The 112969-nt window shown below is 73.0% G+C and carries 109 protein-coding genes and 4 pseudogenes (1 of these 113 cut by a window edge); 58 read left to right on the top strand and 55 right to left on the bottom strand.

Going from position 1 to position 112969, the window contains the following annotated elements:
- A protein-coding gene (locus AB0K03_RS29685) for an FAD-dependent monooxygenase (protein WP_364691341.1) crosses the window boundary here: on the bottom strand, positions 1-77 show its beginning. Its footprint begins 1123 nt before the window's first position; the window shows 77 of its 1200 coding nt (coding positions 1-77); its start codon is at positions 75-77; the stop codon falls past the left edge of the window.
- A 98-nt stretch (positions 78-175) separates the two neighbouring features.
- Between AB0K03_RS29685 and AB0K03_RS29680 the strand changes: the two genes are divergently transcribed.
- The 5 genes from AB0K03_RS29680 to AB0K03_RS29660 are packed head-to-tail and all read left to right on the top strand — an operon-like array spanning position 176 to position 4911.
- The gene (locus tag AB0K03_RS29680; protein WP_364691338.1) at positions 176-748 is read left to right on the top strand and encodes a TetR/AcrR family transcriptional regulator; all 573 of its coding nucleotides are present in this window, start codon (positions 176-178) and stop codon (positions 746-748) included.
- A gap of 31 nt (positions 749-779) precedes the next feature.
- Complete coding sequence (locus AB0K03_RS29675; protein ID WP_364691335.1) at positions 780-1349, top strand: WHG domain-containing protein; 570 nt, start codon at positions 780-782, stop codon at positions 1347-1349.
- Positions 1346-2488 (top strand): GDSL-type esterase/lipase family protein, encoded by a 1143-nt coding sequence (locus AB0K03_RS29670; RefSeq protein WP_364691332.1) that lies wholly within the window; start codon positions 1346-1348, stop codon positions 2486-2488. Before AB0K03_RS29675 ends, AB0K03_RS29670 begins: the two co-directional genes overlap by 4 nt.
- A 45-nt stretch (positions 2489-2533) precedes the next feature.
- Entirely contained in the window at positions 2534-3649 is a 1116-nt protein-coding gene (locus AB0K03_RS29665; RefSeq protein ID WP_364691329.1) for a GGDEF domain-containing protein, read from the top strand.
- A complete protein-coding gene (locus AB0K03_RS29660; RefSeq protein WP_364691326.1) occupies positions 3646-4911 on the top strand; it encodes an extracellular solute-binding protein in 1266 nt (421 codons plus the stop codon). Before AB0K03_RS29665 ends, AB0K03_RS29660 begins: the two co-directional genes overlap by 4 nt.
- On the opposite strand, the gene AB0K03_RS29655 is transcribed toward AB0K03_RS29660, so the two are convergent.
- The 3 genes from AB0K03_RS29655 to AB0K03_RS29645 all read right to left on the bottom strand — a co-directional run bounded on the left by AB0K03_RS29655 (position 4912) and on the right by AB0K03_RS29645 (position 8512).
- Complete coding sequence (locus AB0K03_RS29655; RefSeq protein ID WP_364691411.1) at positions 4912-5373, bottom strand: HIT domain-containing protein; 462 nt, start codon at positions 5371-5373, stop codon at positions 4912-4914. It lies immediately after the preceding gene.
- A gap of 206 nt (positions 5374-5579) precedes the next feature.
- The gene (gene thrS, locus AB0K03_RS29650) at positions 5580-7553 is read right to left on the bottom strand and encodes a threonine--tRNA ligase (protein WP_364691323.1); all 1974 of its coding nucleotides are present in this window, start codon (positions 7551-7553) and stop codon (positions 5580-5582) included.
- Positions 7554-7612: 59 nt separating this feature from the next.
- On the bottom strand, positions 7613-8512 hold the full coding sequence (locus AB0K03_RS29645) for an ADP-ribosylglycohydrolase family protein (protein WP_364691320.1): 900 nt from the start codon (positions 8510-8512) through the stop codon (positions 7613-7615).
- 102 nt (positions 8513-8614) lie between these two features.
- On the opposite strand from AB0K03_RS29645, the gene AB0K03_RS29640 reads away from it, so the two are divergent.
- The 4 genes from AB0K03_RS29640 to AB0K03_RS29625 all read left to right on the top strand — a co-directional run bounded on the left by AB0K03_RS29640 (position 8615) and on the right by AB0K03_RS29625 (position 13370).
- Positions 8615-9304, top strand: a complete 690-nt coding sequence (locus AB0K03_RS29640) for a response regulator transcription factor (protein WP_199513587.1) — start codon at positions 8615-8617, stop codon at positions 9302-9304.
- Between the two features lie 104 nt (positions 9305-9408).
- Positions 9409-10725, top strand: a complete 1317-nt coding sequence (locus AB0K03_RS29635; protein ID WP_364691317.1) for a HAMP domain-containing sensor histidine kinase — start codon at positions 9409-9411, stop codon at positions 10723-10725.
- Positions 10726-10968: 243 nt separating this feature from the next.
- A complete protein-coding gene (locus AB0K03_RS29630) occupies positions 10969-13182 on the top strand; it encodes an RICIN domain-containing protein (RefSeq protein ID WP_364691314.1) in 2214 nt (737 codons plus the stop codon).
- Positions 13183-13205: 23 nt separating this feature from the next.
- Positions 13206-13370, top strand: a complete 165-nt coding sequence (locus tag AB0K03_RS29625; protein WP_364691311.1) for a hypothetical protein — start codon at positions 13206-13208, stop codon at positions 13368-13370.
- A 103-nt stretch (positions 13371-13473) separates the two neighbouring features.
- On the opposite strand, the gene AB0K03_RS29620 is transcribed toward AB0K03_RS29625, so the two are convergent.
- Together AB0K03_RS29620 and AB0K03_RS29615 are read right to left on the bottom strand one after the other, a co-directional pair.
- On the bottom strand, positions 13474-14493 hold the full coding sequence (locus tag AB0K03_RS29620) for an adenosine deaminase (RefSeq protein ID WP_364691308.1): 1020 nt from the start codon (positions 14491-14493) through the stop codon (positions 13474-13476).
- 9 nt (positions 14494-14502) lie between these two features.
- Positions 14503-15270, bottom strand: coding sequence for a trans-aconitate 2-methyltransferase (locus tag AB0K03_RS29615; protein WP_364691305.1), 768 nt, complete (start codon positions 15268-15270; stop codon positions 14503-14505).
- A 67-nt stretch (positions 15271-15337) separates the two neighbouring features.
- Between AB0K03_RS29615 and AB0K03_RS29610 the strand changes: the two genes are divergently transcribed.
- Together AB0K03_RS29610 and AB0K03_RS29605 are read left to right on the top strand one after the other, a co-directional pair.
- Positions 15338-16315: an aldo/keto reductase gene (locus tag AB0K03_RS29610; RefSeq protein WP_364691302.1), complete on the top strand. Its 978-nt coding sequence runs from the start codon at positions 15338-15340 to the stop codon at positions 16313-16315.
- A gap of 397 nt (positions 16316-16712) precedes the next feature.
- On the top strand, positions 16713-16940 hold the full coding sequence (locus AB0K03_RS29605; protein WP_364691299.1) for a hypothetical protein: 228 nt from the start codon (positions 16713-16715) through the stop codon (positions 16938-16940).
- 414 nt (positions 16941-17354) lie between these two features.
- Here the strand turns inward: AB0K03_RS29605 and AB0K03_RS29600 are convergent, their stop codons facing one another.
- From AB0K03_RS29600 to AB0K03_RS29565, 8 genes are all read right to left on the bottom strand, one after another.
- On the bottom strand, positions 17355-17558 hold the full coding sequence (locus AB0K03_RS29600; protein WP_011905669.1) for a cold-shock protein: 204 nt from the start codon (positions 17556-17558) through the stop codon (positions 17355-17357).
- Between the two features lie 283 nt (positions 17559-17841).
- Complete coding sequence (locus AB0K03_RS29595) at positions 17842-18114, bottom strand: DUF4235 domain-containing protein (protein ID WP_364691296.1); 273 nt, start codon at positions 18112-18114, stop codon at positions 17842-17844.
- Entirely contained in the window at positions 18111-18563 is a 453-nt protein-coding gene (locus tag AB0K03_RS29590) for a DUF3618 domain-containing protein (protein ID WP_364691293.1), read from the bottom strand. The genes AB0K03_RS29595 and AB0K03_RS29590 overlap by 4 nt, the downstream gene beginning before the upstream one ends.
- On the bottom strand, positions 18560-18997 hold the full coding sequence (locus AB0K03_RS29585) for a phage holin family protein (protein WP_364691290.1): 438 nt from the start codon (positions 18995-18997) through the stop codon (positions 18560-18562). The genes AB0K03_RS29590 and AB0K03_RS29585 overlap by 4 nt, the downstream gene beginning before the upstream one ends.
- A gap of 72 nt (positions 18998-19069) precedes the next feature.
- A complete protein-coding gene (locus AB0K03_RS29580; protein WP_364691287.1) occupies positions 19070-20266 on the bottom strand; it encodes a mechanosensitive ion channel family protein in 1197 nt (398 codons plus the stop codon).
- 55 nt (positions 20267-20321) lie between these two features.
- Entirely contained in the window at positions 20322-21143 is an 822-nt protein-coding gene (locus tag AB0K03_RS29575) for a DUF1206 domain-containing protein (protein ID WP_364691284.1), read from the bottom strand.
- A gap of 61 nt (positions 21144-21204) precedes the next feature.
- Positions 21205-21531, bottom strand: a complete 327-nt coding sequence (locus AB0K03_RS29570) for a hypothetical protein (protein WP_364691281.1) — start codon at positions 21529-21531, stop codon at positions 21205-21207.
- Positions 21532-21581: 50 nt separating this feature from the next.
- Complete coding sequence (locus tag AB0K03_RS29565) at positions 21582-23177, bottom strand: glycoside hydrolase family 3 N-terminal domain-containing protein (RefSeq protein WP_364691278.1); 1596 nt, start codon at positions 23175-23177, stop codon at positions 21582-21584.
- 188 nt (positions 23178-23365) lie between these two features.
- Between AB0K03_RS29565 and AB0K03_RS29560 the strand changes: the two genes are divergently transcribed.
- From AB0K03_RS29560 to AB0K03_RS29535, 6 genes are read left to right on the top strand one after another with little or no spacing between them, the layout of a single operon-like run.
- Entirely contained in the window at positions 23366-23491 is a 126-nt protein-coding gene (locus AB0K03_RS29560; protein ID WP_364691275.1) for a hypothetical protein, read from the top strand.
- A gap of 18 nt (positions 23492-23509) precedes the next feature.
- The gene (locus AB0K03_RS29555) at positions 23510-24460 is read left to right on the top strand and encodes a TIGR03557 family F420-dependent LLM class oxidoreductase (RefSeq protein ID WP_364691272.1); all 951 of its coding nucleotides are present in this window, start codon (positions 23510-23512) and stop codon (positions 24458-24460) included.
- Positions 24461-24499: 39 nt separating this feature from the next.
- Positions 24500-26146: an ATP-dependent DNA helicase RecQ gene (locus AB0K03_RS29550; protein WP_364691269.1), complete on the top strand. Its 1647-nt coding sequence runs from the start codon at positions 24500-24502 to the stop codon at positions 26144-26146.
- A 13-nt stretch (positions 26147-26159) separates the two neighbouring features.
- Positions 26160-26663, top strand: a complete 504-nt coding sequence (locus AB0K03_RS29545; RefSeq protein WP_364691267.1) for a hypothetical protein — start codon at positions 26160-26162, stop codon at positions 26661-26663.
- Between the two features lie 36 nt (positions 26664-26699).
- Positions 26700-27539, top strand: a complete 840-nt coding sequence (locus AB0K03_RS29540; protein WP_364691264.1) for a helix-turn-helix domain-containing protein — start codon at positions 26700-26702, stop codon at positions 27537-27539.
- Entirely contained in the window at positions 27532-27945 is a 414-nt protein-coding gene (locus tag AB0K03_RS29535; RefSeq protein WP_364691261.1) for a VOC family protein, read from the top strand. Before AB0K03_RS29540 ends, AB0K03_RS29535 begins: the two co-directional genes overlap by 8 nt.
- Here the strand turns inward: AB0K03_RS29535 and AB0K03_RS29530 are convergent.
- The 5 genes from AB0K03_RS29530 to AB0K03_RS29510 all read right to left on the bottom strand — a co-directional run bounded on the left by AB0K03_RS29530 (position 27918) and on the right by AB0K03_RS29510 (position 32786).
- On the bottom strand, positions 27918-28568 hold the full coding sequence (locus AB0K03_RS29530; protein WP_364691258.1) for a response regulator transcription factor: 651 nt from the start codon (positions 28566-28568) through the stop codon (positions 27918-27920). The two genes, AB0K03_RS29535 and AB0K03_RS29530, sit on opposite strands and share 28 nt — an antisense overlap.
- Positions 28565-29851: a sensor histidine kinase gene (locus tag AB0K03_RS29525; RefSeq protein ID WP_364691255.1), complete on the bottom strand. Its 1287-nt coding sequence runs from the start codon at positions 29849-29851 to the stop codon at positions 28565-28567. Before AB0K03_RS29525 ends, AB0K03_RS29530 begins: the two co-directional genes overlap by 4 nt.
- 7 nt (positions 29852-29858) lie before the next feature.
- Complete coding sequence (locus AB0K03_RS29520) at positions 29859-30599, bottom strand: ABC transporter permease (RefSeq protein WP_364691252.1); 741 nt, start codon at positions 30597-30599, stop codon at positions 29859-29861.
- 3 nt (positions 30600-30602) lie between these two features.
- The gene (locus tag AB0K03_RS29515) at positions 30603-31508 is read right to left on the bottom strand and encodes an ABC transporter ATP-binding protein (RefSeq protein ID WP_364691249.1); all 906 of its coding nucleotides are present in this window, start codon (positions 31506-31508) and stop codon (positions 30603-30605) included.
- 81 nt (positions 31509-31589) lie between these two features.
- Positions 31590-32786, bottom strand: coding sequence for a glycosyltransferase (locus AB0K03_RS29510; RefSeq protein WP_364691246.1), 1197 nt, complete (start codon positions 32784-32786; stop codon positions 31590-31592).
- A gap of 108 nt (positions 32787-32894) precedes the next feature.
- Here AB0K03_RS29510 and AB0K03_RS29505 point away from each other — a divergent pair, with 108 nt between their 5' ends.
- Both AB0K03_RS29505 and AB0K03_RS29500 read left to right on the top strand, forming a co-directional pair.
- Positions 32895-33353, top strand: coding sequence for an SRPBCC family protein (locus AB0K03_RS29505; RefSeq protein WP_364691243.1), 459 nt, complete (start codon positions 32895-32897; stop codon positions 33351-33353).
- Positions 33350-34354: an SDR family oxidoreductase gene (locus AB0K03_RS29500; protein ID WP_364691240.1), complete on the top strand. Its 1005-nt coding sequence runs from the start codon at positions 33350-33352 to the stop codon at positions 34352-34354. Before AB0K03_RS29505 ends, AB0K03_RS29500 begins: the two co-directional genes overlap by 4 nt.
- 42 nt (positions 34355-34396) lie before the next feature.
- Here AB0K03_RS29500 and AB0K03_RS29495 read toward each other — a convergent pair whose 3' ends face one another.
- Positions 34397-35986, bottom strand: a complete 1590-nt coding sequence (locus AB0K03_RS29495; protein WP_364691237.1) for an NAD(P)/FAD-dependent oxidoreductase — start codon at positions 35984-35986, stop codon at positions 34397-34399.
- 87 nt (positions 35987-36073) lie between these two features.
- On the opposite strand from AB0K03_RS29495, the gene AB0K03_RS29490 reads away from it, so the two are divergent.
- From AB0K03_RS29490 to AB0K03_RS29475, 4 genes are all read left to right on the top strand, one after another.
- Positions 36074-37054 (top strand): YihY/virulence factor BrkB family protein, encoded by a 981-nt coding sequence (locus tag AB0K03_RS29490; protein ID WP_364691235.1) that lies wholly within the window; start codon positions 36074-36076, stop codon positions 37052-37054.
- Positions 37055-37082: 28 nt separating this feature from the next.
- Entirely contained in the window at positions 37083-37472 is a 390-nt protein-coding gene (locus tag AB0K03_RS29485) for a DUF2795 domain-containing protein (protein WP_364691232.1), read from the top strand.
- 65 nt (positions 37473-37537) lie between these two features.
- Positions 37538-38002: an SRPBCC family protein gene (locus AB0K03_RS29480; RefSeq protein WP_364691229.1), complete on the top strand. Its 465-nt coding sequence runs from the start codon at positions 37538-37540 to the stop codon at positions 38000-38002.
- A gap of 63 nt (positions 38003-38065) precedes the next feature.
- Positions 38066-38305: a hypothetical protein gene (locus AB0K03_RS29475; RefSeq protein ID WP_364691226.1), complete on the top strand. Its 240-nt coding sequence runs from the start codon at positions 38066-38068 to the stop codon at positions 38303-38305.
- Between the two features lie 108 nt (positions 38306-38413).
- Here the strand turns inward: AB0K03_RS29475 and AB0K03_RS29470 are convergent, their stop codons facing one another.
- Positions 38414-39091: a hypothetical protein gene (locus AB0K03_RS29470; protein ID WP_364691223.1), complete on the bottom strand. Its 678-nt coding sequence runs from the start codon at positions 39089-39091 to the stop codon at positions 38414-38416.
- A 232-nt stretch (positions 39092-39323) separates the two neighbouring features.
- Between AB0K03_RS29470 and AB0K03_RS29465 the strand changes: the two genes are divergently transcribed.
- Positions 39324-39533: a hypothetical protein gene (locus tag AB0K03_RS29465; protein ID WP_364691221.1), complete on the top strand. Its 210-nt coding sequence runs from the start codon at positions 39324-39326 to the stop codon at positions 39531-39533.
- A gap of 214 nt (positions 39534-39747) precedes the next feature.
- Here AB0K03_RS29465 and AB0K03_RS29460 read toward each other — a convergent pair whose 3' ends face one another.
- Entirely contained in the window at positions 39748-40176 is a 429-nt protein-coding gene (locus AB0K03_RS29460; RefSeq protein WP_199513617.1) for a hypothetical protein, read from the bottom strand.
- Positions 40177-40267: 91 nt separating this feature from the next.
- Here AB0K03_RS29460 and AB0K03_RS29455 point away from each other — a divergent pair, with 91 nt between their 5' ends.
- Complete coding sequence (locus AB0K03_RS29455) at positions 40268-40624, top strand: DUF6401 family natural product biosynthesis protein (protein ID WP_364691218.1); 357 nt, start codon at positions 40268-40270, stop codon at positions 40622-40624.
- 1253 nt (positions 40625-41877) lie between these two features.
- Here the strand turns inward: AB0K03_RS29455 and AB0K03_RS29450 are convergent.
- Positions 41878-42558 (bottom strand): annotated as a pseudogene (locus AB0K03_RS29450) (hypothetical protein); the annotation flags it as partial.
- 129 nt (positions 42559-42687) lie between these two features.
- The gene (locus AB0K03_RS29445; RefSeq protein ID WP_364691216.1) at positions 42688-43452 is read right to left on the bottom strand and encodes a cellulose binding domain-containing protein; all 765 of its coding nucleotides are present in this window, start codon (positions 43450-43452) and stop codon (positions 42688-42690) included.
- Between the two features lie 609 nt (positions 43453-44061).
- Here AB0K03_RS29445 and AB0K03_RS29440 point away from each other — a divergent pair.
- Both AB0K03_RS29440 and AB0K03_RS29435 read left to right on the top strand, forming a co-directional pair.
- Positions 44062-46068, top strand: a complete 2007-nt coding sequence (locus tag AB0K03_RS29440; protein ID WP_364691408.1) for a SpoIIE family protein phosphatase — start codon at positions 44062-44064, stop codon at positions 46066-46068.
- A 10-nt stretch (positions 46069-46078) separates the two neighbouring features.
- Positions 46079-46753 (top strand): HAD family hydrolase, encoded by a 675-nt coding sequence (locus AB0K03_RS29435; protein WP_364691214.1) that lies wholly within the window; start codon positions 46079-46081, stop codon positions 46751-46753.
- Here AB0K03_RS29435 and AB0K03_RS29430 read toward each other — a convergent pair whose 3' ends face one another.
- A complete protein-coding gene (locus tag AB0K03_RS29430; protein WP_364691211.1) occupies positions 46754-46897 on the bottom strand; it encodes a hypothetical protein in 144 nt (47 codons plus the stop codon).
- Between the two features lie 119 nt (positions 46898-47016).
- Between AB0K03_RS29430 and AB0K03_RS29425 the strand changes: the two genes are divergently transcribed.
- From AB0K03_RS29425 to AB0K03_RS29370, 12 genes and pseudogenes are all read left to right on the top strand, one after another.
- Positions 47017-48279 (top strand): cation:proton antiporter, encoded by a 1263-nt coding sequence (locus AB0K03_RS29425; RefSeq protein ID WP_364691405.1) that lies wholly within the window; start codon positions 47017-47019, stop codon positions 48277-48279.
- A 152-nt stretch (positions 48280-48431) separates the two neighbouring features.
- Positions 48432-49214 (top strand): VOC family protein, encoded by a 783-nt coding sequence (locus AB0K03_RS29420; protein WP_364691208.1) that lies wholly within the window; start codon positions 48432-48434, stop codon positions 49212-49214.
- Between the two features lie 41 nt (positions 49215-49255).
- Positions 49256-49462, top strand: coding sequence for a DUF3072 domain-containing protein (locus tag AB0K03_RS29415; RefSeq protein ID WP_364691205.1), 207 nt, complete (start codon positions 49256-49258; stop codon positions 49460-49462).
- A 103-nt stretch (positions 49463-49565) separates the two neighbouring features.
- Positions 49566-49802, top strand: coding sequence for a helix-turn-helix domain-containing protein (locus AB0K03_RS29410; RefSeq protein ID WP_364691202.1), 237 nt, complete (start codon positions 49566-49568; stop codon positions 49800-49802).
- A 1-nt stretch (position 49803) separates the two neighbouring features.
- Positions 49804-49998, top strand: a pseudogene (locus tag AB0K03_RS29405) (Clp protease N-terminal domain-containing protein); the annotation flags it as partial.
- A complete protein-coding gene (locus tag AB0K03_RS29400) occupies positions 49984-50424 on the top strand; it encodes a Clp protease N-terminal domain-containing protein (protein WP_364691402.1) in 441 nt (146 codons plus the stop codon). The pseudogene AB0K03_RS29405 and the gene AB0K03_RS29400, both read left to right, overlap by 15 nt.
- A 30-nt stretch (positions 50425-50454) precedes the next feature.
- Entirely contained in the window at positions 50455-50877 is a 423-nt protein-coding gene (locus AB0K03_RS29395; RefSeq protein ID WP_364691199.1) for a hypothetical protein, read from the top strand.
- A gap of 13 nt (positions 50878-50890) precedes the next feature.
- The gene (locus AB0K03_RS29390) at positions 50891-51559 is read left to right on the top strand and encodes a nucleotidyltransferase domain-containing protein (protein WP_364691196.1); all 669 of its coding nucleotides are present in this window, start codon (positions 50891-50893) and stop codon (positions 51557-51559) included.
- 19 nt (positions 51560-51578) lie between these two features.
- A complete protein-coding gene (locus AB0K03_RS29385; RefSeq protein WP_364691193.1) occupies positions 51579-52184 on the top strand; it encodes an HAD-IA family hydrolase in 606 nt (201 codons plus the stop codon).
- A gap of 53 nt (positions 52185-52237) precedes the next feature.
- Positions 52238-52681: pseudogene (locus AB0K03_RS29380) on the top strand (MarR family transcriptional regulator); the annotation flags it as partial.
- Between the two features lie 132 nt (positions 52682-52813).
- A complete protein-coding gene (locus AB0K03_RS29375; protein ID WP_364691190.1) occupies positions 52814-53785 on the top strand; it encodes a pirin family protein in 972 nt (323 codons plus the stop codon).
- A 313-nt stretch (positions 53786-54098) separates the two neighbouring features.
- On the top strand, positions 54099-54776 hold the full coding sequence (locus tag AB0K03_RS29370; RefSeq protein WP_364691187.1) for a DUF4241 domain-containing protein: 678 nt from the start codon (positions 54099-54101) through the stop codon (positions 54774-54776).
- 350 nt (positions 54777-55126) lie between these two features.
- Here the strand turns inward: AB0K03_RS29370 and AB0K03_RS29365 are convergent, their stop codons facing one another.
- Both AB0K03_RS29365 and AB0K03_RS29360 read right to left on the bottom strand, forming a co-directional pair.
- Positions 55127-56014 (bottom strand): hypothetical protein, encoded by an 888-nt coding sequence (locus AB0K03_RS29365; protein ID WP_364691184.1) that lies wholly within the window; start codon positions 56012-56014, stop codon positions 55127-55129.
- Between the two features lie 854 nt (positions 56015-56868).
- A complete protein-coding gene (locus tag AB0K03_RS29360) occupies positions 56869-56997 on the bottom strand; it encodes a hypothetical protein (protein WP_364691181.1) in 129 nt (42 codons plus the stop codon).
- A 98-nt stretch (positions 56998-57095) separates the two neighbouring features.
- Here AB0K03_RS29360 and AB0K03_RS29355 point away from each other — a divergent pair, with 98 nt between their 5' ends.
- The 3 genes from AB0K03_RS29355 (at position 57096) to AB0K03_RS29345 (ending at position 60342) form a co-directional block, all read left to right on the top strand.
- Positions 57096-58673 carry a phospholipase D-like domain-containing protein gene (locus AB0K03_RS29355; protein ID WP_364691178.1) on the top strand — a complete coding sequence of 526 codons (1578 nt, stop codon included), beginning with the start codon at positions 57096-57098 and terminating at the stop codon, positions 58671-58673.
- Positions 58674-58744: 71 nt separating this feature from the next.
- Entirely contained in the window at positions 58745-60193 is a 1449-nt protein-coding gene (locus AB0K03_RS29350; protein ID WP_364691175.1) for a sensor domain-containing protein, read from the top strand.
- Positions 60190-60342, top strand: coding sequence for a hypothetical protein (locus AB0K03_RS29345; RefSeq protein WP_364691172.1), 153 nt, complete (start codon positions 60190-60192; stop codon positions 60340-60342). The genes AB0K03_RS29350 and AB0K03_RS29345 overlap by 4 nt, the downstream gene beginning before the upstream one ends.
- Positions 60343-60470: 128 nt before the next feature.
- Here AB0K03_RS29345 and AB0K03_RS29340 read toward each other — a convergent pair whose 3' ends face one another.
- From AB0K03_RS29340 to uraD, 11 genes are all read right to left on the bottom strand, one after another.
- The gene (locus tag AB0K03_RS29340) at positions 60471-61706 is read right to left on the bottom strand and encodes a methyltransferase domain-containing protein (protein WP_364691169.1); all 1236 of its coding nucleotides are present in this window, start codon (positions 61704-61706) and stop codon (positions 60471-60473) included.
- Positions 61707-61782: 76 nt separating this feature from the next.
- The gene (locus AB0K03_RS29335; RefSeq protein WP_364691166.1) at positions 61783-63549 is read right to left on the bottom strand and encodes a GNAT family N-acetyltransferase; all 1767 of its coding nucleotides are present in this window, start codon (positions 63547-63549) and stop codon (positions 61783-61785) included.
- Between the two features lie 24 nt (positions 63550-63573).
- Positions 63574-64575 carry an allantoicase gene (gene alc / locus AB0K03_RS29330; protein WP_364691163.1) on the bottom strand — a complete coding sequence of 334 codons (1002 nt, stop codon included), beginning with the start codon at positions 64573-64575 and terminating at the stop codon, positions 63574-63576.
- Positions 64576-64591: 16 nt separating this feature from the next.
- Positions 64592-65899 (bottom strand): allantoinase AllB, encoded by a 1308-nt coding sequence (gene allB, locus AB0K03_RS29325; RefSeq protein ID WP_364691160.1) that lies wholly within the window; start codon positions 65897-65899, stop codon positions 64592-64594.
- A gap of 77 nt (positions 65900-65976) precedes the next feature.
- Complete coding sequence (locus AB0K03_RS29320; protein ID WP_364691157.1) at positions 65977-67131, bottom strand: DUF6986 family protein; 1155 nt, start codon at positions 67129-67131, stop codon at positions 65977-65979.
- 2 nt (positions 67132-67133) lie between these two features.
- Positions 67134-68681, bottom strand: coding sequence for a malate synthase A (aceB, locus tag AB0K03_RS29315; RefSeq protein WP_364691154.1), 1548 nt, complete (start codon positions 68679-68681; stop codon positions 67134-67136).
- Between the two features lie 168 nt (positions 68682-68849).
- Positions 68850-69923 (bottom strand): DUF1996 domain-containing protein, encoded by a 1074-nt coding sequence (locus AB0K03_RS29310; RefSeq protein WP_364691151.1) that lies wholly within the window; start codon positions 69921-69923, stop codon positions 68850-68852.
- A 166-nt stretch (positions 69924-70089) separates the two neighbouring features.
- A complete protein-coding gene (locus tag AB0K03_RS29305) occupies positions 70090-71439 on the bottom strand; it encodes an 8-oxoguanine deaminase (RefSeq protein WP_364691148.1) in 1350 nt (449 codons plus the stop codon).
- Entirely contained in the window at positions 71436-72296 is an 861-nt protein-coding gene (gene pucL / locus AB0K03_RS29300) for a factor-independent urate hydroxylase (RefSeq protein ID WP_364691145.1), read from the bottom strand. The genes AB0K03_RS29305 and pucL overlap by 4 nt, the downstream gene beginning before the upstream one ends.
- Before the next feature lie 3 nt (positions 72297-72299).
- Entirely contained in the window at positions 72300-72662 is a 363-nt protein-coding gene (uraH, locus tag AB0K03_RS29295) for a hydroxyisourate hydrolase (RefSeq protein ID WP_364691142.1), read from the bottom strand.
- Positions 72649-73143 (bottom strand): 2-oxo-4-hydroxy-4-carboxy-5-ureidoimidazoline decarboxylase, encoded by a 495-nt coding sequence (gene uraD / locus AB0K03_RS29290; protein WP_364691139.1) that lies wholly within the window; start codon positions 73141-73143, stop codon positions 72649-72651. The genes uraH and uraD overlap by 14 nt, the downstream gene beginning before the upstream one ends.
- A 74-nt stretch (positions 73144-73217) precedes the next feature.
- Here uraD and hrpB point away from each other — a divergent pair, with 74 nt between their 5' ends.
- A complete protein-coding gene (hrpB, locus tag AB0K03_RS29285; RefSeq protein WP_364691399.1) occupies positions 73218-75680 on the top strand; it encodes an ATP-dependent helicase HrpB in 2463 nt (820 codons plus the stop codon).
- A gap of 27 nt (positions 75681-75707) precedes the next feature.
- Here hrpB and AB0K03_RS29280 read toward each other — a convergent pair whose 3' ends face one another.
- The 5 genes from AB0K03_RS29280 to yidD form a co-directional block, all read right to left on the bottom strand.
- The gene (locus AB0K03_RS29280; RefSeq protein WP_364691396.1) at positions 75708-78041 is read right to left on the bottom strand and encodes an EAL domain-containing protein; all 2334 of its coding nucleotides are present in this window, start codon (positions 78039-78041) and stop codon (positions 75708-75710) included.
- Between the two features lie 115 nt (positions 78042-78156).
- Entirely contained in the window at positions 78157-78834 is a 678-nt protein-coding gene (locus AB0K03_RS29275; protein ID WP_364691136.1) for a protein phosphatase 2C domain-containing protein, read from the bottom strand.
- 136 nt (positions 78835-78970) lie between these two features.
- Positions 78971-79996 carry a hypothetical protein gene (locus AB0K03_RS29270; protein WP_364691133.1) on the bottom strand — a complete coding sequence of 342 codons (1026 nt, stop codon included), beginning with the start codon at positions 79994-79996 and terminating at the stop codon, positions 78971-78973.
- Positions 79993-81168 (bottom strand): transporter substrate-binding domain-containing protein, encoded by a 1176-nt coding sequence (locus tag AB0K03_RS29265; RefSeq protein WP_364691130.1) that lies wholly within the window; start codon positions 81166-81168, stop codon positions 79993-79995. Before AB0K03_RS29265 ends, AB0K03_RS29270 begins: the two co-directional genes overlap by 4 nt.
- Before the next feature lie 57 nt (positions 81169-81225).
- Positions 81226-81600: a membrane protein insertion efficiency factor YidD gene (yidD, locus tag AB0K03_RS29260; RefSeq protein ID WP_364691127.1), complete on the bottom strand. Its 375-nt coding sequence runs from the start codon at positions 81598-81600 to the stop codon at positions 81226-81228.
- Positions 81601-81650: 50 nt separating this feature from the next.
- Here yidD and AB0K03_RS29255 point away from each other — a divergent pair, with 50 nt between their 5' ends.
- The gene (locus tag AB0K03_RS29255) at positions 81651-82400 is read left to right on the top strand and encodes a hypothetical protein (protein ID WP_364691124.1); all 750 of its coding nucleotides are present in this window, start codon (positions 81651-81653) and stop codon (positions 82398-82400) included.
- Here AB0K03_RS29255 and treZ read toward each other — a convergent pair whose 3' ends face one another.
- The 3 genes from treZ to glgX are packed head-to-tail and all read right to left on the bottom strand — an operon-like array spanning position 82401 to position 88527.
- Positions 82401-84134, bottom strand: a complete 1734-nt coding sequence (gene treZ, locus AB0K03_RS29250) for a malto-oligosyltrehalose trehalohydrolase (RefSeq protein WP_364691121.1) — start codon at positions 84132-84134, stop codon at positions 82401-82403.
- Between the two features lie 2 nt (positions 84135-84136).
- On the bottom strand, positions 84137-86416 hold the full coding sequence (treY, locus tag AB0K03_RS29245; protein WP_364691118.1) for a malto-oligosyltrehalose synthase: 2280 nt from the start codon (positions 86414-86416) through the stop codon (positions 84137-84139).
- Entirely contained in the window at positions 86416-88527 is a 2112-nt protein-coding gene (glgX, locus tag AB0K03_RS29240) for a glycogen debranching protein GlgX (RefSeq protein WP_364691115.1), read from the bottom strand. Before glgX ends, treY begins: the two co-directional genes overlap by 1 nt.
- A 333-nt stretch (positions 88528-88860) precedes the next feature.
- Here glgX and AB0K03_RS29235 point away from each other — a divergent pair, with 333 nt between their 5' ends.
- The 3 genes and pseudogenes from AB0K03_RS29235 to AB0K03_RS29225 all read left to right on the top strand — a co-directional run bounded on the left by AB0K03_RS29235 (position 88861) and on the right by AB0K03_RS29225 (position 92835).
- Positions 88861-90804 carry an amylo-alpha-1,6-glucosidase gene (locus AB0K03_RS29235; RefSeq protein ID WP_364691393.1) on the top strand — a complete coding sequence of 648 codons (1944 nt, stop codon included), beginning with the start codon at positions 88861-88863 and terminating at the stop codon, positions 90802-90804.
- Positions 90801-92017: pseudogene (locus AB0K03_RS29230) on the top strand (glycosyltransferase family 4 protein). The gene AB0K03_RS29235 and the pseudogene AB0K03_RS29230 overlap by 4 nt, the downstream one beginning before the upstream one ends.
- Positions 92014-92835, top strand: coding sequence for a patatin-like phospholipase family protein (locus AB0K03_RS29225; RefSeq protein WP_364691112.1), 822 nt, complete (start codon positions 92014-92016; stop codon positions 92833-92835). The pseudogene AB0K03_RS29230 and the gene AB0K03_RS29225 overlap by 4 nt, the downstream one beginning before the upstream one ends.
- A gap of 18 nt (positions 92836-92853) precedes the next feature.
- Here the strand turns inward: AB0K03_RS29225 and AB0K03_RS29220 are convergent, their stop codons facing one another.
- From AB0K03_RS29220 to AB0K03_RS29195, 6 genes are all read right to left on the bottom strand, one after another.
- Entirely contained in the window at positions 92854-93168 is a 315-nt protein-coding gene (locus AB0K03_RS29220; protein WP_364691109.1) for a helix-turn-helix transcriptional regulator, read from the bottom strand.
- Complete coding sequence (locus AB0K03_RS29215) at positions 93165-93491, bottom strand: type II toxin-antitoxin system RelE/ParE family toxin (protein WP_364691106.1); 327 nt, start codon at positions 93489-93491, stop codon at positions 93165-93167. The genes AB0K03_RS29220 and AB0K03_RS29215 overlap by 4 nt, the downstream gene beginning before the upstream one ends.
- Positions 93492-93738: 247 nt before the next feature.
- Entirely contained in the window at positions 93739-94032 is a 294-nt protein-coding gene (locus tag AB0K03_RS29210; RefSeq protein ID WP_364691390.1) for a hypothetical protein, read from the bottom strand.
- A 113-nt stretch (positions 94033-94145) separates the two neighbouring features.
- On the bottom strand, positions 94146-95060 hold the full coding sequence (locus tag AB0K03_RS29205; RefSeq protein ID WP_364691103.1) for a ketopantoate reductase family protein: 915 nt from the start codon (positions 95058-95060) through the stop codon (positions 94146-94148).
- Complete coding sequence (locus AB0K03_RS29200) at positions 95061-95327, bottom strand: UBP-type zinc finger domain-containing protein (protein WP_364691100.1); 267 nt, start codon at positions 95325-95327, stop codon at positions 95061-95063. It lies immediately after the preceding gene.
- Positions 95324-96898 (bottom strand): Na+/H+ antiporter, encoded by a 1575-nt coding sequence (locus tag AB0K03_RS29195; RefSeq protein WP_364691097.1) that lies wholly within the window; start codon positions 96896-96898, stop codon positions 95324-95326. Before AB0K03_RS29195 ends, AB0K03_RS29200 begins: the two co-directional genes overlap by 4 nt.
- Positions 96899-97050: 152 nt before the next feature.
- On the opposite strand from AB0K03_RS29195, the gene AB0K03_RS29190 reads away from it, so the two are divergent.
- The 6 genes from AB0K03_RS29190 to AB0K03_RS29165 are packed head-to-tail and all read left to right on the top strand — an operon-like array spanning position 97051 to position 102877.
- Entirely contained in the window at positions 97051-98061 is a 1011-nt protein-coding gene (locus AB0K03_RS29190) for a 3-oxoacyl-[acyl-carrier-protein] synthase III C-terminal domain-containing protein (protein WP_364691094.1), read from the top strand.
- Positions 98058-98789 carry a glycosyltransferase family A protein gene (locus AB0K03_RS29185; protein WP_364691091.1) on the top strand — a complete coding sequence of 244 codons (732 nt, stop codon included), beginning with the start codon at positions 98058-98060 and terminating at the stop codon, positions 98787-98789. Before AB0K03_RS29190 ends, AB0K03_RS29185 begins: the two co-directional genes overlap by 4 nt.
- Positions 98789-100240: a class I adenylate-forming enzyme family protein gene (locus AB0K03_RS29180; RefSeq protein WP_364691088.1), complete on the top strand. Its 1452-nt coding sequence runs from the start codon at positions 98789-98791 to the stop codon at positions 100238-100240. Before AB0K03_RS29185 ends, AB0K03_RS29180 begins: the two co-directional genes overlap by 1 nt.
- The gene (locus tag AB0K03_RS29175; protein ID WP_364691085.1) at positions 100237-100971 is read left to right on the top strand and encodes a glycosyltransferase family 2 protein; all 735 of its coding nucleotides are present in this window, start codon (positions 100237-100239) and stop codon (positions 100969-100971) included. The genes AB0K03_RS29180 and AB0K03_RS29175 overlap by 4 nt, the downstream gene beginning before the upstream one ends.
- The gene (locus tag AB0K03_RS29170) at positions 100968-102035 is read left to right on the top strand and encodes a cytochrome P450 (RefSeq protein WP_364691083.1); all 1068 of its coding nucleotides are present in this window, start codon (positions 100968-100970) and stop codon (positions 102033-102035) included. Before AB0K03_RS29175 ends, AB0K03_RS29170 begins: the two co-directional genes overlap by 4 nt.
- Positions 102032-102877, top strand: coding sequence for an NAD(P)-dependent oxidoreductase (locus AB0K03_RS29165; protein WP_364691080.1), 846 nt, complete (start codon positions 102032-102034; stop codon positions 102875-102877). Before AB0K03_RS29170 ends, AB0K03_RS29165 begins: the two co-directional genes overlap by 4 nt.
- Here AB0K03_RS29165 and AB0K03_RS29160 read toward each other — a convergent pair.
- Together AB0K03_RS29160 and AB0K03_RS29155 are read right to left on the bottom strand one after the other, a co-directional pair.
- Positions 102865-103467 carry a hypothetical protein gene (locus AB0K03_RS29160; RefSeq protein ID WP_364691077.1) on the bottom strand — a complete coding sequence of 201 codons (603 nt, stop codon included), beginning with the start codon at positions 103465-103467 and terminating at the stop codon, positions 102865-102867. The two genes, AB0K03_RS29165 and AB0K03_RS29160, sit on opposite strands and share 13 nt — an antisense overlap.
- A 71-nt stretch (positions 103468-103538) precedes the next feature.
- Positions 103539-104180 carry an EcsC family protein gene (locus AB0K03_RS29155; protein WP_364691387.1) on the bottom strand — a complete coding sequence of 214 codons (642 nt, stop codon included), beginning with the start codon at positions 104178-104180 and terminating at the stop codon, positions 103539-103541.
- 255 nt (positions 104181-104435) lie between these two features.
- Here AB0K03_RS29155 and AB0K03_RS29150 point away from each other — a divergent pair, with 255 nt between their 5' ends.
- The 4 genes from AB0K03_RS29150 to AB0K03_RS29135 all read left to right on the top strand — a co-directional run bounded on the left by AB0K03_RS29150 (position 104436) and on the right by AB0K03_RS29135 (position 111211).
- A complete protein-coding gene (locus tag AB0K03_RS29150) occupies positions 104436-106787 on the top strand; it encodes an EAL domain-containing protein (RefSeq protein WP_364691074.1) in 2352 nt (783 codons plus the stop codon).
- Positions 106788-106890: 103 nt separating this feature from the next.
- Entirely contained in the window at positions 106891-108525 is a 1635-nt protein-coding gene (locus tag AB0K03_RS29145; RefSeq protein WP_364691071.1) for a methyl-accepting chemotaxis protein, read from the top strand.
- 139 nt (positions 108526-108664) lie between these two features.
- The gene (locus AB0K03_RS29140) at positions 108665-109570 is read left to right on the top strand and encodes a PAC2 family protein (protein ID WP_364691068.1); all 906 of its coding nucleotides are present in this window, start codon (positions 108665-108667) and stop codon (positions 109568-109570) included.
- Positions 109571-109669: 99 nt separating this feature from the next.
- Positions 109670-111211, top strand: a complete 1542-nt coding sequence (locus AB0K03_RS29135) for a GAF domain-containing protein (RefSeq protein ID WP_364691065.1) — start codon at positions 109670-109672, stop codon at positions 111209-111211.
- On the opposite strand, the gene AB0K03_RS29130 is transcribed toward AB0K03_RS29135, so the two are convergent.
- Positions 111208-111984 carry an alpha/beta hydrolase family protein gene (locus tag AB0K03_RS29130; protein WP_364691062.1) on the bottom strand — a complete coding sequence of 259 codons (777 nt, stop codon included), beginning with the start codon at positions 111982-111984 and terminating at the stop codon, positions 111208-111210. The genes AB0K03_RS29135 and AB0K03_RS29130 overlap by 4 nt on opposite strands.
- Before the next feature lie 141 nt (positions 111985-112125).
- Here AB0K03_RS29130 and AB0K03_RS29125 point away from each other — a divergent pair, with 141 nt between their 5' ends.
- The gene (locus AB0K03_RS29125) at positions 112126-112770 is read left to right on the top strand and encodes a hypothetical protein (protein WP_364691384.1); all 645 of its coding nucleotides are present in this window, start codon (positions 112126-112128) and stop codon (positions 112768-112770) included.
- The last annotated feature ends 199 nt before the right edge of the window (positions 112771-112969 follow it).

Raw genomic sequence — 112969 nt, 5'->3', positions numbered from 1 at the left:
CCGTGCCGGTGCAGGGCCAGGGCCAGGGCGGGGCCGGCCACGCCGGCGCCCGAGATCAGAACCTCACGCTCGCTCATGCCGCTACTATACAAACGTCTTATACGTTTGTATAGAGAGCCTTCAGTCGGTTTGCGGGCGGCGGCGGGGTGGTCGGACGGGACCTAGGATGGCGGCCATGGGACACCGCGAGGACCTGCTCGAAGGCGCGAAGCGCTGCCTCTACGAGAAGGGCTACGCGCGCACGACGGCCCGCGACATCGTGGCCACCTCGGGCACCAACCTCGGCTCGATCGGCTACCACTACGGCTCCACGCAGGCGCTGATGAACGCCGCCATGCTCAGCGCCATCGAGGAGTGGGGCGACGCGATCGGCGCCGCCCTGGCCACCGAGCAGCCCGGCGAGACCGGCGATCAGCTGACGCGCTACTGGCGCCGGGTCCTCGGCACCCTCGAGACCCACCGCGAGCTCTGGCTGGCCAGCGTCGAGGCGATGCTGCAGAGCCAGCACTCCCCCGAGCTGCGGCAGCAGATGGCCGACGGCATGGAGCAGGGACGCCGCGGCCTGACGGCGCTGCTCACCGGCCGGCCCGAGGACGACCTCGACGACGAAGCGGTCCGTACGCTCGGCGCGGTCGCGATGGCGCTGATGTCCGGCGTGATGACGCAGTGGCTGGCCGACCCCGGCCGGGCGCCGTCGGCCGAGCAGATCGCGGCCGGTGTCCGCGCCCTCGGTGCCGTAACGGTGTAGGCAGAAACCTAAAGGTGTTAGGCTGCGTGATGTGACCCGCGCAGGACTGACCCGTGACCGGCTGATCCGTGCCGGGGCGGACCTCGCCGACGAGATCGGCTTCGACCAGGTCACCCCGTCCGAGCTCGCGCGCCGGTTCGACGTGAAGGTCGCCAGCCTCTACTCGCACGTGCGCAACGCCCAGGACCTGCGGACGGGCATCGCGCTGCTCGCCCTCGACGAGCTGGCCGGCCGGGCGGCGGAGGCCCTCGCCGGGCGCGCCGGGCGGGACGCGCTGATCGCCTTCGCGAACGTCTACCGCGACTACGCCCGGGCTCATCCCGGGCGTTACGCCGCGACCCGGCTCCGGCTCGACGCGCAGACCGCCGCCGGCAGCGCCGGGGTCCGGCACGCGCAGATGATGCGCGCGCTGCTGCGCGGCTACGACCTGACCGGCGACGACCAGACCCACGCGGTGCGCCTGCTGGGCAGCGTGTTCCACGGGTACGCCGACCTGGAGGCAGCCGGCGGGTTCGACCACAGCGCCCCGGACAGCCGGCAGAGCTGGGAACGGATTCTCGACGCCCTCGACGGGCTCCTGCGGATGAGGATGATGCCGTGATCACCACCCCGATCACCCCCGGCCTGCTGCGCGGCGCGCTCGAGACCGAGACCACCGCGCGCGGCCTCCTGCCGCACCGGCTGCCCGCCCGGGCCCGGGCCCGGGGCGCCGACGGTCAGCTCCTGATGGCGGAGTCCCAGCCCTCCGGCGTACGCGTGGTCTTCCGTACCCGGGCCACCGTCGTCGAGCTGGACACCCTGCCGACCAAGCGGGTGTACGCCGGCATGCCCGCCCGGCCGGAGGGCGTCTACGACCTCGTGGTCGACGGCCGCCCGGCCGGTCAGGGCAGCGTGCCGGGCGGCACCACCGTGACCGTCGACATGGCCGCCGGGACGACCGGAACCCGGCCGGGACCAGCCGGCACACTGCGCTTCACCGGGCTGGCGGAGCACGACAAGACCGTCGAGATATGGCTGCCGCACAACGAGACCACAGAACTGGTCGCCCTGCGCACCGACGCACCGGTCGAGCCGGCAGCGGGCACGGGCCGCCCGGTGTGGCTGCACCACGGCAGCTCGATCAGCCAGGGCTCCAACGCCGCGAGCCCCAGCACGACCTGGCCGGCGCTCGCCGCCGGTCTGGCCGGCGTGGAGCTCGTGAACCTCGGCTTCGGCGGCAGCGCCCTGCTCGACCCCTTCACCGCCCGGACCATGCGGGACACGCCCGCCGACCTGATCAGCGTCAAGATCGGCATCAACGTGGTCAACGCCGATCTCATGCGGCTGCGCGCGTTCGTCCCCGCGGTGCACGGGTTCCTCGACACGATCCGGGACGGTCACCCCACGACGCCGCTGCTGGTGATCTCGCCGCTGCTCTGCCCGATCCACGAGGACACGCCCGGACCCGGGGCCTTCGACCTCGAGGCGCTGCGCTCCGGACAGCTGCGGTTCCGGGCCACGGGCGACCCGGCCGAGCGTCCGGCGGGCAAGCTCACCCTGCGCGTCATCCGCGACGAGCTGGCCCGCATCGTGGCCGGCCGGGCCGCCGACGACCCGCACCTGCGCTACCTCGACGGTCGCGAGCTCTACGGCGAGGCCGACGCCGCCGAGCTGCCGCTGCCCGACCGCCTGCACCCCGACGCCGCCACCCACCGCCGCATCGGCGAGCGCTTCGCCAGGCTTCCCTTCCTCGCCGGATGAGGTTCATTCCTCAGCTCCCGCGCTGAGGTGACGATCACAGAAGGCGTGTCCCGCCGACGCCCCACCGAGCCGCGCGCCTTGACGTCGTGGTGGGTGCTGCTGGCCGTGATCGCCGCGGTGACCGCCACGGTCGCGGCCGGCATCGTCGCGCTGCAGGAGCAGGTACGCACCCGCACGCTGGACAGCGCCCTGCAGGGCGTCGTCGTGATCAGCTCGCTCGTCATCGACCGCAGCCTCACGCTGCAGGACCTCACCGACGAGCTGCACCCGGCGAACCGCGCCCAGCTCGACACCGACGTCGTCCTGCTGCAGCAGAAGGGCCAGGTACGCGGCCTGATGATCTGGTCGATGCGGGACGGCCGGCTGGTCTACGCCGACCCCGACCACCAGTACGCCGGACGGCTCGGCGAGGCCCGGCGCGCCGCCGTACGCCTCGGCCGGCCCAGCGCCGGCTACGCCGATGACCAGGACACCGGCGAGCACCTGCTCGAGGTCAACTATCCGTACGACGCCAACGGCGACGGCGTGGTCGACGGGCTCGCCGTCGTGCTGCTGCCCCGCCGCGACATCGACTCCTCGATCGCCCGGTCCACCCGGCTGCTCTACGGCGGCGGGCTGGTCGTGCTGCTCGTCGCGCTCGGCGGGGTGCTGCAGGTACGCCGCCGGCAGAAGGCCCAGGAGCACGCCGCGGTGCACGACCCGCTCACCGGGCTGGGCAACCGGGAGAAGCTGCGGCGCCTCGCGCACCCCGCGCTGGCCGCCGCCTCCGCCCAGCGCCCCGCCGCCCTGCTGGTCCTCGACCTCGACGGCTTCAAGAACGTCAACGACACGTACGGGCACCACGCCGGCGACCTGCTGCTCGCCGCGGTGGCCCGGGAGATCGACCTGGTCTGCCGCGACGGCGGCACGGCGATCCGCCTCGGCGGGGACGAGTTCGCCGTGTTGCTGCCCCGGGCCGGCGCCGAGCAGGCCGCGGCCGTCGCGGCACGCCTGCACGAGGCCGTACGCCGGCCCGTGCTCATCGACGACCGGCCGGTCGTGGTCGGCACCAGCATCGGCGCGGCCGTCGCACCCGGCGACGGCCGCGACCTGAGCACGCTGCTGCAGCACGCCGACGCCGCCATGTACCGCGCGAAGAAGGGCGAGGTGGTTCCGCAATGAACCGAGCACGCAGGATCGTCGCCGCGCTCGCCGGGGTCGCGCTGCTGGCCGGGGCCGCCGCATGCGGCTCGGCGGGCGCCGCCGGGGACGCCCGGATCACGCTGACCGTCGACGACTTCGGCAACTTCGGCTACAAGGGCCTGCTGCGCGAGTACGAGGCGGCGCACCCCGGCATCCGCGTCGTCGAGCGGGTCAGCGACTTCACCCAGCACCACAACGACCTGCGGCAGCGCCTCGCCGCGGGCACCGGCGCCGGCGACGTCGTGGCCGTCGAGGAGGGGTACGTCGTCGAGTTCCGCAACCGTGCCGGCGAATTCGTGAACCTGCTCGACCTCGGCGCCGGGCAGCTCAAGAGCACGTGGCTGCCGTGGAAGTGGGAGACGATGCTCACCGACGGCGGCCGTACCCAGATCGGCCTCGGCACCGACGTCGGCGGCCTGGCGATGTGCTACCGCCCGGACCTGTTCAAGGCGGCCGGGCTGCCCACCGACCGCGGCGCCGTGGCGAAGCTCTGGCCGGACTGGCCCGCGTACATCGCGGCGGGGCGGCGCTTCCAGAAGGCCGACCTGCCCGCCCAGTGGACCGACTCGGCCATCAACATCTTCAACCAGATCCTCGCGCAGCAGACGACCGGCTACTTCGATCACGACGACAACCTGACGATGACCAGCGCGCCGGGCGTACGCACGGCCTGGGACCTCACGGTCGACATGATCGAGGCCGACGAGTCCGCCAAGTACGTGCCGTTCAACCCGCAGTGGCTCGCCGCCCTGCAGAGCGGACGCTTCGCCACGCTGACCTGCCCCGCCTGGGTGCTCGGCTGGATCAAGCAGAACGCGCCCGCCAGCCGTGGCCTGTGGGACGTGACGGCCGTACCGGGCGGCGCCGGCAACTGGGGCGGCTCGTGGCTGGCCGTGCCCAAGCAGAGCGCGCATCCGCGGGAGGCGTACGAGCTGGCCGCCTGGCTCACCGCGCCCGAGCAGCAGCGCCGGGTCTTCATCGAGACGGGCAATCTGCCCTCCGTGCCGAGGCTCTACGACGACCCGGCGGTCACGTCGTACCGCAACCCGTTCTTCTCCGACGCCCCGGTGGGCCGGATCTTCACCACCGCGGTGGCCCGCAAGCCCGCGCAGTACCTGGGCCGGCACAACGCCGCGGTGCGCGGCATCGTGGAGCGCAAGCTGAGCGAGGTCGAGATCGGCAAGCTCGTGCCCGAGCAGGCATGGCAGGAAGCGCTGACGGAGGCGCGCCGGGTGGGCTGATCAGCCCACCGCGGCCCATGCCTTGGCCAGCAGCTCCCGGGTGTCGCCCAGCAACTGCGGCAGCACCTTCGTCCGCCCGATCACCGGCATGAAGTTGCCGTCGCCGCCCCACCGCGGCACCACGTGCTGGTGCAGGTGGGCGGCGATCCCGGCGCCGGCCACCGCGCCCTGGTTCATGCCCAGGTTGAAGCCGTGCGGGCTGCTCGCCCGGCGGATCGCGCGCATCGCCCGCCGGGTGAACTCGGCGACCTCCACGGTCTCCTCGGCGCTGAGGTCCGTGTAGTCGGCCACGTGCCGGTACGGGCACACCAGCAGATGCCCCGGGTTGTACGGGTACAGGTTCAGCACCGCGTACACCAGCTCGCCGCGGGCGACGACGAGGCTGTCCGGCTCGTCGAGACCCGGGGCCGCGCAGAACGGGCAGCCCTCGGGGCGCTCGCCGCCGGCCGACACGTACGCCATCCGGTGCGGAGTCCAGAGCCGATCGAAGCCGTCCGGTTCGCCCACGTCGCTCACCCTCCCACCTTAAGCGGGCCGCGGCCGCCGGGCAGGAGACGCCGGCAGCGGCCGCAGCCGCCGGGCAGGAGACTCCGCCGACCGCCGCAGCCGCCGGGCAGGAGACTCCGCCGACCGCCGCAGCCGCCGGGCGGGAGACTCCGCCGGCGGCCTCAGGCCGCGGACGGGCCGGTGTTGACGCGCGAGCGCACCACCTCGACCACGTGCGCCACCGCCTCGTCCAGCCCCACGCCGTTGCGCTGCGAGCCGTCGCGGTAGCGGAACGACACCGTGCCGGCGTTGACGTCGTCGTCGCCGGCGATCGCCATGAACGGGATCTTCTGCTGCTGCGCCGTGCGGATCTTCTTCTGCATGCGGTCGGTGGAGTGGTCGACCTCCGCCCGGATGCCTTCCTTGCGCAGCCGCGCGGCGAACTCCTCGAGGTAGGCCGCGTGGTCGTCGCGGATGGGGATGCCGACCACCTGCACGGGAGCGAGCCAGGCCGGGAACGCGCCGGCGTAGTGCTCGACCAGCACGCCGAAGAACCGCTCGATCGAGCCGAACTTCGCCGAGTGGATCATCACCGGCTCCCGCCGGGTGCCGTCGGCCGCCTGGTACTCCAGCCCGAATCGGGCCGGCTGGTTGAAGTCGTACTGGATCGTCGACATCTGCCACGTACGGCCGATCGCGTCCTTGGCCTGCACGCTGATCTTCGGGCCGTAGAACGCCGCGCCGCCCGGGTCGAGCACGAGGTCGAGGCCGGACTCCACGGCCACGTCCTCGAGCACCTTGGTGGCCTTCTCCCACTGCTCGTCCGTACCGATGAACTTGTCGCTCTTGGGGTCGCGGGTGGACAGCTCGAGGTAGTAGTCGTCCAGGCCGAAGTCGCGCAGCAGCGACAGCACGAAGTCGAGCAGGTGCTTGATCTCGGCCGGCGCGTCCTCGGCGGTGACGTACGAGTGCGAGTCGTCCTGGGTCAGGCCGCGCACCCGGGTGAGGCCGTGCACCACACCGGACTTCTCGTAGCGGTACACCGAGCCGAACTCGAACAGCCGCATCGGCAGCTCACGGTAGGACCGCCCGCGCGACCTGAAGATCAGGTTGTGCATCGGGCAGTTCATCGCCTTGAGGTAGTAGTCGGCGCCCTCCATGTGCATCGGAGGGAACATCGTGTCCGCGTAGTACGGCAGGTGGCCCGAGGTGTGGAACAGGCCCTCCTTGGTGATGTGCGGCGTGCCGACGTACTGGAAGCCCTCCTCGATGTGGCGGGCCCGGACGTAGTCCTCCATCTCCCGCTTGATCACGCCGCCCTTGGGGTGGAAGACCACCAGGCCGCTGCCGATCTCGTCGGGGAACGAGAACAGGTCCAGCTCGGTGCCGAGCTTGCGGTGGTCGCGGCGCTCGGCCTCGGCGAGCCGGTTCAGGTACGCCTTCAGCTCGTCGCGGCTCGGCCACGCGGTGCCGTAGATGCGCTGCAGCTGCGGGTTCTTCTCGCTGCCCCGCCAGTACGCGGCGGCGGAGCGCATCAGCTTGACCGCCGGGATGAGCCGGGTGCTGGGCAGGTGCGGGCCGCGGCACAGGTCGCCCCAGACCCGGTTGCCGTCGCGGTCGAGGTTGTCGTAGTGGGTCAGCTCGCCGGCGCCGACCGCCTTGGCCTCCTCGTCGACGTCGCCCTTGATGTCGACCAGCTCGAGCTTGTACGGCTCGCTCTTCAGCTCGGCCTTGGCCTCGTCCAGCGACGCGTACTCGCGGCGGCGGAAGGTCTGGCCGGCCTTCACGATCTCCTGCATCCGCTTCTCGAGCTTGCCGAGGTCCTCGGGCTGGAACGGCTTCTCGACGTCGAAGTCGTAGTAGAACCCGTTCTCGATCGGCGGGCCGATGCCGAGCTTCGCCTCCGGGAAGACGTCCTGCACGGCCTGGGCGAGCACGTGCGCGGCCGAGTGGCGCAGCACGTCGAGCCCGTCGGGCGAGTCCATCGCGACCGCCTCGACCTCGGCGTCCAGCCCGGGCGTCCAGTCGAGGTCGCGCAGGCGCCCGTCGGCGTCGCGGACCACGACGATCGCCTTGGGGCCGGACTGCGGCAGGCCGGCGGCGGCCACCGCGTCGGCCGCCGTCGTCCCCGCCGGCACGACCAGAGCTGCGGACACGGTGGTTCTCCTTCAGTCGACGAGCGGATTCCTCAGGCGATGCTAGTAGGTGCGCCCGCTCACCCTTCGCGCGACGCGGCCACCCAGCCGGGCAGTGGTTCCCGGGCGGCGATCCACTCGGCCGGGACGCCGTGAGCCCCGGTGTACGCGGCGACCACACCGCCGGCCATCGCGGCGGTCGTGTCCATGTCGCCGCCCGCGGCCACGCACGCCTCGACGGCGCCGCGGTAGTCGCCGAGGTGCCGGGCCGCCACCCAGAGGGCGAACGGGACCGAGTCCTGCGCCATGGCCCGCGTGCCGGTGCCCAGCTCGTACGCCGCCTCCTGCGCCGACCGGAGGCGCGTGGCGGCCACCAGGCCGTCGCGTACCCGGCTCTGCGGGGTGTGCGCGAGCACCGCTCCCAGCAGGTCCACCGGGCCGCCCTCCAGCCGCGCGGCCGCGGCGACCGCCGCGGCGACCGTGACCGCGACCGCGCCGGCGATGCCCTCCGGATGCGCGTGGGTGACCTCGGCGGCCCGGGCGCCGTGCTCGGCGGCGTGCGGGAGCGAGTCGGCGTGCCAGGCCCCCAGCGGCGCGGCCCGCATCGCCGCGCCGTTGCCCGCCGAGCCCTGCCCGTCGAACGCGGCCGCCGCGGCGATGGGCCACGGCGTGCCCTCGCGGATCTGCCGGAGCATGACGACGGCGCCGGGCCCGTACCCCCGGTAGGGGTCGAACTGCTGCCCGAGCAGCTCGGCGAAGCGGTCCCGGTCGAGCACCGCGCCGTCACCGCCGGTCAGCGCGGCGACGAGGCAGCAGGCCTCCTCGGTGTCGTCGGTCCAGGGCCACGGAGGCGGTGGCTCGGTCCCCGGCCGGACGCCGGGAACGAAGTGCTGGGCGCCGAAAGCGTCGCCCACGGACAGTCCGGTGAGGCTGTCGGCGGCCAGCGCCGCACGGGTGTCGGGAAAGAGTGTGAAAGACATCGGTACCGGAATCCTAGCGCGCAGCTCGTGACGCTCCGTGGTCGAGAGACGCCGCTGAATGACGGATTCGGTCTATCTTGCCAAGGGCAGTACCTTCTTCGCATGGCCACGGTGTTGCTCGTCGAGGACGACCACGTCGTGCGCGGTGCGATGCTCCGGTCGCTGGCCGACCGGGGGCACGCCGTGCACGCCGTCGGGACGGCCCTCGACGCCCTGCGCCGGGTCGCCGCCGAGACCCCCGACCTGGTGGTGCTCGACCTGGGCCTGCCCGACCTGGACGGCTCCGACGCGCTGCGGATGCTGCGCGGCATCACCGACGTGCCGATCATCATCGCGACCGCGCGCGACGACGAGCAGACCGTCGTCCGGCTGCTGCGTGCCGGCGCCGACGACTACATGGTGAAGCCGTTCACCGGCGCTCACCTCGACGCACGGATCACCACGGTGCTGCGCCGCGTCGGGCGGGCGAGCCGCACGGCTCAGCCCGCCGTGCACGAGGTGGGCGAGCTGCGCGTCGACATCGGCGAGCGCAGCGCCAGCCTCGGGGACCAGCCGCTGGCCCTGACCCGCAAGGAATTCGATCTGCTCGCCTACCTGGCCGCGCGCCCGGGCCGGGTGGTGTCCCGTCGTGAGCTGTTGGAGGAGGTATGGCGACAGCCGTCAGTCGGCGAGGACCAGACGATCGACGTGCATCTGTACTGGCTCCGTCGGAAACTGGGCGAATCCGCGGCGAAGCCTCGTTACCTGCGCACCGTGCGGGGAGTCGGATTCCGGTTGGTGGCCCCGGACTGAGGGCGCGGCTGGCCTGGGTCAGCGCCGCCACCACCACCGTCGCCGCCCTCGCGTTCCTCATCCCCCTGGGCTGGGAACTGCGGGCGGACCACCGTGACACCGCCATGGCCGCGGCCGGCCAGCGCAGCGCCATCGTCGCCGGGGCGCTGGAGGCCGGGGCGGGCAAGAAGGGCCTGGAGGCCGCGCTCAAGGCGGCCGGCGGCAACCCGATCGTGCACGCCCCCGGGACCACCCAGGACAGCCGCGTGCCCGCGGAGAGACTGGTGTCGGTGGCCCGCGGGACGGAACCGGTCGAGGTGGACGTCGCGGGCGGCATCGTCCGGTTGCAGCCCGTGACCGTCGGCCAGAAGACGTCCGTGGTCGAGGTCTTCGTGCCCGACTCCGAGCTGGGCGAGGGCACGGCCCGGGACTGGTGGATCCTGCTCGGCATCGCGCTGGGCCTGGTCCTCGGCTCGGTGATCGTCGTGGACCGGCTCGCCCGCGGCGCGGTCGGCTCGGTCCGCAACCTGGTGCACGCGGCGATGGCCGTGGGCGGCGGCGACCTCGGCGTGCGCATCCAGCCCTCCGGCCCGCGCGAGCTCGCCGAGGCCGGGTACGCGTTCAACCGCATGGCCGACCGCCTCGTCACGTCGCGCACCAGCGAACGCGAGCTGGTGGCCGACCTGTCGCACCGCCTGCGGACCCCGCTGACCGTGCTGCGCCTGGACGCCGAGGCGCTGGACCCGGACGACACGCAGATCATGGACCTGACCGCCCAGGAGGTCGACCGCCGGCGCGGCATCCGGCGCATCCGGCAGGCCATCGTCACCCTCGAGGGCGAGGTCGATCAGCTGATCAACACCACCCGGGCCGCGGTCGCGGCGCAGGTCGCGGACGCACCCGAGGAGGGTCTGTGCGACGCCGCCGAGGTGGTCCGCGACCGCATGGTCTTCTGGTCCGCCCTGGCCGGCGACCAGAACAGGCAGTACCGGGTGGTCGGCGCTCAGCTGCGCATTCCCGTGCCGGTGGCCCGCACGGAGCTGGCCGCCGCGCTCGACGCCATCCTCGGCAACGTCTTCCGCTACACCCCGCAGGGCACCGCCTTCGAGGTGGGCATCTCGCGGCGTGACGGCTGGGTCGCCCTGCGCGTGGACGACGCCGGCCCCGGCATCGACGACCCGGAGAAGGCCCTGCAGCGCGGGCAGAGCGAGCAGGGATCCACCGGCCTCGGCCTGGACATCGCCCGGCGCGCGGCGCAGGCGGCCGGCGGCTCGGTGAGCCTCGCCCGGGCCGCGATGGGTGGCGCGAGCGTGGTCATGTTGCTCGCCGATGCGGAGGCGCCACCCAAACAGGCGAGCCGGTTCGGGCTCGTGGGCCGGATGGCCCGCGAACGCGATCCGGCCAGACGAAAGTGGCCGCATCAACGCACGGACGAGGAGTGAAATCACCGACACGGCACGGCCCGGAAGGGAATTACCCCGGACGGTACAACGATTGCTTAGATCTGTATTAAGGGCGTTCCGCTGGCGAACCCGGGCTGGCACGCTCTACCCCGATCCCATCCGGCTTCCCGGCTCGAAGCCCGCAGCACGTCCCCACACCCCGGGCCGGTGAAGCCTCCGCGCGGTGGGAGGTGGTCACCCCATAACCCCCTCCCACCGCGCCCCGCAGCACAAGGAGATCATTTGTCCGCGCACCGACGGCCTGCGCTTCGTGGGGAGGCGCCGCAGCGGCGGCGCACGCCCGACCGTGGCCGGCGACGCTCCGGCGCGCGCCCGCACCGGCTGCTGCCCGTGCTGCTCGGCGTCGGTGTGCTCGGCATCGGCGGGCTGGTGGGCCCCAGCGTCGTCTGCGGCGGGCTGAACCAGGACTGCGGCGGCCAGGACCGCGAGCGCATCACGTACGCGGGCCTGCCCGCCGACGACCCCGGGCAGGGCCTGGTCTACGACGGGCTGGCCGCGGCCGGCGAGAAGTCGCTGTGCACGGGTTCGTACGAGCTGGACGACGAGACCTGCACGCACGGGCCCGACCCGGCGCCCGCCGGGCTCAAGGTGAGCCGCGACGTCGCCCCGGTCACCGCCAAGGTGCCCGAGCCGCAGGAGCCGCGGCACGAGGCGGGCACCGTGCCGCCGGACGCCGAGATCGTCCGCGACCAGGGCGGCAGCTCGCTCACCCCGGGCGCGCCCGCGCTCATCCCGGACGCCGCGCCGGGCGACGCCGACTTCGTCATGGGCGCGCACGACGTGGCCTGCGAGGGCGACGGGCGTACGGGCAACCGCATCCAGGTCCTCTATCTGCACGAGTTCGGCACCCCGAGCCGCTACACCGACTACGTCGGCTCGATCCGTACGTGGGCCGCCGGTGTGGACCGGATCTTCGACGAGAGCGCGGCCGAGACCGGCGGCTCCCGGCACATCCGGTACGTGACCACCCCGCAGTGCCGGGTGGACGTCGCCGAGGTGCAGATGCCCGAGGGCGCGCTGGCATCGTTCCCGCAGACCATCGGCGCGCTGCAGACACTGGGCTACAACCGCGCCGACCGCAAATATCTGATCTTCTCGGATGCCAACGTGTACTGCGGCATCGGCACGTACATCGCCGACAACCGGCCGGGGCAGGGCAACCGCAACAACGGCGGGCCGTCGTACGGGCGGGTCGACACCGGCTGCTGGGGCTCGGTGGTCGCCGCCCAGGAGACCACGCACATGCTCGGCGCCCTGCTGCAGGACTCCCCCAACGCCACCGGCGGCGGCAGCTGCACCGACGACTACGACCTGCTCTGCCGCCCCGACCGCTCCGGCATCCCCATCCGTGCGGTATGCCCGAAACAGCACGAGAACCGCCTCGACTGCGGGCACGACGACTACTTCAGCACCGACCCGAAGCCGGGCAGCTACCTCGCCGAGAACTGGAACGTGGCCCGCAGCGACTTCCTGCTGCACAGCGACGGCGGCGACGACGTACCGGACGCGCCCGAGGATCTCCCGGCAGAGCCGTCGGCGACCCCGCCGGCGTCCGCGCCGGCCGGGCCCACGCAGGCGCCGGTCCCCACCGCCACGACGCCCGGCGCCATCGGCGGCGACGCCTCGGACGGCGGCGGTGACGCCCCGGCCGGGCCCGGTCAGCCCACCGCGGCCCCGTCGGTCACCCCGGCGACCGGCGCGCCCGCGCCGCAGACGCCGGCCGCGTCCGGCGTACCCACCGCCCCGGTGGCCGCGGTGGCGCCCGCGCCGCAGGCCGTTCTGGAGGTCCGCGACCCGACCAGCACGTCCGTCCGCCTCAACTGGAGCGCCGCCGCCCCCGACGCCAAGTACGAGGTGTCCGTGGACGGCATCGCCGTAGCGACCACCGTGGCGACCCGCGCGCGGCTGATCGGGCTCCGGCCGGACACGAAGTACCAGGTCACCATCCGCAGCGCCGGTCACGGCTACACCGCGCGCGCCACCGCCCAGTCCGCGCCGGCGGCCCGGCCCGCCGCGAACTCGTGGTTCGTGCTCACGAACTCGCTGACCGGCGGCGCGGCCGACCTGTACGCCGCACGCACGGCCAACGGCACGCCGCTCACCCTGGGCGGCGCGGACGGCGGCGCCCAGCAGCAGTGGCGGCTCGTCCCGGCCGGGGGCGGCACCTTCTCGCTGCAGTCCCGGGCGACCGGCAAGTGTGTGGTCCCGCTCGACGGCAACCCGGTGGCCGGTGCGCCGCTGATCCAGGGCGACTGCACGACGAACGACAGTGGCCGGTGGCAGCTGTTCGCCACCGATCACGGCTTCAGCCTGCGTACCGATGTGGGCGGCCTGGCCGCCGGCGTGGGCACCCAGCGCTTCGGCGCGGCCCGGATGCTGGTGCTGCAGCAGCCGGCCGGGGCGAGGCACCAGAGTTGGACGGCGGTGCCCGGCTGAGGTCCGGGCGAGGGAGAGAGACGATGCTGGACACGGACGTACGCACCGAACCGCAGGTCGACGAGGACGATGAGCGCAACCGGTTCTTCAACCGGCGCCGCGTCGTGCGCGTGGTGGCGATCCTGACGATCGGCATCCTCGCCGTGCTGGCGATCTGGCAGGACCCGCTGTACGCCGGCCGCTTCTGACCCGCCGCAACCGCCGGTCCGGCGCCGGCCGGTCCGGCGCCGGCCGGTCCCGCGCCGGCCGGTCCCGCGCCCGCCGGCCCCGTGGCCGGCCGGTGCCGTGGCCTCAGTGCGCCTCGGCGTACGCGTCGATCTCGGCCAGCAGACGATCCTTGCCTGCGGCCGGCAGGAACGACGCGTCCACCGCGGCGCGGGCCAGCCCGGCGACCCCGGCGGCGTCCAGGCCGAGCAGGTGCGCCGCCACGGCGTACTCCTCCTCGAGCGTGGTGCCGAACATCGGCGGGTCGTCGGAATTGATCGAGACGAGCACGCCCGCGGCCACCAGCGTCGCCAGCGGGTGCTCGTCGACGACGCGCACCGCCCGGGTGCGCACGTTCGAGGTCGGGCACACCTCCAGCGGGATCCGGTTCTCGGCCAGGTACGCCATGAGCTGCGGATCCTGCGCGGCCGCGATGCCGTGCCCGATGCGCTCGGCGCCCAGGTCGCGCAGCGCGTCCCAGATCGTCTGCGGACCGGTCGTCTCCCCGGCGTGCGGCACGCTGTGCAGCCCGGCCGCCCGCGCCTTGTCGAAGTACGGCTTGAACTGCGGCCGCGGAACGCCCACCTCGGGGCCGCCGAGACCGAAGCTGATCAGCCCGTCCGGCCGTTCCTCGAGCGCGATCCGCAGCGTCTCGTCGGCGGCGGGCAGCCCCGCCTCGCCCGGGATGTCGAAGCACCAGCGCAGGTCGATGCCGAAGTCACGGGCCGCGCCGGCGCGGGCGTCCTCGATGGCCTCGCAGAACGCCGGCGCCGGAATGCCGCGCCGCACGTGCGAGTACGGCGTGATGGTCAGCTCGGCGTAGCGCACCTGCTGGCGCGCGAGCTCCCGGGCGATCTCGTACGTCAGCATCCGCACGTCCTCGTCGTCGCGGATCAGGTCCACGACCGTGAGGTACACCTCGATGAAGTGTGCGAAGTCGCTGAACGCGAAGTAGTCGGCGAGCGCCGCGGGATCGGTCGGGACCGGCGACTGCCCCTCGTGCCGGGCGGCCAGCTCCGCGACGATCCGCGGCGACGCGGAGCCCACGTGGTGCACGTGCAGCTCCGCCTTCGGCAGTCCGGCGATGAACGACGCCAGCTCGGTCACTTGGTCCCCCTAGAGATGCGCCACCACGAAGATCCGGCGGAACGGGAACGCCACGTGTCCGCTCCGGGCAGGGTAGACCGCGCGGAGCCGCGCATTCAGCGTGACCCGGAAGGTACGCCACGCCAGGTCGCCGAGCGCCGCCTTGACGGGGCGCAGGGCGGTGCCCTCCATCCAGCGCAGGACCGGGTGCTCGTCGCCGCCGTCGGGCAGCAGGTGCACGTACGTGGTCTCCCAGGCGTCCACCGTCGCCCCGGCGTCGAGCAGCAGGGCCGCATAGCCGGCGGCGTCGTCCACGGGCGCGTCCCGCACCACGTCACCGACGACGGCCGCGTACGGTTCGCTGCGCGCCACCTCCCGCAGCGCGCGGTGCGACGGGGCGTCGAAGTTCCCGGGCACCTGCATGGCGAACCAGGCGCCGGCGGGCAACTCCCGCGCCCACGCGGTGATCAGCTCCCGATGCTCCGGGACCCACTGCAGCGCGGCGTTCGTGACCACGACGCCGGTCGCCGGCCCGGGACGCCACGCGGTCAGGTCCGCCACCCGGAACTGCGCGGCCGAGCCGAGCGCGGCCGCCTTCGCGATCATTTCCGGCGAGGAGTCGAGGCCGGTGACCCGCGCCTGCGGCCAGCGCTCGGCGAGCGTCGCGGTCAGCTCGCCGGGCCCGCAGCCCAGGTCGACGACCTCGCGGGGGCCGTCCGCGCCGATGCGCGCCATGAGGTCGAAGAACGGGCGCGAGCGCTCGGTGCCGTAGCGGTGGTAGACGGCGGGATCCCACATGACCGCTTCTCCAAACCGTACGTACGTCTTTTTTGGCAGCGTACCACCGGGCGGTAGGCTCGCTCCCGTGGAAAAGCGGAGGTTCGGCCGCCTCGGGCGGGAAGTCGGAGTGATCGGTCTCGGCGCGTGGCAGCTCGGCGCCGACTGGGGAGAGGTCACCGAGGAGGACGCGCACGCGACGCTCGCGGCCGCGGTCGACTCCGGCGTGACGTTCATCGACACCGCCGACGTGTACGGCGACGGCCGCAGCGAACAGGTCATCGGCAGCTTCCGCAAGAGCCACCCCGGCCTCACGATCGCGACCAAGATGGGCCGCCGCGTCGCGCAGGAGCCCGGCAACTACACGCTCGACAACTTCCGCGCCTGGACCGACCGCTCCCGCGCCAACCTCGGCGTGGACACCCTCGACCTCGTCCAGCTGCACTGCCCGCCCACCCCGGTCTTCAGCACCGGCGAGGTGTACGACGCGCTCGACACGCTCGTGCAGGAGAAGCGCATCGCGGCGTACGGCGTCAGCGTCGAGAAGGTCGACGAGGCCCTCGCCGCGATCGCCCGCCCGGGCACCGCCAGCGTCCAGATCATCTTCAACGCCCTGCGCCTCAAGCCGCTGGAGCGCGTCCTGCCCGCGGCGGCGGAGGCGGGCGTGGGCATCATCGCCCGCGTGCCGCTGGCCTCGGGCCTGCTGTCCGGCCGCTACGACGAGAACACCACGTTCAGCGCGGACGACCACCGCACCTACAACCGCCACGGCGAGGCCTTCGACGTCGGCGAGACGTTCTCCGGCGTCGACTTCGCCACGGGCCTCGAGGCCGTGAACCGGCTCCGCCCGTACGTGCCGGAAGGCGCGACCATGGCCCAGTTCGCGCTCCGCTGGATCCTCGACCACCCCGCGGTGACCGTCGTGATCCCGGGCGCCCGCAACGCCGGCCAGGCCCGCGGCAACGCGGCGGCGGCCGGCCTCCCCGCCCTGCCCGCGGAGGCGCACCAGGCGGTCCAGGCCGTGTACGACGAGCTGATCCGCCCCCAGGTCCATGACCGCTGGTGACGGCGCCGCCCCGGCCGGGGGCGCCCACCCACCCGGCCGGCCGGCCTTCGGCGGGCCCGGCTCGACGACCGGCCCTTTCGGCGGGGCGGCCGCTTCGGCAGGCCCTTACGGCGCTCCCGGCACCCCGGCCGACCCTTACGGTGCTCCCCGCACCCCGGCCGACCCTTACAGCGCTCCCGGCACCCGGACCGGCCCCTTTGCCGCTTCCGGCACCCCGGCCGGCTCTCTTGGTGGGCCCGACGCCTCGGGCCGCCCCTTCGGCCTTCCCGGCGCCTCGGCCGGTTCGCTCGACGGGCCCGACGCTCCGGCTGACGGCCCGGACGCGCACGCCACGGGCGCAACGGGCACAGCTTCAGACCCGCAGGGCGAAGGGAAGCCGCTGACGGGCTGGCTCTGGATGACGGCGGGCATGCTGGGCCTGGTGCTCGGCGTGCTGTGGACCGCCCAGGGACTGGACCTGGTCCACGACAGCATCATGAGCGGCGTGACGGCCTTCGCGGTCGTGGGCCCGGTGCTGGCGGTCGCCGGGCTGGCCCTCATCGTCACGGGCGTCCGGATCCGGGCCCGCAGCAAGCAGCAGCCCGCCACGACCCCGCACGACAGCGCCGGCGCACCGCAGACCTGACCCGACGCGGTCCCACGCACGACCGGGGGTGCCGCACACGACGGCAGCACCAGCACCACGCAGGCCACGCACCACCGGAGTGCCACGCACGACGGCAGCACGCGCAGACCACCCAGCCCCAGGGTGCCGCACACGACGCGCAGGCCGCACGACGCGCAGGCCCCGCACGACGGGGTTGCCACAACGGCGGGCCCCGGTACGACGACGGGAAGGCCGCATGATGGCGGCCCCGAGCCCGACCGGGGCCGCCCGCCGCAGCGCCCGCCGGGCTCGCGCGGCATCACGGACAGCAGGCCGCGCAGTCGACGGGAACGCGAACGGCCTCGCACCCCCGGCCAGGGGTACGAGGCCGATGCATGAGCGCCGATCTCCGCCAGAAAATCGGCAGCCGACGTCACCGCCGGCCGGTTGGTCTCAGAGGGGGCGAACCTGCTCCGCCTGCGGGCCCTTCTGGCCCTGGGCGATCTCGAACTCGACCCGCTGGTTCTCTTCCAGAGTGCGGTAGCCGCTCGTCTGGATGGCCGAGAAGTGGACGAACACGTCAGCACCCCCGCCGTCGACGGTGATGAAGCCGAAGCCCTTGTCTGCGTTGAACCACTTCACGGTTCCTTGCGCCATGCTGAACTCTCCTTCTGAAAATGCCGGCCCGGTGATGCGGGGCCGATGGTCGTTTTCGAGCAGCGGCGCCGACGTGCGGCATTTCAGAGGGATCGGCCTCCTGCAGAAGGCCGGGATTCGCCAGAAGGAGAACCCCACCACCTGAACCACTTACACAAAAACTGGCCACACTGTACCCGACGAACCACCCGGAAAGCTTCCCCTTGGACGGATTGAGTAGACGCGAAAAGGCCCTCGGGAGCGCCGAGGGCCTTGACGGTGGTCTATACAGCTATCTCAACAATCAATCCGGCCACTTGCCGGTCATCTTGCGGACACCCACCGCTCCGCCTCGGTCCACGAGAGCCCGGACCGTCGCGAAGATGGCGCCCTGCAGGGCGGCGGCCGCGATGATCTCGCCCCAGCCGCGGTCCTCGTCCGTCGGGCTCGGCGCGTCGTCGTCACCGGCGGCCAGCTTCCAGACCTCCTTGAAGACGAACCCCGCGATCGCGCCGGCGCCGAGGCCGAGGATCAGGCCGACCGGCCGGTAGGCGATCTTCTGGAGGTTGCCGCTCACCGGCGCCTCCCCCGCACGATCAGGATGATGCCGACCAGCGCCACGCCGGCCGCCAGCACGGCCGCGAACGGCACCGGGTTGCGGCGTACCTGCTCGCGGGCGTCCTGCGCCTTGTCCAGCGCACCCGTCTCCCTGACCCTGTCGGTCGCGAGCGAGACCTTGTCACCGGCCTGCGAGGTCGCCGCACGGACCTTGTCGGACGCGACGGCCGCGGCGCTCGCCGCCGCTCCGCGCACCCGCTCGGTCGCCTCGTGCATCTGCGCCTTCGCCTTGGCCTTGGTGAGCTCGACCTGCTCCTTCGCCCGGGCCTTGACGTCCGCCTTGGCCGCGAGGGCCTGGACCGTCTCACCCAGTTCGGCGCGGGTCTGCTTGATCTCCGCGCGCAGCGCCTCCACGTCGGGCTTGCCGCCCGCGGACCCGTTCTTCGCGGATCCGTTCCTGTCGCTCATGCCCGGCTCCTACCGCTCTTGATCGCGTGCTTGACCTCGTCGACATCCGCCTTCGCGCTCTCGATGGCGGACTTCGGCTCCGGCGGGACGGCCTGGGTGACCTGCTTCTTGCCGAGCAGCGCGAGAACCCCGGCCGCGGCGAACAGCACCACGGTCACGATCAGAGCGGCGAGCCACAGCGGCAGGAAGAGGTCCAGCACGATGATGAGCGTGGCGAGCAGCGCGCCGACGCCGTACAGGGCGAGCACTCCGCCCCCGCCGAACAGACCCACACCGATGCCGGCGTGCTTGCCCTTCTCCGTGAGCTCCGCCTTCGCGAGCGCGATCTCGTCCCGGACGAGTCGGGTGAGCTGCTCGCTCGCCTTCTGAACCAGCTCCGAGGTGGACTGGTCGGTCGCCGGACGGGCCGGGCTACCGTTCAGGACATCGGCCATGGTGTCCTCCTTTCCCTGTCCGCTCTATGCCCTGATGGCGGACCTGTCAATCCTCGGGGATGCGCAGCGGCTTCAGGGCCTTTTCCCGGGCATCGCCACTCCGTCGGGTGTGGTGACGGCTTCCGGTCCGGCGAAGGCCGCGGCCCGTTCGTCGCCGTCGCCGGCGCCGCTGAAGACGCGCGCGTCCTCGGACGCCTCGGTATCCGGATGAAAATGCACCTTTTCGCGTACGACCTGAGCGCCGCCGGCACCCGCAAGATCGGCGCGCACGCGCGGCAGGGCGTCCCGGCGGTGCTCGAAGACCCACCTCACGAGCCGTTCACGGACGAGGCAGCGCAGATCCCAGAGCGCGCCGGCGTCGTTGGCGCTGACCAGGGCCCGCAGCCTGATCATGCCGCCGATCGCCTCGGTGACCTGCAGGACGCACACCCGGCCGTCCCACAGCTCGGTGCCCTCGCAGACCGCGCGCAGCTCGGTGCGCAGGTCCTCGACCGGCGCGGACCAGTCCACGTCGATCTCCGCGGTGCCGAGCACCGCCGATCCGGTACGGGTCCAGTTCTGGAACGGTTTGGTGGTGAAGTACGAGGTGGGCAGGATCAGCCGGCGGTCGTCCCAGATCTGCACGGCGGCGTACGTGAGCGTGAGGTCCTCGATGCGGCCCCACTCCCCCTCGACCACCACCACGTCGTCGATCCGGACGGCGTCGCTGAACGCCAGCTGGAGCCCGGCGAAGAGGTTGCCGAGGGTGCTCTGCGCGGCGAGGGCGGCGATCACGGAGACGATGCCGGCGGAGGCGAGGACGCTGGCGCCGAGGGCGCGTACGGCCGGGAACGTCATCAGCACGACGCCGAGGGTGAGCACGACGATCGCGGCGACGGTCACCCGGCGCAGCATCTGGACCTGGGTCTTGAGCCGGCGCGCCTTGAGATTGTCGGGGACGTCGACGCGCCATCTGGACAGCGCGACGTCCTCCAGCACCAGCAGCAGCGCGCCGACCAGCCAGGCCACCGACGCGATCACCGCGATGACGAGCAGGTGGACGACCCAGCCGCGGCCGGGGAAGGGGCCGGCGAAGCCGCGGACGGCCACCTGCACGGCGAAGACCGTGGCGGCGGCGAGGAACGGCCGGTGCGCGGTCGTGCCGAGGTCGTGCAGGAGCTGCGACCGGCGGCCGAGGCGCAGCATGACGCGGTGCGTCACCTCGACCAGCACGATCGCAGCTCCGGCGGCGACCACGACGGCGAGCAATGCCTTGAGCAGGCTGGTCACGGATCCCTCTCCTCACCAGGGTTTCGTTCCCAGCCCCCAAGCATGCCCTGCCCGATCACACCTTGCGGTAGCGGGCCTGGAAGAAGCAGTAGACGCCGAAGGCCGCGAAGCCGAGGGCGACGAGCCCCAGCAGCCACGGGCCGTACGGCTGGCCCGCCAGCGTCTTGAGGGCGGCGTCGAGCCCACGCGCCTTCTCCGGGTCGTACGTGACGGCGGCGGCGACGACCAGCACGCCGGCGATGCCGAACGCGACGCCCTTGGCGGTGTAGCCGGCCATGCCGAGCCGGCGGGTGGTCTTCTGCACGGCGGTGTTCATCTGCTGGGTGTTGAGGCGCTTCTCGAACTTCTTCTTGAGTCCGTAGATCACCAGGCCCACGCCGACGCCCACGACGATCAGGCCGATGAGGCCGACCAGGAAGCGGCCGCCGCCGTTGTCCATCAGGGTCGACGCGCCCTTCTCCTGGCTGTCGCCGGTGGAGGAGCCGGAGCCCTGCAGCACCTTGATGCCGGTCCAGGCGAACGACAGGTAGATGACCGCCCGGATGCCGGAGAGGACCCGGTTGGCGAGCGCCTCCTTGTCCTGCTCGCCGCTCTCCCCGATGGCCGCTTCGAACGCCTGCCAGAGCGCGAGCCCGATCATGCCGACCACGGTGATGATCACGAGCGTCTTGCCCATCGGCTGGCTCGCGAGGTTCTGGAACGCCCCGGTCTGGTCGCTCTCGTTGGCGGAGCTGCCGAAGGCGACCTGCAGCGCGATCCAGGCGAGGAGCAGGTGGATGACTCCGTACGCGAGGAATCCGCCACGGGCCAGATATTCCAGCGGTTTGCTGTCGGCGGCGCGCGACGCCGTGCCGCGGACGTGTGAGGAGGCTGTCATGGCCGCTCAAGTTACCGATGGAAAGTTTTCCCAAACCTTCGTCGCGTGCCGCCGTGCCGTGCTATCGCGAGACCTGGATGCCCACGCTGTCGGAGGTGATGCTGTCGAGGCTCACCTGCAGGCCGCCGACGTCCACCGCCTGCTGTCCCTTGGTGAGCTGCACCTGCTCGCCGGCGATCTCGAGGGTCACGGTGTTCTGGTCGGCGCTGACGAACTTCGCCTCCACGCCGAGCACGCTCGCGCTGGCGTTCACGCTGCGGTCGATGGTGACCGTGCACTGGTCGAGCCCACAGGAGACGTTGTCGTTGCTGCACCCGGCGAGCAGGCCGAGACCGAGGGCGGCGGCGGTGAGCAGGGCGGCGGTGCGGCGGGCTGCGGTGTTCGTCACCTGCTCGAGGATACGGGCCCCGCGCGACCCCAGGCCGGCGCTGATGGACGTCAGGCGGCGAGCGCCTGTGCGACGCGGTCCGGCACGACCGCCCCCGCGATGATCTCGGCCGCGGCCCGGCCGCAGGCACGGGTGGCGCCGTGCGTCGCCAGGTGCAGCCCACCGGCCACGGAGATCGGCACCCCCATCTCGACCACGATCGTGTCGGGGCGTACGGCGAGGGTGCGGGCCAGCGCGTCGGCGACCCAGGGGTGCCGGTGCGCGTCGCGGACCACCAGCACGAGCGGCCGGGCGCCGACCCCGGTGAGCACGGGCGCGGCCGGATCGGTCACGCCGGCGAGGTCGTCGGCGGAGAGCCGTACGGACGTGGTGCCCGGCAGCAGCTCGGCCAGCGGCGCGGCCACACCCCACGGCGTCTCCGCGCCGATCGCGATGTTGCGGGGCGGGGCGAACTCGACGACGTGCGGTGCGAGCGTGAGCGGCAGCTCCGGCGCCTCGGCGGACGTGGTCACCTTGACGGCCCGGCGAGCGGCGGCCTGGCCCACGACCGAGCCGGCGACGGCCGGCGACTCCTGCGCGGCCCCGGCGAGGACCGCTGTGGCGCCGGCGGCGTCGGCGACCGCGCGGGCCCCGATCGCGGTCTGGGTCTCCAGCGTCCAGGTGGCGAGGCGTCGCACCCGGGCCGCGGCGTCGCGCAGCCGGGCCTCGGACAGCTCGCCGCTGCGCACCGCGGCCACGATGGCGTCCCGCAACCGCAGCGCGGTGTGCTCGTCGGCGTGGTCGCCGCCCACGCAGATCGCGTCGGCGCCCGCGGCGAGGGCCCGGACGGTGGCGCCCTCGAGCCCGTACTTGCGCCGTACGCCCTGCATCTCGATGCCGTCGGTGACGATCAGCCCGTCGAAGCCCAGTTCCTCGCGGAGCAGCCCGGTGAGGATGCGGCGGCTGAGGGTGGCCGGCAGCTCCGGGTCGTACGCCGGCACGAGCAGGTGCCCGGTCATGATCGACTGGACGCCGGCCGCGATGGCGGCACGGAACGGCACGAGCTCGCACTCGGTCAGGCGGGCGAGGTCGTGGTCGATGACCGGCACGTCGTGGTGGGAGTCGACGGCGGTGTCGCCGTGCCCCGGGAAGTGCTTGGCACAGGCCGCCACACCGGATTCCTGCAGCCCTTCGATCCAGGCCGCGCTGTGGCGGGCCACGAGACCGGCCTCCGCGCCGAACGCCCGTACCCCGATGACGGGGTTGTCGGGGTTGCAGTTGACGTCGGTGTCCGGGGCGTAGTCCAGGGTGATGCCGGCCCGGGCGAGGTCGAGGCCGAGGTCGCGGGCGACGGCGCCGGTCAGCTCGGTGTCGTCGATGGCGCCGAGCGCGAGATTGCCCGGGCGGGAGCTGCCGTGCCGCGACTCGAAGCGGGTGACGTCGCCGGCCTCCTCGTCGATGGCCACGATGACGTCGGGCCGCTCGGCGCGCAGCTGGGCGGTCAGAGCCGCGACCTGGGCGGGCGATTCGACGTTGCGCGCGAACAGCGCCACGCCGCCGAGCCCTTCCGCGAGACTGCGCCGTACCCAATCGGGCACGGTGGTGCCGACGAATCCGGGCTGCAGTACCGTCGCGGCGAGTTCGGGCAGTTCGCCAGAATTCGGCATGAGTCCGCGTACCTCCGGTGACGATCAATACGCGCTCCGCGAGCGCGTCCCCCTCAGTGATCAACCGACAACCGTCGTGGGTGCGGCGACGACCTATGGTCGCCCACATCAGGATTTCAGTCAACAAACCTTTCTATTAAGTGTACTTAAAGTCCTGGGAGCGCGCCCGTGACGGTAGGCTCCGGAGCGTGTCGCAGCCCTTGGGCGCCTCCGGCGTCGACTGGTCCGAGGTCCACGCCGTCCGGCTCCTGGGCGTCGCCCTCGCCGCGCTGATCCTCTTCTGGGCCATCAAGAGGATGTTCGGCGGCAAGTAGCGCGGGTACCCCACCGCCATGCGAATCGGATATTTCCTGTCCAGCGAGGAGTACGGCCCGGCGGAGCTCATCGAGCAGGCCAAGGGCGCGCAACGGGCCGGCTTCTCGGCACTGTGGATCTCCGACCACTACCACCCGTGGGTCGACGCGCAGGGTCAGAGCGCGTTCGTCTGGTCGTCCATCGGCGCCCTGAGCCAGGCCTGCAGCCTGCCCATCACCACCGCGGTGACCTGCCCGACCGTACGCATCCACCCGGCCGTCATCGCGCAGGCCGCCGCGACCAGCGCCGTGCTGACCGGCGGGAAGTTCCGGCTCGGCGTCGGCACCGGCGAGGCGCTCAACGAGCACATCTTCGGCGACGCCTGGCCCGAGGCCGACGTCCGCCTGGAGATGCTCGAGGAGGCCGTCGAGATCATGCGGGAGCTGTGGAAGGGCGGCAACGTCTCCTACCGCGGGAAGCACTACACGGTCGAGAACGCGCGCATCTACACCCTCCCCGAGAAGCCCGTCGAGATCCTGGTGTCCGGCTTCGGCCCGAAGGCCATCGAGGTCGCCGCGCGCATCGGCGAGGGGTACATCCACGTCAGCCCCGACGGCGACGCGGTGCAGCAGTTCCGCTCCGCCGGTGGCGGCGACCGGGTCTGCCAGGCCGGCTTCAAGGCGGCGTACGCGGCCACCGAGGAGGAGGGCGCGCGGATCGCGTACGAGAAGTGGCCCAACGCCGGCGTCCCCGGCGAGCTGTCCCAGGTGCTGCCGACGCCGAAGCACTTCGAGCAGGCCTCCCAGCTCGTCACCCAAGACATGATCAAGGAGTCGTTCGTCTGCGGCAACGACCCGCAGGCGCACCTCGACATGATCGACCAGTACGCGCAGGCCGGCTTCGACGAGATCTACGTGGCCAACACCGGCCCGCACTACCAGGGCCTGTTCGACCTGTACGCCGAGCACGTCCTGCCCAAGCATGCCTAGCGTTTCACCGTGGCGGCCGCTGGGCACAATGGCCGCTCGATGAAGATCCCCGTCTACGGGCCACGGCTGCGCAGGGTCGCCCGCAAGCACTTCGGATGGCCGTCCCTGCGCCCCGGCCAGTTCAAACCGATGCGCGCCGTGCTGCGGCGCAAGGACGCGCTGGTCGTGCTGCCCACGGGCGCCGGCAAGTCGGCGATCTACCAGATCCCGGCGGTCCTGCTGCCGGGGCCGACAGTGGTGATCTCACCGCTGCTGGCCCTGCAGCAGGACCAGATCGCCGCGCTCAACGCGTACGACGACCCGAAGCTGCGCGCGGTGCGGGTCAGCTCCGCCGAGACGCCGGCGCAGCAGCGCGAGGCGATCCGGGAGATCCAGGAGGGCCGGGCGGAGTTCCTGTTCATCACGCCCGAGCAGCTCAGCGACCCGGAGCGGCTGGCCGAGGTGCGCGCGCTGCGCCCCGGCCTGGTCGCCATCGACGAGGCGCACTGCATCTCGGCGTGGGGCCACGACTTCCGCCCGGACTACCTGCAGATCGGTCACCTGATCAAGGGCATCGGCCGCCCGCCCGTGCTGGCGCTGACCGCGACCGCCTCTCCCCCGGTGCGCGACGACATCATCGAACGCCTCGGCCTGCACCGGCCCGAGATCCACGTCTCCGGGCTGGACCGCGAGAACCTGTTCCTCGAGGTCGCGTACTGCCCGGACGAGGACTACCGCTGGCGGCGGCTGACCGCGCTGCTCGACGAGGCGCCGCGCCCCGGCATCATCTACGTGGCGACCCGCCGGGCGGCCGAGGAGCTCGCGGAGCGGCTGACCCAGGCCGGCTACTCCGCCGACTTCTACCACGGCGGCATGGCGGCCGGCGCCCGCGAGCAGCGGCACGAGGACTTCACCGCCGACGAGATCGACATCATGGTGGCGACCTCGGCGTTCGGCATGGGCATCGACAAGCCCAACATCCGCTGGGTCGCGCACGTGGCGCTGCCCGACTCCCCGGACAGCTACTTCCAGGAGATCGGCCGGATGGGCCGCGACGGCGAACCGGCCCGCGCGCTGCTGCTGTGGCGCGCCGAGGACGAGGGCATCCAGCGGTTCTTCTCCGGTGGCAGCCCGGACGTCACGGAGCTGCGCGAGCTCGCCGCCGCCCTGCGCGCCGGCCCGGCCACCAAGACCGCGCTCAAGGAGAAGACCGGCCTCGGGCCGCGCAAACTCGGCCAGTTCCTGGGCCTGCTGGAACAGGTCGGCGCCGCGAAGGCCGGCGACGGCAACAACTGGACGGTGCCTCGGTACGCGCCGCTGCCGGCCAAGGCGGCCGAACGGGCCGTCGCCGAGTACGAGCGCCAGCAGACCGTCCAGCGCTCGCGTACGGACATGATGCGCGGCTTCGCCCAGGCCCGGGCCTGCCGCACGATGACGCTGCTGGCGTACTTCGGCGAGGAGACGAAGAAGCCCTGCGGCCACTGCGACAACTGTGTCGACGGGGTCGCGGAGGAGGTCGAGGAGGCGACGGGCGACGTGCCGTTCGCCGTGCACAGCACCGTACGCCACGGCGAGTGGGGCCCCGGCATGGTGATGGGCTACGAGGAGGACCGGGTGACGGTGCTCTTCGAGGAGGTGGGTTACAAGACCCTCTCCGTACCCGTCGTCGAGGAGAATGCTCTGCTGGTGCCCGAGAACCCGAAGTGAAGTGAGGATTTCTGTGACGGACGAACCGTTGTACGCCCAGTTCGGCTTCACCGACGCCGAATGGGGCCTGCTCGTCGGGCTGCCGCAGTCGGTGCTGACCGCCGCGAGCGCGGCCACCCCGGACGGCGCCCGCAAGACGCGCCAGGAGACCGCCGCGGGGCTGGACCAGATCTCCGACGCCCGCGGGTCGGCGAGCCCGCTGGTGACCGCGGTCGCCGGGGCCGTGCTGGACGCGACCGGCGACCCGGACCTCGGCGAGGAGATGCCGGCGATCGAGCCCGCCGACCCGGCCGGGTACGCCCAGGACGTCATCGCCCGCGCGGCGCAGGCGTCGGCGCTGCTGGCGGCCAAGGCGCAGCCCTCGGACGCCGAGACGTACAAGCACTGGCTCGTGGAGATCGCCGAGAGCGTGGTCGGCGCCGCCTCCACCGGCGGCGTGCTGGGCATCGGCGGCGACCAGGTGACCGAGAGCGAGCGCGCCTTCCGCGACGACCTCGCGAAGGCTCTCGCGAGCTGATCTCGCGCGGCGGGGGCGCCGGTGCCAAGCTGGGGCATGGTCGACGAGTACGTCCGCGCCCGGCCGTCGGCGCCGCTGCGCCCCCACGTGGGGTGGTACTCCGGCTACCGGCAGGCCGGCGTGGCCGCGGGAACGCATCGCGGGCTGCCGTCGCCGTACCTCACGCTGATCTTCACGATCGACGACCCGCTGGTCGTCGCCGGCCACCCCGACCCGCGGCAGTCCCCCGGCCGCTACGACGCGCTCGCCGGCGGCCTGCACGTGCGTCCCGCGATGATCACACACGACGGCTTCCAGTCGGGCGTCCAGGTGGCGCTGCATCCGCTGGCGTGCCGCGGCCTGCTGGGTCTGCCGGCCGCCGAACTGGCCGCCACGGACGTCGACGCCGCCACCGTGCTGGGGCCCGGGACCGTGGACCGGGTCCGGGAACGCCTTCGGCAGGCAAGCGGCTGGGCGGAACGGTTCGCCGCGGTCGACGAGGAGCTGCGGCGCCGGCTCGGGCGCGGGGACGCGCATCCGGATGTCGCGTACGCCTTCGACCGCCTGCTGGACACCGGCGGCAGGGTGAGCGTCGCCGCGCTGGCCGCCGAAACCGGGTGGAGCGCTGGCCATCTCACCCGCATGTTCCGGGCCGAGACCGGGCTCGGCCTCAAGGCGGCCGCCCGCGTGGTCCGCTTCGACCGCACGCGGCGCCGGCTGCGACCCGGCGTCCGGCTGGCGGCCCTGGCCGCCGAGGCGGGGTACTACGACCAGGCACACCTCGCGCGGGAGTTCCACGACTTCGCGGGCTGTCCGCCGTCGCAGTGGATGGCCGAGGAGATCGGTTTTGTCCAAGCCGCGGAGCTCGCCGCGGGCCACCATGAGGACCATGACTGACCTCACGACGCCACCCCCGCAGGTGTGGCCCACGCTGCGGGCACGCGACGCCCGCGCCCTCATCCGCTTCCTCGTCGACGCATTCGGGTTCGCGGAGACCGTCGTGCACGGCGACGGCGACCGCGTCGAGCATGCGCAGCTCAGCTGGCCCGAGGGCGGCGGAATCATGCTCGGCTCGCACCGCGACGAACCGGGCGACTCGTGGCCGCTGCGCCCGGGCACGTTCGGCGCCTACGTCGTCACCGATCACGTCGACGCCGTCCACGAGCGCGCGGTGAAGGCGGGCGCGGAGATCCTGCGCGAGCCCTACGACACCGACTACGGCTCACACGACTTCGCCGCTCGCGACCCCGAGGGCAACCTCTGGCAGTTCGGCACCTACCGCGGCGAGCCGCGGAAGAACTGACCGTTGCCCAGCAGGCCCTGCTCGAAGGCCGCGGCCACCGCCGCCGCGCGGTCACGAACCCCGAGCTTCGCGTACGCGTGCAGCAGGTGGGTCTTCACCGTCGCCTCGCTGATGAACAGCCGCGACGCCGCCTCCTTGTTGGAGCACCCCTGCGCGATCAGCCCGAGCACCTCGAGCTCACGCTGGCTGAGCGGCTCACGGGCGGGTGAGCGCAGCTCGCCCATGAGCCGGCCGGCCACCGCCGGGGACAGCACCGACTCGCCGCGGTGCGCCGCCGCGACCGCCCGGAACAGCTCCTCGCGCGGGGTGTCCTTCAGCAGGTAGCCGGTCGCCCCGGCCTTGATCGCCGGCAGCACGTCGCTGTCCGTGTCGTACGTGGTCAGCACCAGCACCCGGGCCGGGAAGCCCTGCTCGCGCAGCGCCCGGATGGTGGAGACGCCGTCCATGCCGGGCATCCGCAGGTCCATCAGCACCACGTCCGGCTCCACCGTGCGGGCCACGGCCAGCGCCTCCGCGCCGTCGGCCGCCTCGCCGCACACCTCGAACCGGTCGTCGCCGGCGAACATGCCGCGCAGGCCGTCGCGGACCACCGGATGGTCGTCGACGATCAGCAGCCTGATCACGCGGCGGCCCCCAGGTGGATCGCCGGGACGCAGGCCGAGATCGCCGTGCCCGAGCCGGGCTCCGACTCGATCTCCAGGGTGCCGGCGATGCGCTGGACGCGTTCCCGCATGGCGAGCAGCCCGTAGCCACCCTCGTACGCCTCGGCGCGCGGCGCCTGCGGGTCGAAGCCGGCGCCGTCGTCGCGCACGTCGAGGGTCACGAGATCCTCCATGTAGGACAGGGTGAGAGCGACGCGGCCGGCGCCGGCGTGCCGGGCCACGTTGGCGAGCGCCTCCTGCGCGGTCCGCAGCAGCGTCGCCTCGATCTCGGGCAGCAACGGGTACGCCGTGCCGGTGGTGATCAGCTCGGCCGGCACCGCGTGCTGGGCCGACCAGGCGTCCGTGACCTCGGCGAGCGCGTCGGGCAGGGTGGCCGCGTCCAGCGGCCGGGGCCGCAGCGCCTGCACCGACCGCCGGGCCTCGGTGAGGCTGTCGCGGGCCAGCCGCCGTGCGGTGTCCAGGTGCCGCCGCCGGTCCACCGGCCGGCGCTCGGCCTGGTCGGCGGCCTCCAGCTGGGTGACGATGCCGGTCAGCCCTTGGGCCAGCACGTCGTGGATCTCCCCCGCCAGGCGCTGGCGTTCGTCGAGCACGCCGGCCTCGCGGGCCTGGACGAGCAACTGCGCGTGCAGGCCCGCGTTCTCGGCGAGGGCCCGGGCGAGCTTGTCGTTCGCCTCCTCCAGTTGCGCGACGATCTCGGCGCGCCGGGCGTGGTGGTTGTTGGTGACGATCGACAGGTAGGTCATCGCCGTGCCGATCGTGACGTTGAGGGCGATGAAGACGCCCAGCATGGGCCACTGGTCCGGGTGGGTGAAGACGGTGAAGCCGCCGACCTGGGACACCGCCGTCCAGATCCCCACGGTCCCCGCGCCGGCCAACCGCCAGCGGCCCCGCAGGTACAGGACGTTCAGGTATCCCGTCCAGGCGAAGAAGCCGTACAGCGGGTTGGTCCAGACCAGTACGGCGATCAGCACGATGAGCCCGGCGAAGTACACCGCCATCGTCCGCTGCCGGCCCTCCCACTGCGGGTGCAGCGTGGTGAACCAGAGCAGCCACCCGGTCGTCACCACGGCCACCGCGAACGACACGGCGAGCGGTTGCCGGATCAGGCCGGTCTCGTTCCGGCCGAGCACCACGAGCAGCGTCGACGCCGCGAGCGCCACGTACGGCAACAACCGCAGCCGCCGGTCGAGGCGGGTACGCCAACCCCGCGACACCCGCTCCAGGACGTTCCGGTCCACCAGCATCGTCGTCCTACTCCCAGCGGAAGAGCCTGGCGGCGGCGAAGCCGAACACCACCACGTACGCCACGAGTACGGTAAGCGATCCCCACGACGGCCACGACCCGCTCATCGCCGCGGCGACCGCCTTCTCCCCCGCGCCCAGCGGTGTGACGTCGCTGATCCGCCGCAGGACCTCCGGGAACGCCTCGCGGGGCGTCCAGAGGCCGGCGAAGAACATCGCCGGGAAGAACAGCACCGAGCCGATCGCGTTGGCGGCCTTGCCCGACGGCGCCAGCGCGGCGACGAGCAGCCCGATGGCCAGCGCCGCGCCGGCCGTCAGCAGGAACCCGAGCAGGAAGCCGGCTGGCTGGCGGGGCAACGCCACGTCGAAGCCCAGCCGCCCGACGAGCAGCACCAGCGCCACCGACACCACGGCCGTCACCATGCTGACCACCAGTTGCGCCCCGAGCAGGGCCGCGGGCGGCGCGGGCGTCGTCGCCAGCCGCCGGAGAACGCCGCGTTCCCGGTACGTGGCCAGCACCGCCGGCGCGACCTGCAGCGCCAGCATCGCGACGGTCAGGATGACGGCGATGCCGACGTACAGGTCGATGACCCGTCGCCCACCGATGTCCGGGTTCGGCTCGCGGAACGCCGGTACGCAGCCGAGGATCACCACGAGCACGGACGGGAAGATCAGGCCCCAGAACACCAGCATCGGCTCGCGCAGGTACAGGCGCAGCTCGGAACGGGTGAGCTTGACGAAGACGGACATGACTCAGGCCTCCTCGGCGGCGCGGCCGGTCAGCCGGACGAACGCGTCGTCCAGGCCGGGCTGCTCGACCCGCAGGTCGTGGGCGATGACGTCGTGGGCGGCGAGCGTCGCGGTGACCGCCTGCAGCACGTTGCCGTGCCCGATCACCTCGACCTGCGGGCCGTGCCGCAGGACGCCGCGGACCCCGTCCAGGCCGGTCAGCAGCTCGTCGGACACGGGTACGGACGGCCGGAAGCGGATACGCTGCTCGGCCGCCACCCGGGCCACGAGCCCCGCCGGGGTGTCCAGGGCGACGACCGCGCCGGCGTCGATGACCGCGAGCCGGTCGCAGAGCCGCTCGGCCTCCTCCATGAAGTGGGTGACCAGCACGATCGTCACGCCCCGGTCGCGCACCCCGGCGATGAGGTCCCAGGTGTCGCGGCGCGCCTGCGGGTCCAGGCCGGTGGTGAGCTCGTCCAGGATCGCGATGCGCGGGTTCCCGACCAGCGCCAGCGCGATCGACAGCCGCTGCTTCTGCCCGCCGGAGAGCTTGCCGAAGCGCTCCTCGAGCTTGCCGGTGAGGCCGAGGTCGGAGGCGAGCTGCCGCCAGTCGGCCGGGCGCTCGTAGAAGGCCGACCAGAGCTCGAGGGCCTCGCGGACGGTCAGCTTGTCGGGCAGCGAGCTCTCCTGCAGCTGCACCCCGACCGAGTGGCGCAGCGCTGTGTCACCGGGCTCCCGGCCGAGCACGCTGACCGTGCCGCCGTCGGGGGTACGCAGACCGGCGACGCACTCGACCGTGGTGGTCTTGCCGGCGCCGTTGGGGCCGAGGACGCCGAAGATCTCCCCGGCCTCGACCGTGAACGAGACGTCCGAGACCGCGACCGTGCCGCCGTACCGTTTGCTGAGGTTCTTGACGTCGATGACTGGCATGCATCGAGCGTCACAGCCGCACCCCGGTGCCCGAATCGACCGGCGGGCGACTGCTGCGATCCACCAGTTGGTGGATGAGGCCTACACCACCGCTTCGGCTTCGCTGCTGCGGCGGCCGGAGACCGCCGAGTAGACCGAGCCGAGCTGCGAGGCGACCCGCTTCCACGAGTACGCCTGTCGCGCCCGGTCCAGCGCCGCCGTCGCGTACGCGAACCGCCGGACCTTGTCGTTGACCAGCCGGCGCAGCGCGCTGCCGAGCGCGCGCGGGTCGCGGGCCGGTACCAGGTCGCCGGTGAGGCCGTCGACGACGGTCTCGTTGAGGCCGCCGATGGCCGTGCCCACCACCGGCACGCCGCACGCCATGGCCTCGAGCGGCGCGAGCTCGAACTGCTCCCGCCAGGGCGCGGCCACGAGCAGGTCGGCGGAGCGGTACCAGCGCGGCATCTCCTCGGCCGGCACGGCCCCCACCAGCTTCACCCGGTCGGCGACCTTGAACTGCTCGGCCATCGCCCGCAGCTTCTCGGCCTGCGGATCGGCGGCCAGCTGCTGTGCCGACGGGCCGCCGACGACCACGCACTCGGCGCCGGGCACGTACCGCATGGCCTGGATCACGTCGCCGAAGCCCTTGTGCTCGACGAGGCGGCCCACCGACAGGATGCGGGGACGCTCGGGGTCACGCTCCGCGACCGGGCCGTCCGGGGTGAACCGCTCGCTGTCGACGCCGGCCGGGACGACGGTCAGCCGGGCCCGGGGCACGCCGAGGCGGACCAGCCCGAGCGCCTCGTCCTGGGTCTGCGCCACGACCTTGTCGACCGCGCGGCCGAGGGCACGCTCGTACCCCGTCCGCGACGCGCCCTTGCCGGCCGCCTCACCCTGGCCGAGCTCGTGGAACGACTGCACGACCGGGATGCCGACCTGCCGCGCGGCCGTGACGGCGGCCAGGCCGCTGGTCCAGAAGTGGGCGTGCGCGACATCGGGCAGCCAGTCGGTCTCGCGCCACTCGGTACGCAGCCACTGAGCGAAGTCGCCCATGTGCGGCAGCAGCGTCTCGGCGGACAGCACCTCGGGCGGGCCGGCGGGCACGTGCACCACGCGGACGCCGTCACGCAGCGCCACGATCGCGGGCAGATCCGGGTTGTCCCGGCGGGTGTAGACACGGACGTCATGACCGAGCGAGGCGAGCGCGGCGGACAGCTCGGCGACGTGCCTCTGCTGGGCGCCGGCGGCGGCGCCCGTGGGCAACGGGCTCGCGTGCTCGGAGATCATGGCGATGCGCACGTGGTCCTCCTCCGACAGCTGGATTCCGGGAGAAGACCGGAGTTATGGCTGGCGATACCCGGAGCGTCTTGCCCACCGCGGATGAGCGTAAACATGACGAGGACGGGTATGTCGCGGCTCGTGGCTATCGTGAAGCGTATCGTCCCCGCCCCGCCCGATCGCGTGTTCGCGGTTCTGGCCGACGGCTGGACCTACAGCGACTGGGTCGTGGGCACCGTGCACATCCGCGACGTCGATCCGGAGTGGCCGCAGCCCGGCGCGAAGCTGCATCACAAGGCCGGCCCCTGGCCGCTGTCGCTCCAGGAGAGTTCGACTGTCGTCTCCTGCATCCCCGACCGGGAGCTGACCCTCATCGCGGGGCTGTGGCCGTTGGGCGAGGCGACGGTCAAGCTTCTGCTGGACCCGATCGACGGCGGCCGCACCCGGATCACCATGGAGGAGACGTTCCGCGCCGGGCCGTTGCACTGGTTGCACACCAAGCTCAACGACATCGTCCTGCACCGGCGCAACATCGAATCGCTGCGACGTTTGTCCGACATCGCCACCCGGGAAAAGAGCCGTCCGTGACTCAGACCATCGTCATCACCGGAGCCAGCGCGGGGGTCGGGCGGGCCGTCGCGGTCGCGTACGCCCGCCGCGGGGACCGGGTCGCCCTGCTCGCCCGGGGCCGGGCCGGATTGGAGGGCGCCTCGCTCGAGGCTCGCGCCGCGGGGGCCGCGGACGTGCGCACATACCAGGTCGACGTGTCCGACGCCGACGCGGTGCAGGCGGCCGCCGACGACGTCGCCGCCGCCTGGGGTGGCATCGACGTCTGGATCAACGACGCGATGACCTCGGTCTTCGCGCCGGTCTGGGAGATCAGCGCGGCCGAGTTCCGCCGCGTCACCGAGGTCAACTACCTCGGTACGGTGCACGGCACGCTGGCGGCCCTGCGCCACATGCGGCCCGCGGGGCACGGCCGGATCGTGCAGATCGGGTCGGCGCTGGCGTACCGGGGCATCCCGCTGCAGGCGCCGTACTGCGCGTCGAAGCACGCCATCCAGGGCTTCAACGACTCGGTCCGCGCGGAGCTGCTGCACGACGGCAACAAGGTCCAGCTGTCGATGGTCCAGATGCCGGCCATCAACACCCCGCAGTTCTCCTGGGTGCGCACCCGCCTGCCCAACCACCCGCAGCCGGTCCCGCCGATCTACCAGCCCGAAGTGGTCGCCACGGCGGTCCTGTGGGCGGCGGACAAGGGCAAGCGTGAGGTCAACGTGGGCGGCCCCACCCTGAAGACCCGGCTCGGCAACATCGTGGCGCCCGGTTTCCTGGACCGCTACCTGTCCGAGGACAAGCGCGGCTACCAGGGCCAGCAGACCGGCGAGAAGATCGACCTGTCGACCTGGCAGGACAACGTCGACAAGCCGGTCGACGAGGATCGCGACTTCGGCGCGCACGGCGTCTTCGACGATCAGAGCCGCACGAGCTCGTTCGCGCTCTGGCTGACCATGCACAAGCCGCTGGTCACCGGGGTGCTCGGCGCGGGACTGAGCCTCGCGGCGGCGGGCCTGCTGCGCCGCCGCTGACCCCTCTGGTGACGCCGGGTCCCGTGCGGGACCCGGCGTTTCTCACCGGTAGATCGCGCGGTTGGCGGCGTCGATCACCGCCTGGTACGCCGTGCCCGTCAGGAACCGGTCACGGGCCAGCGCCGCCCGGGCCGCGTTGGAGCCCGGCGCCCCGTGCACGCCGCCGCCCGGGTGCGCCGAGGAACTCGCCAGGTAGAGACGGTCCACCGGGGTGTCCGGCCGGCCCAGGCCCGGCACCGGCCGCAGGAACAACTGCTGGTACGCCGCCGCGGTGCCCCCGCCGAGGGCCCCGCCCACCAGCGACGGGTTCTCACGCTGCATGTCCGCCGGGGAGAACACGTTGCGTCCCTCGACCATGCGGGAGAAGCCCGGCGCGTGGTCCTCCAGGACCGCCTCCATCCGGGCGACGTGCGCGTCGATGTCGTCCTGCTCCCAGTGGTCGCGGTGCGGCAGGTGCGTGTACGCCCACACCGACTCGGTGCCCTCCGGCGAGTGCGAGGGATCCGCCGTGGTCATCTGGCCCAGCAGCAGGAACGGGTTCGGCGGCACGGTGTTCGTGGCGAGGTGCGCCGAGTAGCGGGTCAGGCCGTCGAGGTCCGCGCCCAGGTGCACGGTGCCCGCACCCGCGGCGGCCGGGTTCTTCCACGGGACCTTGCCGTTCACCGCCCAGTCGACCTTGACCGTGGCGCCGTCCCAGCGGAAGAACTCCAGGTCCTCGGCGAAGCGCGGCGGCAGCCAGCGGGTGCCGACCAGGTCGAGGAAGAGCGTGGGGGCCGGGACGTCGGCGACCACCGCGCGCCTGGCCCGCCAGTTGCGGCCGTCGGCGCTGCGTACGCCCATCGCCTTGCCACGGGCCACCAGGATCCGCGACACCGGGGTGTCGTACTCGATCCGGCCGCCGCGCTCGTGCAGGCGGTCCACCAGCGCGGAGGTGATCCGCTGCGCGCCGCCGACCGGTACCGGCCACCCGAACTGCTGGCCGAGCATCGCCAGGAGCCAGCCGTACACGCCGCCGCCCGCCTCCTCCGGGGACAGGTCGGTGTGCAGCGCGCAGCCGGCGAGCGCGAGCTGGCCCCCCTCGCCCTGGAACAGTTCGCGGCCGAGCTCGCGTACCGAGAGAACCAGGCGCCGGGCCAGGCGCAGCGAGCCGCCGACGCGCAGGCGCCGGGCCAGCTGCAGGCCGGACCGCACCGGCGGGAAGGGCGTGAACAGCACCTTCAGCATCTCGTCGGAGACGTGGCACCAGTCCTCGAACGCCTGCCGCCACCGGTCGCCGTCACCGGGCGCGAACGCGTCCATCGAGGCCATGGTGGTTTCCAGGTCGCGGTTCACCGTCGCGGCCCGGCCGTCCGGCAGCAGGTGCGTGAGGACGTCGGGGGCGTGGGTCCACTCGAGACCGTGCTCGTCCAGGTCCAGCCCCTGCATCACCGGCGAGGCGTAGCCCAGCGGGTAGAAGGAGCTGAACAGGTCGCTGAGGTAGCCGGGGGCGGTCACGTACCCGGAGCGGACCGCGCCGCCGGGCTGGGGTGTCGCCTCGAGGACCTGCACGGTCCAGCCCGCGTCCGCGAGCAGGTTGGCGGCTACCAGGCCGTTGTGCCCGGCGCCGATGACGATGGCGTCCGCTCGTTCCACTTTGCCGACCGTACCCCTCGCCGTTTGGCACAAACGCCCTCCGGGTAGTGCCTTGTGCGCAAGGGGTGACGGATGGGAGCGCGACACATGACGGCCGCCACGACCCGCTCGCAGGTCACCTCGAGCCTGCCCCGCAAGGTACGGCAGCTGCGCTGGTCCACCTGGCGCGGTGTGCTCTGGCGCAGCGCCAAGGGGTACGTGGACGACGAATGCGCCGACCTCGCCGCGGCCCTCACCTACAACGCCGTCCTGGCGATCTTCCCGAGCGCGATCGTCGTGGTGGCGCTGGTGAACCTGGTGACCGACGGCCGGACGGCGGTCGACACGATCCTGGGCGTCCTCACCGACCTCGGCGCCGGCGCGGTCGTGGGCGAGCAGTCGTTCCGGTCGGCGCTCGACGCCATCGTCGTGCAGCAGAGCTCGGCGAAGGCGCTGCTCAGCTTCGGCCTGCTCGGCGCCCTCTGGTCCGCCTCCAACTTCGTCGGCGTGTTCACCCGCGCCTCCAACCGGATCTACAGCGTCAAAGAGGGCCGGCCGTTCTGGAAGCTGCGGCCCCTGCAGATCGGCTTGAGCGCGGTCGCCCTGGTGCTCATGGCGCTGGTCGCCACGGGCCTGGTCATCAGCGGGCCCCTGGTGGATGCGGTCGGCGACCTTCTGCACGCCGGCGACACCGCGCGTACCGCCTGGTCCATCGGGCGCTGGCCGGTGCTCGTCCTCATCCTGATGCTGCTGCTGTCGCTGCTGTTCTGGATCGCGCCGAACGTCCGGCAGCCCCGGTTCCGCTGGCTCACCCTGGGCGGCGCGGTGGCGCTGCTGGTGTGGGTGGTCGCATCCTTCGGCTTCGGGCTCTATGTTGCCAACTTCGGCTCGTACGACAAGACGTACGGCAGCCTCGGCGCGATCATCGCCTTCCTGGTCTGGCTCTACCTCGCGAACTCCGCCCTCATGCTGGGCGTGGAGATCAACGCCGAGGTGCAGCGCGGACGCCGGCTGCAGGCGGGAAGTCCGGACCCGGATCCGCCCCTTCCACCGCGCGAACCGGCCGACGACGAAGATCCCACGGTTTAGCCCGGGACCGGCCGGGCACCCCATGGTCATGGAACGCGGTAGCGACAAGCACAGCCCACGCGTCGACGAGCAGATGGCCCGGGAGGTCCGCGGGACCGTCCAGGGCACGGCGGGCGCGCGGGCCGAGGAATGGAAGATGGCCGAGCCGTCCGGCGAGGACCAGCCTCGGACCAGCTTGGTGCCGGAAGGCGGGGCCGGCCGCGGCGAGCAGAACGGCGTCGGCAGCGCGCAGGGCGAGGCGCTGAGCCGCTTCGGGACGTACATCGGTCTCTCGGCGCTGCCGGGCGACCGGGAGGCGCTCCTGAAGAGCGCCCATGACCTCGACGCCCCCGATGACGTGGTCGAGGCGCTCAACCGGCTCCCGGAGGGCACCACCTACCGCAACGTGAGCGAGGTCTGGCACGCGATCGACGCGTGACCGGCCACCCCGCGCGTGGCGCGGGAAACCTGTACGGCGGGGAAACACACAAGGAGGGAAACACCGTGAGTACCGTGACCGAGTCCGTTGACGTCAACGTGCCGGTGCGCACCGCGTACAACCAGTGGACCCAGTTCGAGGAGTTCCCCCGATTCATGAGCGGCGTGACGGAGATCCGCCAGCTGGACAGCACGATGACCCACTGGAAGACCGACATCGACGGCGTCAAGCGTGAGTTCGACGCCAAGATCACCGAGCAGCTGCCGGACGAGCGCGTGGCCTGGACCAGCGTCGAGGGCAGCAAGCAGGCCGGTGTCGTGACGTTCCACCGCCTCGACGAGACCCACACCCGGGTCACCTGCCAGATGGACTTCGAGCCGGAGGGCATCGTCGAGCAGGCCGGCGACAAGCTGGGCTTCCTGGACCGCCAGGTCAAGGGCGACATGAAGCGCTTCAAGGAGTTCATCGAGAGCCGCGGCGGCGTCGAGACCGGCGCGTGGCGCGGCGAGGTCGACCGGCCGCAGCCGTAAGCACCCCACGATCGCGAGAGGCCGCCGGGATTCCGGCGGCCTTTTCGTGGGTACGCCATGAGCATGACTGATCGCGAAGACGACGGCGTGTGGCGCGACGAGGACAAGCTGTCCGTGGCCGACCTCAGCGACGCCATGGCCGGCTGGGACACCGACGGGCAGGGCGACCCGACCGACAACGACGCCGGCGAGGAGCAGGCCTTCGGGCACGGCTCACGGGTCGCCGACGACGCGGCCGCCGACCAGACGGACCCCGACCGGGAATACCGCCCGAGCACGACGGGACGCACCGGCCCGCACTAAGTCGATCTCCGGGGACCGCGGTGGCGATCAGCCGGCCGCGGTCCTCAGCCGTATCTCTTTCACTCCCGCACCGTCCTGTCTCCCTCGGTCCCACACCGTCCTGTCTCCTCACTCCCACACCGTCACGGAACCGGCCTCCGACTCCACGTCCACGGCGTACCGGCTGCCGGCCGTACCCCATCCCGGCGAAGCGACCACCGCGCCCGGCGCCGCACGGACCCGGTCCCGCCACGGCACCGCGACCACCCCGGCCCCCGCGCGCAGCCGCAACCGCAGCTCCGTCCCGCCCGGCACCGCCACGGCCAGATCGCCGACGGCGCCCGCCACGGTGATCGGCACCGATCCGGACGGTGCCGGCAGCCGTACGCTGACCAGCCCGGCCCCGGAATCGACCACGAGGCGCCGCACCCGCCCGGCGGCCAGGTCCAGGTGCTGCTCCCCCGCGCCGGCCGGCAGCCGGATGTCCCAGCGGACCCGCCGGTTCAGCAGGATCTCGACGGTGTCCGGCCCGTCGCCGCCGGTCGGCCGCAACCCGAGCCGTACCCGCCCGGCCGCGCCGGTGACCTGCGGCTTCAACCCCGAGTCGGCGGGCGTGCTCACCCGGTAGAGCAGCCCGGGGAGGTCGGCGATGCGCACCTCGACCCGCGACGCCGCGTCGCGGACGATCAGAAATCCGACGGTACGCCCGTCCAGCGGGCCCGCCTGCACGTGCGGCTGCGGGGCGTCATCGGGCGGCATCTGACGCGCCCCCAGCCGGGTCGCCGGCGAGCACGCGCTCAGCGCCATGATCGCCAAACCGGCCGTCAGAGTTTTAAACCTCCCCGCCAGGACAGATCTAGTCGTACGCCTAGATCGTGGTAGCGCTCCCAGACCTTTTCTCGCCGTACTGACCAGCGAAAATGGGTGGTTTTCACCCCTCGTGGAGCATTGACAACGCTGCGCAGTGGGCACCATCGGACAACCCGAGATCGGCCGAAAGGGTGACGGCGAAGGCCACGAATCGGGCCACACTAGCCGGATGCGATCCGCCGGTTTCCTCTCCGAGCGTCAGCGCCGCCTCGCCTGGGTGGGCTTCCTCCTCGCCGCCTTCCAGGCCCCGCTCGCCGCCTCGCTCATCGACGACGCCTCCTGGCTCTTCGCGGTCGTCGTGGCCCTCGTGGTCGCGACCGTGATCCTCGCCGACGACACCCAGCGCCGCCGCGGCACGGCGACAGCCGAAGCGGAGTAGCCGGCGCGCTCGGCGCACAGCCACGGGGTTCGACGACGGTCCTGCGGCCCACCATCCGGTGCGCCTGGATCGCTGATCCGGCCGACCGTTCCGCGGAAGAGCTTTCTCACCGGTTCCGCCGCCGCACTACCGCGGAGAATCGCCGCCACACGGCCGCGTGCCGTGACTCGGCCTTCCCTTGCCCTCGTCATGCGGCGTGCCGGCTGCGGCCGGCTCAGGGCCGGGCTTCGTGGCCCGGTCGACCCCGGGTGCGGCGGCGTTCCTTGAGCTCCGCCTCGTACAGGTGGCGCTTGCCCTGGGCCAGCTCGTCGCGGGCGTCCTTCTCGATGGTCTTGAACTCGGCGTAGTAGCCGTCGTCGTACTCCTCGACGACCTGGAACGTCCACCGCCCGGCCAGCACGTTGCGGCCGATCAGCTCCTGCTCGATCCGCTCGGCGACCTTGGTCTCGCCGGCCTGCATGAACAGCGACACGGCCTCGTCGAGCTTGAAGTCGGCCTCGCCGGTGAGCTGGTGCAGGCTGTACAGGTGGCCGCGGATACGCTCCACGACCTCGAGGGCCTCGCTCAGCTTGCCGAGCGCCTCCACGGTGATGTCGCTGAGACCTTCGGGCCGCTGGTGCGCGGCGTCGGGACCGTCTGTCATGCGCCCATGGTTCCCCGCGGCGCGGACTTCAACCGAGCTGCACCGATCAGGCGAACCGTTGGCTACCCAGGGCTCCCTAACGTTTCTTCCCATGAATGGCCTGTTCAGCGGCGCCGCCGCCCGTGCTGCCCTGCGTTCCGCCCACGCCTGCCTCAGCGAGCTGATGACCTGCGTCGGAGTCACCGGCCTCGCGGCCGCGGCCGACTCCCCCGGCCTGCTGGCCGCGGTCGACCAGCACGTGGCGGGCATCCGCGACAGCCTCTCCACCGACGAGCGCCCGCTCACCCCGGTGATCCTCGCGGCGTACGCCGAAGGTGTCCGCGACGCCGCGTTCAAGCACGGCTGGCGCGCGCCGGAGGGCCCCATCGACTGGGCCGCCAACGACTGGGTCCTCAACCGCCTGCTGGCGGTCTGCTCCCTCGCCCGCACGCTGCCCCCGTCCCGCTGACCCTGCCCGACAGGCCACACCGACCGTTCAGGGCCGGCACCTCCCCGGAGGTGCCGGCCCTCTGGCTTTCCCGGGCAACGCCGGTTGCGGGCCCGAGGAGGCCACCGCCGGGCGCGGGCCGGGGTCGCACCCGGCGTCGGCTGAAAGGGGCCCGGTCCGGCCCGGTCACCTTGAGAAGCTCCCGAGCGGGGCTGGATGCCACCGCCGGGCGGGGTGCCACCGCCCGGCCAGGCACCACCCGCCGGGCCAGGCGCCGCCTGCCGGTTCGGGCACCAGACGCCGGGCCAGGCGCCGCCTGCCGGTTCGGGCACCAAACGCCGGGCCAGGCGCCGCCTGCCGGTTCGGGCACCAGACGCCAGGCCAGGCGCCGCCCGCCGGGTCAGGCACCACCGCCGGGATCAAGCGCCGCCGGGTCGGTCGGCGCCGCCGGATTGGGGCGAACCCGGGCGGGGCTAGGTGGCCGGGCCGTCCGAGGGCGGCTGGGTGGGCTTGATGACCTGGGTCTTCTCCTCGTCGTCCGCCGGGTACGGCAGCTGGCGCGGCAGCACCTGGGTGCGTTCCTCCTGGTCATCGGCGCTCCCGTGCGGGCCGGGCGACGAGGGCCGGCCGGGTACGTCGCCGGTCGTCTCGATGTCGTCGTCCTCGTCGTCGTCTTCGAAGCCGGGTACCGGGTTCGAGTACTCCCTGGGCCTGCGCTGGACCGGGATCACCTGGGTCTGCTCGCCGGACGCCGCGTCGAGCAGGCGGCGCCGGGCGGCCTCGGCCCGCTGCTGCTGCTCGGTCGACTCCGGCGACTCGCTCGGGGTCGCAGTGTCCGGGGACTGCGAGGTGTCGCCGACAGCATCCGGGCCGCCGGCAGCTTCCTCGGCCTCGCGCGCCTCTTCCGCCTTGCGGGCCTCTTCGGCTTCGCGGGCTTTCTCGGCCTTACGGACCTCTTCAGCTTTGCGAGCTTCCTCGGCCTTACGAGCCTCTTCAGCCTTGCGGGCTTCTTCGGCTTTGCGGGCTTCTTCAGCCTTGCGCGCCTCTTCAGCTTTGCGGGCTTCCTCGGCCTTGCGGGCTTCCTCGGCCTTGCGCGCCTCCTCAGCCTTGCGCGCCTCCTCAGCCTTGCGCGCCTCCTCAGCCTTGCGCGCCTCCTCAGCCTTGCGCGCCTCCTCAGCCATGCGCGCCTCCTCAGCTCGGCGGGCTTCCTCGGCGAGACGTTCCTGCTCGGCGCGCTTCTCCGCGGCGATTCTCGCCTTCTCGTCCGCGTACGTGCGGGCGTGCTCGCGGATGACCGCGGACTCCGCGCTCGCCCGTTCCAGCCAGATCTCCCAGCGGCGCTGCATCGGGCGGATCAGGCCGCCTCCCACGCCGACGATCACGACGCCCGCGACCGTGGCCAGGACGGCGATGAGGATGGGCTGGGTGACGGCCGTGGCGATCTGCACCTGGTTGAGGGCCGCGATGACGCCCAGGCCGACGATCAGCCAGTACGCCACGCGGGCCAGCAGGCGGCCGTACGCGAGACCGCCCAGCGCGCTGTCGATGAGGTCGCGGACGGCCCCGCCGATGGCCGCGGCCACCACGATGATGACGACCGCCACGAAGGCGCGGGGCAGCCAGGCGACCAGGGCGGTGAGCAGGTCGCTGACCGGGTTGGGACCCCAGATGCCGAAGGCGAGCTGGAGCGCGAACAGCAGCACCGCGTAGAAGGCGATCTTGGCGCACAGGTCGCTGGGCTCGACCCGGCCGTCCAGGGCGCGGCCGATGGCGCCGCGCTCGACGGCCCGGTCGAAGCCGACGCGGCGCAGGGTCTTGGCCACGACCGTACGCACGAGGCGGGCCAGCACGTAGCCGATGACGAGGATGGCCACGAAGGCGAGGGCTGCCGGCACGAACAGCAGCACCGATCGCCACATGTCGCTCAGGGCGTCGTCCAGGCCGGAGCCGGTCATCCGTTCTCCTCACCGAGGTGGTGACCGGCGGGACGGCCGGCCTGAAACGAGGTTAGATCGACCGGCGTCGGCTCGCACTGGCTGCGGCCGACCGTAAGGAGAAGGCAAGAATGCCCCGGAGCGCCCGGGTCAGGAGCAGGCGTTGCCGTCGATCCGGCATCCGCCCGGCAGCTCGGTCAGGGTCCCGTCCACCGTGAACGTGAAGGTGAGCGAGTCGCGTGCCGCGATCGGTCCGCCCGTGAACGTCACGCTGTCCCCGTCCTGGCTCACCGACGCGCCGGAGGCGTCCACCTTGTTGCCGCCCGGCACGGTCAGCGTGACCTGCCAGCTCCTGGTGGCCGTGCTGCCGGGGTTCTCCACCCGGACCTGTCCGGCGTAGCCGGTCCAGCCTTGCTCTCCTTCGTCAGCCGTGAAGGTGAGGGTCGCGACGGCCGGGAGGAGCAGCGGCGCGGCCGGCTGGGTGGGTGCCGGCTGGGCCGGGGACGACGGCGCCACCGTGTCGGCCGGCTGGTCCGGTACGCCGGGCAGAACCGGCCGGGTCGTGCGTACGGGCTGGGTGGCGGTGTGGCCGGCGGTGGTCGTCGCGGCCGCCGCCGGGGTGCGGGCCACGGCCGGGGCCGTCGTGCCCGCCGGGCTGGTCGTCGCGCCGGTGACGGGGTCGATGCCGGGCAGGGCCGGTTCCAGGTCGAGCACCCCGTCGGCGGGAGTCGCCGTCGCCGTGGCGCCGGGTGCCGCGACGGGATCCGGGCCGGATCCGCTCAGTGCCGCATATCCGACACCCAGGCCGGCCAGGATCGCGAGGACGCCTCCGGAGACCACCGCCATCCGCATCCGCCGCCCCGGCGCAGCCGGCCGCACATGCGACACGATCGGCGCCGGGTCGTCCGCGAACAAAGCAGGAGCGTCCGCGAACAAAGCAGGAGCGTCCGCGAACAAAGCAGGAGCGTCCGGAAACGAAGCAGACGCACGGGGCGAATCCAAAAATTCCGGGTCAGGGAAGGAAGACGGATCCGGATCAGGGAAGGAAGGAGGCAGCGCGGCAGGCCGTACGGACTCTGCAGGCGCCCAGGGCGCGGCCGCGCCGGGGTCGAGTTGTTGCAGCTCAGCGACGTATCCCATGACGCCGCGGCTGGGCCGGGGCCGCCACGTTTCACTCACGCGCGGGACTATAGGGCAGGCAGGATCGAACAGCCGAGCCCTGTTTCGTCGCCACCCGATCGCGCACCGTGAGCCCACGCGGGAGCGACGAAGCCACCTCACCCGCACGTACCCGGTAGAATCGGACGTCCGGTTGGTACCAGGATCGTCCGAACGGCCGAGGCGGGCTACGCTCAGGCCATGGTCGGCATGGGGATACCCTCCGCGATGACGACGGCGGTGACGACAGCGAGGACGACGGCGATGACGGCGCTGCCCGATCCGTCGGGCGTGGTGACGCAGCGTCCTCCGGGCTGCGCCGAACTGGTCGCCGCGCACCCGTGGGAGACCACGTCGCTGGGCCCGATGGCGAGCTGGGACCCGGTGGTGAGCGCGACGGTCGAGGTGGTCCTCTCGTCGCCCGTGCCGATGGCCCTCGCCTACGGCGACGACTACGTCCTCATCTACAACGACGGGTACGCCGAAGTCATCGGCGCCAAGCATCCCGCGGCGATGGGCCGCCCGGCCGCCGAGGTGTTCGGCGACCTCTGGCAGACGCCGGGCGTCGGCGGGGTCATCGACGACGTCTACCGCAGCGGCCAGTCCTTCCTCGAGGCGGAGGCCCAGGTGGCGGTCCCGCGCGGCGGTCAGGTCGAGCAGGCGTCGTTCACCAGGGGCCATTCCGTCGTACGCGACCAGCACGGCTCGGTGGTCGGCGTCCTCACGGTCGCGGCCGAGACGACGCAGGTGACCCGGCGGCTGCAGAGCCTCGGCGAGCTGACCGCACGGCTCGCCTCCGCGCTCACGATCGACGACGTAGCCCGGGTCGTGCTCTCGTACGCGATGTCGTCGTTCGACGTGGACCACTGCGTGTTCGCGGTCGACGACGGCGCGGGCTTCCGGTATGTCCGGCGCATCCGTGGCGAGATGATGGACGAGGCCGACGAGCGCCTGCCCCCGCTGTGGAAGCGGATCAGCAACGATCCCGGGTATCCGCTGGTGGTCGCGGCGCTCAGCGGGCGGCCCTCGTTCCAGCCCGACGGGGCGCCGCTGGGCGAGGTGGCGAGCGATCGGCACGAGCGCCGGATCCGCGCGCTGGCCGCGATGCCGTTGCGGACGCCGTCGCTGCACGGCGCGCTCACCATGGGCTACCGCACGCCGCACACGTGGCCGCCGGCCGAGCGCGCGCTGCTGTACGCGGCCGCCGAGCTGGTGGCCCAGGCGGCGGAGCGGGCACGGCGGTTCGAGGCCCAGCACGGCACCGCCCAGTTGCTGCAGCGCAGCATGCTGCCGGAGCACCTGCCCGAGCTCGACCGGTTCCGCATCGCCGCGCGCTACGACGTGGGCGTGGACGGCAACGCGGCGGGCGGGGACTTCTACGACGCCTTCGAGCTGGGCGACGGGCGGCTCGCCATGGTGCTCGGTGACGTGGCCGGTCACGACGTACGCGCGGCCGCGGTGATGGGTCAGGTGCGCGCCGCCCTGCGCGCGCTGGCTCTGACCGACCCGGCGCCGGAGACGGTCCTCGCCGGGCTGGACCGGCTGGTCGGCTCGCTCGGCGCGGAGTCGCGCAACGAGGAGATCTTCGTCACCGTCGTGTACGGGGTCCTGGACCAGTCGGACGGCCTGATCACGCTGGCCAGCGCGGGCCATCCCGCGCCGGTGCTGCGCCGGGCCGGCGGTGGCGAGGCCACCGCCGAGCTGGTCGCGCTGCCGCCGGGCGCGCCGCTGGGGCTGGGCGGTTCGTGGCGGACCACCACGGTCCGGCTGGAGCCCGGTGACACGATCCTGATGTTCAGCGACGGCGTCGTGGAGCGCCGCGACCGTACGCTCAGCGCCGGCCTGGACGCCCTGGTGGCGGCCACCGCGGAGGCGGCCAGCGGCGACCCGCGCAACCTGTGCTCGCTGGCCACGGCCGCCGTCTCCGGGCGTACGGATGACGACGTGGCCGTCCTGGCAGTGGAGCGGGCCGTCGCGCTGAGCCGGTCCGCGACGATGCTGGTGCCCGCCGAGCCGACCGGCCCGAGCCGGGTCCGGCAGTGGATGACGAACCGCCTGCGCGAGTGGGCGGTCCCGGAGACGGTGATCGGCGCGGCGATCCTGTGCACCAGTGAGCTGACCACCAACGCGCTGCTGCACGCGGGGACCCCGGCGCAGGTGCACATCGACCTGAGCGCGGAGCGGCTGCTGGTCTCGGTGGCCGACGAGGGCACCCGCGGCAGCGTCACCCGGGCCCGCACGGACGCGCTGAGCAGCCGGGGTCGCGGCCTGGGCCTGATCGAGGAGCTCAGCGACACCTGGGGCACCGATCCGGCGGTGCGCGGCTCGACGGTCTGGTTCGAGATGTTGATACCGCCCGCCGAAACGGGGTAATCGCCCGGGCATGACAGCCAAGCGCGGAGTGCTCTTCGACGTCGACGGAACCCTGGTCGACACCACCTACCTGCACGCGGTCGCCTGGTGGGAGGTACTGCGCCAGCACGACCGGGACGTCCCGATGGCAAAGATCCACCGGGCGATCGGGATGGGCTCGGACCGCCTGCTCGATCACCTGCTCGGCAGCGACCGGGACAAGGACGACGACGAGACCATGTCGTCGGCGCACGACGTGCTCTACGGCGCCTGGTGGGAGCGGCTGCGCCCGCTGCCCGGCGCCGCCGACCTGCTCCGCGCGTGCGCGGCCGAGGGGCTGGCCGTGGTGCTGGCGTCGTCGGCCAAGGCGCCCGAACTCAAGCAGCTGCGCCGGGTCATCGACGCCGACGACGTGATCACCGCGGCCACCTCGTCCGCCGACGCGGAGGAGAGCAAGCCCGCGCCGGACATCCTCGAGGCCGCGCTGGAGCAGTCCGGCGTCGGCGCGGAGCGGGCGGTGTTCGTCGGCGACTCGGTGTGGGACGTCAAGGCCGCCGGCAAGCTCGGCATCCCCTGCATCGGCCTGACCTGCGGCGGCACCAGCGCCGCCGAGCTGCTCGACGCCGGCGCGGTGGAGACGTACGAGAACCCGGCGGACCTGCTCGCGGCGCTGGACGGCTCGGCTGTCCGCAAGCTGCCGGCCTGATCAGGGCCGGCGCCAGTCGTCGCTGGTGAGGTGGCTGCCGGCCTGTGGTCCCATGCCGAGCATGCCGCCGTCGACAGGCCAGGACGCGCCCGTCACATAGGTCGCCCGGCCGATGCCAGACTCGGAGCCGGTCACGACGGACACGCGGGGATGGTTGTCACCTCGGGAGACCATGCCCGCGGGTTACCCGGCTCCCCCGCCGGCAACCACCCCCTGCGGGCGGCATGTTTTCCCCCGTACGGGGGCAGTTCCTCCCCGTGCAGATGTCCGACCTCCTCTTCGCGCTCCTCGGCGTCGGAGCCCTGCTGGCGGGCATCCTGCCGCGGGTCCTCGAGCGCCGTCCCCTGTCCATGCCGATCGTGTTCCTGGCGCTGGGCATGGTGCTCTTCGCCGTACCCCTGGGGTTGCCGGACGCCGATCCCCTCGCCCACCCGAAGCTGACCGAGCACCTCACCGAGATCTGCGTGATCGTCGCCCTGATGGGCGCGGGTTTGAAGATCGACCGGCCGCTGGGCCGGCGGCGGTGGGCCTCGACCTGGCGCCTGCTGGCGATCGCCATGCCGGTCACGATCGCGGCGGTCGCGCTGCTCGGCTGGTGGTGGGCCGGCCTGGTGCCGGCCGCGGCGCTGCTGCTGGGCGCGGCGCTCGCGCCGACCGACCCGGTGCTGGCCGCCGACGTCCAGGTCGGCGAGCCGACCGACGAGGAGGACTCCGAGGACGAGGTGCGGTTCGCGCTCACGTCGGAGGCGGGCCTCAACGACGGGCTGGCCTTTCCCTTCGTGTACGCGGCGATCGCGATGGCCACCGCGGCCGTGACGCACGAGAGCTGGGTCGGCGACTGGGTGCTCACCGACGTGCTCTACAAGATCGGCGTCGGGGTGGCGGGCGGTCTGCTCGTCGGCAAGTCGCTGGGCCGCTTGTTCTTCCGCGCCCGCAATCGCAGCCTGCGGCTCGCCCACCATTCCGAGGGCTTCCTCGCGGTGGCTGCCACGTTCCTGGCGTACGGGGTGGTCGAGGTGGCCGGCGGCTACGGCTTCCTCGCGGTGTTCATCGCCGCCCGGGGCATCCGGGCCGCACAGCGTTCGCACGAGTACCACCAGGTGTTGCACGACTTCGCGGAGCAGATCGAACGGTTGCTGACCGTCCTGTTGCTGCTGTTGCTCGGCGGCGCGGTGGTCAGTGGACTGCTGGCGCCGCTCACCTGGCCGGCCGCGCTCGTGGGACTGGCGCTCGTCTTCGTCGTGCGTCCCGTGTCAGGATTCCTGTCCCTGCGCGGCGCGCCGGGTCATCCGGCGGAACATTGGGTGATCGCGTCGTTCGGGATCCGCGGCATCGGAAGCTTCTACTACCTGGCGTACGCCACGAGCCACGCACAGTTCCCCAACGCGGATGTCATATGGGCGACAGCCGCATTCGTCGTTCTCGTGAGCGTGGGGTTGCACGGTGTCGCCGCGACGCCCGTGATGCGGCTTCTGGACCGATACCACGAGCGGTCCCGCACCCCGGAAGAGAAACACTCTCAGTAATTGACGTTGCTCAGAGTAGTCCTCCGTCGACGAAACCGTAGTTTATTTAGGACATTGAACCCGGGTGTAGTGGCAGAGCGTATTCATGGCTGTAAGGTGATCGGCATCTCTGTTGGCCGGTACTCCAACTTGGAACGACGAAAGGTGCCGCCATGCGTATACGGGGCTTTGCGCCGGGCACACCCTGCTGGGTCGAGCTGGCCAGTGCCGATCCCGCACGGGCGGCGGAGTTCTACGCCCGCCTCTTCGGCTGGGAGCCCGCCGGCGACCGGTTCAAGCTGGGCGGGCGCGCCGTCGCCGGGCTGACCCGCGCTCGCGCCGACCGGCCCGCCGGCTGGCTAACGTACCTGACCGAGCACAACCTCGAGTCGTCGATCCTGCGGGTGCAGGAGGCCGGCGGCCGGGTCGTCGCCGAGCCGGCCGAGGGCCACGGCGGCCGCTCCGCCGTCATCGCCGACCCGGCCGGCGCGGTGCTGGGCATCTGGGAGCCGCGCGGCTTCACCGGCGCCCAGGTCGGCGGCGAGCCCGGCACGATGACCTTCCCCGAGCTGCTCACCGACGACTCGGTGGCGGCGGCCAACTTCTACGGCCAGGCGTTCGGCTGGCTGCTGCGCGACGAGTACGGCAGCGACGGCACCCGCGGCGAGTGGATCACCACGGCGCACGACGCGATGGCGGGGCTCGCGCCCAGCCGTGGCGGCAGCTGGTGGCGGGCCGCGTTCCAGGTCGCCGACTGCGTGGAGACCCTCGAGGACTGCCGGGCGTACGGCGGCACGGTCGTCTCCGGGGCGCAGGACATGGGCTTCGGCACGTACGCGGAGCTGCTCGACCCGTGGGGTGTGCCGTTCTCGATCGCCGCGCCGGCGGCGATCCCGATCGAGCTGACCATGTCTTACACGCCGAACTCAGGCATGGAGCTGACCTTCGGCGGGTAGTGGTACGCCTGTTCGAATGATTGTCATCGAGGAGGCGCGCCATGGCGGCGAGCGATACCACCGGATCCAACACGATCAAGGACCCCGCCGACTGGACCACCGGCGACGAGCCGGCCACCGGGGCCCAGAAGTCGTACCTGAACACGCTGGCCTCGGAGGCCCACGAAGAGGTGCCGGAGGAGCTCACCAAGGCGGAGGCGTCCGAGCGCATCGACGACCTGCAGGAGAAGACCGGCCGCGGCCGGTGACCGTTCCCTGACGAGGGCCGGCCCATCCGGGTCGGCCCTCTTTTTCGCTCGCGGTGTCAACCGCAGTTGACACAGACGCTTATGTCAACGTAGGTTGACAGACATGACCGAAGCAACCGATCTGGCCGCCGCGGCGGGCAGCGCCGATCCCAAGGTCGGGCTGCGCGCGGTCGTGGCGCTGCGCCGCCTCCTGGAGGGCCTCGAGCACCTCCAGGTGGCCAACGCCCGCCGGAAGGGCTGGTCCTGGCAGGAGATCGCGGACGCCCTCGAGGTGACCCGCCAGGGCGTGCACAAGAAACACGCGAACCGGATGCCGATGCAGGACCCACGGGAGGACTGAGATGTTCGAACGATTCACCCACGCCGCCCGGAACGTGGTCGTGCGCGCCCAGGCCGAGGCGCGCGAGCTGCAGCAGTCCCCCATCGGGACCCAGCACATCCTGCTGGCCCTGCTGTCCGACCCCGACGGCGCGATCGCCACCGCGCCCGCGTTGCGCGACAAACAGGTGGACGCCCAGTACGTGCGGGCCGAGATCCTGCGCAGAGTCGGTCCCGGCACGGCCGCCTCGGATCCGCTGCCGGACGCCGACGCCGAGGACCGGGCCGCGCTCAAGGCGATCGGCATCGACCTGGACGCCGTACGCCGGGCGATCGAGGAGAACTTCGGCCCCGGATCGCTGCGACTGCCGCGCCCGCCCGCGCCTCAGCGCAAGGGACTGCTGCGCAAGTTCTACGGCAGCTCGGGACACGTGCCGTTCTCGCCACGCAACAAGAAGGTCCTCGAACTGTCGCTACGGGAGGCGCTGCGCCTCAAGCACAACTTCATCGCGCCGGAACACATCGTGCTAGGCATGCTGCGCGAAGGACGCGGGCTCGGCGTCCAGATGCTGGCCGAGCGCGGCGTCGACCTGACCGAGCTGGGCTCCGACATGGCGCGCTCGCTGCAGTCCCAGGCCGCTTAGGGCTCGTCGCCACGGGGTACTGGCAGGCCCATGACGTACCGGGTCGAGTACAACGGCGACGACATCGAGCTCGCCACCCTGGACACCGCCCTGGACAACGCCAAGCAGGCGATCGCCGAGGACGTGGGCCCGGTCAGCGGCTGGGCCGTCGAGCACGACGAGACGATCAACGACTGGTTCGTCCAGGGCGTCCGCGACGGCCGGGCCGTCGGGCCCACCGCGGTGGTCACCGGCCCGGAGCCGACGATGCCGGCGCAGACGTTCCCGCGCCACGCACCGGCGGCGACCGAGGATGCCGCGCGGCGCATGACGTTCACCGGCAAGACCCCGGCCGAGGCGCTGGAGATGGCCGCCGGCTGGCTCGCCGGCCGGCCCGAGGTGGTCGACGTGGACGACGTGGGCTGGCACCCGACCCGTACGGGATATGAGGTCCGCGTCTACTACCGGATCTGACTACCCTGCCTCTGTGACGGATTACGCCGGCTTCGTCGCCGCCGCCTCCGCCGATCCCGGCGTGCTGGGGTTGATCCTCACCGGCTCGTACGCCCGCGGCACGGCGACCGCCCAGTCCGACCACGACGTCGTGTTGGTCGCGCAGGGCGGTCACGAGTCCCGGCGTACGGCCACCCTCGACGTCGCGGTCTGCACGGTGGAGGCCCTCGCCGACACGTCCACCCTGTGGCCGCGGTACGGGTTCCGCGGCGCGCGGATCCTGCTCGACCGGCTCGGCGGACGGATAGCGGAACTGGTGTCACGGCAGGCGACGCCCACTCCCGAAGAGGCGACGCGGTGGGCTCGCGAGGGCCTCGACGGCTACGTCAACTTCCTCTACCGGGCCGCGAAGAGCCGCCGGGACGGAGATCGGGTGGCCGCGCGGCTCGATGAGGCGGAGAGCGTCTCCTGGCTGCTGACCACGATCTTCGCGCTGCACGGGCGGCTGCGGCCGTACAACAAGTACCTGCGGCGGGAGCTCGAGACGTACCCGCTGGAACCGCCGTGGGATCCGACGCTGCCGTCGCGGGTGGCCGCGGATCCCGCCTCCCTGTTCCCCGACGTGGCGCGGCTCGCCCGGGATCGGGGCCACGGTGACGTCCTCGACGCATGGGGGGACGACCTCGCGCTTATACTCGGATGACGAGGAAATTGGGGGACGCGTGGATCTGACCACCATCGAGGCCGTGCTCTTCGACATGGACGGCACCCTCGTCGACTCCGACGCCGCCGTCGAGCGGGCGTGGCGCGTGTGGGCGCACGAGCACGAGGCCGATGCCGCGGCCGTGCTCGCGATCGCGCACGGCGCGCCGGCCGAGCGTACGGTCCGCATCATCCGTCCCGACCTGGACGACGCCGGGGTGACCGCCGCCGCGGCGCGCCAGCTGGAGCTGCAGTACGACGACCTGTCCGACGTCGTGGCCACACCCGGCGCGTCCGGTCTGCTCGCCGCGCTGACGCTGCCGTGGGCGGTCGTGACCAGTGCCGACGTACGACTCGCGAAGGCCCGGCTCGGGGCGGCCGGGATCGCGGCGCCGGTGCTGGTGACCGTCGAGGACATCAGCGCGGGCAAGCCCCACCCCGAGGGATACCTGCGCGGCGCCGAGCTGCTCGGCGTGGAGCCGGCGCGGTGCCTCGTGGTCGAGGACGCGGAGGTGGGCGTGACCGCCGGCCGGGCGGCGGGAGCGACCGTGGCGGCGCTCAAGGGAGTGGACGGCGACATCGCGATCCGGGACCTGCACGAGCTCGCGGACCTGCTCGCGCTGTGACGGGGGTCCCGTACCCCTGGTATTTCAGATTTTAAAGAGTTAGCGTCTGGGGCATGGCCGAACCGCTCGACGCCCCGCAGCAGGCCTGCTGGCGCGCCTACATCGAGAGCAGCTGGGCGCTGCAGACCCGCCTCGAGGACGACCTGCGCGCGGCCACCGGCCTGAGCATGGCGGACTACCACGTGCTCGTCGTGCTCTCCGAGGCGCCCGGCCGCCGGCTGCGCATGGGCGAGCTCGCCAGCCGGATGGTCTTCTCGCCCAGCCGCGTCACGTACCAGATCACCTCCATGATCAAGCGCGGCCTGGTCCGCAAGCAGAGCTGCCCGGCCGACGGCCGCGGCCAGGAGGCGGTGCTCACCGACGACGGCATGGCGGCGCTGGTCGCCGCCGCCCCGCTGCACCTGGCCACCGTGCGGGACAGCTTCATCGACGACCTCGACGAGACCGAGCTCGCCGTGCTCGCGGACGTCTTCTCGCGGCTCGGCGCCCGGCTGCGGCCCGGCGCCGCCACCCCACACTCAACTGCCGCTTCCGGCCGCACGCCCCGGCCGGCCGGCACCGCCTCGCACCCCGCTGCCGCTTCCGACCGCACGCCCCGGCCGGCCACCACCGCCTGAAGGAGGGCACCCATGCCCGCGATCACCGTCGACGACGTCCTCGTCCTGCCCCGTCTGCCCCGCCTCGACGAGGCCGCCACCCGCTACCGCCCGGTCCGCCGCCTCACCACCGCCCCCACCGGCTACGAGGGTGAGGGCTTCCCGGTCCGGCGCGCCTTCGCGGGCGTACCGCTGAGCGAGCTGGACCCGTTCATCCATCTCGACCAGATGGGAGAGGTCGACTACGCGCCGGGCGAGCCGAAAGGTACGCCGTGGCACCCGCACCGCGGCTTCGAGACCGTGACGTACATGATCGACGGCACGATGGACCACCAGGACTCCAACGGGGGCGGCGGCACCATCACCAACGGCGACACCCAGTGGATGACCGCCGGCGCCGGCATCCTGCACATCGAGGCCCCGCCGGAACGACTCGTCATGAGCGGCGGCCTCTTCCACGGCCTGCAACTGTGGGTGAACCTGCCCCGCACGGCGAAGATGATCGCACCCAAGTACCAGGACATCCGAGGCCGCGAGGCGGCGCTGCTGACCACCCCGGACGGCGGCAGCCTGATCCGCGTCATCGCCGGCACGGTCGCCGGCCACGACGGCCCCGGCTCCACCCACACCCCGATCAACCTCGCCCACGTGACGCTCCAGCCGGGAGCGCAACTCGACCTGCCCTGGCAACCCGACTACAACGCCCTGGTGTACGTCCTCGCCGGCCGCGGCACGATCGGCACGGAACGCCGCCCCCTTCAGCTCGGCCAGCTCGCCGCCCTCTCGGCTGGAGACGCGATCCGGGTGGCGGCGGACGCGGACCAGGACAGCACCATCCCGGCGATGGAGCTGTTCATCCTCGGTGGACGGCCGATCCGGGAGCCGGTCGCGCACTACGGGCCGTTCGTGATGAACACCCGGGAGGAGCTCATGCAGGCGTTCGAGGACTACCAGAAGGGGCGGCTGGGGGTCATCCCGGCGGAACGGCTGCCGCACACCAGCTGAGACTCCTTTGGTTCTGGGCGGGCCCGCGTCGGTGTTCGGCGCGGGCCCGCGCCGCTTTCCGGTGGTCTGCGTGCGCTCGCGTCGTTTCCGGTGTTTGCCGACGGGCTTGCTGTGCTTGCCGACGGGCTTGCTGTGTTTCCGGGGCAGGGATGCGTCGCGCCGGCGCGAGTCCGGGGCAAGGGTGCGTCGCGCCAGCGCGAGTCCGGGGCAGGGATGCGTCGCGCTGGCGCGGGTCCCGGGGCAGGGTTGCGTCGCTTCCGGCGTGTTCGGGAGGCCTGCGGTTTTGTCGGTGGTCGCCGATAACCTGCGGGGCATGGCTGTGGACATCGGCGAGATGCTGGATCGGCTCCTGACCGAGGGCGCGCGTCACTCCGACGACACCCACGACTACGAGCTGACCGTGGTCCCGCTCGGCGACGTGACCCTCCCGACGGGCCGCGTCGTCGCCTGCGACCCGCTCGTCCGCACGGGCGAGACGCAGCCCTTCACCGTCGGTGTGACCCCGGGGCGCTACGCGCTTCGCGCCTGGGTCGCCGTCGCCTATCTGCCGTTGCGGGGGCTCACACCGGCCCTCGTCCCGGCATCATCCCTGCGCAATCGGCTGGAGGCGGATCGGCGCACGGCGGCGCTCCAGCTCGTCATCCGCGACGAGCCGGTCGCATCCTGGGAGCCGGCGCTCGTGGCGGGCCCGGCCGAGGTCGACGAGGACGGCTTCACCATCCACCCGGTCGACACGGGCCTGGCCACCCTCGCCGACGAGCGGGCGCTGCAGTCTCTGTCCACATGGGACTACGAGGAGGTCGAGGCGGTCTTCGTCCCGTCGCTGCCGCCGGAGGCCCCCGGCCGGCTGGGCGCGGTGACCGACCCGGCGAGCGGGGCGAACGTGGTGGCGGTCAGCCCGGGGTGCGGGGACGGGGCATATGCGAGCTTCGTGGGGCGTACGGCGACCGGGGAGGTGGCCGCCTTCGTCACCGACTTCCGCGTGATCTGACAGCGCCCGGGAGCCGACCGACGGCCCACTGCGGAGCCCGCCAGGGCCCACCACGGAGCCCACCCGCGGCCCACTCAGGAGCCCACAGCCGGCCCACAGCCGGCCCACTCAGGAGCCCACCGAGCCCATCGCGGCCCACCACGCCCGCCGCTGGTTCACCGAGCCCACCGAGCCCGCCGCTGGTTCACCGAGCCCACCAAGCCCGCCGCTGGCCCACCGAGCCCACCAAGCCCGCCGCTGGCCCACCAAGCCCGCCGCTGGCCCACCAAGCTCACCGAGCCCGCGCTGGCCCACCAAGCCCACCGCTGGTCGCGACCGTCCGAGGCTTGCGGTCGGGTGCCGGAACCCGGTCAGTTCGGGAAGCTGTTCGGGTCGACGTTGCTGGTGGAGGCGTTGCCGCCGATGATCGGCGTCAGCGTGATGGTCCAGATCGACGACGAGTACGACGTGGTCGTGAACTTGAACGTGTCGTCGAACTTGCTGAACGCGCAGTCCCGGGTGAAGCCCTTGCGCCCGTTGTCCCAGTCCTCGCCCGATGCCGTGTAGATGCGGTACGTGCCGTCGCGGATGCCCTTGGCCGTGAAGGAGCCGCCGCCGCGGACGTACACGGTGAAGACGGGTTTGGGCTTCTTGCCCTTGGCGGGGACCAGGGAGATCGTCGTGTCGTCGGCGCCGTTCTTGATTTTCAGGTGGCCGAGGCCGCCCGTGCTGGTCCGCTTGACGAACGTCCCGGTCTTGAGGCGGCGGTTCTGTTCCTTCGGGGCGGCCGGGAGGAACGTGCCGAACTTGTACGCGGGGTCGGCCGCCGCGAGCTTCCTGGCGTCCTCGCGCACGTTGTCCGCCCAGCCGGACTGGAGCACCGACGTGTACGGCGACGCCGCCGGGCAGTCCTGCTTGGTGTCCGCCGTCTCCTCGACCATGTCGCCGAGGCTCTGCAGCTCCAGGGCCAGCTGGGCGTGCGCGGCCGCGGCGGCGGGCGGCGGCGTGGTGGCGCGCAGCTTCTGCGCCTCCGCACGGATGGAGCCGGCCGCCGCGGGGGCCGCCTTGGCGAACGCCGCGGGGTCGGAGGTGTTCAGCTTGCCGAACGTGGCCTTGATGGCGCCGTCCGAGCCGGCGAGGAGTTGCGCGTACTGCTCCTTGGTGACGGGGCCGGTCGTGGTGGCCTTGGTGGTGGCGGTGATGCCACGCGTGTCGGCCTGCGGGGTGTCGTCGTCGCCCCCGGTGACGGCGCGGACCACGCCGCAGCAGCCGACGACGAGCAGCGCGGCGACCGCGATCCCGATGATCTGGTTGCGGCGGCCGGTGCGCGGGGCGGCCTGGGGCGGCCCGGCGAAGGCGGGGTTCGGGCCGTATCCGGGCGGGTAGGCGCCGGGCTGCCCCGGCGCATAGGACCCTGGCGGATAAGACCCGGGCGGATAAGAGCCGGGTGGGTAGGCGCCGGCCGGGTGAGCACCACCGGGGCCCGGGGGAAAGGCACCCGCGGGATGGGCTCCGGGCGGGAAGCCACCGGGCGGCGGGAAACCACCAGGTGGCGGCGGGAAACCAGCAGGCGAAGGGCTCGGCGGCGGGAAGCCACCAGCAGACGACGGGCCGGGCGGCGGATAACCGCCCGGAGCAGGAAACCCACCGGGCGGCGGCGCAGAAGCCCCGGCCGGAGGCCCGGAAGCCGGAGGCCCAGAGGCAGGCGGACCGGAAGCCGGAGGCCCGGAAGCAGGCGGACCGGAAGCAGGCGGACCGGAAGCCGGGAACGGAGGCGGAGGCGTGAACGGCGTCGACACCCGGATCGTCACCGCGATCCGTCCGCCCGGCCCGTCGACCCACACCACCGCGCCGTCCACCGTGCCCGGCGGGACGGTGACCAGCAGCGAGCCGTGGGTGGGCGACCAGAGCGCCCTTGTCGTGCCGGTCGCCGCCTCGCCGGGCGGGACATCGATCGTTGCGCTGCTGAAAGCCGGCTCCCCCGTCATGGCGACGAGTATGGATGACCCGTACGACAGATCGCTGCCCGGTTCCCGTCAATCGGCGGACGGCGGGCGGACAAGCCGGACGCTTCGATCACCCGGGCGCCTCCGGGTGATCAACAGCACATCCGTCAGGACATCAGGAACATGGCTCCCACGCCCAGCACGACCAGGAGCAGCATCGCGATCAACAGGCCGCGTTCGGACGCCGCGGCGGCGTCGGTCGGGGTGGCGGTGGTGGTCAGTGGTTCGCTGCTCATGAGGGGTCCTTCACAAGGGGATTACCTGCGGCTCAGGGTGCGGCCAGCCGGCAAGGGGCCTACCGTGAGGGCGTCGTCGACCTCGGAAGGGCTGCCCCGTGTCACTGGAGGACTGGCTTCTCACCGCGGACGAGCGCGGCAACCCGGACTCACAGATACCCACCTGGTGCCGGGGAAACACCGCCGAACCACTCTTTCACGGCGCAACGTATTTCGACCGTCTGGTGGCCGAGGTGGAAACGCTGGGTGACGGCGACCACCTGTTCTTCACCGACTGGCGCGGCGACCCGGACGAGCGCCTGCGCGACGACGGGCCGACGATCGCCGAGCTGTTCGCCGCCGCCGCCAAGCGGGGTGTCGTCGTCAAGGGCCTGCTGTGGCGTTCACACCTCGACAAGCTGGCGTACAGCGAGGAGGAGAACCGGAACCTCGGTGAGGACATCCGGGCGGCCGGCGGTGAGGTGCTGCTGGACCAGCGCGTCCGGCGCGGCGGCTCGCACCACCAGAAGATCGTCATTCTGCGTCACCCGAACGCCCCGGAGCGTGACATCGCCTTCGCGGGCGGCATCGACCTGTGTCACAGCCGGCGCGACGACGCCCGCCACGTCGGTGACCCGCAGGCGGTCGGCATGGCTTCCGCGTACGGGAAGAACCCGCCCTGGCACGACGTGCAGCTGGCGTTGCGCGGGCCCGTGGTCGGCGCCCTCGACCTTGCGTTCCGGGAACGCTGGAACGATCCCACCCCGCTCGACCAGCACGGTCCGATCTCGACAGTGACCGACAAGCTCAAGCATGCCGACCTGCGGGCCGACCGGCTTCCGCCGCAGCCCCCGGATCCGCCGGAGTGCGGCCCGCACGACATCCAGGTGTTGCGGACATATCCCGCGATGCGCCCGCCGTACCAGTTCGCGAAACGCGGCGAGCAGAGCATCGCGCGCGGCTACACCAAGGCCATCAAGCGGGCCCGGCGGTTGATCTACCTGGAGGACCAGTACCTGTGGTCCAAGGAGGTCGCGCAGCTGTTCGCCGACGCCCTGAACGACAACCCCGAGCTGCACCTCATCGCGGTCGTGCCGCGGCATCCGGACGTGGACGGGCGCTTCGCGCTGCCGCCCAACATGGTCGGGCGCGAGCAGGCGATCTCGCTGTGCCGCCGGGCCGCACCGGACCGGGTGCACGTCTTCGACGTGGAGAACCACGAGGGTACGCCGGTGTACGTGCACGCGAAGGTCTGCGTCGTGGACGACGTGTGGGCCAGCGTGGGCAGCGACAACTTCAACCGTCGGTCGTGGACGCATGACAGCGAGCTCTCCTGCGCCGTCCTCGACCGTACCCGTGACGAGCGCTCCCCCACCGATCCCGCCGGCCTCGGCGACGGCGCGCGCGTCTACGCACGCGAGCTGCGGCTCGCGCTGCTGCGTGAGCATCTCGACCTGTCCGGCGAGCAGGATCTTCTGGACCCCGAATCAGCCGTACGCGCGGTGCGGGCCTCCGCCGACGCGCTGCGGGACTGGCACCGTGACGGCGAGAAGGGCCCCCGCCCGCCGGGGCGTCTGGTGCCCCACGAGACCGAGCGGCTCCCGTGGCACCAGCGGCTGTGGGCCATTCCCGCGTACCGGCTGATCTACGACCCGGACGGGCGTCCCTGGCGGGAGCGTCGCGCCGGGACCTGGTAGACCTGGCTATACCCCAGGGACTATGCCTGGAAGGCTGGGATCACCGGCCCGCCGCTGCCTACGGTGACGCGGTGTCCACGCCTGAAGCTCCGCTGCGAGCCCTCCTGAGCCGCCGGTACCTCGCCTCGGCGGGTCCCTGGCGGGCCCTCGTCTACGTCGTGACCACCCTGCCGATCGCCGCGCCGGTGAGCGCGGCCATGGCGGTGCTGGTCCTGCCGTGGCTGGCCGCCCTCTCGCGGCTGATCGACGGCGACCTTCCCACCCGTACCGTGTTCGTCCTCATGACCGTCTCGCTGCTGCTGTTCACCGGCTTCGGACCGCTGGCCGCGATCCCGCTCGCCGCGGTCGAGCGGGCGCGCCTCGGCCTCATGGACCCCCGGCCGCTGCCGTCACCGCACGCGCCTGCGCCGCCGGACCCTTTCACATGGGTACGGACGCGCTACGCGGAGACGGCCACCTGGCGGGAGCTGCTGTACGCCGCCTTCCTCGGCCTGGTCGTCCCCGCGGTGTACGGCACGTACGCGCTGCTCGTCCTCCTCGACGTGGCGTTCGTGGTGAGCCCGTTCTTCGCCGGCACCGGCACGGCCACCTGGACCTTCGGCGCGTTCACCGTGCACTCCGCGACACAGGCGACGCCGTTCGCGATCCTCGGCGTGCTGTTCGCGCCGGTCCTCGCGTACCTGTTCGGCCTGATCGGAGCCGGACAGGCCGCGACGGCCCGCGCGCTGCTCGGCGACCGTGCGGGCGTCGCCCTGCGGGAGGTGGCCCAGTCCCGCGCCCGGCTGGTGGACGCGTTCGACCTGGAACGGCGGCGCATCGAAAAGGACCTGCACGACGGGGCGCAGCACCGGCTGACCAGCCTCACCCTGCAACTGGGCATGGCGCGGCTGGACGTACCCGAGGACTCACCCGCCGCCGGACCGCTCAGCCGGGCCCACGAGCAGGCCAAGGACCTGATGGTGGTGCTCCGCGACCTGAGCTACGGCATCCGTCCGCAGGAACTGACCGATCTCGGTCTGCCGGCCGCGCTGCGCGAACTGGCCGGCCGCTCGCCCCTCCCGGTCGCGGTGACGGTCGCCGACGGCGTGCCGCGGCCGTCCGGGCAGATCGAGGGTACGGCCTACTTCGCCGCCTCCGAGGCGCTGGCCAACGTGGTCAAGCACAGCGGCGCGACGAGGGCGGACGTCCTGCTCGCCCGGGCCGGCGACGTCCTCGTGGTGGAGATCCGCGACGATGGGCACGGCGGCGCGGACCCGGGTCGCGGTACGGGCCTGACCGGGCTGGCCGATCGGGTGGCGGCGGTGGGCGGCCGGCTGCTGGTGTCGAGCCCGGACGGCGGGCCGACGCTGCTGCGGGTGGAGTTGCCGTGGCACTCCCCGGATCCGGTCCCTGCTCTCGCCCCCGGATCCGGGTCGCCGACCGGCCGGCTCGGCGCGGGCTCGGCAGACGCGTCCGGGACGGGTGCGGCCGGCCCGCTCGGCCCGGGCGCGGCGGGCGTGTCCGGGGCGGGCTCGGCGTGATCGGCGGGGTGGCGGCGGGCTCCGGCGGCGTGACGCGGGTCGTGCTGGCCGAGGACGGACTCCTGCTGAGGGAGGGGCTGCTGGGCGTACTGTCCGCCGAGGACACGAACCGGCGGGTACTGGCGGTGCTCGCATACCTCGGGGCGTAGTGCCTTCCGGCCGCTGGGGTGCAGCGACTTCCCGCCGCGGAGCGAAGCGCGCTTCCGGACGCGGATGCAGCGCATCCGGGCACGGACCGTAGCGCGCATCCGGACACGGGCGCAGCGCGGCGCGGCGCTCAGGGTCTGGCGCCTTCCCGGCCTGCCTGGGGCACGTCGAGGGTCCAGCCGGCCGGGCACCAGATCGGCGCATCCGGATCGCCGGCGAGGGCGAGGTCGATGTGCCAGGCCTGGATCGGCGGCCGGCCCGCCGCCTCCCAGCGGTCGATGATTCCGATGGCCTCCGCGGCGTACCGTCCGGCCTGTGCGCCACCGGCGGCGACCGCGCCGTCGGGCAGGATCGCCGCGCCGCCCGTGCCGGTCTCGTCGAGCAGCACGAGGGTGCTGCCGTTGTGGCCGATCACCGGGGCGTGGGTGGCGCGGGTGCTCCAGACGCCGGCCGCGTACCAGAGGTCGCGGTAGCCGAGCGAGTCCAGCGGCCGAGCCCACCGGCCCGGCGTGACCAGGGCGAAGTCGGCGAGCACCCCCGGCGGCGGGCTGGGGTGGGTGCGCGGGTGGCCGGCGGTGAGCGGGCCGGCCGCGCTCATGAAACCCGAGGGACACACCACGGACGCGGTGACCGGGCCGTCCGGGTGACCGCGCACGGCCAGCACGGGATGGGTTCCGGCATGCTCCACGGGTACGACGATCAGCCCCGCGGCGGATTCGACACGTCCCGGCGCCGACCCCGGGACACCCGACACCGCCCTCGGGGGACCCGGCACCGCCCCCGCGACACCCGGCACCGCCCCCGGCGGACCCGGCACCGGCTGGATCTGGCGCAGCCAGTGCGGCGACACCCCGGCCACGCCGACCGTGACGATGACCCGGTCGAAGTGCTCGCCCGGGGCGCCCGCGTAGCCGTCGCCGGCGTGCACCCGTACGGATCGGGCTCCCGCACGGGCGAGCGCCGCACGGGCCCGGCGGGCGACGTCGGGCTGGACGTCGACGCTGGTGACGTCCGCGCCGAGCGCGCTGAGCAGCGCCGCGTTGTAGCCGGTGCCGGCGCCGATCTCGAGGACGCGGTGGCCCGGGCGCACGTCCAGCGCCGCCAGCATGATCGCCATGAGGGAGGGCTGGCTGGAGGAGCTGACCGGCGTGCCGTCGTTCACCTTGGTGATCAGCACGTCGTCGCGATAGACGACGTCGAGGAAGTCGGCCGCTTCCGGGGTGACCCACGTGCCGTCCCGCCGCTGGAACCCGTCCGCGACGAAGGCTTCGCGCGGCACGGCGCCGAACGCCGCGGCCAGCTCCTCGCTCAGCGGCGCGCCGTCATGCCGGAGCTGGTCGACGAAGCGACGGCGCAGGTCGGTCACGCCCTCACCGTAGGCCCCGGCGACGCCGAGCGCCCACGCACAGCGGAAGCGAACAGGCTGCGCTCGGCCACGGCCCTCACGTCAGCTGCGCGGCGGCGACCGCCGCGGTGAGGCGTTCCGGGACGTCCGACTCGTGGTACGGCCGTTCCGAGTGCTCGATGTGGTCGAGGAAGTTCTGGTAGACCGCCGCCGCGCGCAGGGCAGCGACCGGCCGGATCAGCGCGACGGCGGTCCCGGGATCGCAGCCGGGCACGCTGCGCCGCCACCGGGCCGCCCATTCCTCGAGGAGCGCGGCCGCGTCCGGCTCCGGGAGGTCTCCGGTGAGGCGCAGGATGTCGTACGCCGGGTGCGCCACGCTCGCGTCCCCCCAGTCGACGATCACCCGTCCCGCCGCGGACTCGCGCACGTTGCCGGGGTGCAGGTCGCCGTGCACCAGGGTGTCCGGGAGGCCGCACGCCTCGATCGCGGCCAGCCGGGCGGGGAGCTCGTCCATCAGCCCGGCGAGCCCGTCGATCGTGTCCAGCCAGGGTGCCGCCGCGCGGGCGATACGGTCGAGCTCGAAGCGGTTGTCGGGCACTCCCGCGGCGAGCAGCTCGGGCACCCGGGTGAGGTAGTGCTCCTGCAGCGGGTGGAAGTCGCGGGCCACCTCCGCGCAGAACGAGGCGCCGGCTTCGTAGCGGTCCTCCCCCGGCACGTGCGCGAGCAGCATGCGCCCGGCGTCGCCCGCCGCCAGCAGCGCCGGGGTGAGCCCGGGCACTGCCGTGGACAGCAATCGCAGCAGCGGCGCCTCGTGTGCGAAGAAGACGGGGACCTGTTTGAGCCAGGCCACCGTTTCGCCGCCCGCGTCGAGACGCCAGATCGCCGACAGGTTCCAGGTCCGCTGCTGCACCGCCACCGCGTCGTCGCGGCCCAGCTCCTTCAGCGCCCACGCCACGGAGGCGGCCGGGCCGCCGGGCACCGCCCACGGCGCCCGCCGCGGCTCCGGCCCCCCGCCCACGGTGACGCCGTACGAAGGCTGAAGCCGGACCGGGACGGCGGGCGAAGGCTGAAGCCCGACCGGGGCAGCGGGCGAACGCTCAACCCCGACCGGGACGGCCGGCGAAAGCTCAACCGCGACCGGGACGGGGTGGAAGACCTGCGCGGCGTACGTGACATGGCCGCCGGGTTGAGCGGGCCGGTCCGCGTGGAGCAGGCGCAGCACCGTCACGTCGATGCCGTGGCGCTCCCGGACGGCCGCGACGATGTCGCTGACCTCCGGCCACCACGGCACCTCCACATCGAACGGCGGCAGCGCGCCGAGCACTACTCCCTCGGCGTCGACGAGCACGAGAGTCACAGTTCTTCCCACGCGTGGCACCGTAACGTGATCGGCCCCGTCGCCGGAGAGGCCTGTGGACAACGTGGCCCGCAACAGGCGTGCCGAGTAGATCAGCTGGTTCTTCGCCGAGCGCTTCTCCAACGCCAGCCCGATCTTGGTCGCCACCCGCTGCGACGCGACGTTGCGGGGGTCGATGATGGCGATCAGCCGCGGGGCGCGCAGCACCGTACGGGCGTGGTCGCGGACGGCGGTCGCCGCCTCCGTCGCCAGCCCGGCGCCGTGCCGAGCTGGGAGAAGAACGGGATGCCGCCGCCCAGCAGCACCGGGACCAGCGACACGACGATCTCGTCGAGCAGGCCGGCGTCGAGGTACTGCCGGGTCAGCGTCGGGTGGCGACCGCGACGATCCGGTCGCCGGCGGTCTGCTTCGCCGCCTCGAGGGCGCTGATCGCGTTGGCCATGACCTTCTCCTTCGCTTGTGCTTGCGGGCACTCGGGAGACGCAGCCGGCGGCCGCTTCTCGACATGCTCGCCGGAAAGGCCGGAGAAGATCAGGTGGTCGCCTCGTAGCGGGCGCGCAACGCCGCCATGTCGGGCCGGCCGTGCAGGCGCAGGCGGGCCATGCCGCCGTCGGGGAAGATGTCGAGGCGTACGTGGGTCGCGACCGGGACGACCGCGACCGGGAAGCGGTGGCGGGTGTCCGGGCTGAGCCGGATCTGCGGCAGCAGCTCGAACCAGTCGGCGGGGTCGTCGAGCAGGCCGGTACGCGTGTCGATGCCGCGCAGGGTGGCGCTGCCGGGCGCGTTGCCCTTGAAGTGGCTGGTGTCCAGCTCGGCCAGCTCGATGACCGCGGGCGCGGCGAGCTGGACGAGGACCCAGTCGTTGCCGTCGTCGCGGCGGCGGGCCGTCTCCCAGCCGTCGCCCATGGAGCGGGCCAGGCCGGGGTGGATCAGGTTCTGCGGGTGGCCGTAGAACATGTTGCTGCAGCCGGCGATGCGGGCGCCGTGCTCGGCGGCGGCCACGTCGAAGACGCTCGGCAGCAGCCGCGGGTCGGGCACGATCTCGCCGTGGACGCGCAGCCGCGCGACACCGCCGTCGGGGTAGATGGTGAGGCGTACGTGGGTGAAGCGCTGCCGGGAGTCCACTGTGAACAGGTTCTGGCTGTCCCCGGCGAGCGGCGAGCGGGGCACCAGGGGCACCCAGGGCGCCTCGGTGAGCTGCATCGGGTCCGGATAGCCCGCCACGGCGCAGCCCTCCACGGAGGCGTACGGCGGGTAGTTGCCGGTGAAGAACGCCGTGTCGATGTCGATGCCGTGGATCACGCCGGGGGCGCCGAGCCGCACGATCGCGGCGTCGTGGCCGGGTTCGCGCCGCCGCCGGGTCTCCCACCCGTCGTACACCTGGCCCTTCTGCCCGAAGGTGCGCGGCGCGAAGACCGGGGCCGCGGGGTCGACCAGGTGGTCGGCGGCGGCGAAGAACTCGTCGTTGGCGGCCACCACCCCGCCGCCGAACGTGCGCGACGCCAGGTCGGGCAGGAGCGTGAATTCTTCCATCAGCGGACCTCCGGTGTCACGAACGGGTCAGGAAGCGGCCCTGCGGCGCCTCGCCGGTCACCGTGCGCCCGCGCAGCCACGTCGCGCGCACCACTCCGGTCAGGGTCTTCCCGGCGTACGGCGTGACGGGGTTGCGGTGATGCAGCCGGGCGGGGTCGACCACGAAGGCGGCGTCCGGGTCGAAAGCGACCAGGTCGGCGTCGGCGCCCACGGCGATGCGGCCCTTGCGGGTGAGACCGGCCAGGTCGGCCGGGCGACGGGCCATCCAGCCGGTCACGTCGGCCAGGGAGTGCCCCCGCTCGCGGGCGGCCGTCCAGATCACCGGCAGGCCGAGCTGGACCGACGCGATGCCGCCCCACGCCGCGGCGAAGTCGCCGGTGTCGCGCCGCTTGAGCTCGGGGGTGCACGGCGAGTGGTCGCTGACCACGCAGGTGATGAGCCCGTCGGCGAGCGCCGCCCAGAGCCGGTCCCGGTTGGCCGCGTCACGGATCGGCGGGCAGCACTTGAACTCGGTGGCCCCGGCGGGGATCTCGCCGGCGTCCAGCGTCAGGTAATGCGGGCAGGTCTCCGCGGTGACCCGGACGCCGTCGGCGCGGGCGGCGGCGATCAGCGGCAGCGCGCCGGCCGCGGACAAGTGCAGGATGTGCACGCGGGCGCCGGCGGCCCGGGCCGCCTCGATCGCGGTGGCGACGGCGGCGTGCTCGGCCTCGGGCGGCCGGGAGGCCAGGAAGTCCGCGTACGCCGGGGACGAGGCGGCCGCGTGCAGGTGGCCGGGGTCCTCGGCGTGGACGACGAACAGCGCGTCGACGGCGGCGAGGGCCTCGGCGAGCTGACCGGGGTTCAGCGGCGGGAACTCGGGCACACCGGAGTCGGCGAGGAACGCCTTGAAGCCGAACACCCCGTTGGCGTGCAGGGCGGGCAGGTCGCCGGAGTTGCCGGGGATCACGCCGCCCCAGAAGCCGACGTCGACGTGCAGTTTCCCGGCGGCCGCCCGCTGCTTGACGGCCAGGGCGTCCGCGGAGACGGTCGGTGGCAGGCTGTTCAGCGGCATGTCCACGATGGCGGTCACCCCGCCGGCGGCGGCCGCCCGGGTGGCGGTGGCGAAGCCCTCCCACTCGGTGCGGCCCGGCTCGTTGACGTGCACGTGGGTGTCCACCAGTCCGGGCAGCAGCGCGAGGTCACCCAGGTCGCTCTCCTCGGCCGCCGGCACGGTGGCGTCGTAGCCGTCCACGGCGACGATGCGCCCGCCGGCGACCGACACGGCGGCGGGCCGTTCGCCGCCGGCGGTGACGGTACGGCGGGACCGCACCACGAGATCGACCATGGGCCGAGCCTAACCGCCCGGCGTGACCGGACGGCTACGTCGCGCAAAGCCGCCCCGCACGGGCACCGCTCGAGGGCTCAGGCCAGCTCGTGCAGGCGCTCGCGGGAGAACCCGACGGCCGCGGGCTCCAGCGCGCCGCAGTCCAGCCCGCGCAGCAGATAGCCGGCGAGGGCCCGGGCCGTGGCTGGCTCGTCGAGGATGCCGCCGGCTTGGCGCTCCTGGTAGCGGCGCAGCCGCAGCACCGCCGCGTCGACGCCGTCGGCGAAGAACGCGTACGTCGCCGCGAACCGGGTGGGCAGCTGGGCCGGGTGCAGGTCCCAGCCCTGGTAGTAGCCGCGTTCCAGGGAGCGCCGCACGAGCCGGTGGTGCAGCGCCCACGCCTCGTGGATCGCGACGCCGGTGCCGACCGGGAGCACGTTGGTCGAGCCGTCGCACAGCCGTACGCCCGTCCCGGCCGCGGCGGCCTGCATGACCGCCTTGGCGTAGTCGGCGGCCGGGTGGTCCATGGCCTGGTACGCCGCCGCGACCCCGGCCGCCGCGCTGTAGTCGTACGTCCCGTAGTGCAGTCCCGTGCAGCGGCCCTCGGCGGCGGTGATGAGCCGGGCCACCGTGGCCGTGCCGTCGGCGCCGAGCACGGCGGCCGGCAGCTCGATCTGGATCTCGAAGCGCAGCGTCCCCTCCGCCGCCCCGTACGCGCATTCCAGCCGCCCGCACAGCTCGGTCATCGCAGCGACCTGGTCGGGCCCGCTGACCTTGGGCAGAGTGACGACGAACGGGTGCGGGTAGTGCGTCAGCCACAGGTCGAGCGTGCGTAGCGCCCGGCGCCGGGTGGGCTCCTCCAGCGACTTGATCCGTATGCCCACGAACGGCGGCCGCGGCCCGTCCAGCAGCACCGCCGCGGCGTCGCGGACCGCGGCGTCCTCCTGCTCGTCGTCACGGACGCCGTAGCCGTCCTCGAAGTCGACGCGCAGGTCCTCGATCGGCTCGGCGCCGAGCTTGGCGCGGACCCGCTCCTCCAGCGCGGCGGGGAACGGCAGGGGCGGGTGCTCGTCGAGCGCGGCGAGCGCCTGCCGGCCCCAGTCGCGGAATCCCGCCACCCGGTCGGCGGGGATGTAGACCGTGTGCACCGGCTGCCGCACGGCGCGCTCGCCCGGGTAGCGGGCCTTGAGGAACGCGTCGTGAGCGGCGAGCCGGTGGTCGAGCGCGGCGTAGTCGTCGTCGCTGAGCCGCACGGTCAGTCGATGGAGTCGTACGCGGCGGAGGTGAGGAAGTCGGCGAAGTCGTCGGCGAGCGCGACGCGTTCGAACAGCTTGCGCGCGTCGTCGAAGCGGCCGGCGGCCCACACCTCGTCGCCCACCGCCTCGCGGATCTTGGCGAGCTCCTCGTCCTCGATGCGTCCCACCAGGTCGGCGGTGATCGGCGTGCCGTCCTCGAGCCGCACGTCGTTGTGGATCCACTGCCAGACCTGCGACCGGGAGATCTCGGCCGTGGCCGCGTCCTCCATGAGGTTGAAGATCGCGACCGCGCCGTTGCCGCGCAGCCAGGCCTCCAGGTACTGCAGGGCGACGGAGACGTTGTTGCGCAGGCCCGCCTCGGTCACCGCGCCGCCGGTGGCCGCCACGTTGAGCAGGTCCTCGGCCGCCACGTCGACGTCGGGGCGCTGCTTGTCGAGCTGGTTGGGCCGGTCGCCGAGCACCCGGTCGAAGATCTCCCGGCAGACCGGCACGAGGTCGGGGTGCGCCACCCAGGAGCCGTCGAAACCGTCCCCGGCCTCGCGCTCCTTGTCCTCGCGGACCTTGGCCAGCGCCACCTCGTTGACGGCCGGGTCGCGCCGGCTCGGGATGAACGCCGCCATGCCGCCCATCGCGAAGGCGCCGCGCCGGTGGCAGGTGGCCACCAGCAGCTCCGTGTAGGCCCGCATGAACGGCGCCGTCATCGTGACCGCCGCGCGGTCGGGCAGGACCATCGCCGGGTTGTCGCGGAAATACTTGATGATGCTGAACAGGTAGTCCCACCGGCCGGCGTTGAGCCCGGAGATGTGCGGGCGCAGCGCCCACAGGATCTCGTCCATCTCGAACGCGGCGGGGATCGTCTCGATGAGCACGGTCGCGCGGATCGTGCCGACCGGGATGCCCAGCGCCTCCTGCGCGTAGGTGAAGACGTCGTTCCACAGGGCGGCCTCGTGGTGCGACTCCATCTTGGGCAGGTAGAGGTAGGGCCCGCTGCCCCGGGCGAGGAGCTCGGCGGCGTTGTGGAAGAAGTAGAGGCCGAAGTCGACCAGGGCGCCGACGGCCGGCTCGCCGTCCACGGGCAGGTGCCGCTCGTCGAGGTGCCAGCCACGCGGACGCATGACGATCGTCGGAAATGGCCCTTCGCCGAGCTCGTAGGTCTTCGCGCCGGTGTCCAGCGTGATGGTGCGCCGGATCGCGTCGTGGAGGTTCTGCTGGCCGTCGACCACGTTCGCCCAGTGCGGGGTGTTCGCGTCTTCCATGTCGGCCAGCCACACCTTGGCGCCGGAGTTCAGCGCGTTGATGGTCATCTTGCGCTCGGTCGGACCGGTGATCTCGACCCGCCGGTCGGTGAGGTCGGCCGGCGCGGGCGGCACGGTCCAGTCCCCGGCGCGGATCTCGGCGGTCTCGGGCAGGAAGCCGAGCGATCCACCGGCGGCGATGTGGGCGCGGCGCTCGGCGCGGGCCGCGAGCAGCTCGTTGCGGCGGGGACGGAAGCGGCGGTTCAGGTCGGCGACGAACGCCACTGCCTCGTCGGACAGGATCTCGGTCACGGGCGGCGACTCCCTTCAACGGCGAAGGCTTTCCCGTACCGTATCGGTCCGCGCAGCCACCCGCCCCCGGGCTGTGGACAACGTCTCGCAGAGACGGCGCAGCGGCCCCCGCGGGGAACCGGGGGCCGCTGCTTTACCACTCCTCCGGCTGGGGATGACCGGAAGAGGTCAGAAGGCGCCGGAGGAGTCGCACTTGGCCTTCTGCGTGATGCAGTTGCGCACCCGCTCGGCCAGCGGCTTGGTCTCCCAGGCGTTCATGAAGTCGCCGTGCATCGACGAGGCCATGCCGCTGGCCAGCTGGAAGCCGGCGCTGCTGCCGCTGGCCGGGTAGCCGATCACGAAGGAGAGCGACGGGATCGCGACCGGGAACCTGCCGCTCGTGCAGGTGCCGTCCGGCCCGGTCGGGCCGACGTGCGACTTGTGGTCGGGGCTGTCCAGGTGTACGCCGTCCCAGCAGTCGGGGAAGGTCAGCTGGTAGGTCAGCTCCGCGGTCTTCGCGCACACCGGCCAGTTGCCGTCGGCGCTGCGGCCGGTCTCGCCGCCCACGCCGGCGCACCAGAACTGGCCGGGAGCGCCCTGCGGAGTGGCGACCTGCTTCTTGGCGTCGCCGACGATCATCCGGAAGCCCTCGGGGAACGGCACGGTCTTGGTCGGGTCCTTGAGCCGGGAGCCGTAGTAGACGGTGACGCCGTGCGGGTCGACCGGCTTGCCGTTCTCCAGCAGCGTGGGGATCCAGTACGCCGACCGGTCCTCCTTCGGCTCGCAGCTGGTCTCCAGGTCGGCGAACAGGGACGCGTTGGTCGAGGCGGCGCTGGTGCTCTTGTTGCCCATGAAGGTGTGCAGGTGCGAGGCGCCGGCCATGCCGGGGAAGACGATCGGGTCGTCGGGGAGGCGGTGGCTGACCTTGCAGCCGGCGTTGAACTCGGGCACGCGCACGTTGCCGGCCGGCACGGGCTTCGCCACGGTCGCGTTGTACTCGACGAGCTGCTTGTCCCACTTGGCCTTGTCGATGGTGACCCACCCACCACCCGAAGCCGCAGCGGAGCCGAGGGTGAACCAGTCGGCGTCGCCGGTGCCCTCGGTCTGCGCGCCGGACTGGGCGGCGTACGCCTCGGCCTGCAGCCGGCCCGGAACGGAGGTCTCCTCGGCACTGGCGCCGGCGACGTAGATGCCGCTGCCACCGAGAGCCACGGCGACCGCGGCGGTCAGGAAGATACGGGTGATGTGTCGGCGCCTCTTCATCACAATTCCTTCGCTTCAGAGCGTTTCCGCGAAGGAGTATGCGCAGCTCAAGCCACTTGCATCAAGTCGCGAAAGAACATTTCAGAATGCCCTCCGGAAGCGTCGCTGGTCGACGCGATTCCCATTCCGGATAACATTTTCCCGAGACCGGATCCTTAAGTCTTCCTTAAGTGCGCAGCAACCGTCGATGCGCGCGGCGCGCCCCGCGGGCCAGCGCCTCCGCGTCGGCATGGACCAGCTCGCCGCGCTCGACCACCGGGCGGCCGCCGACCAGCGCCAGCTCCACCGGCGCCGGCGGACCGAGGACCAGCGCCGCCACCTTGTCGTCGATGCCCTCGTGGCCGAGGCCGTCGAGGCGCCACAGCACGAGGTCGGCGAGCTTACCGGCCTCCAGCGAACCGAGGTCGTCCTGCCGGCCCAGGCAGCGCGCCCCGCCGATCGTGCCCATCCGCAGCGACTCCCGCGCGGTCAGCGCCGCCGGACCGCCGCGCAGCCGGGCCACGTACAGGGCCTGGCGCAGCTCCTCACCGAGGTGCGCGGCCTCCTGCGACGCCGAGCCGTCCACCCCCAGGCCCACCGGCACGCCCGCGTCGAGCAGGTCGCGCACCCGCGCCAGGCCGGCGCCGAGGCGAGCGTTCGAACTCGGGCAGTGCGCGACGCCGGTGCCGGTCGCGCCGAGCCTCGCCACGGCTGCGTCGTCCAGGTGTACGCCGTGCGCCAGCCACACGTCCGCGCCGAGCCAGCCCAGGCTCTCGGCGTACTCGACGGGGGTGCAGCCGAATCTCTCCCGGCAGAAGTCCTCCTCGTCGGCGGTCTCGGCGAGATGGGTGTGCAGGCGTACGCCCTTGCGCCGGGCCAGATCCGCGGCCTCGCGCATCAGCCGCGACGTCACCGAGAACGGCGAGCACGGCGCGACGCCGATCCGCAGCATCGACTCCGGCGAAGGGTCGTGCCAGCGGTCGACGGCCGCTTCGGTGGCGGCCAGCGCGGCCTCGGTCTCCTCGACCACGTGATCCGGCGGCAGGCCGCCCTGCGACTCGCCCAGGTCCATCGATCCGCGCGTCGGGTGGAAGCGCAGCCCGATCCGCCGCGCCGCCTCGATCTCCGCGGCGAACACGTCACCGCCGTCATGGGGGAAGACGTAGTGATGGTCCATGCTGGTCGTACAGCCGGACAGCGCCAGCCAGCCCAGGCCCGCGGCCGCCGCCGCGCCGACCGTCTCGGCGTCGAGGCGGCCCCAGATCGGGTACAGCGTGGTGAGCCAGCCGAACAGGGTCTCGTCCTGGGCCAGGCCTCGAGTCGCCCACTGGTACAGGTGGTGGTGGGTGTTCACCAGCCCTGGGGTCACCAGGCAGCCGGTGCCGTCGACCACGCGTACGGAGCCGTGGAAGCGGCCCGCGTGGCCGGAGCCCACCGTCACGATCCGGCCGTCGTCGCCGACGACGACGTGACCGTCGGCGAACTCCGTGCCGGCCGCGTCCACCGTGGCCACCGCCGCGTTCTCGATGACGATCACAGGTACCACTCCGCGCGGGCCGGCGGCGCGTCGTCGCGGGTCACCGTGCCCTCGATGAGACCGTACGGCCGGTCCCCCGCGATGAACACCTCACCCGGGTTCACCAGGTCGAACGGCGACAGGTCGGCGAGGTAGTGATGCCTGTTCGGCAATGCCAGCCGGATCTCCGCGATCTCGGGCCGGCTCTCCAGCACCCGGCTGCCCATCGAGAACAGCGTCTGCTGCAACGAATAGCTGTACGTGTTGACGAACGCGTTCACCAGCGCGTCCTTGGCCTTCTCGAACGACTCCGCCCAGTCCGCGGCCTCGGACAGGTGCCGCCAGCGCGCGTCCACCTCGGTGGCCAGGATCCGGTCGGTGGTCTCGGCCAGCGTCGTGTAGCGGTCCCGGCGGAAGCCGTGGAACTCCGACGCGGTCGAGTTCAGCACCACGAGGTCCTTGAGGCCGGACACCACCTGCGTGAAGCCCTCCTCCACCGTGACGGCGCACAGGCGGGTGAAGTCGCCCTTGCGCCGGAACGAGTGCGGCCCGAGGCGCTCCCACCCGGCCGACTCGATCGTCACCCGGGCGCGGACCACCTGTGGCTGGGTGCCCACGAAATGCCGGGCGAGGAGCAGCGCGAAGGCCTCCGGCTGGCCCGCGCCGTGCTGCTTGGCGAACGCGTACACGGTGTTCTTCATGGTGTCGGTCGGCAGGACCCCCGCGTTGTCGCCGGTCAGGTGGGTCGCCGTCAGGTCCCCGGACAGCGCCGTGCTCACGGTGAACTCGGTCAGCCCGTGCGTGTCGCCGTCCCGGGTGACCTGGACGAGCCGGGTCTCCGCCTTGCCGTAACGGTTGGGTCCCAGCACGATCGCCACGCGTCAGCTCCCTCGGTAGGTGGTGTAGCCGTAGCGGCTCAGCAACAGCGGCACGTGGTAGTTCCGGTCGGGATCGTGGACCTGGAACGCCACGGTGATCTCCGGGAAGAACGCCTCCCCGCCCAGGTACGGCTCCACGTAGAACACCAGCCGGTAGCCGCCGGCCTGCCAGTCGTGCACCGGCAGGCGGTGCTTCAGCCGGCCGTCGTCATCCGTACGCCCCTCCGCGAGCAGCCGCCAGCCGTCGGAGTCGCGGCGTTCCAGGCGCACGTACACGTCGCGGGCCGGCTCGCCGGAGACCGTGTCCAGGATGTGCGTGGAGATCCGCGCGCGGGCCTCCGCCTCGAACCGCTCACCCGAGCTCATCGAGCAGCCTCTCCAGCCGCAGCAGCGCGATCCGGCGCAGCTGCTCCGCCACGATCGGCCGCTCGGCCGCCTCGTCGTTGCCGAGCCGCTCGCGCGCCGCCGCCAGGATCTCCGCCCGGCTCCGGCCGCTCGCGAAGATCAGGAACACGTGCCCGAACTTCTCCTCGTACGCCCGGTTGAGCTCGGCCAGCGCGGCGGTCGTGGCCTCGTCCGAGCCGGCCGCCGCGGACTGCTCCCGGCGCGACCAGGCGGCTTCCTTCGAGTCGCCCGCGGCGCGCTCGCCGATCCGCGGGTGGGCGGACAGCGCCGCCAGCACGCCGGGCCAGCTCAGGTCGCGCAGCGCGGCCTCCGCCGCGGCCACGATCGCCTGCCGGGACGGGTACGGGCGCCCCGCAGTCATCGCGGCGACCCAGGAGGGAGCCGCGCACACGGCGGACAGGTCCCCCGCGGGCAGGGAGTTGAACGCCTCGACGCGGTCCACCGATCACCCCCGGATCTCCGACGGACAGTCAACCACAGCCGTCGCTGCCCGTACGCCAGACTTGTCCGGTGCTGATCCCCGCCGACGCCCTGCCGGACCTACCCGTGCGTACGGCCGTGCCCGAGGTGAGCGCCGCGCTGGCCGGCCGCGGCGCGGCGGTGCTCGTGGCGCCGCCGGGCACCGGCAAGACCACCGTGGTGCCGCTGACCCTGACCGGCCCCGGCGACGGCCGGGTGATCGTGGCCGAGCCCCGCCGGGTGGCCGCCCGGGCCGCGGCCCGCCGGATGGCCACGCTGCTCGGCGAGCAGGTGGGCGCCCGGGTCGGTTACACGGTCCGCGGCGACCGCAAGGTCTCCCGGGACACCCGCGTCGAGGTGGTCACCACCGGTGTCCTCGTCCGCCGCCTGCAGCGCGACCCCGAGCTGGCCGGCACGGCCACGGTGATCCTGGACGAGTGCCACGAGCGGCACCTCGACTCCGACCTCGCCCTCGCCTTCCTCGTCGAGGTCCGCGCCGCCCTGCGCCCCGACCTGCGCGTGCTCGCGACCTCCGCGACGGCCGAGGCCGGGCGCCTGTCCGAGGTGCTCGGCGACGCGCCGGTGGTCACCGCGTCCGCCGCCCTGCACCCGGTCGAGGTGCACTGGTGCCCGCCGCCGCAACCCGTCTCCCCGCCGCACGGCCTCCGGGTCGACCCGCGGCTGCTCGACCACGTCGCCGCCACGATCCGCCGCGCCCTGGCCGACGGGGACGGCGACGTCCTCGCGTTCCTGCCGGGCGCCCGCGAGATCGCGACCGTCGCCGGACTGCTCGGCGGCGCCGGGGTGCAGGTGGTCACGCTGCACGGCCGCCAGACCGGAAACGAGCAGGACGCGGCGCTGCGGCCGGGCAGCACCCGCCGGATCGTGCTCGCCACCGCGGTCGCCGAGAGCAGCCTCACCGTCCCCGGGGTCCGCGCCGTCGTCGACGCGGGCCTCAGCCGCGTGCCCCGCATGGACCACAGCCGCGGCCTGGGTGCCCTGGTGACCGTGCCGGTGTCCCGCGCGGCGGCCACCCAGCGCGCCGGACGGGCCGGACGCGAGGCGCCCGGACGCGTGTACCGCTGCTGGTCCCAGGCGCAGCACGACCGCCTCCCCGCCCAGCCGGAGCCCGAGGTGGCCACGGCCGACCTCACGTCGTTCGCGCTCGACCTGGCGCTGTGGGGACATCCCGACGGCCACGGCCTGGCCCTGCCCGACGCGCCGCCGGCCGGCGCGCTCCAGGCGGCGACGGGCACGCTGCGGGCGCTGGGCGCGATCGACGCGGCCGGCCGCGTCACGCCCCGCGGACGGCTGCTCGCCGACGCCGGCCTGCACCCGCGGCTGGCCCGGGCGCTGCTCGACGGCGCCCCGCTCGTCGGCGCCCGCCGGGCCGCCGAGATCGTCGCCCTGCTCGACGCCGACCGGCTCGCGGACGATCTGATCGCGGCCTGGCGCCGGGCCCGTTCGGGCGACGGCGCCTGGCGAACCGAGGTACGCCGGTTGTCGGCCGTCCTGGACCGGGCGGGGATCCAGGCGTCCGGCCGGCCGTCGACCGACGACCTGGCGGCGGGACTGGTCGTGGGTCTCGCGTACCCGGAAAGGGTCGCCAGGGCACGGCAGCCCGGCTCCCCGGCGTACCTGATGACCGGCGGGACCGCCGCGGAGCTGACCGGCGGCAGCGGGCTGGCGGGGACGACCTGGCTGGCCGTGGCCGACGCGGACCGGGCACCGGGCGCCCGGTCCGCGCGTATCCGCAGCGCCGCCCCGCTCGACGAGGCCGCCGCCCGCGAGGCGGCCGCGACGCTGGCCGCCACCGCGACGGAGATCGGCTGGACCGACGGCGACGTGGTGGCCCGGCGGGTGGAGCGGCTCGGCGCGATCGTCCTGGCCGAGCGGCGCCTCGACGATCCCGACCCGGCCCTGCTCCGTGCGGCGCTGCGCGAGGGGCTGCGGCGCGAAGGGCTCGGCCTGCTCACCTGGACCCGGACCGCGACGGAGGTACGGCAGCGCATGGCGTTCGCCCACGCGGCGCTCGGCGACCCGTGGCCGGACGTGTCGGACGAGGCGCTGACGGCGACGGACTGGCCGCACCTGGGCAACGCCCGCCGCCGCGCCGACCTGGCCCGCATCGACGTGGCCGCCGCCCTGCGGGAGCTGCTGCCGTGGCAGGTCGCCGGCCGCCTCGACGAGGTGGCCCCCGAACGCCTGCCGGTGCCGAGCGGTTCCCGGGTCCGCGTCGACTACACCGACCCGGCCGCGCCGGTGCTCGCGGTCAAGCTGCAGGAGACGTTCGGCTGGCAGGACACGCCGCGGCTCGCGGACGGCCGGGTGCCGGTGGTCCTGCACCTGCTCTCCCCCGCCGGGCGGCCGCTGGCGGTGACCGGCGACCTGGCGTCGTTCTGGACCGGCGCCTACCCGCAGGTGCGCGCCGAGATGCGTGGTCGCTACCCGCGCCATCCGTGGCCCGAGGACCCGTTCGCCGCCGAGCCCACGAAACGGACGAACCGCCGCTCGTCCTGAGCCGGGCCGCACCGCCCCTACAGCATCCTAGGAGGCTAGGTGTGCCGTCGATGCCGGGCCCTGCTGGGTGGGAACGCCCATCCCCCGCGCGGGCCCCGGCTGCCCGAACAGATATCCCTGGCCGAGCCGGCAGCCCAGCCCCGCCAGGGCGGCGGCCCGGGCCGGCGTCTCGATGCCCTCGGCGATCACCGCGATCTGCAGATCGGCGCAGATCCGCAGCACCGAGCGGCACAGCGCCCCGGCGCGCTCCGCGACGTCCACATCGGTCAGCGAGGAGTCGAGCTTGACGATGTCCACCGGCAGCGAGTGCAGCTGGGCCAGCGCGTTCCAGCCGCTGCCGAAGTCGTCCAGGGCCACGCGTACGCCCCGGCGGCGCAGGTGCTCCAGCACCTCCACGGCACGCGGGAGGTCCGGGATGCGCAGCGTCTCGGTGATCTCGACGACGAGCCGGGACGGGCGTACGGCGTGCCGCTCCAGCGCCTGCAGCACCGCCTCCTGCACCCCGTGCCGGCCGAGCCGGGCCGCGGAGACGTTGACGTGCACGTCGATGGGGCGCCCGTACGTGTTCGCCAGCGCCGCCGCGTCGGCACACGCCCGGTCCAGGACGAAGTCGTCGATCCCCGCGACCAGCCCGGTGCGCTCGGCGACGGTCACGAACACGTCGGGGTCGACCGGGCCCGCCTCCGGGTCGGTCCAGCGGGCGAGCGCCTCCACCGCCACGACCGCGCCGTCGGCGAGCCGCACGATCGGCTGGTAGTGCACCTCGAAGCCGTACTCGGCGGGGTCGCCGGACAGGGCGCGGGCCAGCAGGTGCGGCAGGTCGGCGTTGGGGCCGCCGTCCGCCGCCCCGGAGTAGCGGGCGAGGTCGTTCTTGCCGCGGCGCTTGCTCACGTACATGGCCGCGTCGGCGCGGCGCAGCAGCACGTCCGCCGACAGCTCCCGGTCGCCCGGCTCGGGCAGCACCAGACCCAGGCTCGCGCTGACCCCGACCGAGTGGCCGTCGAGCACGTACGGCTCCCGCAGCGCCACCAGGATCCGCCGCCCGGTCTCCTCCGCCTCCGGCCCCCGGCACTGCAGCAGCACGGCGAACTCGTCGCCGCCCAGCCGGGCCACCACGTCCTCGGGCCCGACGCAGGCGAGCAGCCGCTCGGCTACCCCGCGCAGCAGCCGGTCGCCCATGGCGTGGCCGAAGCCGTCGTTGATGAGCTTGAAGTCGTCCAGGTCGGCGAAGAGCAGGGCGACCGGAACCTCCTTGAACCGGTACGCGTCCAGCGCGAGCACCAGCCGCTCGCGGAACAGCGCCCGGTTGGCCAGGCCGGTCAGCGGATCGTGGTACGCCTGGTGGTGCAGCCGCTGGCGGCCCTCGGACACCCGCGCGAGCAGCACGGTGTTGTCCACGATGGTGAACATCTGCCGCGCCACCACGAGCCCCAGGCCCAGCCAGCCGAGATACGCCTCGTACGAGGTGAGCTGCCCGCCGGCGCCGGTGCGCACCGCGATCACGATGCCGGTGGCCACCACGGGCACGTACGGCAGCAGCAGGTGCAGCCACTCCGCGTCGGCCCGGTCGGGGGCCGCCGTCTCGCCCAGCCCGGTGTTGCTCAGCGCCGCCAGCGCCAGCAGCGCGGGCCCGGCGAGGTATCCGGCGGACTCGAGCGGACTCAGCCCGCCGGCGTCGAGGCGCAGCAGCCGCAGGGTGTCGGAACAGCCCAGCGCGGCCATGGCCAGCACCATGAGCCGCAGCGGCACCCGTCCGGCGCGTGACGAGGGGCGGGTGGTGAGCAGCAGCAGCCCCGCGACGACGATCACCAGGTCCACGACCGGGTACGCCGCGGCCACCCCCACCACCACGGGGTGGCGCCCGGCCTCGTCCACGAGCCACCCGGGCACGGCGGACCAGACGAGCGCGAGCAGCGAGCCGCCGATCAGCACGCTGTCGATGAGCAGGACGACCCGGTCGCGGCGCAGCGAGGACTGCGCGGGCCGGGGCAGCGCCATCGAGCCGGCCAGCAGCGCCGCGAGGGTGAACAGCGGCAGCGTCAGGAAGCCGATGTCGACGATCGTGACGGTCGTGTCCCGCCCCGGCCCGGCGACATCGCGGACGGTCCACCACAACCGGGCCAGCGCCCACGTGGCCAGCCCCACGCCGAGCAGCACCCGCCAGCGGGCACGCGGCCCGGCCCGGTCGCGGGCGGCGGCGAAGCACCCGTACGCGGCCAGCGTCCCGGCCGCGAACTGGGCGGCGTGACCGTAGAGCCGCTGACCGGCGCCGGGTGGCACGGCGTACGCGCCGACGGCCGTGACGGCGGCGACGAGCGCCAGCGCCACGACCAACCGCACGGACAGCCGTCCCGTCGTCATCACCACCCGCTGCGCACCGTCCCGATCGCGCCACCCCCACCGGTGCACGACCGCAGTAAGGTACCGCAGCCGCGGCCACCTGCGAGAAGGTGCGCCGTGCGGGTGCGAGCCGGGCTCAGCCCTCGAGCGTGAGATCGGCGACGATCACCGTGACGTTGTCCGGGCCGCCGCCCTGCAGCGCGAGGTCGACCAGGCGCTCGGCGCAGTTCTGCGGGCCGTCACAGGCCAGCAGCTCGGCCTCGATGCGCTCGGCCGGGACGACGGTGGTGAGGCCGTCGCTGCACAGCAGCCACCGGTCGCCGGGCTCGGGCTCCACGATCACGTACGACGGGCTCACCGGCTCGCCCTGCAGCGCCTGGGTCACCACGGCCCGCCGCGGGTGGCTGCCCGCCTCCTCGGGCCGGATCAGCCCCTGGTCGACCAGCATCTGGACGTACGTGTCGTCCTTGGTCAGCTGGTTGAGCCGGCCGTCGCGCAGCAGGTAGGCCCGGCTGTCGCCGACGTGGGCGAGGGCGGCCCGGTCGCCGGAGAAGATCACGGCGGTGAGCGTGGTGCCCATGCCCTGCAACGCCGCGTCACCGGCGACGGTCTCGGCGATCCGCCCGTTCGCCACCTCGAGGGCCTTGTGCAGCGCGTCCATCTGGTGGTCGTTGTCGATCGGCACGTCGAGCGACGCCATGGCCTCGACGGCGATGCGGCTCGCCACGTCACCGGCGGCCATTCCGCCCATGCCGTCCGCCACGACCAGCAACCGGTCACCGGCGTAGTAGCAGTCCTGATTGCTGCTTCGCACGTGGCCTCTATCGGTGACGGCTGCCCACCGCAGGTGCAAGGTCATGGCGTGCAGCCTGCCAGGTCGGGTCCAGCCTGTCTGCAGGTGGTCGGCGGCACGCCGCCACAACTGCCCGCCAACTGCGAAAAAGGGTACGTCAACCGGAGTTCAGCGGGCGGCCCAGGCAGCGCGGGTCGACGTCGGTCACCGGCCGGGTCGGCGCGGCCCACCCCAGCGCCGACTGGTCGACGGGCCATCCGCGTACGGTGATCCGGCTCTGCTGGGGGCGTACCGGCTCGGGGCACAGGGTCTTGGAGAGCACCTGCGCGTTCGGGATGAACACCACCTCGCCGCCGCGCCGCAGCATCGTGGTGGCCGTGTCGTCGACGGTGATCAGCTGCCCGCGGACGACCTGCACCGGCGTATCGCCGTCCCGGATCTCGACGGCGCTGTTCGGCAGCACCGGCGCCCGCAGGAACACCACGCCGACGACGAACGGGGCGACCAGCGCGGCGCCCACGGCCGGCCAGTGCGTGGCCAGGCGGGCGGCTCGCGCCGGCACCGGCCCGGTGAGCAGCCACCCGAGCAGCGGCGGCACCCCCAGCAGGATCGCCGTGCCGGCCTCTCCCGCGGACAGGGCCATCCGGATGCCGGGCCAGACCCACAGCAGCTCCAGCAGGCCGAGCGCGATCGGCACGACCAGGGTGGCGACCAGCAGTGGCCGGTGCCCGTCCGGATAGCGCTGCACGGCGGTCAGCCCCAGGATCGCCACCACGAGCATCAGCAGGGTGGGCAGCATGCGCATCTGCCACGTGAAGCCGGCGAGACCCACGGCCAGCGCCACCACCCAGTCGGGCATCCGCAGGGCGGTCAGCGCCAGCAGGGACCGCCGGGCGGCGTCGTCCGGGTCGGGCGCGCTGACGAGCAGCAGGCCGCCGAGCGTACGCAGCACCAGGACCACCGCCGGCACGGCCCAGATCAGCGTGATGACCAGCGCGCTGATCATGCCCAGCGGGCTGATGTACTGCACCAGCAACAGCATCGTGGGCAGGTCCTGGCGGCTCAGGTACCACAGCCGGAGCACGAGCAGCACCAGAGGGAACGCCGGCAGAGCGGTGAGCAGCCAGTTCAGCTGGGCCCGGCGCAGGCGCGGCCGGCGGTCGACGACCTGCACGCCGTTCACGGGGCGAGCTCCTCCCAGGGCAGCTCCCGGATGTCGGGCCGCGCGGTGAACGGCTGCTGCGGGCGCGCGAGCGGGACCGGCTTCCTCTCCGGGTCCACGTTCGCGGGGAGCTCCGGCCGGATGTTGTTCTGGTAGGCCAGCTCCCAGCGCGAGTCCTTCGGATCGGCGTATGAGCGGTAGAGGGTGAGGTCGACGAGCTTCTTCAGCGCCACGTTGTCGCCGACGCTGACCCCCCACGCCTCGGTCTTGTCATAGCCGAGATCCCAGTGGTCGTACCGGTCCGGGAACTTCGCCTTGTACCCGCCGAGGATCGCGGCGTCGGTGCTCACCGCGTCGACCGCTCCCCTGTCCAGCTCGGTGAAGCACTGCGACACCCGGTTACGCCCGATCAGCTTCGCGCCGGAGGCGGCGGCGGTCACCGCGCTGGTCGAGGCCGACAATGTGCACACCTTCTTGTCGCGGAACTCCTCGAGGCTGGCCACCTTGGCGTGACCCTTGAGAGTGATCACCGACTGCTCGGTGTGCAGATACGACTGGGAGAACATGACGTTGGGCTCGGCCTCGCGGTCCTCGGTGATGCTGTAGCTGGCGATCACCATCTTCACCGGCACGGGCTCGCCCTTGAGATTCGTGGCCTCCATCCGGGCCCGGTCCTCGCTCTCGATGCCGAAGAACTGCACCTCGTCGCGGCGGAAGCCAAGATCCTCGGCGATCATGTACGCGATGTCGATGTCGAACCCGCTCCAGCTGCCGTCCGGATTGCGGTACGCGACCCCCGGCTGGTCGTCCTTGACCCCGATCGGCAGGGTCGGCCATTCGTCGATGCCGGCCGCGCGCCGCAGGTCCTCGACCGACGACGGCCCCACGTGGAACAGCCGCACCCACGAGAACCCGACCACCAGCACGATCAGCATGCCGACGGCCGCCAGCCGCCACGGCGCGAGTGAGGCGCCCCACGTCCGCACCACCTCGTCGGGGCGGGCGAACGTGCGCCGCAGCCGGGTCAGCGCCCGTTCGCCGCGGCGCTCCCGGGGACCCAGCGAGCGCCGCGGCACCCCGCGCTGCCGTGGTGGCCGGCGCACGACCACCTTACGGACCGCCGCCGCCTGCTCCTGCGCGGCGTCCCCGCCCGCCGCTTCGCCGCGGCCGTCGCCGGCGCGCGCGTCGTCCATCGTCGACACAGAACTCCCGTCCCCGTTCCAAGCGACGACCATCGTGCCGGAGCAAGGTCACGGAACGGGATCCGCGGTCCCGTACGCGACACCCGGCCGGCATCGGCGCAGCCGCCCGGCGGTGAGCCACAGCCCCCGGCGGGTGCCGTACCGCCGGACCGCCTCCAGGCCGTACGCGCTGCAGGTGGGCGTGTACCGGCAGCGGGTGGGCAGCCGCGGCGACACCCGGCGGTAGCCCCGGATGGCGGCGCTCACCACCCGCGCCGACCCGGAGCCGGGCGCCTCGCCGGGACGGCCGAACCGGGCGAACACCAGCAGAAGCGAACTGATCAGACCGAAGTCGCAGAACGGGAGATCGCAGACATCGCAGATGCTGCAGTCACAGCTGTCGTACCACTTGTTGCGCTTGCTGCGCTTTTTCCGCCCCCACATGGTGACCATGGTGGCGCATGGCCGCGAGAACTTCGGGTACCCCCGCGCGCATGAGGATCGGGCGTGCTGTCGTGGCGGCCGGCGTAGTCGCCGTCGGGGTTCGGATCGCGCACTCGCGGAACCGACGGTTCCTGCATCCGGACGGCCGGTCGTTCACCGGCGAGCTCGAGGTCTGGGGCCTGGGCACGCCGGCCGGCGCCGCGCTGCTGGACCGCCCGGGCCGGCACCCGGTGACGCTGCGGATCTCCAAGGGCGCCGGCACCCCGCCGGGCTACCCGGACGTGCTCGGCGTCGCGGTGCGGGTGCACGGGCCTGTCGCGGGTCACCGATGCGACCTGCTGTTCTCGACGGCGGGGCGGGGCCGGTGGCTGCGGCACGTGCCCACGCCGCGCCGCACCTTCGACACCACGTACGGCACGATCGTGGCGTACCGCACGGACACGGGCCGCAAGCTGTACCTCAGCGTCCAGCCGGACCTCGACGGCGCCGCTCTCGGCCGTACGCTCGAATCGGTCGTGGCCGCGGCGGCCGGCGACGGCGCGCAGCTGTTGCTCGGCGTGGCCGACGGCGACGCGGCGGTCCGGCTCTTCGGCCGGGTGCGGTTCGGGCAGGAGCTCGCCGCCCGGACCGACGCCGAGCCGGCCTTCGACCCGGTCCGCAACGCGCCGCGCGACCTGCACCCCAGCGGCTTCATCCACGCCTCGCGGGCGGTGGCGTACCGGGCCGGGCAGAAATGGCGCGGTGCGCGCCCCGCGGACTCGAACCCGGCCGCGGTGGCACGCACCAGCGCGCACAAGTAGCTACCGCGCGAAGACCACCGCGGCGGTCTCGGCGGGGAGCTCGATCCGGTCGCGCTGCAGCACCACGCCCTGCTCCGTGGCCAGCAGGACCTTGCTCGGCACCGAGCGCAGGCTCACGGTCTGCGGCACGCTCGCCAGGTTGGCCGCCACGATGCAGCGGCCGCGGCGCATGACCACGTGCTGGTCGCCGTGCCAGACCTCGACCCGGTCGAGGCGCGGGTCCGACAGGTCGGCATGCTCGCGGCGCAGCGCGATCAGCCGCTTGTGCAGATCGAGGATCTCCGCGTGGCCGGGCTTGTCGCGCTCCGACCAGTCCAGCTTGGAGCGTTCGAACGTCGCCGGGTCCTGCGGGTCCGGCACCTCCGCCTCGGCCCACCCGTGCTCGGCGAACTCCCGCCGGCGCCCGGTCTGCACCGCCTCGGCCAGCTCCGGCTCGGGGTGGCTGGTGAAGAACTGCCACGGGTTGCTCGCCGCCCATTCCTCGCCCATGAACAGCATGGGCGTGAACGGCGAGGTCAGCAGCAGGGTGGCGCCCACCCGGAGCAGACCCGGCGACAGGGTCGCCGAGAGCCGGTCGCCGACCGCGCGGTTGCCGATCTGGTCGTGGTTCTGCAGGTACGCGACGAAGCGGTACCCCGGAACCCGCGCGCGGTCCACCGGCCGGCCGTGGTGGCGCCGGCGGAAGCTCGACCACGTGTTCGCGTGGAAGAACGCCCCGGTCAGCACCGTCTCCAGGCATTCCAGCGAGCCGAAGTCGCCGTAGTAGCCCTGCCGCTCGCCGGTCAGCAGCGCGTGCAGGGCGTGGTGCACGTCGTCGTCCCACTGCGCCTGCAGGCCGTACCCGCCGGCCTCCCGCGGGGTGATCAGCGTGGGGTCGTTGAGGTCGGACTCCGCGATCAGCGACAGCGGCCGGCCCAGGTGCGTCGACAGGCTCTCCACCTCGGCGGCGATCTGCTCGAGCAGGTGCACCGCGTTGTGGTCGACCAGGGCGTGCACGGCGTCCAGGCGCAGCCCGTCGATGTGGTAGTCGCGCAGCCACGCCAGGACGCTGTCGATGATGTAGCGGCGTACCTCGTCGGAGAGCGGGCCGTCCAGGTTGACCGAGGCGCCCCACGGGTTGGCGCCGGCCGCGCTCAGGTACGGCGCGAACATCGGCGCGTACGCCCCGCTGGGCCCGAAGTGGTTGTAGACCACGTCCAGCACGACGCCGAGACCCTTGCGGTGCGCGGCGTCGACGAAGCGCTTCAGGCCGTCCGGGCCGCCGTACGCCTCGTGCGGCGCGTACCAGCAGACGCCGTCGTAGCCCCAGTTGTGCTCGCCGTTGAAGGAGTTCACCGGCAGCAGCTCGACCAGGTCGACGCCCAGCTCGACCAGGTGGTCCAGCCGCTCGATGGCGGCGTCGAACGTGCCCTCCGGCGTGAACGTGCCGACGTGCAGCTCGTACAGGACCGAACCGGGCAGCTGACGGCCCGTCCAGGCGCCGTCCGACCACGCGAAGGCCGAGTGGTCGTAGACGCGGCTGGGGCCGTGCACGCCCTCAGGCTGCCACCGCGACCGCGGGTCGGGAAGCGGAGTGTCGTGTTCCGGCAGCACGTACGCGTAGTCGGTGCCGTGACCGGCCCCGGGCACCTCGAGGCGCCACCACCCGTCGTCGCCGCGTTCCATGTCGCGATCAACCCCGTCGATGCGCAGTTTGACGGTCTTCTCGGGGACCCATACCTCGAAGAGACTCATGCTCACTCTTTCACCAGCAGGGCGACGGGGTACGTGCGCAGCAGCTCGGCCACCGACAGACGGTTGCCGCCGTAACTGGTGTTCGTGAAGACTTCCGTCCACGTGTGGCCGTCGAGTGTCAGGGCGGTGTCGTGCCAGCCGCCGTGGCGTGACAATCCGACGGGCAGGCGGGTCGCGACCGCCACCACGCCGCCGCGGTCGAAGGCCAGCACGTGCTCGGCGACCCGCCCCTCGGCGTAGACCGGCCGGTACGCGCCGAACAGCTCCGGGCGCTGCCGGCGCAGGCGCAGGGTCCGGCTGGTGACGAGCAGCTTGGCGGCGCCGGTCGCGTCGACCGGCGGCTGCCAGCCGTCGTCGAGGCGGGCCAGCATCTCACGGCGGGCGCCGAAGTCGACCGGCCGCCGGTTGTCCGGGTCGACCAGCGAGAAGTCCCACAGCTCGGTGCCCTGGTAGACGTCCGGCACGCCGGGCATGGTCAGCTGCACCAGCTTCTGCCCGAGCGAGTTCGACCAGCCGGGCTCGGTGATCGACTCGGCGAAGCGGGAGACCTCGGCATGCAGCTGCGGGTCGTCGTAGATGCGGTCGACCATCTGCCGCAGCGCGTTCTCGAACTTCTCGTCCGGGCGGGTCCAGGAAGTGCCGACGCCGCTCTCGCGGGCCGACTTCAACGCGTACGCGTGCAGCCGCTCGCGGTCCAGCGGCCAGGCGCCGACGGCGGCCTGCCAGATCAGGTGGGCCAGGGCCGGGTCGGGCAGCGGCGCCGCCCGCACCCAGCGGCGGACGACCTCGGTCCAGTCGCCGGGCAGCTCGGACAGGACGGCCAGCCGCGCGCGGACGTCCTCGCTGCGCTTGGTGTCGTGGGTGGAGAGCGAGGTCATGCCCGCCGGCCACCGTCGCTGGCGGTCGTGGGTGATGTTGTGGAACTCGTCGAGGTTCACGCCGAACTTCGACGGGTCGTTGCCCACCTCGTTGCGGGCGGTGAAGCGGGTGTAGCGGTAGAACGCGGTGTCCTCGACGCCCTTGGCCATCACCGCGCCGGTGTACTGCTGGAACCGCTGCGCCAGCTCGTCGGACGGGTTGCGCAGCCGGGCGGTGACCTGGTCGAGCGCCGGGATCAGCCCGGGGCGCCGGCGACCCGCCTCGGAGCGCGCCCTGGCCAGGTGCCGGGCGCCGAAGGGCAGGTACGAGCGGTAGACGGGGAAGCAGGCCGCCAGCTCCGCCAGGGCCTCCCCCGCGCGCTCGACCTCCGGGACCAACCGGCACATGCGGGCGTTCTCGGCGGCCAGCTGCGTGGTGGCGAGGTGGTACTTGGTCTGGTGAACCAGGTCGTGCCAGCTGGTCTCGCCGCCGGTCAGGTGGTGGTCGAGGGTGTCGAAGAACGCCTCGGTGGTGGCGTCGACGAACACGCCGCAGACGTCGGCCATCGCGTCGTAGCCGGTGGTGCCGGCGACCGGCCAGTCGGGCATCTCCTCCCCCGGCTCGAGGATCTTCTCGACCACCAGCCAGGCGTCGGGCGCGGCCTCGTGCAGCCGCTGCAGGTAGCCGCCCGGGTCGCGCAGGCCGTCCGGGTGGTCGACGCGCAGGCCCTGCACGGCGCCCTCGGCGTACCAGCGCAGGATCTCGCGGTGGGTGACGTCGAAGACCTCCGGGTCCTCCACGCGCAGCCCGGCCAGGTCGACGATCGCGAAGAAGCGGCGGTAGTTCAGCTCGGCGTCGCCGCGGGTCCAGTCGACCAGCTCGTAGTGCTGCCGGTCGTGCACCTCCCGCGGCGTCCCCTCGCCCGTGCCGTCCGCGATCGGGTACCGCTTGTCGAAGTAGCGCAGCTCGCCGTCCTCGACCCGCAGCTGGTCCAGGGCGTCCGGCTCGTCGGCGAGCACCGGGATCAGCAGCCGGCCGCGCGACCAGTCGATGTCGTAGAACTTCGCGTACGGCGAGTCCTGGCCGTTCTTCAGCACGTCCCACCACGTCGGGTTGGCGGCCGGCACCGCCACGCCCGCGTGGTTGGGCACGATGTCGACGACGAGCCCGAGTCCCGCCGCGTCCAGGGCGGCCTTCAGCGCCAGCCGGCCCTCTTCGCCACCCAGGGCCGGGTTGGCCTTGGTGTGGTCGACCACGTCGTAGCTGTGCTCGGAGTCGGGCACAGCGGTCAGGATCGGCGCCGTGTAGAGGTGGCTGACCCCCAGGTCCGCCAGGTAGTCGGCGAGCTCGGCGGTGTCCTTGAAGCCGAAGTCGGGACGGATCTGGACGCGATAGGTGCCAGAGGGCTGGTTGGCGTGGGGCATTACACCTTCCTGTCCAACACGATGAGCGAGCGGTCCGGCACCAGGATGGTGTTGCCGGCCTCCACCACGGGCGAGCGGTCGGGCGACGGTTCGGCCGTCTCGATGACCACTTCCCACTTCTCACCGTATTCAGTCGGTGGCGTGGCGAATTCGATGGGCGCATCGTGGGCGTTGAAGAACAACAGGAACGAGCTGTCGACGTGGCGCTGGCCGTACTGCCCGCGCTCGCGGATGCCCTCGCCGTTGACGAACAGGGCGACCGCGCGGCCGAAGTCGTTGCCCCAGTCGTCACCGGCCATCTGGCGGCCGTCGGGGGTGAACCACTCGAGGTCCGGCAGCGGGTCGCCGCCGCCGCGGGCGGTCACCGGCAGGCCGGTGAAGAACCGCCGGCGCTGGAACACCTGGTGCCGGTGGCGGAAGGCGACGAGCTTGCGGGTGAACTCCAGCAGCGTCTCGTCGGCGTTCTCCCAGTCGATCCAGCTCAGCTCGTTGTCCTGGCAGTACGCGTTGTTGTTGCCCTGCTGGGTGCGGCCGAGCTCGTCGCCGTGCGAGATCATCGGCACGCCCTGGCTGAGCATCAGCGTGGCCAGGAAGTTGCGCCGCTGCTTGGCCCGCAGCGCGAGCACGGCCTTGTCGTCGGCCGGGCCCTCCACGCCGCAGTTCCAGGACCGGTTGTGGCCCTCGCCGTCGCGGTTCTCCTCGCCGTTGGCCTCGTTGTGCTTGTCGTTGTACGAGACCAGGTCGTTGAGCGTGAACCCGTCGTGCGCGGTCACGAAGTTGATCGAGTGGAACGGCTTGCGGCCGTCGTCCTGGTAGAGGTCGGCCGACCCGGTGATGCGGCTGGCGAACTCGGCCAGCGTCGCCGGCTCGCCGCGCCAGAAGTCGCGGACGGTGTCGCGGTACTTGCCGTTCCACTCCGTCCAGTTCGGCGGGAAGTTGCCGACCTGGTAGCCGCCCGGGCCGACGTCCCACGGCTCGGCGATGAGCTTGACCTGGCCGACCACCGGGTCCTGCTGCACCACCTCGAAGAAGGTGGAGAGCCGGTCGACGTCGTAGAACTCGCGGGCCAGCGTCGACGCGAGGTCGAAGCGGAAGCCGTCCACGTGCATCTCGGTGACCCAGTACCGCAGCGAATCCATGATCAGCTGGAGGCTCTGCGGGCTGCGGACGTTGAGGCTGTTCCCCGTGCCCGTGTAGTCCATGTAGAAGTTGGGCTGGTCGTCGACGAGCCGGTAGTAGGTCCGGTTGTCGATGCCCTTCAGGCTCATCGTCGGGCCGAGGTGGTTGCCCTCCGCCGTGTGGTTGTAGACGACGTCGAGGATGACCTCCATGCCGGCCGCGTGCAGCGCCTTGACCATGCCCCGGAACTCCTGGGTCTGCTGGCCGAGCGAGCCCATCGCCGAGTAGCCGTGGTACGGCGCGAAGAACCCGAGCGTGTTGTAGCCCCAGTAGTTGCGCAGCCCCAGGTCGGCGAGCCGGTTGTCGTGCACGAACTGGTGCACCGGCATCAGCTCGACCGCGGTGACGCCCAGCTTCGCCAGGTGCTCGATCACCGCGGGGTGGCCGATCGCCGCGTACGTGCCGCGCATGTCCTTGGGCACGTCGGGGTGGCGCTCGGTGAGTCCCTTGACGTGCGTCTCGTAGATCACCGAGTGGTGGTACGGGATGTCCGGCCGCCGGTCGTTGCCCCAGTCGAAGTACGGGTTCACGACCACGCCCTTGGCCATGTGCGGCGCGGAGTCGAGGTCGGACATGTGGTCGGGGTTGTCGAAGTCGTACGCGTACAGGCTCGGGTGCCAGTCGATGTCCGAGTCGACCGCGCGCGCGTACGGGTCCAGCAGCAGCTTGTGCGGGTTGCACCGCAGGCCCCGCGACGGGTCGTACGGGCCGTACACGCGGTAGCCGTACCGCTGCCCCGGCTCGACCCCCGGCAGATAGGCGTGCCACACGAAGGCGTCCTGCTCGTGCAACTGGACCTTGCGCTCGTTGCCCGACGCGTCGAACAGGCAGAGCTCGACCGCCTCGGCGACCTCGGAGAAGATCGCGAAGTTCGTGCCCGTGCCGTCGTACGTCGCGCCCAGTGGATACCGGTGACCCGGCCACACCTGCATCTGTTGCTCCCACCCTCGGCCGTCGATGCCCGCGGTCGTGAGGGTCCTCGCCGCGGGCGGGGCACGTGTGCCCACCCTTCAGGAGGTTCAATCCTCGTCGCCGCGTCAGCGGTCATTCTCACCGATCGCGCTGCTAACGTCTGCGCGACTGTCCGGTTACCCGCAGATACTTCTGGGCGGAGCTGTGCGAACGATCACCGCTCCGGGGGGTTTGGCGGGATCCATTTTGAGCATAGAGGGCACCGTGCCGCTGACAGAGCCGTTCCGACCGAGCCTCACCGGCCCGCAGCGTGCACCGCGCGCCGGCCTCTCCCGGAGCGCCCGGCCATGACGATGCCGATCGTCTTCGGCCCTCAGACCTGCGGTTCCCTCTCGCCCGACGGTGGCGCCCAGCTCGAATGGCTGGTCACCGACGGGCTCGGCGGGTACGCCACGGGCACGGTCGCGGGCCTGCGGACCCGGCGCTATCACGCGCTGCTCGCGGTGGCCGACCCCGCGACCGCCGTACGCCACGCCGGGCTCGCCGCGCTGGACCTGACCTTGACCCTGCCGTCCGGCGCCCATGTGCCGCTCTACACGCACGAGTGGCAGTCCGGCGCGCTCTCGCCGCAGGGACACCTCCACCTCGAGACGTTCACCCTCGTCGACGGCCTGCCGCGGTGGCGCTGGCGGGTCGGCGACATCGTCGTCGAGCGCGAGCTGGCTCTCGCGTACGGGCGTCCCGCGCTCGCCGTCGTGCACCGCGTCCTGTCCGCGCCGGCGCCGGTCGGCCTCGCCGTGGCCGCCATGTGCACCTGGCGCGACGCGCACACCCAGCGGTACGCGGCCGACGGCGAGCCTCGCGTGCACCACGTCGCCGACGGGGCCGTGGTGGAGGATGCGTACCGCCTCAGCGGGCCGGGATGGCAGCCCGGCGGCGGGTGGCACCTCGGGGCGTACCAACGCGAGGAGGCCGCGCGCGGGCTGCCCGCGACCGAGGACCTGTGGCTCGCCGGCACGTTCGTGGACCGGCTCGAGGCCGGCGGCACGCTGGAGATCAGCGCGTGGGCCGGCGCGCTCGACGACCGCCCGCCCGCCGCCCCCGTCGTGATCGCCGCCGCCCGCGAGCGCGCACACGCCCTGGTCACCGCCGCGAAGGCCGACGAGCGGACGGCCACGCTGGTGCTCGCCGCCGACCGGTTCGTCGTGCACGACGCCGACGGGCCCGACGTGGTCGCCGGCTACCCGTGGTTCGGCAGCTACCTCGGCGACACGATGACCGCGTACGAGGGCTTGTTCCTGGAGACCGGGCGCGCCGAGGAGGGCCGGGAGCTGCTGATCGCGCGCACCCGTGCGGCGGCCCGGGCCGCGCGCGAGCAGAGCGGGCCGTGGGGTCCGCACGGCTCGCTGGACGCGCCACTGTGGCTGGTGCACGCCGTCGAGCGGCACGTGCGCCGCACCGGCGACAGCGACCTGGCGGCCTCGCTGGTCGGCCCCCTCGGCCGGCTGCTGCGCGGGCACCTCGGCGGTACCGGCGCGCTCTCGGTGGACCCGGCCGACGAGCTCGTCCGGCTCGACGCGAACGCCGGCAGCTGGATGAACGCGTACACCGAGGACGGGCCGGTCACCCCGCGAGTCGGCAAACCCGTGGAGATCAACGCCCTCTGGGTGAACGCCCTGGCCGCGCTCGCCGACCTCCTGGACGAGGCCGGCAGGGACGGCGCCGACCTGCGGGACCGGCACGCCAAGGCCCGCGCGTCGTTCGCCGCGCGGTTCCGGGCGCCGGACGGGTGGCTCTACGACGTGGTGGACGGGCCGGCGACGACGTACCCGCTGGGCGCCGGCGCCTTCAACGACGACCCGTCGCTGCGCCCCAACCAGCTGTTCGCCTGGTCGCTGCCGCATGCGCCGCTCGCCGGCCCGGACGACGCCGGCCGCGACCGCGCCGCCGTCCGGGCCGTCGGCAGCGCCCTGCTCACCCCGCTCGGCCTGCGCACCCTGGCCCCCAGCGAGTACGGCTACCAGGGCGTGCACCGCGGCGGCCGCGACGAGCGGGACATCGCCTACCACCAGGGCACGGTGTGGCCCTGGCTGATCGGCCCGTATGCGGACGCCTGCGCCGCCACGGACCTGCCCACCGAGGGACTGCTGACCGGCCTGGAGGCGCACGTGCGCGAAAGCGGAGTGGGATCGTTGAGCGAAACGGCCGACGGCGACGCGCCGCACCGGGCCACGGGCAGTCCGTTCAGCGCCCGCTCGGTCGCCGAGGCCCTGCGGGCACGGGGGTACGCGTCATGAGCCGCATCCTGATGCTGAGCTGGGAATATCCGCCGCTGCTGGTGGGCGGGCTGGGCCGGCACGTGCACGCGCTCGCCACGTCGCTGGTCGCGGCCGGGCACGAGGTCACCGTCGTCACCCGGCACTCCCCCGGCGCGCTGCGCGAGGAGTACGCCGAGGGCGTGCACATCGTCCGCGCCCCCGACGACCCGCCCGCGTACCCGGTGGAGAACGGCGACCTCGTCGGCTGGACGACCGCCTTCAACCACACCCTCACCCGGGCCGCCCTGCGCGCCGCCCGCACCGCCCGGTACGACGTCGTGCACGCCCACGACTGGCTGGTCGCGCACGCCGCGGTGACCCTGCGCGAGCACCTCGACGTGCCGCTGATCGCCACGATCCACGCCACCGAGGCGGGGCGGCACCAGGGCTGGCTGCCGCACCCGCACAACCGCACGATCGACGACGTCGAGCGCTGGCTGACCGGCGAGGCGGCCCGGGTCATCGTCTGCTCCGAGTACATGCGCGCCGAGGTGATCCGCCAGTTCGGCGTGCCGGCCGCCAGGACCGACGTCGTGCACAACGGCGTGGACGTGCTGCGCTGGTACGCCCGCCCCCGCGCGATCGCCGCCGCTTCGCCGGGGACGCCCCGCTGGTCTCGTTCGCCGGGCGCCTGGTGTACGAGAAGGGCGTCCAGCACCTCCTGGCCGCGGTGCCCGCGCTACAGGCGACCAGCCCCGGGCTGCGCGTGGTGATCGCCGGCGACGGCCCGTACCGTGCGGATCTGGAGGCCATGGCCCCGCCCGGGGTGACCTTCGCGGGCTTCCTCGGCGGCCACAACCTGACCGCGCTGATGGGCGCCTCGGACTGTTACGTGGTGCCGAGCATCTACGAGCCGTTCGGCATGGTGGCACTGGAGGCGGCCGCGGCGGGCACCCCGGTCGCGGTGTCGGCCACGGGCGGCCTGGCGGAGATCGTCGAGCCCGGCGTCACCGGCGTCACCTTCGCCCCGCAGGACCCGCAGTCGCTGGCGGCCTCGGTCGCCTCGGTGCTCACCGACCGTGAATACGCCCGTACGCTGGCCCGCCGCGGCCGCCGCCGGGTCCGCGAGGACTTCGCCTGGTCGGAGATCGCCGCCCGCACCCTGGCGGTGTACGACGCCGCCCAGTCCCCCGGCGGCGTCACCCGCGAGGCCGAGGACGTGCTGGCCGACGACCGCCTGCTGCGCGCATGAGGGCGCTGGTCCTGGGCGGCGGCGGCATCACGGGCATCGCCTGGGAACTCGGCCTGCTCGCCGGTCTGCGCCGCCTGGGCACCGACCTCACCGAGGCGGACCTGATCGTCGGCACCTCGGCCGGCGCGTACGTCGGAGCCCTCCTCGCCACCGGCGCCGACATCGACGAAGCGGCCGACGCCGCGGCCCGCATCGAGATCGAATTCACCGCCCGCATCGACCCGATGCTCGCCGCCCAGGGCTTCATGCTCCTCAACGACACCACGCTGAGCCCCCGCGACCTCCGGGCCCGCCTCGGCACCCTGGCCCGCCAGGCCCCGCTCGGCGACGACGCCCCCCACGTGGCCCGCTTCGCCGACCAACTCCCGGCCCACGACTGGCCGACGACACCCCGCCTGATCGTCACGGCCGTCGACACGACCACGGGAGACCCGACGGCCTGGGACGCGGCCTCGGCCGTGCCGCTGCCGGCGGCGGTCGCGGCCAGCTGCGCCCTCCCGGGCGTCTTCCCCCCGGTACGGGTGGGAGAAAGCTGGTACATGGACGGCGGCGTCCACTCGGTCACCCACGCCAACCTCGCGACGGACGCGGACACGGTGGTGGTCGTGGCCCCGAGCGGCGGCATGTTCCGCGCCTCCCCGGCCGCCGAGATGGCCGACCTGGGCATCGACCGCAGCATGCTGATCGCCCCGGACGCCCCGACCCGCTCCGCCATCGGCGGCAACGTCCTCGACCCCCGCCGCCGCGGCCCGGCCCTGGCAGCGGGCGCCGCCCAGGCCGAGCACGTGTCGGCCGCGGTCGCCGACATATGGAACTGACGCCGGTCGCCGTCCGCCTCAGGCAATCTGCCGAAGGTCGTCGCCGTAGTCGAAGATGATCCGCATCCGCGCGCCCAGCGCACGCGCGTACCGGCTCAGCGTCGCCACCTCGTTGACGTCCAGGTCGCCGTTCTCGATCTGGCTCACTCTGCCCGGCGAGACGCCCATGAGCTCGGCGACCTGGCGTTGCGTCAGACCGAGCCGCTTCCGCTCCTCCGCCAAGTGGAACGCGCTGACCCACGCCACGGTCCGGGCCCGCTCGATCGCCAGCGCTTCGTCGTCCCCGTCGTGCAGCTCCGCACGGAGGTCGTCCCAATCGTGGAACTCGCTCATGAGTTCTCCCTCCGTTTCGTCTCCAGGATCAGCCATTCCTCGTAGGCCGCCTCGGCAACCGGTATCGCCGTCCTGTACCACCGAGCCCAATCGCCCGCTTTGTTACCGGCCACCAACAACACCGCTTGGGACCACGGATCAAACACGAACAAGACCCGGATGGCGAAGTCCCGGCCCGACCGAGGGCGCAGCTCCTTGAGATTGCCGATCTCAGAGCCCCGCAACGTGTCGACGAGCGGACGACCGAGGCCAGGGCCGACCTCGGCGAGCATGTCCAAGGCGACATTCACCGCTCGATAGACCTCGGGTTCGGACTGGCGCAACGCTCTGAGCCAGTCCCGGACACCCCCGTGGTCTTGATCGACCAGCGGCGGCGCGCGTCATCGGCCATACCTCAACTATAGCTGGAGCTAAACAACACTGTCTTGGCCGGCCCTTGCCAACAGCGGCGCATCAAGACGTCGATACCCAGCGCTCCATAGCACTTATTGCATAGATCACCGGGGCGGTGCGGCAGGAACTCGGCAGCTCGAACAGATCGAGCTGTGCCGGCGGCATGCTGCTCAATTTTCACCCATGTTCAGGAGGACCGAACGAGGGCCGAGGCTGAACAGACGGCCCGATCTCCGTACGAGCGGCGTCGCCGACGTCAGGCGCACCGCACGACCAGGCCCTGCTAATGTCCGCGGCCGCGGCCAGCGCCGAGATGTAGTCCGGGTCGCTCGTGAAGAGGACTGCGCCGTATCCCAGCGCGATCGTCACCGCCGTGGCGTCGACGACGTCGCGTGTGCCCGCCTTGCCGCACAGCGCGCCGGCCGCCTTCGCCACCTCCGGCCCGACGGGGACGGCCTCAAAGCTGGGCAGGAACTGCCGAGCTGCACCTGGCGGCGGCCGTCACGCCACGCCTGCGCGACGACGACTGCCGGCACGAGGAGGCGTTCTTCCTTCACAGCGAGGATGGACCGCCCACACCCCGCCTATCGGTGGGCGGCGTAGATGGACAGGTTGGTCCAGGCTGCCGAGATCAACGGCGCCGGAACCCGGTGGCGTTCCGCATGGGCGACCAGGTCCCCCACGATCGCCTCGGCCTCCACCGGGCCTCCCGCCGCCATGTCGCGGTACATCGACGAGGTCGCCGGGACGTCCCGGGCCGTGATCGAGGCGCGCAAAAAGCCGATCGCCGCCTCCCGCGGTGGGTGGCCCGCCGCCGAGGCGATCGCGATGGCCTCGTCCGCGACCGCCGAGGCGAACGCGATGCCGCCCGGGGCCGCCGTGATGTCGCCGACCGTCGCCCGCATCAGGGTCGTCACCACGCCGAGGCTCGCCAGGAAGACCCATTTCTCCCACATCTCCTGGACGATCTCCGCGGACGGCTGGGATTCGAACTCCGCGCCCGAGAGGGCCTCGGCGACGGCACCGAGGCGGTCGTCGCGGGCGCCGTCGAGGGGGCCGTACAGGAGGCGGTGCAGGCCCGTCAGCTGGACCACGTCGCCCTCGTCGGTGAGGGTGCCGGCGATCATGCAGACGCCGCCGTACACCTGGTCGGCGCCGAAGTGTTCGGTCAGGGTGTCGATGTGGCGCATGCCGTTGAGCAGGGGGACGATCACCGTGCGGGCGCCGACCGCCGGGTGCAGGTCGGCGAGCGCCTGCTGCAGGCCGTAGCTCTTCACCGCGAGCACGATCAGGTCGTACGGGTCCTTCAGGTCGCCGGCCGTGACCGTGCGCGCCGGGATCACGGTCTCCCCGCCGGGCGCGTGGATGCGCAGGCCGCGCGCGGCGAGCTCGGCGGCGCGGCGGGGGCGGACGAGGAAGGTGACGTCGCGGCCGGCCTGGGCCAGGCGGCCGCCGAAGTAGCCGCCGGTCGCGCCCGCGCCCACGAACAGGGTGCGCATCTAGGCGCCCAGCAGCTCGTCGACGAAGCACCATTTCCAGTTCTCACCCGGCTCGTACGAGCGCATCACCGGGTGGCCGGTCTCCTCGTGGTGGCGCGACATGTGCCGCCGGGGTGAGGAGTCGCAGCAGGCCACGAGGCCGCAGTCCAGGCACAGGCGCAGGTGCACCCAGTCCTGGAAGCCGCCCGCCACGCATTCGGGGCAGCCGCCGTCGTACGGCGCCTGCGGCGTCGGCTCGGTCGCTTCCTTCAGGTGCTGGCAGGTCAATCGTCACTCCGGTGCAGTTGGGACTCTTCCAGGTCGAGCTCGCGCTGCGCGCGGTTGAGCACTTCCTCGGGGATCCGGCCCTCGTTGCGGGCCACCTTGAAGACGTGCCGCTCGGCGCTAATCATCTCGCGGCGCAGCCGGCCGTACGCGGCGGAGGGGGTCTCCTGCTCCTGGTTGCCCAGCCGTTCCCAGGCGACGTTGGAGCGGCTGTCGGTGAGGGCGCGCAGCCGTTCGACCACCGAGGCCGGCGCCCCGTCCGCGCTCGCGTCGAGCCGTTCACGGGCCGCGCGGCTGGCCGCGTGCTGGACGCTGGCCTCGGCGAGCGCGTCCTCGGCGCTGGTGTCCTCGCTCACGCCGAGCCGGCGGGCCAGTATCGGCAGCGTGGTGCCCTGCACGAGCAGGGTCAGCACGATGATCGCGAAGGCCACGAACACGAACAGCTCGCGCGGGTAGTCGCCGGTGGTCACCTCGTCGTTCGGGGGCAGGGTCAGCGCCGCGGCGAGCGTCACGACGCCGCGCATGCCGGCCCAGGCGATCACCGTGGGCACGGTGGCCGGCGGGTGTTCCTCCCGGGAGCGGATCCGCGGGATGAGCCGGGCCAGGTACGTCGCCGGGTACATCCACACGAAGCGGACGACGACGAGCGTGACGAAGACGGCCAGGGTCACCCGTACGGTGGTCGCCATGCTGGTCTCGATGTTCCCGATCAGCTCGCGCAGCTGCAGGCCGACCAGGAGGAAGACGACGCCCTCGAGCAGGAAGGTGATCAGCCGCCACACCGCGTCCATCTGCAGCCGCGACGTCGCCGACAGCAGGTACGGGATGCGGTGCCCCAGGTAGAGGCCCGTCACCACGACCGCGACGATGCTCGACGTCTTCGCCTCCTCGGCGACGATGACCACGACGAACGGGGTGAGCAGCGACACCGCGTCGTCGAGCAGCGGGTCGGTGATGCGCTTGTGCAGCCAGGCGGCGCCGAACGCGAAGGCCAGGCCGAACAGCACGCCGCCGCCGGCCTTGAGCGCGACCTCGCCGGCGATCTCCCAGAAGCCGACCGCCGAGCCGAGCAGCGCGCCGACCGCGACGCGCACCAGCACCAGCGCGGTCGCGTCGTTGAGCAGGCTCTCGCCCTCGAGGATCGTCACCACCCGCCGGGGCAGCCCGATGCGCCGGGCGATGGCCGTGGCGGACACGGCGTCGGGCGGCGCCACCACCGCGCCCAGCGCCACGCACGCCGCCAGCGGCACCTCCGGCAGCATGGCGTGCAGCACGAAGCCGACCGCGAACGCGGTCAGGGCCACGAGGACGACGGCCAGCAGCAGGATGGGGCGCAGCGCGCGGCGGAACGCGACCAGGTTGGTCTGCAGGGCCGCCACGTAGAGCAGCGGCGGCAGGATGCCGATGAGCACGAGCTCCGGCTCGATGTGCACCTCGGGGATGCCGGGCACGTACGACAGGCCGAGGCCGGCGACGAGCAGCACGAGCGGCGCGATGAAGCCGAGCCGCCGGGCCAGGGCGGCGCCGAGCACCGAGATGGCCACGACCACGACCGTTTCGACGATGCTCTCCATGGGAGCAGAGCTTAGAGACATCGGCGCCGGTCCCGCCTGTGGCGCGACACACGCGCCGCCCCACCCCCGAGGTGTGATGAGTCCGCGGGGCCGGGTCAAAATGAGCCGTTCTACTCACGCCGGGACCCCGGTAATGATGCAGGCTGGCGCTCATGACCTTGACCGTTGCCCGCGTGGGCATCACCGCGGTGGCGAGTTCCCTGCCGGCCCGGGAGGTGACCACGGCCGATCTGCAGGCGCGGGTCGCCGCCGCGAGCCGCCTGCCCCTGCCCGCGGGGACGTTCGCGCAGACGACCGGCATCGACCGGCGCCGGGTCGCCGCCGATGACGAGTACGCCTCCGACCTCGCCATCGCCGCCGCACGCCGAGTCCTCGCCGACGCCGACCTGGACGCCCTCGACATCGACCTGCTGCTGTACGCCTCGGCGACCCGCGACATGGTGGAGCCGGCGACGGCCCACGTCGTCCAGGCGGCCCTGGGCAGCCGGGCGCACGCCCTGGACGTGACCAACGCGTGCAACAGCTTCCTCAACGGCATCGACCTGGCCCGCTCGATGATCATGGCGGGCCGGGCCCGGCGGGCGCTGGTGGTGACCGGTGAGACGCCCACCCGCTCGATGCGGCCGCGGCTGGACGGCATGCGCCAGGCCCGCAGCGCCTTCGCCGGATACACGTTCGGTGACGCCGGGGCCGCGGTGCTGGTGGAGCCGGTGGACGCCGGGGGCATCGTCGACGTCGACAGCGAGACGTATTCGGAGCACTGGGCGGTCGGCGGCATCTTCGGCGGCGGCTCGCGGCACCCGCGCGGCGACGAGCACACGTACTTCACCGGGGACGGGCACAAGCTGCGCGGGGTGTTCGAGAAGATCGGGCTCGGGCTGCTGGAGCGGGTCGCGTACCGCACCGGGTTCGGCTGGGAGGACTACGCCAAGGTGCTGGTGCACCAGGTGACCATGCCGTACCTGCAGCGTTTCGTTGAGGTGGCCGGGGTGCCGGCCGGCAAGCTGGAGCTCACCGTGCCGGAGCTCGGCAACATGGCCAGCGCCACGCTGGGCGTGCAGCTCGACCGGGTCCGACCGGGCCTGGAGCGCGGCGACCGGGTGCTGTTCGTCGGGCTCGGTGGCGGCGTCAGCCTGATGACCATGGTCTGGGAGGTGTCGTGACGGACCTGTGGGTGATCGTGCCGGCGTACGACGAGGCGGCCCGGATCCAGCAGACCCTCGACGCGCTGGCCGCGCAGACCGACACCGGCTTCGAGCTGCTCGTGGTGGACAACGGCTCCACCGACGGCACCGCCGACATCGCCCGGGCGTTCCGGGCGCCCTTCCCGGTCCACGTCCTGGTGGAGACCGAGAAGGGCGTCGGCTGCGCGGTCGACACCGGTTTCCGGTACGCGATCAGCCAGGGCGCGCGGCTGCTGGCGCGCACGGACGCCGACTGCCTGCCCCGCCCGGGCTGGGTGGCGGCGGCACGGGCCGGGCTCACCGGCGGCGCCGGGCTCCTGTGCGGGCGCATCACCGCGCGCCGCGACGAGCACGGTCCGCTGGGCCGGGGATTCTTCCGCGCGCTGGTCGCCGTCGCGGCCGCGTTCGGCAGGTTGCGCCCGGCACACCGCGACAGCGGCTTCAAAGCGCCGTACAAGATGCACGCCGGCAACAACATGGCCATCACCGCGGAGCTGTACGAGGCGTGCGGCGGCATGCCCCGGCGGCCGTCGCCGACCGATCGCACCTTCCTCAACCGGGTACGCCGGACCACCTCGTCGATCCGGCACAGCCGCACGATGGTCGTGGAGAACTCGACCCGGCGGCTGGCCGCGTACGGGATAACCGGCACGGCGAAGTGGTATCTCGGCCGCGGCAGCGGCTCGCTCACGGCGGACCCGCGCTGATGCTGGGTGATCTGCTGGCGAGCCTGCGCGACGACGATCCACGCCCGGCGGTGCTGGGCTGCGGGCGCACCGGGAGGCCCGTCGTCCGCGCCACCCGTGCCGACCTGTCCCGTCTCACCACCGGCTATGCGGCGGCCCTGCACGCCCGGGGCCTCGTTCCCGGCGACACGCTCGGGGTGGCCGTACGCCCCGGCCCGCGCTCCCTGGCCGTGCTGCTGGCGGCGTACCACCTGGGTCTGCGGATCGCGGTGCTGGACCCGACCGCCGGGCCGGACGTCCTGACGGCGCGGCTCGGCGCGGCCCGGCCGCGGCTGGTGGTGGCCGACGCCGCGGCGCAGGCCGTGGCGGGATGGGCGGCGCCGCTGGCCCGCCGCGCGCACCTGGCGCTGCCGCAGCTGGCCACGCTGGCGCCCACGGTGACCGTCGGCCGACGTCTGCCCGGCACCGCGCCCGCGCTGGACCTGTCCCCCGGTCCGCGTCCGCGCGGGTACGACGGCGACGGCGACGCGGTGATCGTCTTCACCTCGGGAACGACGAGCCGGCCACGCGCGGTGGTGCACACGCGGGCGAGCCTGACCGCCGGGATGCGCACGGTGCACGACCTGGTCAGGCCGGTGCCGGAGCGGGCCGTGCTGGGCGGGACGTTCTTCGTGCTGGTGCCCTCGCTCGCGGCGGGCGCGGCGGTGGCGCTGCCGGCCCGGGCGCCGCGCCGGCTGGTGCGGCAGGCGGCCCGGCTGGCTCCGCAGGCGACGTACCTGACCCCGCCGCAGGTGCGGGCGGCGCTGGCCGCGGGGATCCGGTTCACCGGCCGGGTCTACAGCGGCTCGGCACCGGTCAGCGCGGAGCTGCTCGCCCGGGTGCGCGCCGCGGGCGCCGACGAGGCCTGGGGCGTGTACGCGCTCACCGAGGTGTTCCCCGCCGCCGCGGTCGAGTCCGCCGCGAAGTCGGCCTTCGACGGCACCGGCGATCTGGTCGGTGACCTGCTCCCCGGCGTACGCGCCCGCACCGCGGCGGACGGGCAGTTGCTGCTGGGCGGGCCGAACGCCGCCGACCGCTACCTGGGCTCGGAGCCCGCGGAGTGGATCGAGACCGGGGACGTGGGCCGGGTGCAGGGGTCGTCGGTCGTGCTCGGCGGCCGCCGCAAGGACATGATCCTGCGCGGCGCGGAGAACATCTATCCCGGGCTGTACGAGCCGGCGCTGCACGTGCCCGGCGTCGACCTGGCGGTGATCGTGGGCGTACCGGCCGGTGACGGCGACGAGCGCGTGGTCGCCGTGGTGCAGCCGGCCGCGGGAGTGCCGGCGGACGCGGTGCGCGCCGCTCTGCGCGTACCCCTGGATCGGATGGGGTCCGCACGGCCCGACGCGGTCGTCGTGGCGCAGGTCCCGCTCGCGGGCCGGTCGCGCAAGCCGGACCGGGCCGCGGCGGCGCGGCTGGCGGCGGCGTCATGAGGGAGCTCGCCGTCGTGGTGCCGGCCTACAACGAGGCGCGGCTGCTGCCCGGCACGCTGGCCGCGCTCGCCGCACAGTCGGACCGCGACTTCACGCTCGTGGTCGTGGACAACGCGTCGACGGACGCCACCGCCGAAATCGCCGCCGGTTTCCCCGGCGACGTCGAGGTGGTCCGCGAGCCGGCGCCGGGGGCGGGCACGGCTGCCGACAGCGGATTCCGGTACGCGATCAGCCGCGGCGCGACGAAGCTCGTGCGCACCGACGCCGACTGCCTGCCCGCACGGGACTGGGTGGCTACAGCTCGGTCCATGTTGGACAACTACGACATGGTCTGCGGTCGCAGCGTGCCGCGCGCCGACGAACAGCCGTCATGGGCGCACCGCGTGCTCTACCCGCTGGTGGTCCGGCTGGCCGCCGGAGTCGGCCGGTGGCTGCACCGGTCACCGTCGGCACGGTCGCCGTTCGTGCTGGTCCACGGGCACAACCTCGCCATCACCGCGGCCCTCTACGACCGCTGCGGCGGCACGCCGAGGGAGGCGCTCGGCGACGGCGCGGAAGACGTCACGCTGCTCAACCGCGCCCGCGAGCACAGCGCCCGGATCGTCCGCGCCGAACACCTCCTCGTCGAGAGCAGCCTGCGCCGGCTGCGGGCCTGGGGCGGGCTGCGGACGCTGCTGTGGCACTGGGACCGCCGTTACCGGCCCGCGCCCGGGGAGGTGCACGTCCGATGAGCGCTCGCAGCCGGGACCGCCGGGTCTACCTGGGCAGCCATCCGGTGCTGTTCTCCCTGCTCGCCGCGACGCGGCGGCGCGGGGTGGCACGGCTGGGCCGCACCCTGCTCGTGCACGACCGGGAGGCGTTCGTCGCCGGGCTGACCCGCATCCCGCTGGACCGGACCGCGGCGGGCACCACCGGGGGCGCGGCGGGCCGGCTGACCGGCGGCGACCTGCTGTTCGACCAGCAGGGCGACGAACACCGGCAGACCCGCCGGCGGACGTCCGACGCGCTGGGGGCCGCGGGCGTGCAGCGTCTGCGTCCGGTGTGGACGGAGTTGCTCGAACGGCGGCTCAAGCCCCTCGCCGACGGCGACCCGGTCGATCTGGTCCCGGTCGCGGCCGAGATCGCCGGGACGACCGCCGCCGCGCTCACCGAGGTCGCCGTGGACGGTCTGGAACTCGCGGAGGCGGCGCGGGCGGCGGCAGCGGCCACGGCACGGGCCCACCTGCCGGGGGTGCGCCGCCGCGGCACCGACGATGCGGCCCGCGCTGCGGCGCAACGGCTGACGGCGCTGGTCGCGCCGGACGGCGGGAGCGATGCCGGCCTGGCCACCATGCTCGCGGTGGCCGCGATCACCACGACGGTCGCCGCGTTGCCGCGGGCCGCGGCCTGGGCCTGCGACGCCGATCTCTGGGGGTACGCCGGCAGCCCCGCGCTGGCCGACGAGCTGCTGCGGGTGACCGCCCCCACGCCGCTGCTGCCCCGGGTCGCCGCGGATGCGGGTGAGCTGCCCGGCGGATGCCCCGTGCGTGCGGGTGACCGGATGCTGCTCGTCGCCCGTCACGCCGCGGACTCGCACCGCACCGACCCCGACCCCGCAAGGCCCGCGCCCGCGCGTACGGCGCAGCTGGTCTTCGGGGCCGGGCCGCACGCCTGCCCCGGCGCCCGCCTGGCCCGCGCTCAGCTCGCGGACACGCTGTCGGCGCTGGCGCCGTACCGGCCGGTGGTCGTGCGGGCCCGGGTGGACCGGCGCGCGGCGCTGCCGTCCTGGCGGTCTCTGGTGGTGCGGCCGTCGTGAGGCTCGCGGTCACGGGCGCATCCGGTTTCTGCGGTACGGCGGTGGCCCGGCTAGCGGCGTCCGCCGGGCACGAGGTGGTGTGCGTGGGCAGGCGTCCCGGCCCGGTGGGCGAGCACGTCTTCTGGGACGCGTCCGCCGCCCGGCCCGACCTCGCCGGGGCCGACGCCGTGGTGCACCTGGCCGCCGCGGTGGGCGATCCCCGGCCGGGACGGGCGGCGGAGGAGGCGTACCGGGCGGTGAACGTGGGCGGGACGCAGCGGCTGCTCGAGGCCGCCGGTGACCGGCCCGTCGTGTGGGTGAGCAGCGCCAGCGTGTACCGGCCCGGGCCGTACGCCGCCCCGGTGGGCGAGGACCATCCGGCCGACGGTCAGCGTGGCGCGTACGGACGCACGAAGGCCGAGGGTGAGCGGCTGGCCCTGGCGGCGGGCGCGGTGGCTCTGCGCCCCCGCGCCGTGTACGGCGACGGCGACCGGCACCTGCTGCCCCGCCTGCGCCGGGTGGTCCGGGGTGGCCGCGCGTGGCTGCCCGGAGCCGACGTACGGATGAGCCTGACCGCGGTGGAGAACCTGGCGGCGGCATGCCTGGCGGCGCTGGACTGGCCGGCCGGCGCGTACAACATCGCCGATGCGGAGCCGTACGGCCGCGACGAGGTGCTGTCCCGGGTGCTCGGGGTGCCCGTCCGGCATGTGCCCGCCGGCCTGGCGCGCGGGCTCGCGGGGGTGTCGCCGTCGCTGACCCGCTACGCCGTCGATCAGCTGACCGACGGCATGGTCCTGGACCTCACGCGGGCCCGGGAGCAGGGCTACCGGCCGCAGCGGACGGTGGCCGACTACCTGGTGTAGATGACGGCGGAGCGATACAGCGTGCCGGCGTGGGTGCCGTTCCCGCTGCGCCGGGTGACCACGGCGTCGAGCGAGAAGATGTAGCCGGTCCTCCGGTCGAGCTTGCCGATCGTCGCGGCCATCGGGCCGCAGGCCTGCTTCGGCGTGACCTTCACCCAGCCGACGTCCCGCTGCCGGCCGGTCTTGAGGTCCTGGCTGATCGCGGTGAGCCGGTACTCCACGAGGTTGTAGCCGCCGACGTTGTACCAGGACGCGGTGGCCGTGGTGGTCCCCGCGACGACGTCCAGCGCCTGGATGCGCGAGAAGTGCACGGTGTCCGGCGCGCACGTCGGGCTGGGAGTGGGCGCGGCCGTCGTCTTGAGCGGCAGGAAGCCGGTCGCGGTCGGCACCGGGTACGGCGGCACGCCGCTGCTGGGCGTGGGCGACGGGGTGGCGCTGCCGCGCGCGACGACGGTCCACGGCGTGCCGGCGTTGGCGGTGCCCGTGGCGGCCCCCGCGCCGCCGGAGCCGGACGAGTCGCCGCCCAGCACCCCGCAGCCGGTCAGGACGAGGGGCGCGAAGAGCAGCAGCCACCGGTTGCGCTGGCCCATCCGCTCCTCCTCCCCCGAGTTCGCCGAGCACGGTCGTTACCGGGAAAGCATCGACAGGGCGGAGCGCGACTTTAGGGAGTGCTCCCCGCCGCGCCGTAGAGCTCACGGGCGCGGCGGGCCAGATCCTTGGTGGCCGTCGAGTTCGCCCAGGTGCCCAGCACCATCCCGGCGCCCGGCACGAGCTTGGCGAACATGCGCTTGGCGGCATGCACGCCGGCCATCTGGGCCAGCTTGACGCCGAGCTTGAGCATGACGCCGGTGAGCGGCCGGTCGGCGGCCCCGGCGAAGAGGCGGCTCGCGCGCTCGCGGCCGGCGGCCACCCCGAGCGCCAGGCGGGCCGTCTCGGCGGCCTTGTGCACGCGCTGCAGGACCAGCAGATCGGTGGCGCGCTCCGCGCCGGCCGGATCCGCGCCGTACGCGGCGGCGATGTGCAGCACCATCCGTGCCTGGGTCCACGCGAGCACGCCGACGTCCACGACCGCGCCGGGAAGCCCGGTGGCGCCGGAGACGGCCCCGGAGAAGCGCGCGTGGTTGAGGAACCGCCGGGACGCCTGCTGGGCCAGGTCGTCGGTGGAGATGCCGGGCTGGTCCTCGCGAACCCGCTGGGCCCAGCGGCGCGCCTCCGGGCCGATGCGGCGGACGGCTTCCAGGGCGAGGTGCTCGGGGGCGTACTGCGGGTCGGCCTTCATGCGGGCCCAGAGCGACCCGGGCAGGCCGTCGTCGTCGGGGGCGGCGGGGGCGGGGGGTACGGCGGGCTCGGTCACCGAATCGCTCCGAAGGGGTGGTCGGATGGGCGGCTGCAGCCATTGTGCCTTGCAGATGCACGTGCATCCCACTGATCCGGCAGATCGCACGCTGTGCAGTCGTACGGTGACGCGACCGTCGGGCCCGTTCTGCTCATGCCGTACCCCGGGGAACCGATTAGCCCCCCTGAGAAGCCAGGCACAGCATCGAGGGGACGACGCGGCATGACGGGCGACGAACAGCAGGTGGAGCGGCTGCGGCCGACTCCCATGCTGCTGGCGGCGGCCGGGGTCCTCGTGGTCTCCATCGTGCTGTTCGCCGTCAACTACACCGAACAGCGCACCCAGGTGGTGTGGGGCTGGATGCCGGCGATGCTCGGCACGGCCGCGGCGGGCTGGTCGTGCTGGCGTACGGCGTTCGCTCCCGGCCTGGACCCGGTCACCGCGCGCATCTGGCGGTCCCTGGCGGTCGTCTGCATCCCCGTCGTGCTCGGAGTCATTGGCGACGCCCGGCTGTACGTGCTGAACCCCGCCGCCGGGGATCAGGACCACGACATGCCCACCTCCGCGGCGTACACGCTGGCGGTGCTGGTGCTGCTGTGGGCCCTGCTACGGCTGCCGATGGCGCGCGGCTGGGAACGCGACCGCGTCATGATCCGCTTCCTGCTGGACGCCGCCACGGTCGCCATCACGCTGGGCATCTTCTCCTGGTACCTGATCACCCGCGTGCTCGACGCCTGGGCGGCGGACGGCTCGGCGGCCGTACCCCTGATCATGCTCACCGCCCTGGGCCTGGTCGCCGCACTCGCCTTCGTGAAGGTCGCGGTGAGCGGCTTCGGCGGCGTCGACCGGGTCGCGCTGCGCCTGCTCGCCGGGGCGACGGCCGTCGGCGCGGTCGGCGGCGGGCTGTTGCCGCTGTTCCTGGAGATGCACCCGGGCCTCAGCGGCTCGATGATGTTCGTCCCCGCCACGATGCTCTTCGTGACCCTCGCCGCCGATCGGCAGCGCCGCGCCGCCGGCGTGGGGCTCGTCGTCCGCCGTCGTCGCTCGTTCAGCGTCGTGCCCTACCTCGCGGTCGCCGCGACGGACGGCCTGCTGCTCGTGGTCGGCGGCGGGGCGGGGCACGTGGTGCTGACCGTGGCGCTGGCGGCGGTCCTGCTCACCGCCCTGGTGGTCGCACGCCAGATCAACGCGCTCGCCGAGAACGGCCGGTTGCTGCGCCGCGTCGACGCGAACCTGCTGGAGCTCAACCGCTACCAGACCCAGCTGAGCCACCGGGCCAACCACGACGACCTCACCGACCTGGCCAACCGGGCGCTGTTCGAGCAGCGGACCCGGGAGGCGCTCGCGGAGGCCGGCTCCGGCGAGGACGCCGAGACGCTCAGCCTGGCGCTGATCGACCTCGACGACTTCAAGGCGATCAACGACCGGCTCGGCCACGCCGTCGGCGACGCGCTGCTGGTCGTGGTCGCCGACCGGCTGCGCGAGGCGGTCCGCGCCGACGACGTCGTGGCCCGTCTCGGCGGCGACGAGTTCGGCCTGCTGCTGCGCGGGCTGCGCAGCGACGAGGCGACCGAGGTGCTCGACCGGATCGCCGAGTCGCTGACCCGCCCGGTCCACGCGCTCGGCTACGACCTGCTGGTCAAGGCCAGCATCGGCCTCGCCGAGGTGTGGACCGACGCCAGCCCGCAGGAGCTGCTGCGCCGCGCCGACCTCGCCATGTACGCCGCCAAGGAGCGCGGCAAGGGCCGGCACGCGGTCTACGACGCCCGTCTCGAACAGGACCAGGCGGCCGACGCCCAGCTCGGCGCGGACCTGCGCCGGGCCCTGGACAACGGCGACTTCACCCTGGTGTACCAGCCGATCGTGGCGCTGCCCGACGGCCGGTGGACGTCGCTGGAGACCCTGATCCGCTGGAAGCACCCCGAGCGTGGCTTCATCGGGCCGGACGTCTTCATCCCGATCGCCGAGCGCACCGGCCTGATCGTGCCGCTCGGCGACTGGATCCTGCGGACCGCGCTGCGCCAGGCCGCCGAGTGGCAGCAGCGCTACGGCGCCGCCGCCCCGGACGAGATCGGCGTCAACGTCTCCGCCCGCCAGCTGCGCGAGCCGGGCTTCGCCGCGGATGTGCGCTCGGCGCTGGCCGACACCGGCTTCGACCCCGAGAAGCTGGTCGTCGAGGTCACCGAGACGGCGGTGTTCGACGGCGGCATCGCGCTCGACACCCTGCAGAACCTGGTGACGCTGGGCGTGAAGGTGGCGCTGGACGACTTCGGCACCGGGCACTCGTCGCTCGGCCTGCTGCGGACCTGCCCGGCCGACACCCTCAAGGTCGACAAGTCGTTCGTCGACGGGATCGGCGGCCGCTCCGAGGAGGCGGTCATCGCCACGGCGATGATCCAGATCACGAACGGCCTGCACCTGCAGGCGATCGCGGAGGGCGTGGAGACCGCCGAGCAGGCCGACACCCTCTACCGGCTGGGATACCGCTTCGCGCAGGGTTACCACTTCTCCCGGCCGCTGTCCGCGCAGCAGGTCGACGAGCACCTCGCCGCGCACGACGCCCTCGCCGTGTGAGGGCGAACTCCGGGAAAGCGCCTCAGCGACCACCAACCACCACCGATAGTGAGAAAGGGGACGACTCGCGTCCCCCGCAGGAACTATCGCGAGGTCCCACCACATGCCTTCCGTCGCCCGCCCCGCAAGGGCATCGAAGTCCGCGCGCAGCCCGCATTTCAAGAACCCGCTGCACGACTGGATCGCCGACCGCTCGCTGAACACCAAGATCATGATCATCGTGGGCGCGATGACGATCGTCGCGGCGCTGGTGGGCGTCGTCGCCCTGGTCCGCCTGGCCGAGGTCAACAACGTCGGCGAGAAGATGTACAAGGAGAGCTTCACCGCCTCGCTGCAGCTCAACAAGATCATTTCGGACGTGGGCACGATGCACGCCCAGGCCCTCACGTTCGGCCAGACGCCGACGAGCGACATCCGGGCGCAGATCAAGGCGCTCGACTCGCAGATCGACGCGGACAACAAGGCGTACCGCGCGAGCACCGTCGACCCGCGGCTGATGGACCAGACGGTCTTCCTCTGGGACAAGTACAAGACCGCACGCGACGTCTACCTCGACGCGGCGGCCAGCGGCAACCCGGCCGCCACGGCGACCGCCCGCGACACCCAGCTGCAGCCGGCGATCATCCGGGCCAAGTACAACCTGGACAAGCTCGCCGCGGAGGAGGAGGCCGCCGCGAAGGCGCGCGTCGGGGATGCCGCCTCGGCCTACAAGTCGGCCCGGACGTTCGTCATCGTCGTACTCGTCGTCGGCCTGGTCCTCGCCACGCTGCTCGGCCTGGCGATCGCGCGAAGCATCGTCACCCGGGTCAAGGCGCTGTCGGGCATCATCGACAGCATCGCCGCCGGCGACCTGACCCGTACGGCCGGCATGAAGTCCAAGGACGAGGTCGGCCGGATGGGCGACCAGCTGGACCGGGCCATGGCGACGCTGCGCAGCACGATCTCGCAGATCACCGGCAGCAGCCGTACCCTCGCCGGCTCCGCCCAGGAGATGACCGACATCAGCGGCCGCATCGCGGTCAACGCCGAGCAGGCCAGCTCGCGCGCCGAGCAGGTGACCGCCGCCGCCGGGACGGTCAGCAGCAACGTGGACACCGTCGCCGCCGCCAGTGAAGAGATGACCGCGTCCATCCGGGAGATCGCCACCAGCGCGGCCGACGCCGCCGGGGTGGCCCGCGGCGCCGTCGAGGTCGCCCAGTCGGCCAACAGCACGGTCGCCAAGCTGGGCGTCTCCTCCGCCGAGGTCGGCAACATCGTCAAGGTGATCACCTCGATCGCCGAGCAGACCAACCTGCTCGCGCTCAACGCGACGATCGAGGCGGCCCGGGCCGGCGAGGCCGGCAAGGGCTTCGCCGTGGTGGCCAGCGAGGTGAAGGACCTCGCCCAGGAGACCGCGAAGGCCACCGAGGAGATCTCCAGCCGCATCCAGGCCATCCAGACCGACACGTCCGCCGCCGTCGACGCGATCGGGGAGATCGCCGCCGTCATCGAGCGGATCAACGCGTACTCGGACACGATCGCCTCGGCGGTCGAGGAGCAGACGGCCACCACGAGCGAGATCGGCCGCAGCGTGGCGGAAGCGGCGGGCGGCTCCACCGACATCGCCCGGACCATCGGCGGCGTGGCCGAGGCGGCGCAGAGCACCAACGAGGGCGTCGCCGAGTCCCGGCGTACGGCCGAGGAGCTGTCCCGCCTGGCCGACGAGCTGCAGTCGCTGGTGTCGCAGTTCCGCGTCTGAGCCACCCGTACGGTCCTCGAGGACGCCGCGGCCCGCACGGGCCGCGGCGTTCGTCGTCGGTGGGAATGAACCGTGCCGGTCGCTTGTTCTCTCCTCATCGCCCGCCGTGCAGCGGGCTGACACGAGGAGGTCTTTGAGCGTGCTCGACCCACACGGGCTCTACGAGTTGGCCGACGACCTGCCCGAGCTGGACGGCGTGGTGCTCGTCCAGGCGCTCACGGGGTTCGTCGACGCGGGCAGCGCGATCCAGCTGTCACGCGAACATCTGCTGGAGAACTTCGAGGGACGGGTGCTGGCGACCTTCGACCTCGACCAGCTCCTGGACTACCGGTCCCGCCGGCCCCCCATGATCTTCGTCGAGGACCACTGGGAGAGCTACGAGACCCCCTCCCTCGCCCTGCACCTGCTGAAGGACCTCACCGGAACCCCCTTCCTGCTGCTCGCCGGCCCCGAGCCGGACCTGCAGTGGGAACGCTTCATCAAGGCCGTACGCGGGCTCATCGAACGCTTCGGCGTCAGCCTGACCGTCGGCCTCAACGCGATCCCGATGGCCGTGCCGCACACCCGTCCGCTGAGCGTGACCGCGCACGCGACCGACCGGCGCCTGCTCGGCGAGCACGAGTCGTGGCTGCAGCGGGTGCAGGTCCCGGCGAGCGTCGGCAACCTCCTGGAGTTCCGCCTCGGCGAGGCCGGCCACGACGCGATGGGGTACGCGGCGCACGTCCCGCACTACCTCGCCCAGACCACCTACCCGGCCGCCGCCGAGCTGCTCGTGGAGTCGGTCGCCAACACCACCGGCCTGGTCCTGCCCACCGCCGCGCTGCACGAGGCCGCCACCGAGGTGCGCGAGGAGGTCGACAAGCAGGTCGCCGACGACGAGCAGGCCGTCCGCCTCGTCGCGTCCCTGGAGGCGCAGTACGACGCGTTCGTCCGGGGCCGTGCCGGCAACCTGCTCGCGGAGTCCGGCAGTGCCCTGCCGAGCGCGGACGAGCTCGGCGCCGAGCTGGAACGTTTCCTCGCGGAGCAGACCCGGGATTCCGACTGAGATCCCCCGCCGCCCGTTTCGCCCAAACTGCCGTCCCGCCGGTGGCGGCTGTCCCATGATGGGTGAACCCAGGGCGTAACGAGGGACGGGAGTGCCACGGTGGTCTCATTTCGTTCGCGGGCGGCCACACCCCCTGTGCTGCAGGCCGTACCGCGCGACGTCGAGAGCCTCGAGAAGCTCATCATGGATCTCGACGAGGTGGCCGACGAGCACACCGCCTGGCGGATCACCGTCGACAGCACCGTGGACTCGCACAACCTGAGCTACGGCGCGGTGTGGCTGCCGGCCGACGACGACCGGCTCATGGTGTTCCACGAGACCGGGGCGCTCGTGGCGGAGCTGCAGGCGGTGACCGCCGGCAATCCCGTACCCATGGACACCGGCCTGGTGGGCCGCGCGGTCCGCACCAGGCAACCGGTCTATGTCGACGCGATGGACGAGTGCGTGGACTGCGAGCGCTGCCAGGTGGCGGCCCGGGCCGGGATGCAAGCCGCCGTGGTCACGCCGGTGCTGCAGGAGGGTCAGGTCATCGCGGTCCTCGAGTACTACTCCCCCGAACCGCTCTACCTGGAGGGACCGCGCAGCGAGAAGTGGGCGACCATCGCGCGCATCGCCGAGCGGGCCCGCTTCTCCGCGCTGGCCGCCGCCGAGCTGCGCCAGATCGCCGACGACCGGCTCGCCGTCACCGAGGTCGTCACGGCGCTCGGCGAGGCCCGGGACGTCCCGTCCACCCTGCGGATCGCGCTCGAGTCGGCCCGCAAGGCGTTCGGCTGGGCGTACGGGTCCTACTGGGAGATCGACGACCACGACAACCTGCTCAAGTTCAAGGTGGAGTCCGGCTCGGCGGGCGACGAGTTCCGCAAGGTGACGCTGGCGGCCACCTTCGCCGAGGGGGCCGGCCTCTCGGGACGCGCGTGGCGGGCCCAGGACCTGGTGTTCGTCCGCGACATCGGCGAGCTCACCGACTGCGTACGGGCACCCGCGGCGCAGCGGGCGGGCGTCCGCTCCGGCGTCTGCATGCCGATCTCGAGCCACGGCCGGATCATCGGCACGATGGACTTCTTCACCACCAGCCACATCGAGCTGTCGGACTCGCGCGCCTCGGCGCTGCGCAACGTGACGCAGCTGGTGTCGCAGCGGCTCGACATCGTCCGCGGCAACGAGAGCGCGGCGGAGAGCTCCCGCTCCCTGCTCGACACGGTCTCCCGCCTGCGCGCCGCGAGCGACGACGCCACCCGGGTCGCCCAGGACGCGGTGGCCCGCGCCTCGGAGATGACCCAGGAGGTCGAGGCGCTGGGTCAGGCGTCGGCCGCGATCGGCGACGTCATCAAGATCATCTCGTCGATCGCCGACCAGACCAACCTGCTCGCCCTCAACGCGACCATCGAGGCCGCCCGCGCCGGCGAGGTGGGGCGCGGCTTCGCGGTCGTCGCCGGGGAGGTCAAGGATCTCGCCCGGGAGACCGCCGAGGCCACCCAGCGGGTGTCGGAACAGATCACGGGCATCCAGAACAGCACGCGTACGGTCTCCTCCGGCATCCTCACCACCAGCGAGACCATCGGGCAGATCAGCGCGGTGCAGGAACGGATGAACGAGGTGCTCGAGGAACAGGCCCGGATGGCCTCGGCCCTCCAGGTTTAGCTCTTCAGCGGCAGCCAGTCCAGAACGGCCTGGATCTGGGCGTCCCAGTAGCCCCACTCGTGATCGCCCGGCCCGAAGGCCGCGTCGAGGGCGACCCCGTGCCGGCGGCACGCGGCGACGAAGCGCTCGTTCTGGGCCACCAGGTAGTCCTCCGTGCCGCACCGCAGCATGAGCGCGGGCAGATCGGCGCCCGCGCGCTGCTGCACCAGGTGCAGCAGGTCGTCGTCCGCGCCGGCGACCGGACGGTCGCCGAAGACCCGGGCCATCAGCTCGCTGATGTGCGGCCGTTTGTCCCACTCCGCCATGTACGCCACATCCAGCGCGCCCGACAGGCTCGCGGCGGCGGCGAAGCGCTCCGGCTGCCGCAGAGCCCATTTGAAGGCGCCGTACCCGCCCATGGAGAGTCCCGCGACGAATGTGTCCTCGCGCCGGGTGGAGACACGGAAGAACGAGGACACCACGGACGGCAGCTCCTCGGAGAGGAACGTCCAGAACTTCATGCCGTACCGCTCGTCCGCGTAGAAGCTGCGGTGCACCTGGGGCATGACGACGGCCAAGCCCTTCGCGGCGGCGTACCGCTCGATCGAGGTGTACCGCGTCCAGGCGGTGTCGTCGTCGGTGAGACCGTGCAGCAGGTACAGCACCGGCGGAGCGGCGCCGGACGCTCGGCCGGCGAGCCCGATCTGGGCGCTCGCGGTCTGCGGCAGCAGCACCGTCATCGACGTGCCGAGCGCGAGGGCCTCGGACGAGAAGTCACAGCGGATCAGAGCCATGCCCGCCAGTATCAGCCATCGATGATCACTGAGTGCGTGCAGGCGCTCACGGCACGGTTGGGAATGTCGTACCCGTCGATTAGAATGTGTGTACTAAAACAGCCTCTGAGCTGCGGGGAGATCACCGTGACCGTGCCCGTTATGCCCTCTTCGACCCCGACGATTCCGCCGTACGCGACGATGCTCGGCTTCACCCGCTACGTGGCCCGCACCGGCCCGGCGAAGGCGACGTTCGTCGGCGGCCTGCGCCGCCAGCGCGAGCGCCGCACCGGCTTCAACCCGCACGGCCAGCTCGTCAAGGCGCTGAAGGCGGACGTCGCGTTCCGCACCGGCGGCACCTACCTGACCGGCGTCACCGAGCTGGTGAAGCCCCGCTGGAAGCCGCTCTACGAGGCGGTCAGCGCCGGCGCGCTGACCTACCTGCACTCGCTGGGCGACCCCGAGAACCTCAGTCTCGCCCAGACCCGCGAGGCCCTTGCCTCAGTCGGCCCCCTCGCCGTGAAGATCAACCCGCACTTCGGCCTCCGGTACGCCGACGGCCGCCGCGAAGCGGTCCGCCTGCACTTCGACGAGGAACCCCCGACCCCCGAAGCGATCACCGCCACCCTGCACCTGATGGCCCGCCACATGGACCAGATCCTCCCCGACGCCGACCCGGTCCTCGTCGACCTCCGGCGCGGCACCACCCACCGGCTCGACCCGGCCGCGAAGACCGGGGACGTGGAGCGGTGGCTGGCCGGGGAAGCGGCCGCTTTCACCGCGATGTGGGCGGCCACAGCGGCCTGAGGTTTGCGGCTCGCCCGCTCCGCCCCCGGACTGCCCGGCAGCGGAGCGGGCCGAGCGGCCGCCGGGCTGAGCCCCACCGCCGGGCCGGGCGGGAGGCGCGACCGCCGGGCCGGGCGAGAGGCGCGACCGCCGGGCCGGGCGAGAGGCGCGGCCGCCGGGCCGGGCGAGAGGCGCGGCCGCCGGGCCGGGCGAGAGGCGC

The organism is Actinoplanes sp. NPDC049316 (genome assembly GCF_040677315.1).
Taxonomy (GTDB): Bacteria; Actinomycetota; Actinomycetes; order Mycobacteriales; family Micromonosporaceae; genus Actinoplanes.
This window is presented reverse-complemented; position numbering and strand designations above follow the sequence as displayed.

Excerpts from the sequence above, each read along its gene's own strand:
- AB0K03_RS29475 (WP_364691226.1), top strand. The coding sequence starts at position 38,066 with ATGACTGATCGCGAAGACGACGGCGTGTGGCGCGACGAGGACAAGCTG.
- AB0K03_RS29485 (WP_364691232.1), top strand. The coding sequence starts at position 37,083 with ATGGAACGCGGTAGCGACAAGCACAGCCCACGCGTCGACGAGCAGATG.
- AB0K03_RS29515 (WP_364691249.1), bottom strand. The coding sequence starts at position 31,508 with ATGCCAGTCATCGACGTCAAGAACCTCAGCAAACGGTACGGCGGCACG.
- AB0K03_RS29235 (WP_364691393.1), top strand. The coding sequence starts at position 88,861 with ATGCCGATCGTCTTCGGCCCTCAGACCTGCGGTTCCCTCTCGCCCGAC.
- AB0K03_RS29425 (WP_364691405.1), top strand. The coding sequence starts at position 47,017 with ATGTCCGACCTCCTCTTCGCGCTCCTCGGCGTCGGAGCCCTGCTGGCG.
- AB0K03_RS29220 (WP_364691109.1), bottom strand. The coding sequence starts at position 93,168 with ATGAGCGAGTTCCACGATTGGGACGACCTCCGTGCGGAGCTGCACGAC.
- AB0K03_RS29605 (WP_364691299.1), top strand. The coding sequence starts at position 16,713 with ATGACGGCGGGCATGCTGGGCCTGGTGCTCGGCGTGCTGTGGACCGCC.
- AB0K03_RS29535 (WP_364691261.1), top strand. The coding sequence starts at position 27,532 with ATGACTGACCTCACGACGCCACCCCCGCAGGTGTGGCCCACGCTGCGG.
- AB0K03_RS29410 (WP_364691202.1), top strand. The coding sequence starts at position 49,566 with ATGACCGAAGCAACCGATCTGGCCGCCGCGGCGGGCAGCGCCGATCCC.
- AB0K03_RS29540 (WP_364691264.1), top strand. The coding sequence starts at position 26,700 with ATGGTCGACGAGTACGTCCGCGCCCGGCCGTCGGCGCCGCTGCGCCCC.
- AB0K03_RS29420 (WP_364691208.1), top strand. The coding sequence starts at position 48,432 with ATGCGTATACGGGGCTTTGCGCCGGGCACACCCTGCTGGGTCGAGCTG.
- AB0K03_RS29520 (WP_364691252.1), bottom strand. The coding sequence starts at position 30,599 with ATGTCCGTCTTCGTCAAGCTCACCCGTTCCGAGCTGCGCCTGTACCTG.
- alc (WP_364691163.1), bottom strand. The coding sequence starts at position 64,575 with ATGGAAGAATTCACGCTCCTGCCCGACCTGGCGTCGCGCACGTTCGGC.
- AB0K03_RS29175 (WP_364691085.1), top strand. The coding sequence starts at position 100,237 with ATGAGGGAGCTCGCCGTCGTGGTGCCGGCCTACAACGAGGCGCGGCTG.
- AB0K03_RS29150 (WP_364691074.1), top strand. The coding sequence starts at position 104,436 with ATGACGGGCGACGAACAGCAGGTGGAGCGGCTGCGGCCGACTCCCATG.
- yidD (WP_364691127.1), bottom strand. The coding sequence starts at position 81,600 with ATGTGGGGGCGGAAAAAGCGCAGCAAGCGCAACAAGTGGTACGACAGC.
- AB0K03_RS29205 (WP_364691103.1), bottom strand. The coding sequence starts at position 95,060 with ATGCGCACCCTGTTCGTGGGCGCGGGCGCGACCGGCGGCTACTTCGGC.
- AB0K03_RS29550 (WP_364691269.1), top strand. The coding sequence starts at position 24,500 with ATGAAGATCCCCGTCTACGGGCCACGGCTGCGCAGGGTCGCCCGCAAG.
- AB0K03_RS29265 (WP_364691130.1), bottom strand. The coding sequence starts at position 81,168 with ATGGACGACGCGCGCGCCGGCGACGGCCGCGGCGAAGCGGCGGGCGGG.
- AB0K03_RS29590 (WP_364691293.1), bottom strand. The coding sequence starts at position 18,563 with ATGAGCGACAGGAACGGATCCGCGAAGAACGGGTCCGCGGGCGGCAAG.
- uraH (WP_364691142.1), bottom strand. The coding sequence starts at position 72,662 with ATGAGCTCGGGTGAGCGGTTCGAGGCGGAGGCCCGCGCGCGGATCTCC.
- AB0K03_RS29565 (WP_364691278.1), bottom strand. The coding sequence starts at position 23,177 with ATGCCGAATTCTGGCGAACTGCCCGAACTCGCCGCGACGGTACTGCAG.
- AB0K03_RS29360 (WP_364691181.1), bottom strand. The coding sequence starts at position 56,997 with ATGAGCAGCGAACCACTGACCACCACCGCCACCCCGACCGACGCCGCC.
- AB0K03_RS29180 (WP_364691088.1), top strand. The coding sequence starts at position 98,789 with ATGCTGGGTGATCTGCTGGCGAGCCTGCGCGACGACGATCCACGCCCG.
- treZ (WP_364691121.1), bottom strand. The coding sequence starts at position 84,134 with ATGAGTCTCTTCGAGGTATGGGTCCCCGAGAAGACCGTCAAACTGCGC.
- glgX (WP_364691115.1), bottom strand. The coding sequence starts at position 88,527 with ATGCAGGTGTGGCCGGGTCACCGGTATCCACTGGGCGCGACGTACGAC.
- AB0K03_RS29645 (WP_364691320.1), bottom strand. The coding sequence starts at position 8,512 with ATGTCTTTCACACTCTTTCCCGACACCCGTGCGGCGCTGGCCGCCGAC.
- AB0K03_RS29310 (WP_364691151.1), bottom strand. The coding sequence starts at position 69,923 with ATGAAGAGGCGCCGACACATCACCCGTATCTTCCTGACCGCCGCGGTC.
- AB0K03_RS29460 (WP_199513617.1), bottom strand. The coding sequence starts at position 40,176 with ATGACAGACGGTCCCGACGCCGCGCACCAGCGGCCCGAAGGTCTCAGC.
- AB0K03_RS29680 (WP_364691338.1), top strand. The coding sequence starts at position 176 with ATGGGACACCGCGAGGACCTGCTCGAAGGCGCGAAGCGCTGCCTCTAC.
- allB (WP_364691160.1), bottom strand. The coding sequence starts at position 65,899 with ATGGTCGATCTCGTGGTGCGGTCCCGCCGTACCGTCACCGCCGGCGGC.
- AB0K03_RS29255 (WP_364691124.1), top strand. The coding sequence starts at position 81,651 with ATGAGGATCGGGCGTGCTGTCGTGGCGGCCGGCGTAGTCGCCGTCGGG.
- AB0K03_RS29635 (WP_364691317.1), top strand. The coding sequence starts at position 9,409 with ATGGCCGCGGCCGGCCAGCGCAGCGCCATCGTCGCCGGGGCGCTGGAG.
- AB0K03_RS29395 (WP_364691199.1), top strand. The coding sequence starts at position 50,455 with ATGACGTACCGGGTCGAGTACAACGGCGACGACATCGAGCTCGCCACC.
- AB0K03_RS29575 (WP_364691284.1), bottom strand. The coding sequence starts at position 21,143 with ATGACAGCCTCCTCACACGTCCGCGGCACGGCGTCGCGCGCCGCCGAC.
- AB0K03_RS29370 (WP_364691187.1), top strand. The coding sequence starts at position 54,099 with ATGGCTGTGGACATCGGCGAGATGCTGGATCGGCTCCTGACCGAGGGC.
- AB0K03_RS29375 (WP_364691190.1), top strand. The coding sequence starts at position 52,814 with ATGCCCGCGATCACCGTCGACGACGTCCTCGTCCTGCCCCGTCTGCCC.
- AB0K03_RS29455 (WP_364691218.1), top strand. The coding sequence starts at position 40,268 with ATGAATGGCCTGTTCAGCGGCGCCGCCGCCCGTGCTGCCCTGCGTTCC.
- AB0K03_RS29225 (WP_364691112.1), top strand. The coding sequence starts at position 92,014 with ATGAGGGCGCTGGTCCTGGGCGGCGGCGGCATCACGGGCATCGCCTGG.
- AB0K03_RS29160 (WP_364691077.1), bottom strand. The coding sequence starts at position 103,467 with ATGGGCCAGCGCAACCGGTGGCTGCTGCTCTTCGCGCCCCTCGTCCTG.
- AB0K03_RS29615 (WP_364691305.1), bottom strand. The coding sequence starts at position 15,270 with ATGTGGGATCCCGCCGTCTACCACCGCTACGGCACCGAGCGCTCGCGC.
- AB0K03_RS29505 (WP_364691243.1), top strand. The coding sequence starts at position 32,895 with ATGTCGCGGCTCGTGGCTATCGTGAAGCGTATCGTCCCCGCCCCGCCC.
- AB0K03_RS29440 (WP_364691408.1), top strand. The coding sequence starts at position 44,062 with ATGGCGAGCTGGGACCCGGTGGTGAGCGCGACGGTCGAGGTGGTCCTC.
- AB0K03_RS29415 (WP_364691205.1), top strand. The coding sequence starts at position 49,256 with ATGGCGGCGAGCGATACCACCGGATCCAACACGATCAAGGACCCCGCC.
- AB0K03_RS29525 (WP_364691255.1), bottom strand. The coding sequence starts at position 29,851 with ATGCTGGTGGACCGGAACGTCCTGGAGCGGGTGTCGCGGGGTTGGCGT.
- AB0K03_RS29465 (WP_364691221.1), top strand. The coding sequence starts at position 39,324 with ATGCGATCCGCCGGTTTCCTCTCCGAGCGTCAGCGCCGCCTCGCCTGG.
- AB0K03_RS29640 (WP_199513587.1), top strand. The coding sequence starts at position 8,615 with ATGGCCACGGTGTTGCTCGTCGAGGACGACCACGTCGTGCGCGGTGCG.
- AB0K03_RS29660 (WP_364691326.1), top strand. The coding sequence starts at position 3,646 with ATGAACCGAGCACGCAGGATCGTCGCCGCGCTCGCCGGGGTCGCGCTG.
- AB0K03_RS29125 (WP_364691384.1), top strand. The coding sequence starts at position 112,126 with ATGCCCTCTTCGACCCCGACGATTCCGCCGTACGCGACGATGCTCGGC.
- AB0K03_RS29195 (WP_364691097.1), bottom strand. The coding sequence starts at position 96,898 with ATGGAGAGCATCGTCGAAACGGTCGTGGTCGTGGCCATCTCGGTGCTC.
- AB0K03_RS29655 (WP_364691411.1), bottom strand. The coding sequence starts at position 5,373 with ATGGCGTACGTGTCGGCCGGCGGCGAGCGCCCCGAGGGCTGCCCGTTC.
- AB0K03_RS29600 (WP_011905669.1), bottom strand. The coding sequence starts at position 17,558 with ATGGCGCAAGGAACCGTGAAGTGGTTCAACGCAGACAAGGGCTTCGGC.
- treY (WP_364691118.1), bottom strand. The coding sequence starts at position 86,416 with ATGCCCCACGCCAACCAGCCCTCTGGCACCTATCGCGTCCAGATCCGT.
- AB0K03_RS29335 (WP_364691166.1), bottom strand. The coding sequence starts at position 63,549 with ATGTCGAGAAGCGGCCGCCGGCTGCGTCTCCCGAGTGCCCGCAAGCAC.
- AB0K03_RS29585 (WP_364691290.1), bottom strand. The coding sequence starts at position 18,997 with ATGGCCGATGTCCTGAACGGTAGCCCGGCCCGTCCGGCGACCGACCAG.
- AB0K03_RS29145 (WP_364691071.1), top strand. The coding sequence starts at position 106,891 with ATGCCTTCCGTCGCCCGCCCCGCAAGGGCATCGAAGTCCGCGCGCAGC.
- AB0K03_RS29170 (WP_364691083.1), top strand. The coding sequence starts at position 100,968 with ATGAGCGCTCGCAGCCGGGACCGCCGGGTCTACCTGGGCAGCCATCCG.
- AB0K03_RS29130 (WP_364691062.1), bottom strand. The coding sequence starts at position 111,984 with ATGGCTCTGATCCGCTGTGACTTCTCGTCCGAGGCCCTCGCGCTCGGC.
- AB0K03_RS29435 (WP_364691214.1), top strand. The coding sequence starts at position 46,079 with ATGACAGCCAAGCGCGGAGTGCTCTTCGACGTCGACGGAACCCTGGTC.
- AB0K03_RS29490 (WP_364691235.1), top strand. The coding sequence starts at position 36,074 with ATGACGGCCGCCACGACCCGCTCGCAGGTCACCTCGAGCCTGCCCCGC.
- AB0K03_RS29470 (WP_364691223.1), bottom strand. The coding sequence starts at position 39,091 with ATGGCGCTGAGCGCGTGCTCGCCGGCGACCCGGCTGGGGGCGCGTCAG.
- AB0K03_RS29190 (WP_364691094.1), top strand. The coding sequence starts at position 97,051 with ATGACCTTGACCGTTGCCCGCGTGGGCATCACCGCGGTGGCGAGTTCC.
- AB0K03_RS29625 (WP_364691311.1), top strand. The coding sequence starts at position 13,206 with ATGCTGGACACGGACGTACGCACCGAACCGCAGGTCGACGAGGACGAT.
- AB0K03_RS29555 (WP_364691272.1), top strand. The coding sequence starts at position 23,510 with ATGCGAATCGGATATTTCCTGTCCAGCGAGGAGTACGGCCCGGCGGAG.
- AB0K03_RS29280 (WP_364691396.1), bottom strand. The coding sequence starts at position 78,041 with ATGACGACGGGACGGCTGTCCGTGCGGTTGGTCGTGGCGCTGGCGCTC.